This is a genomic window from Microbacterium oxydans, from assembly GCF_000956525.1.
GTDB lineage: Bacteria > Actinomycetota > Actinomycetes > Actinomycetales > Microbacteriaceae > Microbacterium > Microbacterium oxydans_A.
This window is the reverse complement of the sequence record NZ_JYIW01000025.1, coordinates 113,156-228,033: the sequence shown is the minus strand read 5'-3', so window position 1 is coordinate 228,033 and position 114,878 is coordinate 113,156. Positions and strand designations below refer to the sequence as shown.

General features: G+C 65.8%; 103 protein-coding genes, 1 tRNA gene and 1 riboswitch (2 of these 105 running past the window's edge). Of the genes, 56 read left to right on the top strand and 48 right to left on the bottom strand.

Annotation, left to right across the window (positions count from 1 at the left end):
* Positions 1-282, top strand: the final stretch of a protein-coding gene (locus RS83_RS11425) for an HIRAN domain-containing protein (RefSeq protein WP_156153187.1). The gene continues 327 nt to the left of window position 1, outside the view; the window shows 282 of its 609 coding nt (coding positions 328-609); its start codon lies beyond the left edge, outside the window; the stop codon is at positions 280-282.
* 42 nt (positions 283-324) lie between these two features.
* Here the strand turns inward: RS83_RS11425 and RS83_RS11420 are convergent, their stop codons facing one another.
* A complete protein-coding gene (locus RS83_RS11420; protein WP_045279643.1) occupies positions 325-1,314 on the bottom strand; it encodes a LacI family DNA-binding transcriptional regulator in 990 nt (329 codons plus the stop codon).
* A gap of 126 nt (positions 1,315-1,440) precedes the next feature.
* On the opposite strand from RS83_RS11420, the gene RS83_RS11415 reads away from it, so the two are divergent.
* From RS83_RS11415 to RS83_RS11385, 7 genes are all read left to right on the top strand, one after another.
* A complete protein-coding gene (locus RS83_RS11415; protein ID WP_052679088.1) occupies positions 1,441-2,388 on the top strand; it encodes an alpha/beta hydrolase in 948 nt (315 codons plus the stop codon).
* Positions 2,389-2,391: 3 nt separating this feature from the next.
* On the top strand, positions 2,392-3,312 hold the full coding sequence (locus RS83_RS11410; RefSeq protein WP_052679087.1) for an alpha/beta fold hydrolase: 921 nt from the start codon (positions 2,392-2,394) through the stop codon (positions 3,310-3,312).
* Between the two features lie 114 nt (positions 3,313-3,426).
* Entirely contained in the window at positions 3,427-4,260 is an 834-nt protein-coding gene (locus RS83_RS11405) for a sugar ABC transporter substrate-binding protein (RefSeq protein WP_197072114.1), read from the top strand.
* Positions 4,257-5,030, top strand: coding sequence for an ATP-binding cassette domain-containing protein (locus tag RS83_RS11400; protein WP_045279640.1), 774 nt, complete (start codon positions 4,257-4,259; stop codon positions 5,028-5,030). Before RS83_RS11405 ends, RS83_RS11400 begins: the two co-directional genes overlap by 4 nt.
* 137 nt (positions 5,031-5,167) lie before the next feature.
* The gene (locus RS83_RS11395; protein ID WP_197072113.1) at positions 5,168-6,028 is read left to right on the top strand and encodes an ABC transporter permease; all 861 of its coding nucleotides are present in this window, start codon (positions 5,168-5,170) and stop codon (positions 6,026-6,028) included.
* A gap of 27 nt (positions 6,029-6,055) precedes the next feature.
* Positions 6,056-7,081, top strand: a complete 1,026-nt coding sequence (locus RS83_RS11390) for an alpha/beta hydrolase (protein ID WP_045279639.1) — start codon at positions 6,056-6,058, stop codon at positions 7,079-7,081.
* 2 nt (positions 7,082-7,083) lie between these two features.
* Complete coding sequence (locus RS83_RS11385) at positions 7,084-8,505, top strand: alpha/beta hydrolase (protein WP_045279638.1); 1,422 nt, start codon at positions 7,084-7,086, stop codon at positions 8,503-8,505.
* 293 nt (positions 8,506-8,798) lie between these two features.
* Here the strand turns inward: RS83_RS11385 and RS83_RS11380 are convergent, their stop codons facing one another.
* The gene (locus tag RS83_RS11380) at positions 8,799-10,487 is read right to left on the bottom strand and encodes a 3-ketosteroid-delta-1-dehydrogenase (RefSeq protein WP_156153200.1); all 1,689 of its coding nucleotides are present in this window, start codon (positions 10,485-10,487) and stop codon (positions 8,799-8,801) included.
* Between the two features lie 63 nt (positions 10,488-10,550).
* Complete coding sequence (locus RS83_RS11375; protein WP_045279636.1) at positions 10,551-12,164, bottom strand: FAD-binding protein; 1,614 nt, start codon at positions 12,162-12,164, stop codon at positions 10,551-10,553.
* Between the two features lie 150 nt (positions 12,165-12,314).
* On the opposite strand from RS83_RS11375, the gene RS83_RS18340 reads away from it, so the two are divergent.
* On the top strand, positions 12,315-12,812 hold the full coding sequence (locus RS83_RS18340) for a MarR family winged helix-turn-helix transcriptional regulator (protein ID WP_082071646.1): 498 nt from the start codon (positions 12,315-12,317) through the stop codon (positions 12,810-12,812).
* 60 nt (positions 12,813-12,872) lie between these two features.
* Here the strand turns inward: RS83_RS18340 and RS83_RS11365 are convergent, their stop codons facing one another.
* Genes RS83_RS11365 through RS83_RS11350 form a run of 4 tightly spaced genes read right to left on the bottom strand, consistent with a single transcriptional unit; the run spans position 12,873 to position 17,947 of the window.
* Positions 12,873-13,874: a phosphotransferase family protein gene (locus RS83_RS11365; protein ID WP_156153185.1), complete on the bottom strand. Its 1,002-nt coding sequence runs from the start codon at positions 13,872-13,874 to the stop codon at positions 12,873-12,875.
* A gap of 19 nt (positions 13,875-13,893) precedes the next feature.
* Positions 13,894-14,553, bottom strand: a complete 660-nt coding sequence (locus tag RS83_RS11360; protein ID WP_045279634.1) for a response regulator — start codon at positions 14,551-14,553, stop codon at positions 13,894-13,896.
* On the bottom strand, positions 14,553-15,704 hold the full coding sequence (locus RS83_RS11355; protein WP_045279633.1) for a sensor histidine kinase: 1,152 nt from the start codon (positions 15,702-15,704) through the stop codon (positions 14,553-14,555). The genes RS83_RS11360 and RS83_RS11355 overlap by 1 nt, the downstream gene beginning before the upstream one ends.
* Positions 15,705-15,751: 47 nt before the next feature.
* Positions 15,752-17,947 (bottom strand): MMPL family transporter, encoded by a 2,196-nt coding sequence (locus RS83_RS11350; protein WP_045279632.1) that lies wholly within the window; start codon positions 17,945-17,947, stop codon positions 15,752-15,754.
* Between the two features lie 246 nt (positions 17,948-18,193).
* Here RS83_RS11350 and RS83_RS11345 point away from each other — a divergent pair, with 246 nt between their 5' ends.
* The 4 genes from RS83_RS11345 to RS83_RS11330 all read left to right on the top strand — a co-directional run bounded on the left by RS83_RS11345 (position 18,194) and on the right by RS83_RS11330 (position 25,649).
* Positions 18,194-19,795, top strand: coding sequence for a DUF5597 domain-containing protein (locus RS83_RS11345; protein ID WP_045279631.1), 1,602 nt, complete (start codon positions 18,194-18,196; stop codon positions 19,793-19,795).
* Between the two features lie 145 nt (positions 19,796-19,940).
* Complete coding sequence (locus tag RS83_RS11340; protein ID WP_045279630.1) at positions 19,941-21,275, top strand: MFS transporter; 1,335 nt, start codon at positions 19,941-19,943, stop codon at positions 21,273-21,275.
* Between the two features lie 111 nt (positions 21,276-21,386).
* Entirely contained in the window at positions 21,387-22,994 is a 1,608-nt protein-coding gene (locus tag RS83_RS11335; protein WP_269429888.1) for a DUF5597 domain-containing protein, read from the top strand.
* Positions 22,995-23,039: 45 nt separating this feature from the next.
* Positions 23,040-25,649, top strand: coding sequence for a beta-glucosidase family protein (locus RS83_RS11330; protein ID WP_231587771.1), 2,610 nt, complete (start codon positions 23,040-23,042; stop codon positions 25,647-25,649).
* 53 nt (positions 25,650-25,702) lie between these two features.
* Here the strand turns inward: RS83_RS11330 and RS83_RS11325 are convergent, their stop codons facing one another.
* The gene (locus tag RS83_RS11325) at positions 25,703-26,662 is read right to left on the bottom strand and encodes a LacI family DNA-binding transcriptional regulator (protein WP_045279629.1); all 960 of its coding nucleotides are present in this window, start codon (positions 26,660-26,662) and stop codon (positions 25,703-25,705) included.
* A 244-nt stretch (positions 26,663-26,906) separates the two neighbouring features.
* Here RS83_RS11325 and RS83_RS11320 point away from each other — a divergent pair, with 244 nt between their 5' ends.
* Genes RS83_RS11320 through RS83_RS11305 form a run of 4 tightly spaced genes read left to right on the top strand, consistent with a single transcriptional unit; the run spans position 26,907 to position 33,569 of the window.
* Complete coding sequence (locus RS83_RS11320; RefSeq protein ID WP_156153184.1) at positions 26,907-29,345, top strand: glycoside hydrolase family 2 TIM barrel-domain containing protein; 2,439 nt, start codon at positions 26,907-26,909, stop codon at positions 29,343-29,345.
* A 20-nt stretch (positions 29,346-29,365) separates the two neighbouring features.
* Entirely contained in the window at positions 29,366-31,573 is a 2,208-nt protein-coding gene (locus RS83_RS11315; protein WP_045279628.1) for a glycoside hydrolase family 3 C-terminal domain-containing protein, read from the top strand.
* A 14-nt stretch (positions 31,574-31,587) separates the two neighbouring features.
* On the top strand, positions 31,588-32,376 hold the full coding sequence (locus tag RS83_RS11310) for an SDR family NAD(P)-dependent oxidoreductase (RefSeq protein ID WP_045279627.1): 789 nt from the start codon (positions 31,588-31,590) through the stop codon (positions 32,374-32,376).
* Positions 32,331-33,569, top strand: coding sequence for a glycoside hydrolase family 1 protein (locus tag RS83_RS11305; RefSeq protein WP_331454297.1), 1,239 nt, complete (start codon positions 32,331-32,333; stop codon positions 33,567-33,569). The genes RS83_RS11310 and RS83_RS11305 overlap by 46 nt, the downstream gene beginning before the upstream one ends.
* A 76-nt stretch (positions 33,570-33,645) precedes the next feature.
* Here RS83_RS11305 and RS83_RS11300 read toward each other — a convergent pair whose 3' ends face one another.
* Complete coding sequence (locus tag RS83_RS11300; protein ID WP_052679081.1) at positions 33,646-35,421, bottom strand: family 43 glycosylhydrolase; 1,776 nt, start codon at positions 35,419-35,421, stop codon at positions 33,646-33,648.
* Positions 35,418-37,904 carry an alpha-L-rhamnosidase gene (locus tag RS83_RS11295; RefSeq protein ID WP_045279625.1) on the bottom strand — a complete coding sequence of 829 codons (2,487 nt, stop codon included), beginning with the start codon at positions 37,902-37,904 and terminating at the stop codon, positions 35,418-35,420. Before RS83_RS11295 ends, RS83_RS11300 begins: the two co-directional genes overlap by 4 nt.
* A 73-nt stretch (positions 37,905-37,977) precedes the next feature.
* Between RS83_RS11295 and RS83_RS18795 the strand changes: the two genes are divergently transcribed.
* Positions 37,978-38,631, top strand: a complete 654-nt coding sequence (locus tag RS83_RS18795; protein ID WP_156153183.1) for a hypothetical protein — start codon at positions 37,978-37,980, stop codon at positions 38,629-38,631.
* 161 nt (positions 38,632-38,792) lie between these two features.
* Positions 38,793-40,466, top strand: coding sequence for an endo-1,4-beta-xylanase (locus RS83_RS11285; protein WP_231587770.1), 1,674 nt, complete (start codon positions 38,793-38,795; stop codon positions 40,464-40,466).
* Positions 40,467-40,604: 138 nt separating this feature from the next.
* Here the strand turns inward: RS83_RS11285 and RS83_RS11280 are convergent, their stop codons facing one another.
* The 5 genes from RS83_RS11280 to RS83_RS11260 all read right to left on the bottom strand — a co-directional run bounded on the left by RS83_RS11280 (position 40,605) and on the right by RS83_RS11260 (position 47,300).
* Positions 40,605-42,461: a glycoside hydrolase family 3 protein gene (locus RS83_RS11280; RefSeq protein ID WP_419760980.1), complete on the bottom strand. Its 1,857-nt coding sequence runs from the start codon at positions 42,459-42,461 to the stop codon at positions 40,605-40,607.
* A gap of 67 nt (positions 42,462-42,528) precedes the next feature.
* Positions 42,529-44,010: a GH1 family beta-glucosidase gene (locus RS83_RS11275; RefSeq protein ID WP_045279622.1), complete on the bottom strand. Its 1,482-nt coding sequence runs from the start codon at positions 44,008-44,010 to the stop codon at positions 42,529-42,531.
* 107 nt (positions 44,011-44,117) lie between these two features.
* Entirely contained in the window at positions 44,118-45,026 is a 909-nt protein-coding gene (locus RS83_RS11270) for a carbohydrate ABC transporter permease (protein WP_082071643.1), read from the bottom strand.
* Positions 45,023-45,958 carry a carbohydrate ABC transporter permease gene (locus RS83_RS11265; protein ID WP_052679080.1) on the bottom strand — a complete coding sequence of 312 codons (936 nt, stop codon included), beginning with the start codon at positions 45,956-45,958 and terminating at the stop codon, positions 45,023-45,025. Before RS83_RS11265 ends, RS83_RS11270 begins: the two co-directional genes overlap by 4 nt.
* A gap of 4 nt (positions 45,959-45,962) precedes the next feature.
* Positions 45,963-47,300 carry an ABC transporter substrate-binding protein gene (locus tag RS83_RS11260; RefSeq protein WP_045279621.1) on the bottom strand — a complete coding sequence of 446 codons (1,338 nt, stop codon included), beginning with the start codon at positions 47,298-47,300 and terminating at the stop codon, positions 45,963-45,965.
* A 157-nt stretch (positions 47,301-47,457) separates the two neighbouring features.
* Between RS83_RS11260 and RS83_RS11255 the strand changes: the two genes are divergently transcribed.
* Complete coding sequence (locus RS83_RS11255) at positions 47,458-48,102, top strand: TetR/AcrR family transcriptional regulator (RefSeq protein ID WP_045279620.1); 645 nt, start codon at positions 47,458-47,460, stop codon at positions 48,100-48,102.
* Positions 48,103-48,507: 405 nt separating this feature from the next.
* Here the strand turns inward: RS83_RS11255 and RS83_RS19260 are convergent, their stop codons facing one another.
* The gene (locus RS83_RS19260; RefSeq protein WP_231587769.1) at positions 48,508-48,744 is read right to left on the bottom strand and encodes a DUF2188 domain-containing protein; all 237 of its coding nucleotides are present in this window, start codon (positions 48,742-48,744) and stop codon (positions 48,508-48,510) included.
* A gap of 130 nt (positions 48,745-48,874) precedes the next feature.
* Between RS83_RS19260 and RS83_RS11250 the strand changes: the two genes are divergently transcribed.
* Positions 48,875-49,444 (top strand): hypothetical protein, encoded by a 570-nt coding sequence (locus RS83_RS11250; RefSeq protein ID WP_045279619.1) that lies wholly within the window; start codon positions 48,875-48,877, stop codon positions 49,442-49,444.
* Between the two features lie 304 nt (positions 49,445-49,748).
* Complete coding sequence (locus RS83_RS18790; protein ID WP_156153182.1) at positions 49,749-50,735, top strand: hypothetical protein; 987 nt, start codon at positions 49,749-49,751, stop codon at positions 50,733-50,735.
* A 290-nt stretch (positions 50,736-51,025) separates the two neighbouring features.
* On the opposite strand, the gene RS83_RS11240 is transcribed toward RS83_RS18790, so the two are convergent.
* Together RS83_RS11240 and RS83_RS11235 are read right to left on the bottom strand one after the other, a co-directional pair.
* On the bottom strand, positions 51,026-52,336 hold the full coding sequence (locus RS83_RS11240; RefSeq protein ID WP_045279617.1) for a DUF6414 family protein: 1,311 nt from the start codon (positions 52,334-52,336) through the stop codon (positions 51,026-51,028).
* Between the two features lie 47 nt (positions 52,337-52,383).
* The gene (locus RS83_RS11235) at positions 52,384-53,577 is read right to left on the bottom strand and encodes an ATP-binding protein (protein ID WP_231587768.1); all 1,194 of its coding nucleotides are present in this window, start codon (positions 53,575-53,577) and stop codon (positions 52,384-52,386) included.
* 219 nt (positions 53,578-53,796) lie between these two features.
* On the opposite strand from RS83_RS11235, the gene RS83_RS11230 reads away from it, so the two are divergent.
* Both RS83_RS11230 and RS83_RS11225 read left to right on the top strand, forming a co-directional pair.
* Positions 53,797-54,531, top strand: a complete 735-nt coding sequence (locus tag RS83_RS11230) for a hypothetical protein (RefSeq protein WP_156153181.1) — start codon at positions 53,797-53,799, stop codon at positions 54,529-54,531.
* Between the two features lie 175 nt (positions 54,532-54,706).
* A complete protein-coding gene (locus RS83_RS11225; protein WP_045279615.1) occupies positions 54,707-55,276 on the top strand; it encodes a recombinase family protein in 570 nt (189 codons plus the stop codon).
* Between the two features lie 504 nt (positions 55,277-55,780).
* On the opposite strand, the gene nrdF is transcribed toward RS83_RS11225, so the two are convergent.
* From nrdF to nrdH, 4 genes are read right to left on the bottom strand one after another with little or no spacing between them, the layout of a single operon-like run.
* Positions 55,781-56,761, bottom strand: coding sequence for a class 1b ribonucleoside-diphosphate reductase subunit beta (nrdF, locus tag RS83_RS11220; RefSeq protein WP_045279614.1), 981 nt, complete (start codon positions 56,759-56,761; stop codon positions 55,781-55,783).
* A 49-nt stretch (positions 56,762-56,810) separates the two neighbouring features.
* Entirely contained in the window at positions 56,811-58,955 is a 2,145-nt protein-coding gene (gene nrdE / locus RS83_RS11215; RefSeq protein WP_045279613.1) for a class 1b ribonucleoside-diphosphate reductase subunit alpha, read from the bottom strand.
* Positions 58,952-59,401, bottom strand: coding sequence for a class Ib ribonucleoside-diphosphate reductase assembly flavoprotein NrdI (gene nrdI / locus RS83_RS11210; protein ID WP_045279612.1), 450 nt, complete (start codon positions 59,399-59,401; stop codon positions 58,952-58,954). The genes nrdE and nrdI overlap by 4 nt, the downstream gene beginning before the upstream one ends.
* Positions 59,402-59,437: 36 nt before the next feature.
* Positions 59,438-59,671 carry a glutaredoxin-like protein NrdH gene (gene nrdH, locus RS83_RS11205; protein WP_045279611.1) on the bottom strand — a complete coding sequence of 78 codons (234 nt, stop codon included), beginning with the start codon at positions 59,669-59,671 and terminating at the stop codon, positions 59,438-59,440.
* A 367-nt stretch (positions 59,672-60,038) separates the two neighbouring features.
* Between nrdH and RS83_RS11200 the strand changes: the two genes are divergently transcribed.
* The 6 genes from RS83_RS11200 (at position 60,039) to RS83_RS11175 (ending at position 66,067) form a co-directional block, all read left to right on the top strand.
* Positions 60,039-61,247, top strand: coding sequence for an MFS transporter (locus tag RS83_RS11200; RefSeq protein ID WP_197072112.1), 1,209 nt, complete (start codon positions 60,039-60,041; stop codon positions 61,245-61,247).
* Positions 61,244-62,164, top strand: coding sequence for a sugar kinase (locus tag RS83_RS11195; protein WP_045279609.1), 921 nt, complete (start codon positions 61,244-61,246; stop codon positions 62,162-62,164). The genes RS83_RS11200 and RS83_RS11195 overlap by 4 nt, the downstream gene beginning before the upstream one ends.
* Before the next feature lie 47 nt (positions 62,165-62,211).
* Positions 62,212-62,970: an alpha/beta fold hydrolase gene (locus tag RS83_RS11190; RefSeq protein WP_045279608.1), complete on the top strand. Its 759-nt coding sequence runs from the start codon at positions 62,212-62,214 to the stop codon at positions 62,968-62,970.
* Positions 62,967-64,130 carry an acyl-CoA dehydrogenase family protein gene (locus RS83_RS11185; protein WP_045279607.1) on the top strand — a complete coding sequence of 388 codons (1,164 nt, stop codon included), beginning with the start codon at positions 62,967-62,969 and terminating at the stop codon, positions 64,128-64,130. The genes RS83_RS11190 and RS83_RS11185 overlap by 4 nt, the downstream gene beginning before the upstream one ends.
* Before the next feature lie 87 nt (positions 64,131-64,217).
* Positions 64,218-64,685 carry an Lrp/AsnC family transcriptional regulator gene (locus RS83_RS11180; protein ID WP_045279606.1) on the top strand — a complete coding sequence of 156 codons (468 nt, stop codon included), beginning with the start codon at positions 64,218-64,220 and terminating at the stop codon, positions 64,683-64,685.
* A complete protein-coding gene (locus tag RS83_RS11175; RefSeq protein WP_045279605.1) occupies positions 64,682-66,067 on the top strand; it encodes an aspartate aminotransferase family protein in 1,386 nt (461 codons plus the stop codon). The genes RS83_RS11180 and RS83_RS11175 overlap by 4 nt, the downstream gene beginning before the upstream one ends.
* 57 nt (positions 66,068-66,124) lie before the next feature.
* Here RS83_RS11175 and RS83_RS11170 read toward each other — a convergent pair whose 3' ends face one another.
* Genes RS83_RS11170 through RS83_RS11150 form a run of 5 tightly spaced genes read right to left on the bottom strand, consistent with a single transcriptional unit; the run spans position 66,125 to position 71,141 of the window.
* A complete protein-coding gene (locus tag RS83_RS11170; RefSeq protein WP_045279604.1) occupies positions 66,125-66,853 on the bottom strand; it encodes a FadR/GntR family transcriptional regulator in 729 nt (242 codons plus the stop codon).
* Between the two features lie 33 nt (positions 66,854-66,886).
* Positions 66,887-67,666, bottom strand: a complete 780-nt coding sequence (locus RS83_RS11165) for a 3-oxoacyl-ACP reductase (RefSeq protein ID WP_045279603.1) — start codon at positions 67,664-67,666, stop codon at positions 66,887-66,889.
* Between the two features lie 28 nt (positions 67,667-67,694).
* Complete coding sequence (locus RS83_RS11160) at positions 67,695-69,056, bottom strand: aldehyde dehydrogenase family protein (protein WP_045279602.1); 1,362 nt, start codon at positions 69,054-69,056, stop codon at positions 67,695-67,697.
* Positions 69,053-69,805, bottom strand: coding sequence for a gamma-glutamyl-gamma-aminobutyrate hydrolase family protein (locus tag RS83_RS11155; protein ID WP_231587766.1), 753 nt, complete (start codon positions 69,803-69,805; stop codon positions 69,053-69,055). Before RS83_RS11155 ends, RS83_RS11160 begins: the two co-directional genes overlap by 4 nt.
* Entirely contained in the window at positions 69,786-71,141 is a 1,356-nt protein-coding gene (locus tag RS83_RS11150) for a glutamine synthetase family protein (RefSeq protein ID WP_197072111.1), read from the bottom strand. Before RS83_RS11150 ends, RS83_RS11155 begins: the two co-directional genes overlap by 20 nt.
* A 156-nt stretch (positions 71,142-71,297) precedes the next feature.
* Here RS83_RS11150 and RS83_RS11145 point away from each other — a divergent pair, with 156 nt between their 5' ends.
* Positions 71,298-72,845, top strand: a complete 1,548-nt coding sequence (locus tag RS83_RS11145; RefSeq protein ID WP_045279599.1) for an amino acid permease — start codon at positions 71,298-71,300, stop codon at positions 72,843-72,845.
* A gap of 16 nt (positions 72,846-72,861) precedes the next feature.
* Here RS83_RS11145 and RS83_RS11140 read toward each other — a convergent pair whose 3' ends face one another.
* Positions 72,862-73,134 (bottom strand): metal-sensitive transcriptional regulator, encoded by a 273-nt coding sequence (locus RS83_RS11140; RefSeq protein WP_045279598.1) that lies wholly within the window; start codon positions 73,132-73,134, stop codon positions 72,862-72,864.
* A gap of 227 nt (positions 73,135-73,361) precedes the next feature.
* Between RS83_RS11140 and RS83_RS11135 the strand changes: the two genes are divergently transcribed.
* Positions 73,362-74,639, top strand: coding sequence for a DUF445 domain-containing protein (locus tag RS83_RS11135; protein ID WP_045279597.1), 1,278 nt, complete (start codon positions 73,362-73,364; stop codon positions 74,637-74,639).
* 1 nt (position 74,640) lies between these two features.
* Positions 74,641-75,558, top strand: a complete 918-nt coding sequence (locus tag RS83_RS11130) for an arginase family protein (RefSeq protein ID WP_045279596.1) — start codon at positions 74,641-74,643, stop codon at positions 75,556-75,558.
* Positions 75,559-75,585: 27 nt separating this feature from the next.
* Here the strand turns inward: RS83_RS11130 and RS83_RS11125 are convergent, their stop codons facing one another.
* The 3 genes from RS83_RS11125 to galU form a co-directional block, all read right to left on the bottom strand.
* A complete protein-coding gene (locus RS83_RS11125) occupies positions 75,586-76,449 on the bottom strand; it encodes a hypothetical protein (RefSeq protein ID WP_045279595.1) in 864 nt (287 codons plus the stop codon).
* A gap of 103 nt (positions 76,450-76,552) precedes the next feature.
* Positions 76,553-77,182 carry a GNAT family N-acetyltransferase gene (locus tag RS83_RS11120; protein WP_197072110.1) on the bottom strand — a complete coding sequence of 210 codons (630 nt, stop codon included), beginning with the start codon at positions 77,180-77,182 and terminating at the stop codon, positions 76,553-76,555.
* A gap of 25 nt (positions 77,183-77,207) precedes the next feature.
* Positions 77,208-78,095, bottom strand: coding sequence for a UTP--glucose-1-phosphate uridylyltransferase GalU (gene galU, locus RS83_RS11115; protein WP_045279594.1), 888 nt, complete (start codon positions 78,093-78,095; stop codon positions 77,208-77,210).
* Positions 78,096-78,134: 39 nt separating this feature from the next.
* On the opposite strand from galU, the gene RS83_RS11110 reads away from it, so the two are divergent.
* From RS83_RS11110 to mscL, 3 genes are read left to right on the top strand one after another with little or no spacing between them, the layout of a single operon-like run.
* Positions 78,135-78,731 carry a 5-formyltetrahydrofolate cyclo-ligase gene (locus RS83_RS11110; protein WP_045279593.1) on the top strand — a complete coding sequence of 199 codons (597 nt, stop codon included), beginning with the start codon at positions 78,135-78,137 and terminating at the stop codon, positions 78,729-78,731.
* Positions 78,732-78,745: 14 nt separating this feature from the next.
* The gene (locus tag RS83_RS11105; RefSeq protein WP_045279592.1) at positions 78,746-79,018 is read left to right on the top strand and encodes an FmdB family zinc ribbon protein; all 273 of its coding nucleotides are present in this window, start codon (positions 78,746-78,748) and stop codon (positions 79,016-79,018) included.
* A gap of 23 nt (positions 79,019-79,041) precedes the next feature.
* A complete protein-coding gene (gene mscL, locus RS83_RS11100) occupies positions 79,042-79,464 on the top strand; it encodes a large conductance mechanosensitive channel protein MscL (protein ID WP_045279591.1) in 423 nt (140 codons plus the stop codon).
* A 118-nt stretch (positions 79,465-79,582) separates the two neighbouring features.
* Here mscL and RS83_RS11095 read toward each other — a convergent pair whose 3' ends face one another.
* Entirely contained in the window at positions 79,583-79,789 is a 207-nt protein-coding gene (locus RS83_RS11095) for a hypothetical protein (RefSeq protein WP_045279590.1), read from the bottom strand.
* The gene (locus tag RS83_RS11090; protein WP_045279838.1) at positions 79,782-83,450 is read right to left on the bottom strand and encodes an ATP-binding protein; all 3,669 of its coding nucleotides are present in this window, start codon (positions 83,448-83,450) and stop codon (positions 79,782-79,784) included. Before RS83_RS11090 ends, RS83_RS11095 begins: the two co-directional genes overlap by 8 nt.
* A gap of 240 nt (positions 83,451-83,690) precedes the next feature.
* Here RS83_RS11090 and RS83_RS11085 point away from each other — a divergent pair, with 240 nt between their 5' ends.
* Positions 83,691-84,203, top strand: a complete 513-nt coding sequence (locus tag RS83_RS11085) for a methylated-DNA--[protein]-cysteine S-methyltransferase (RefSeq protein ID WP_045279589.1) — start codon at positions 83,691-83,693, stop codon at positions 84,201-84,203.
* A 76-nt stretch (positions 84,204-84,279) separates the two neighbouring features.
* Here the strand turns inward: RS83_RS11085 and RS83_RS11080 are convergent, their stop codons facing one another.
* Together RS83_RS11080 and RS83_RS11075 are read right to left on the bottom strand one after the other, a co-directional pair.
* Complete coding sequence (locus RS83_RS11080) at positions 84,280-85,917, bottom strand: cation acetate symporter (protein WP_045279588.1); 1,638 nt, start codon at positions 85,915-85,917, stop codon at positions 84,280-84,282.
* Complete coding sequence (locus tag RS83_RS11075) at positions 85,914-86,261, bottom strand: DUF485 domain-containing protein (protein WP_045279587.1); 348 nt, start codon at positions 86,259-86,261, stop codon at positions 85,914-85,916. Before RS83_RS11075 ends, RS83_RS11080 begins: the two co-directional genes overlap by 4 nt.
* A 108-nt stretch (positions 86,262-86,369) precedes the next feature.
* Here RS83_RS11075 and RS83_RS11070 point away from each other — a divergent pair, with 108 nt between their 5' ends.
* The 3 genes from RS83_RS11070 (at position 86,370) to RS83_RS11060 (ending at position 88,087) form a co-directional block, all read left to right on the top strand.
* Entirely contained in the window at positions 86,370-87,224 is an 855-nt protein-coding gene (locus tag RS83_RS11070; RefSeq protein WP_045279586.1) for a LuxR C-terminal-related transcriptional regulator, read from the top strand.
* A gap of 71 nt (positions 87,225-87,295) precedes the next feature.
* Positions 87,296-87,363: riboswitch (guanidine-III (ykkC-III) riboswitch) on the top strand.
* Between the two features lie 13 nt (positions 87,364-87,376).
* Entirely contained in the window at positions 87,377-87,703 is a 327-nt protein-coding gene (locus tag RS83_RS11065) for a DMT family transporter (protein WP_045279585.1), read from the top strand.
* 15 nt (positions 87,704-87,718) lie between these two features.
* On the top strand, positions 87,719-88,087 hold the full coding sequence (locus RS83_RS11060) for an Lsr2 family protein (protein WP_331454296.1): 369 nt from the start codon (positions 87,719-87,721) through the stop codon (positions 88,085-88,087).
* A gap of 40 nt (positions 88,088-88,127) precedes the next feature.
* Here the strand turns inward: RS83_RS11060 and RS83_RS11055 are convergent, their stop codons facing one another.
* Entirely contained in the window at positions 88,128-88,781 is a 654-nt protein-coding gene (locus RS83_RS11055) for a MarR family winged helix-turn-helix transcriptional regulator (protein ID WP_082071640.1), read from the bottom strand.
* Positions 88,782-88,858: 77 nt separating this feature from the next.
* Between RS83_RS11055 and idi the strand changes: the two genes are divergently transcribed.
* Genes idi through RS83_RS11015 form a run of 8 tightly spaced genes read left to right on the top strand, consistent with a single transcriptional unit; the run spans position 88,859 to position 96,766 of the window.
* Positions 88,859-89,380, top strand: coding sequence for an isopentenyl-diphosphate Delta-isomerase (idi, locus tag RS83_RS11050; protein WP_045279583.1), 522 nt, complete (start codon positions 88,859-88,861; stop codon positions 89,378-89,380).
* 3 nt (positions 89,381-89,383) lie between these two features.
* Positions 89,384-90,466, top strand: a complete 1,083-nt coding sequence (locus tag RS83_RS11045) for a polyprenyl synthetase family protein (protein ID WP_045279582.1) — start codon at positions 89,384-89,386, stop codon at positions 90,464-90,466.
* The gene (locus tag RS83_RS11040) at positions 90,463-91,371 is read left to right on the top strand and encodes a phytoene/squalene synthase family protein (protein ID WP_045279581.1); all 909 of its coding nucleotides are present in this window, start codon (positions 90,463-90,465) and stop codon (positions 91,369-91,371) included. Before RS83_RS11045 ends, RS83_RS11040 begins: the two co-directional genes overlap by 4 nt.
* Positions 91,368-92,969, top strand: coding sequence for a phytoene desaturase family protein (gene crtI / locus RS83_RS11035; RefSeq protein WP_045279580.1), 1,602 nt, complete (start codon positions 91,368-91,370; stop codon positions 92,967-92,969). The genes RS83_RS11040 and crtI overlap by 4 nt, the downstream gene beginning before the upstream one ends.
* A complete protein-coding gene (locus tag RS83_RS11030) occupies positions 92,969-93,316 on the top strand; it encodes a lycopene cyclase domain-containing protein (RefSeq protein WP_045279579.1) in 348 nt (115 codons plus the stop codon). The genes crtI and RS83_RS11030 overlap by 1 nt, the downstream gene beginning before the upstream one ends.
* Positions 93,313-93,663: a lycopene cyclase domain-containing protein gene (locus tag RS83_RS11025; protein WP_045279578.1), complete on the top strand. Its 351-nt coding sequence runs from the start codon at positions 93,313-93,315 to the stop codon at positions 93,661-93,663. The genes RS83_RS11030 and RS83_RS11025 overlap by 4 nt, the downstream gene beginning before the upstream one ends.
* Positions 93,660-94,550 carry a prenyltransferase gene (locus RS83_RS11020; RefSeq protein WP_045279577.1) on the top strand — a complete coding sequence of 297 codons (891 nt, stop codon included), beginning with the start codon at positions 93,660-93,662 and terminating at the stop codon, positions 94,548-94,550. The genes RS83_RS11025 and RS83_RS11020 overlap by 4 nt, the downstream gene beginning before the upstream one ends.
* Positions 94,551-94,579: 29 nt before the next feature.
* Positions 94,580-96,766: an MMPL family transporter gene (locus tag RS83_RS11015; RefSeq protein ID WP_045279576.1), complete on the top strand. Its 2,187-nt coding sequence runs from the start codon at positions 94,580-94,582 to the stop codon at positions 96,764-96,766.
* A gap of 30 nt (positions 96,767-96,796) precedes the next feature.
* Here RS83_RS11015 and RS83_RS11010 read toward each other — a convergent pair whose 3' ends face one another.
* Complete coding sequence (locus tag RS83_RS11010; RefSeq protein WP_045279575.1) at positions 96,797-97,465, bottom strand: FadR/GntR family transcriptional regulator; 669 nt, start codon at positions 97,463-97,465, stop codon at positions 96,797-96,799.
* Positions 97,466-97,626: 161 nt separating this feature from the next.
* On the opposite strand from RS83_RS11010, the gene RS83_RS18335 reads away from it, so the two are divergent.
* Positions 97,627-99,423, top strand: a complete 1,797-nt coding sequence (locus RS83_RS18335; RefSeq protein WP_052679105.1) for a 2-isopropylmalate synthase — start codon at positions 97,627-97,629, stop codon at positions 99,421-99,423.
* Here RS83_RS18335 and RS83_RS10995 read toward each other — a convergent pair.
* The 4 genes from RS83_RS10995 to RS83_RS10980 all read right to left on the bottom strand — a co-directional run bounded on the left by RS83_RS10995 (position 99,385) and on the right by RS83_RS10980 (position 102,059).
* Positions 99,385-99,457 (bottom strand) — tRNA-Arg (locus tag RS83_RS10995). The two genes, RS83_RS18335 and RS83_RS10995, sit on opposite strands and share 39 nt — an antisense overlap.
* Positions 99,458-99,497: 40 nt before the next feature.
* Entirely contained in the window at positions 99,498-99,995 is a 498-nt protein-coding gene (locus RS83_RS10990) for an HNH endonuclease (protein ID WP_045279572.1), read from the bottom strand.
* Between the two features lie 311 nt (positions 99,996-100,306).
* Positions 100,307-101,032, bottom strand: a complete 726-nt coding sequence (locus RS83_RS10985; protein WP_230114570.1) for a M23 family metallopeptidase — start codon at positions 101,030-101,032, stop codon at positions 100,307-100,309.
* A gap of 325 nt (positions 101,033-101,357) precedes the next feature.
* Positions 101,358-102,059, bottom strand: a complete 702-nt coding sequence (locus RS83_RS10980) for a metal-dependent transcriptional regulator (protein WP_045279571.1) — start codon at positions 102,057-102,059, stop codon at positions 101,358-101,360.
* 99 nt (positions 102,060-102,158) lie between these two features.
* Here RS83_RS10980 and serC point away from each other — a divergent pair, with 99 nt between their 5' ends.
* Positions 102,159-103,271 (top strand): phosphoserine transaminase, encoded by a 1,113-nt coding sequence (gene serC, locus RS83_RS10975; protein WP_045279570.1) that lies wholly within the window; start codon positions 102,159-102,161, stop codon positions 103,269-103,271.
* A gap of 10 nt (positions 103,272-103,281) precedes the next feature.
* Here the strand turns inward: serC and RS83_RS10970 are convergent, their stop codons facing one another.
* A complete protein-coding gene (locus tag RS83_RS10970) occupies positions 103,282-103,914 on the bottom strand; it encodes a DUF3027 domain-containing protein (RefSeq protein ID WP_045279569.1) in 633 nt (210 codons plus the stop codon).
* Positions 103,898-104,278 carry a cold-shock protein gene (locus RS83_RS10965; RefSeq protein WP_045279568.1) on the bottom strand — a complete coding sequence of 127 codons (381 nt, stop codon included), beginning with the start codon at positions 104,276-104,278 and terminating at the stop codon, positions 103,898-103,900. Before RS83_RS10965 ends, RS83_RS10970 begins: the two co-directional genes overlap by 17 nt.
* Positions 104,279-104,393: 115 nt before the next feature.
* On the opposite strand from RS83_RS10965, the gene RS83_RS10960 reads away from it, so the two are divergent.
* Genes RS83_RS10960 through RS83_RS10950 form a run of 3 tightly spaced genes read left to right on the top strand, consistent with a single transcriptional unit; the run spans position 104,394 to position 108,073 of the window.
* Positions 104,394-104,669: a hypothetical protein gene (locus RS83_RS10960; RefSeq protein ID WP_045279567.1), complete on the top strand. Its 276-nt coding sequence runs from the start codon at positions 104,394-104,396 to the stop codon at positions 104,667-104,669.
* Positions 104,670-104,680: 11 nt separating this feature from the next.
* Positions 104,681-106,390: a helicase-associated domain-containing protein gene (locus RS83_RS10955; RefSeq protein WP_045279566.1), complete on the top strand. Its 1,710-nt coding sequence runs from the start codon at positions 104,681-104,683 to the stop codon at positions 106,388-106,390.
* A 36-nt stretch (positions 106,391-106,426) separates the two neighbouring features.
* Positions 106,427-108,073, top strand: a complete 1,647-nt coding sequence (locus RS83_RS10950; RefSeq protein ID WP_045279565.1) for a DNA repair helicase XPB — start codon at positions 106,427-106,429, stop codon at positions 108,071-108,073.
* Positions 108,074-108,094: 21 nt separating this feature from the next.
* Here the strand turns inward: RS83_RS10950 and RS83_RS10945 are convergent, their stop codons facing one another.
* Positions 108,095-109,102: a CPBP family intramembrane glutamic endopeptidase gene (locus RS83_RS10945; protein ID WP_052679077.1), complete on the bottom strand. Its 1,008-nt coding sequence runs from the start codon at positions 109,100-109,102 to the stop codon at positions 108,095-108,097.
* Positions 109,103-109,212: 110 nt separating this feature from the next.
* Here RS83_RS10945 and RS83_RS10940 point away from each other — a divergent pair, with 110 nt between their 5' ends.
* The 3 genes from RS83_RS10940 to RS83_RS10930 all read left to right on the top strand — a co-directional run bounded on the left by RS83_RS10940 (position 109,213) and on the right by RS83_RS10930 (position 112,050).
* Positions 109,213-109,905, top strand: coding sequence for a response regulator transcription factor (locus RS83_RS10940; protein WP_045279564.1), 693 nt, complete (start codon positions 109,213-109,215; stop codon positions 109,903-109,905).
* Between the two features lie 40 nt (positions 109,906-109,945).
* Positions 109,946-111,631, top strand: a complete 1,686-nt coding sequence (locus tag RS83_RS10935) for a sensor histidine kinase (RefSeq protein WP_045279563.1) — start codon at positions 109,946-109,948, stop codon at positions 111,629-111,631.
* A gap of 131 nt (positions 111,632-111,762) precedes the next feature.
* Complete coding sequence (locus RS83_RS10930) at positions 111,763-112,050, top strand: WXG100 family type VII secretion target (RefSeq protein ID WP_045279562.1); 288 nt, start codon at positions 111,763-111,765, stop codon at positions 112,048-112,050.
* A 105-nt stretch (positions 112,051-112,155) separates the two neighbouring features.
* Here RS83_RS10930 and groL read toward each other — a convergent pair whose 3' ends face one another.
* The 4 genes from groL to RS83_RS10910 form a co-directional block, all read right to left on the bottom strand.
* Entirely contained in the window at positions 112,156-113,775 is a 1,620-nt protein-coding gene (groL, locus tag RS83_RS10925) for a chaperonin GroEL (RefSeq protein ID WP_045279561.1), read from the bottom strand.
* A 123-nt stretch (positions 113,776-113,898) separates the two neighbouring features.
* Positions 113,899-114,477: a LytR C-terminal domain-containing protein gene (locus RS83_RS10920; RefSeq protein ID WP_230114577.1), complete on the bottom strand. Its 579-nt coding sequence runs from the start codon at positions 114,475-114,477 to the stop codon at positions 113,899-113,901.
* A gap of 71 nt (positions 114,478-114,548) precedes the next feature.
* A complete protein-coding gene (locus tag RS83_RS10915) occupies positions 114,549-114,806 on the bottom strand; it encodes a DUF3263 domain-containing protein (protein WP_045279559.1) in 258 nt (85 codons plus the stop codon).
* Between the two features lie 9 nt (positions 114,807-114,815).
* On the bottom strand, positions 114,816-114,878 hold the final stretch of the coding sequence (locus tag RS83_RS10910; protein WP_045279558.1) for a DUF2332 domain-containing protein. It continues 930 nt past the right edge of the window; only the last 63 of its 993 coding nucleotides appear in the window; its start codon lies off the right edge, out of view; it ends in the stop codon at positions 114,816-114,818.

Sequence of the window (114,878 nt, the reverse complement as noted above, 5' to 3'; positions counted from 1 at the left end):
AGCGTTCGCGTGCGCGGGGAAGAGCACGCGCCCGGCAACCTCCGTATCGGCCCCGCCGAACTTGTACGTGAGCCCGAGAACGAGTTTGATGCGAACGCGGTGGCCGTGTATCAAGACGGTATCCGTTGCGGGTACTGGAACAAAGGCGCGGCCCGCTCTTTGGCGAAGCTACTCGACAGCGGACGGATGCTCTCCGCCTACGCGATCTCCGCTCACCCGCCCAAGTTAGTCGCCGCGGAGCCGCCTATCCTCGCGCACCTGATAGGCGGATTGCGACCTTAGGCCAGCCCTCCTATGGCGTACGTGCGGACGAGGGCGTATCGGTCAGGTCGAAGCGCGGGCGACAACCGCAACGGGCGCGGCTAGCTGAGCCGGCGGCGGCGCAGGCAGGGAAAGCACATCCGCGAGTTCCGCTGCTACGGACGCCGCCTCACTTGCAAGGTCAAAGTGGATGCTCGTCAGCGCGGGTGCTACGAGCGTGGCGAGTGCCGAGTCGTCTACTCCGATGACCTTGACCTGCTCCGGCACCGACAACCCGCACTGCGCAGCTGCGGTCGCAACGGCCACTGCGCTCGGATCGCTGAACGCAACCACGCCAAGGGGCTGCCCCTCCCTGATCCACCCCGGCAGGAGCTCGCCTAGCTCGTTTACCCCTTCGGACAGGACGACGTCGCCAGCGAGGTTGAGACGCCTTTCAGCGCAAATCCGTCGGAACGCTCCGCGGCGCGCTTCGACAAAAGGCAGGTCACGATCTTCGGTCGCCGCAACGAACGCGAGTGAGGCGCTGCCGCGCTCGAGCAGGTGGTTCACCTGCGCTTGCACGATGTCGGACTGATGAATATGGGTGGTGTGTGGGTGCGATTTCGAGTCTAGAAGCCAGGCCCGAACTTCAGGGATGCCTGCGGTCTCGACGGCCGCCGTATCCGACGGGCTCAGCGGCTCGAAGGTGACGACGGCTGCCGCGGTGACCATGCCCAGCAGTTCTCGTAGGCGACCTTTCCAATCGGGACCCTCATAGCGCAGGCACACCAACCCGATGTCCGCCGTTCGACGTCCGACCTCACTGAGGACGCGGCCGAGTTCACCCGTGGTGCTCCAGTCTGGCAGCAACAAGAGCACCACTTCACCGCGCCCGATGCGGAGAGCGCGCGCAGCTGGCGAACCCTGATACCCCAGACTCTCTGCCGTGGACAGGACCAGCTGGCGCGTCGCATCACTCATACGCGCCCCCGGCCGGTCGTTGAGCGCGTAGCTCACGGTTGCTCTAGACACATCCGCCGCTCGCGCGATGTCGGAGATCGTCACCCGCTTCATGTTCCACCCATCTAGTTGACACGATTAATCATAAGGCTTACAGTTCTGGTTGACACGATTAACCCGCCGCGAAAGCTTCATCGTGTCCACCTCAACTCCCGAGCACCGAAGAGGACGAAGATGCCCTTGGACCCGAAGATCGCTGAGCTCTTGTCGACGATCCCCACACCTGAAGTGACCTCCGATCCGCTCCAACACCGCGCCATGGAGCGGATGACCATGAACACCCTCGCCGCGCAGCTGGCCGAGCCCTACCCATCCGACGTGCACCGCACCTCTGTGACCATCCCCGTGATCGACGGCGAGATCGAGCTCCTGATCTACGTGCCGCCGACGGCGGGCCCCCATCCGGGCTTCATCAGTTTCTTCGGCGGCGGCTTCCGCGGCGGCTCCGTGCACTACGACTACGTCGACGGAACGTGCCGAGAGCGCTGCCTCGGCGCGAACGTCGTCGTAGTGTCCGTCGGTTACCGCCTCGCCCCAGAGCGCAAGTTCCCTTCCGCTGTCAGGGACGGCTATGCGGCTCTGGAATGGGTGGCGAACAACGCTTCGCGGCTAAAGATTCAGCCAGACGCGCTCATGATCGGAGGCCAATCATCGGGCGGCAATATCGCGGCCGCTGTCGCGCTGTGGTCGCGAGATCAGCACGGCCCCACGCTCGCTCTCCAGGTGCTGGAAGTTCCCGCTCTCGACCTCACCGGCCAGACGAACCTCACCGAGTACGGCACAGGATTCCTCTTCGAGACCGCTGAGTTCGAGCAGATCCAGCTCGACCTCTTCGCCGGTCCCGACGACGCACACAGCCCTTACGCATCCCCCATCCTCGCCACTGACCTTCGCGATTTGCCACCTGCCCTCATTCTCGCGGCCGAGTACGACCTCCTCCGCGGCGGGGCTGACAGGTACGCGGAACGTTTGCGAGCGGCAGGGGTCGCCGTCGACTACCGCGTCGCCCCCGGCCAGATCCACGCTTCCCCTCTGATGACCTCTGCGCTCGAAGCAGCACGCACTTGGCGCGACACCGTGATCGCGGCTCTGAAAGGCGCATCGGGCACGCAGAAAGCAGCGGCTTGAACAATGCCACACATCACTGTCGCCAACGGCACTGAGCTCTTCTACGACACGTTCGGACATCCCTCCGCGCGCCCTCTGTTGCTCATCGAAGGGCTCACAGCCCAGATGATCAAGTGGCGCGAAGAGTTCTGCCAGCTGCTCGTCAACGCGGGCTTCTTCGTCGTACGGTTCGACAACCGCGACGTCGGCCTTTCGCAGAAGTTCCCCTCGGTCACATACTCACTCGACGATATGGCAGAAGATACCGCCGGGCTTCTCGACGCCTTACATCTCACCCGCGTGCATGTCGTCGGTCAATCCATGGGAGGAATGATCTCCCAGCTTCTCGCCATCACACGCCCCGAGCTCGTCGCATCACTCAGCCTGATCTATACGACAGCGTCATCGCGATGGCTTCTTCCACAAGCCGTCGACCGCGAGATCCTCGAAGACCATGAGGATCTGGGGCGCGAGCAGGCCATACAACTGTTCCTCGACGGGGAACTTGCCTGCAGCTCCGACGAAGACATCTACCCACGCGACCACGCGTGGTTGCGAGAGCTGGCCGAAGCGTCCTTCGACCGCGACGCGCTAAAGAGCGGAAACGCGAGGCAGGCGTCCGCCGTGTTCAGAGCGGGCGACCGCACCGAGTCCGTGCGCCGCATCACAGCACCCACCCTTGTCCTCACCGGAGATGCCGACGCCCTTATCGACCCGCGCGCGTCGCACGAACTACATGCCCTCATTTCCACATCCCGGCTCGAAGTCGTGGCGGGCATGGGCCACGAGCTGCCCCAGAAAGCATGGCCAGTCATCGTCGAGACCATCGCTGCCAATGCGGCCCGGGCTCTGTGCGACAGCCCATCACGCCAGCATCCCTCGACAACCACCTCTAACAACCCCCGCGATCACAATTCCGTGCTCGCGCCCACCACAACGGAGTGAACCATGCGCAACAAAATGCTTATCCCCGCCGCGACCGCAGCCGCACTCATCTTCACAGGATGCTCCTCCGCCCCGGCGGCGTCTCCCGCACCGGACAAGCTGGAGAGCATCTTCATGTCGAACCCGCTGCCCGCCTACCCTGACTGGGCGACCTTCGACGAGTGCTTCCTTGCTCACGCCGAAGAGCTCGGACTCAAGGCGGACACCGCCGGACCAACGGCCCTCGCCGTGGACAATGCGTTCAGCGTTGACCGCATCTCGCAAGCCATCACACAGGGCTACGACGCCGTACTGATGGTTCCGGTCGAGCCTGCTCAGTTCAACCCGCTGATGCAGCGAGCGAAGGACGCGGGAATCATCGTCGGCACCATCAACACGGCCGATGCAACATCTCTTCAGGACTTCACGGTCGGCACCGCGTATTCCAAGTACGGGGCTGCAGTGGCCGAGCAGATCGGCAAGATCAGCGACTCGGAGAAGCTGCTGATTGTCACCAACGGTCCCGGCGGTGCTGGCGAGGTCATCATCGAAGGCCTGAAAGAGGCCCTCCCCGCCAACGTCGAGATCGTAGACACCGTCTTCGATAACGCGGACGCGTCCCAGACGGCCGATGTCGTGTCACGAGCACTCAGCACCCACCCGGAGACGACCGTGATCTGGTCGTGGCAGGGAACGGCCGTCGCGGGCATCACGACAGCCATCAAGGAGAAGGGTGCCGAGGGTGACGTCGTAGGCGTGGTCAACGACCTCACGGACCAGGTCGTTGCCGGCATCCGCGAGGGCACGCTCTACGGGACCAGCAAGCAGGACTTCTGCGGGATGGCAGAGACCGCCATCGACAACGCCGTGGCCCTGTCAGAGGGCAAGGAGATCGAGACCAACATCGACACCGGAACCGTCTTCGTCACCGCAGAAAACCTCGACGAGTACCTCGAGGATTCCAAATGAGCGCCCCCGCAACCGTGACGGCTCCGGCACTGCGACTTCGAGGAATCACCAAGTCCTTCGGTCACGTCGTCGCCCTCCGCGACGTAGATCTGGACGCATACCCCGGTGAAATCCTCGCCATCGTCGGAGACAACGGAGCCGGCAAGTCCAGCCTCGTCCGCACGATGAGCGGAATCCACCGTCCGGACTCCGGCGAGGTATGGGTGCGGGACCAGGAACATTCGCTCCACAGCCCCGCGGATGCGCGCGCGGCCGGCATCGCGACCGTCTTCCAGGACCTGGCTTTGGTCGAGGTCCTCGACGTTGCAACCAACATGTTCCTGGGGCAGATCCCTCGCCGCGGGCTGTTCGCTGATCGACGCCGCATGGAGACCGAGTCCCGTGAGTTCCTCGATGAGCTCAACGTCACGGTCTCATCCGTACGAACTCAGATAGGCATGCTCTCCGGTGGGCAGCGCCAGATTATCGCCATCGCACGCGCAGTCCGCACCGGCGGGCACATCGTCATCCTCGACGAGCCGACGGCTGCGCTCGGTGTCCGAGAGACGGCCCAAGCCGCCCACATCATCGCGACCCTGCGCGACAGAGGCAACACCGTCATCCTCATCAGTCACGACATGGGCCTGGTATTCGAACTCGCAGATCGGATCCACGTGATGCGGCTCGGCGCAGTTGCTGGCGTTCGTCGGCGAGAGGACACCACTCGAGACGAGATCATCGCGCTCATCACCGGTTCGCTGAACGATGACACTGCAGGAGCATCCGCATGACCACTACAACCGCCCCCGCTCGACCGCGTCACCGGGCTCACACGAAGCTGGATCTGAGTCGCTACTCCCAGCTCATCGGACTCATCGTTGTCATCGCCCTGCTGGCAATCGCGTTCCAGGTCACGAACCCGGCCTTCATGTCCGGCGCGAACTGGCTGGAGATCCTGCGCTCGGCAACGCTGTACTTCATCGTGGCGTGCCCCGTCACTCTCGTCATCGTCGCAGGCGGCCTCGACCTCTCTATCGGCGCCATCTACGCCCTCGGAGCGGTTGTGGCCGGATTGAGTATGGTCGCGGGACTCCCCTGGCCGCTGGCAATCCTCGTCGGCATGGCTGTGGGTGCTATTGCAGGGCTGATGACGGGGGCGCTAGCGGTGTTCCTTGAGGTCCCGTCGCTCATCGCGTCGCTTGCGATGTTCTTCATCGCCACTGGTGTTGCGGTCGTCATCACGGGCGGCCGCGACGTGTTCGGATTCCCGGAGGCTTTCACGAACATCGGAAGTGGCAGCATCCTCGGCATCCCGAACCTCATCTTCATTGCCGCCGCAATCGGAGTGATCTTCCATCTTGTCCTCGAGCACACGGCGTTCGGCTACGACGTACGCGCAACGGGAGGCAATCGGAAGGCCGCGCTCGCAAACGGCATCAAGGTCGGCCGCGTCGACCTTGTGCTCTTCGCCACCAGCGGCGGGGTTGCTGCACTCGCGGGCATTCTTGGCGCGTCCCGCATCTTCAGCGCCTCGCCCCTCGCCGGAGGCAACGCGCTCACCTTCCAGGTCCTCACCGCGATCATCATCGGGGGCACCAGCCTCTTCGGTGGTATCGGAAGTATCACGGGAAGCGCGCTGGGGGCGTTGCTGTTCGCCGTCATCAACAACGGTCTCGCGACAAGCGGGGTCAACCCCCTCATGCAGAACATCTTCGTCGGTGTCATCCTCGCCGGCGCTGTCTGCATCGATCAATTCCGACGCAAGCGCCAGTTCCGTTCGGGAAGATAGCAGCGAAAACCGACACGGGTAGGAACTATGAAAACGACACGTTCGCCACGCACATCCCTGAGTGAGGCACTGGCGCACATCGCACCCAAAGCGATAGCGACCGCCCTTCAAAGGAAGCTCGGATTCGGAAATAGCTTCACGCCGGCGGGCGAACGAGGTCGGCAACAGCGCACCAGGTATGGCGCGCTCCGCATCAGCGACGTGGCGTACGGGTCCAGATTTCCTAACAGCTATCTGGACGTGTACGTCACGGACGCCGACACCACGACTGTTCGCCCGACCTATGTGTTCGTCCACGGTGGTGGATTCATCATCGGAAGCAAGGCGAGCGGCGACCCCTCCGCAGGCCCGGTCGGAGACTTCGAAGTCATATGTCGGCCCATGCTCGACGCGGGCTTCAACGTCGTGTCCGTCGGTTACGCGCTGGCACCGGAGCATTGCTACCCCACACCGGTCTTGCAGCTGTCGGAAGCGGTCTCCTTCTTGCAGCGCGAGGGCGGTGCGTATGGGATCGACATGAGTCGAGTCGTCCTGGCGGGTATCAGCGCCGGCGGTCAGATAGTCGGGCAGTTCGTGAACATCGAGACAAACAGCGGCTATGCCCGAGCGATAGGCCTCGAACCTGTGATGACGGGCACGCTCCTTGCCGTCGTGTTGGACAGTGCCGCATTGGACGTCGAGCGCATTGGTCGTCCACAAGCGCCCGCGCCGCGTCAGAGCTACCTGTTCGCGTTGGCCCGTCGTGTCTACCTCGGATCACGGCGCGCGGTGTGGGCAGAAGCAGATGTGACGGCACACGTCAGTCGCCACTTTCCTCCCACTTTTCTCGCGGACGGGAACGCGGGGTCGTTCCCCGATCAGGCCAGGGACCTTCACGAGCGACTGAATGGCTTGGACGTGTGCAACGAACTGCACCTTCCTCAAGCCCAGGGGCCGGTCGAGCACGGCTTCATGCAATCGCCGTCACCCTTGACCGACGAATACAACCAGCAGAAAGTCCGCTTCCTCACCGCCCGCTTGAGCACCAACCCGGTGGGGACAGAGAAGGAGTGAACATGCGACATCCCAGGCTGCCTTCTAGAGGAAGGAACGAGACCGTCGGCCTCATCCTTTTCGGCCTTGCATCGATGCTGCTGATGTGGCTCGAGTTCTTCATCGTCAGGCACCGTGTTCCCCTCGCCTTCGCCTCCGCTGCCTTGTCGATCATCATCGCCGTCGCCATTCTGCGTCGACAGCGGGACGCGCGGCGGATCGCGGTGGCGGTAGTCGCTGGCGCCGGCGCAGTTTCCCAGCTGCTGTGGATCGCGACGTTGCAATACGTGCTGTTCATCGCAGCGCTCGTCATTACCATCGTCTTGACCGTCGCGTTGTGGGTCATCGCATGGTCTCAGAATCGACGAAAGAGATCCGAACATCGGTCGGTTCTGACCGTTATCACTCGCGCAACCGGGTTGGTCGCGGGCAGTCTTGCGGTTCTCCTCTCGGCAGGTATGACCGTCGTTGCCATCGACCCGACTCCGGTCGCGGTTGCGCTTCAAGAATCGTCCGCTTCGGGCAATTCCTTTGAGCCACATGCGCCCACCGAGACAAGGGTCGAGAAGGGCGTGCAACTCACCAGTGTCCTGCAGTATGGCTCGACCTACCCGAACAGCTACCTCGACGTCTACATCGCTGACAACGACCCCACCGTCGACCGTCCGACATTCGTGGTCGTTCACGGCGGTGGCTTCATCATCGGCGACAAGGCGACAGGAGACCCGAACTCCCCGGTCTCCGAGTCAGCGATGTTCGCAGTGAACAGCCAACCCCTCCTCGAAAATGGGTACAACGTCGTCGCCATCAATTACGGACTCGCCCCTCAGGTGCCATACCCCGTGCCCGTCAGGCAACTCGGAGAAGCCATCCAGTATCTGACCGTGCACGCGGACGAGCTGGGACTGAACATGGATGCAGTCGTGTTGTCGGGCAGCAGCGCGGGGGGTCACATCGTCGGCCAATACGTGAACATTCAGACAGATCCGGCCTATGCCGAAGAAGCGGGCATCGAAGCGACCATCAACGTCGATGCCCTGAAAGCTGTGGTGTTGGACAGCGCCGCCTTGGACGCCAGTAGAGCAGGCGCCACGCAGTTGCCCGAGCTCTCGAGGGATCTCCTCTTCGATCTCGCATTACGCTCCTACGTCGGCACGTCCCGGGACACTATCGCGCAATCGAACATCATCACCTACGCGAACAGTGCCTGGCCGCCCGCGTTCATCGCTGACGGCAACACGGGATCCTTCCCCGACCAGGCGCGTGACCTCTCAGCGAAACTCGATGCGGCGGGCGTGGACAACGAACTGCTTATTCCGCCGGTCCGTGACGCGGTACTCGTTCACGGTTACATGTCCGAGGTCTCGCCGTGGCGAGACCAATACAACGAGAGGAAGATCGCGTTCCTGGAGAAAAGCCTGACACCCGAAGAGACCACAGGCTAGCGCGAGCGGAGCGGGGCAATTCCATAGTGCGTCGCCACCTCGAGGTGCTTGACGAAGGTCGAGTGCCGCACTGTCACCGGATGGCGGCGAGCGGACCTCCAGCGGAGTGATCCTTCGGTCCTCTGACTGCCGCAGAGCAGGAGGGGTAGCGACTACGTTCCTGGGCAGCCATCTTCAGGCCTTCGGCCCTTCCCCGACGGGAAGGGCCGAAGACACGAGCCTCTGAGTGACCGAGGGAGGCGCGCCAGCATATATCGAATGAGTATCGAGCTCATCGCCCCGGAAAGGCTTTGCTAAACCCGCGCGAGGTCCCTTGCTGCGACGTAGCCGAACACAATGCCTTGGCCGATGGTCGCACCCGCGCCCGGGTAGCGACGGCCGAAGGCGTTCGCCGCTGTGTTTCCGATGGCGTACAACCCTTCAATCTCGGATCCGTCCTTGCGAAGCACGCGAGCACGTTCGTCGACCGTGAGCCCGCCGCACGTCCCAAGATCCGACAGGACGACGCGAACGGCGTACAGAGTTCCGCTCAGGGGACGAAGGTTGGGGTTCGGCTGCACGGTAGGGTCACCGTAGTAACGGTCGTAGGCGCTTTGCCCTCGGTGGAAGTCGTAGTCGTTTCCCGACGCGGCGAGCAGGTTGAAGCGCTCGATAGTGCTCGCGAACCTCGCGTCGGAGACGTCCATTTTGGCTGCCAGATCGTTGGCTGTCTGAGCGGTGACCGCGACACCCTGCTCGTACCAGGCCCGGGGAAGCGGCATCCTCGGGAACACCGACCCCGCGAGCAAGTAGTTGTTCTTGTACTGCTGATCGAACACGAGCCACATCGATTGGACCGGGTTCCCGCCCCGTTCTCTGGCGAGAACTCGCTGCCCGAAAGTCATGTAGTCCGTCGCCTCATTGATGAACCGGGAGCCCGTCTCATCGACGATGAGAGAACCGGGCAAGGATCGCTCCGCGAGGAGAACGCCAGGCTGACCGCCGGCGAGCGGCGCGACAGCGGGGAACCACCAGGCTTCGCCCATGAGGTCTGTGCCTGCCCCTAGAGCGGTGGCCGCAACGATGGCGTCTCCGGTGTTACCTTCTGCTCCAAGGCTCGCGTGCGGGATGAGTGCCGTGGATTGATAATCGTGGCGCATGCGAGTGTTGTGGTCGAACCCTCCGCTCGCCAGAACGACTCCCCGTCGCGTGTGAATGGTGGCCGTCGTGCCATCCTGGTCGATGACCGCGCCGGTGACCCGACGGCCGTCGTAGACAAGCTCGACAAGCGCGGTTCGAGTCCATACGGGAACACGTGCCTTTACGAGGCCCGCGAACATTCCGGCGGCCAGCGCCTGCCCACCCGCAACGTATGTGCGCCCGAACGCAGCGCCGGCTATCCCTTGCACGGCTCTGCGAACGACTTTCGGCAATGACCGCAGGGGTGTTCTCGTCATGAGATTCAGCCATTTGTAGTCAGCCCCCGTCACGGGCATCGGAATGGGGGCTTCGAGCACGCCAGGACGCAGTCTGCCTTTCTCCCTACCCAATCGCGATGTGTTGAATGGTCGACTCTCGCAGGTGCGACCAATCGCAGAACCGCCGGGGTTCTCGGGGTGGTAGTCGGAGTAGCCCCGCGCCCAGAAGAAGCCCAGTGGTGTGGTGCGCGCGAGCGTTGCGACGGCGTCCCGTCCGTGCTCGAGGAACGCCTCCCACCGTCTCCTCCGCGACTCATCGTCCACCACAGCCTCGAGATATCGGTGGGCGGACGCCTCGGTCTCCGGAGCGCGCCCCTGGCGAAGCGTGTCGTTCCCCGGGACCCAGAACGCACCGCCCGAACGGGCTGTGGATCCTCCGACAAAGGGCGTCTTCTCGATGACGAGGCATTCCAGGCCGAGCTCGTGTCCGGCGAGTGCGGCCGCCATCCCGGTTCCGGACCCTACGACGAGAACGTCGACGGTAATGTCGTGGGCGCTCGGGCCCTCGGTGTCGATTGTGTTCATCATGCCTCCGTGCATCGTTGCTCAGTGGTGCCGGCGGGATAAACGGGTCCCGCTGCCCGTGGCTCAGAGTGCGGCTGATTCCGCCGGATCCGCCGTACCCTCGACGGCTCGCGCCACGATTCGTCCTACCCGTCGTCCCGAGAAGAAGCAATCAGCGATAGACAAGCCACTGATGTAGCCGACAGAACACACACCGACTGCGCTTCTTCCCGCTGCGAACAGACCCGGAATCACCTGTCCAGATTCGGTGAGCACACCGCCCGACTGCTCGTCCACTTTGAGACCACCCAAGGTGAGCCCCGGAGCCGGGTAGAACGGCGAGTTCTTGACTGAGAGGTCAACGGCGAAGAACGGTCCCGACATCACGGTGGAGGAGAGTTCCGGCGCCTTCCCCGCGGGATCTCCCGCACCCGACAGTATTCCGGAGTTGTATGCGGTGATCGTCGCGGCGGTTGCGTTCACGGGAAGGTCGAGCTTGCGGGCAAGGGCGCTGAGATCACGACCCTTCCGATGACCAATCGTGTAGAGGTAGAGCAGCTGCAGAAGCTGGAAGCTGTTGGTCTGCGTGCGAATCTGCCTGCGTGCTTTGCGCCACTGCTTCGAATCGAGGATCAGGTATCCCCGCGCATCATGTTCGCGCACCATGTGGTCTGCGAACGTCGCGCCGTAGAGGTCCTCGTTCGCGATTCGCTGCCCCGCACCGTCGACGACCACGCCCTCAGCCATGGCGCTCGGGGGGTTGATGAAGCGCCACGCGGTCATGCGGTCCATGTGGTCCGTCGCACCGCCTGCAGTCAGTCCGAGGGAGATCACTCCGCCGTCGTCTGCCGCTGTCCCGAGCGGTGAGATGTCTCGGTACGGTCCCGACCATTTCTTCATCCACTCAGGGTTATGCACAAAGCCACCCCCGGAGAGAAGCACAGCATGACCGCGTGCCTCTCCTGGCCGAGCCGCACCCTCCCAATCTCGATGCAGAGTCGCGGCGACGCGCTCCCCGATTGCCGGCGCCCAGTTCCCCGCCTTTGCAGCGAGGACGCTACGGCGGGCGTAGCTGGCAGGCAGGTTGCGCTCATCCGCTGACCGGTAGCGAACTCCCACAACCGTGCCGTCCTCAACGATGAGTTCGTCGACCGTGGTGTGCGGCAGGAAAACGACGCCTTTCTTCAGCGCGCTCGCCTTCAGTCGCGAGTACAGAACTTTGCCGGAGCCGAGTCCCTTCGCGATCTGCCGGTGCCCACGCGGAGCAGGCCGCGCGTGCTTCTTATAGGGGTGTGCTTTTTCGTTGCCTGAGTAGTACAGATAGTGGCGGTCCGTCGGATACGACGTCTTGAACGGGGCGAGCGAAGCCTGGAACGACGCTCCCTGTCGCTCTAGCCATGAGATGGTCTCGGCGCTCTCATCGCAGAACCGACGAAGAGTGTCGTCGCTCACTGCACCACGGACTTCCTGCGTCAGGTATCGGAACATATTGCCCGGGTCATCGTCGACCCCCGCGGCCTTCTGGTAGCGGGTTCCGCCGCCGGCGTAGACGATGCCGCCTGACAGCGCCGTCGCTCCCCCACCGAATCCGCGGTCGATGGCAAGCACCGTCGCTCCCGCATCCGCCGCTTCGATGGCCGCTGCAACTCCTGCGGCGCCAAAGCCCACGACGATGAGGTCGAATGTTCCGGATGTCATACTGATTTCCTTCCGCCCGCGGCCCGGCTACTAGCGCCGCGCAGTCGACGAGCATGATCCCTCGACGAATGCGTGATCTACTCATTCGAGACGCACTGCAACGCTAACCAAACTATTTTACGCTGGCAAGTACTTGCCTAGGAGGTGACGATGCCACGACGAGTGGACCATGATGCCGACCCCGCGCAGCTGGCGTTCAGCGCGACCCTCCGCTCATCGACGATGACGTCGTTGATGACGCTCGTCCAGGTCTGGACCTCTGAGGATTTCCAAGCATCTATGGCGGTACGAGCCGGCGTACGCATCCAATCCAGGGATATCCCCGCGTTGTTATTACTGGGGCTGAATGGTCCGATGAGGCCAAGCGAGCTCGCACTCGCACTTCGCGTGTCCGGCGGCACTGTAAGCAAGATCGCGGATCGACTTGTTCTCGGTGGGTTCGCGGCACGGGTCGCGGTGGCCACCGATGCTCGCGCGTCACGCATCGCCCTGACTCGGGACGGAGTCGCGGCGGCCACCGCGCTCTTCGACGAGGGCGAACGGATACTCGCGGGCCTACTCGACGACTGGAAGCCTGAGGAGCTTCACTCCTTCTCCACGATGCTCGGCCGCGTCGTTGACCGCGTGTCCGCTGGACCGCCCGAGTAGCGCTTTCGCAGCGCAGCTGGGCCCGTGAAGAGCGGTGCGGAAACGAGGAGAGATGTCAGCTCACCTCAACAGCCGTAGGGATTCGTGCAGCCGGTCCGCGACGAACCGTTGATCCGCGTCGACGGTCGGGCCGCTATAGCCGCGCGGAACAGCTTCAGCGAGCATCAGCATGCAGAGATACACCGTGTAGAGCGCCAGCCGGGTCCTCTGCTGTTCATTGAACTCCCACCGGGTCCCACCCGCTCGGGCATATCCCGCGTTGAAGTCCGAGTCGCCGGCAGGGTCCCGAAAGAGGGACGTTGACACGAAGTCGGCGAGTGGATCACCCCAGAACATCCGCTCGCCGTCGATGATGCCACTCAGCCTCGCGGTGTGACCGTCCGCACATGCGAAGACGTTACCGTCCCAGAGGTCGAAATGAACCAGAGCGGGCTCGTCCACCTCGTTGAGTAGTCCGAGATGACCTCGGATCACCGCGCGAAGATCTACGGTCGAAATATCGATGCGAACACGATAGTGGTCGATATCCGAAACCGCCGCGTCCCACATGCGCTGGAACGCCTCGCCCCACGAGCTCCCGCTCAGCACCAGCCCATCCGCCGGCCGTTCGTATCCGAAGCTCGACCCCTTCACTGCGTGGAGCTGAGCGGCCGCCTCCCCGAGCTGTGACCTCACGGCAACTCGCCCAGCAGACGTCAGCGAGTCAGAGACCCGATTGAGGGGCCCGCCGTCAAGGAAGGAGAGGATGACGATATCCCGGTCGGCCACCTGCCGACTGAAGTCACTGGCAAGCACCGCGGGCACCGGAGCCCTCCCGCGGGCGTGCCGATAGAAGGACACCTCAGAGCGCATCAGACCATGCTCGTAGCAAAGGCGAGGGGCATCGTCCGGTGGGGCGACCTTCAGAACGACCTGAGACCCGTCCGACAGGCTGAGACGATAGGCCGCGTTGTACATCCCGTCGGTGAGATCGGCCATGTCGTTTACCAGCAGACCAAGATGCCGCTCCACGAGCGAGCCGATCACGGGTCGGGCCAGAGGTATTTTGGAGTCACTGTTCACGGACGCGGTTTCTTTCGTTTCAGGGCGCGAGCCCGCTCTTGTAGGCGATAGCTACCAGCTGCCCCCGGTCACGGGCTTCGAGTTTCGCCATGGCGCGGTTGAGATGCGTCTTCACCGTGAACGGAGAGATCGACTGCGCTGCCGCGATCTCAGCGTTGTCGGCGCCTGTCGCGGCGGCGATGACAAAGTCTCGCTCGCGGGGGGTCAGCGAGGCAATGCGCGCGCTGAGTTCCGCGTCCGGCTTACGAGGCTCGCCTTCGGACGCAAGATGGGCGGTGACAGCACGGGAAGCTCGAGGGGACAAGCTCGACTCGCCGGCAGCTGTACGTTCGACGGCATCGATGAGTTCATCCGGCTCGGCGGACTTGCTGATGAACCCGTCCGCACCGGCTCGCAACGCGGCGAGTACGTCCGCGTCGCCGTCAAAGGTCGTGAGCACCAGAACGCGCGTCGATGCCAGGGAAGCATCGGCCCGAATCCTTCTCGTCGCTTCGACCCCGTTGATCCCCGGCATGCGCAGGTCCATGAGCACGACGTCGGGGAGAACCTCGCGGACGAGTCCGACGCCGATTCCTCCATCCTGCGCTTCCCCCAGAACAGTGATGTCCGCGGACTCGAGCACCCCGCGGATGCCAGCGCGGACGATACCCTGATCATCGATGAGCACGACGGTCGTCATCAATACTCGCCTTCGTGTGAGTGGAGGTGCATCGGCAGTCGCGCCGTCACTTCGAATCGGCTGCCGTTGTGTACAGCTTCGAGGGTCCCGTGCACACTGGCCGCACGTTCCGTCATCCCGACGATTCCGAAACCCGCGCCTCGGGTCCCTCCATGTGCCACCGCGTTGTTCACGTCGATGTGCACCATGTTTCCCTCTGGCCGAACGCTTACGACGACATCACCGGCGCCGTGCTTCAGCGCGTTGGTGAAGGACTCCTGCAGAATCCGATACACGGCGACTCCGACAGAGCGGTCCAAGCTTGGCAGGGGCTCGAGGGTCTCCTGCACGTGCAGTCCGGCCCGTCGCGCTGTCGCGACGAGAGAATCGAGTGCCGCGGGACCAGGAACTTCCTCAGTCTCGCTCGATCCGAGGGGGTCGCGAAGAAGAGTCAGGATCTCCTGGAGCTCGTCCACCACTTCCCGACTCGACGCGCGGATCTGTCGGAGGGAGGCTGTGACGCGTTCGGGGTCTTTCTCGAGGTGTCGCTCCGCGGATCCCGCGTGGAGCGATATGACCGACACTGAATGGGCGACCGAATCGTGCAGGTCTCGGGCGATTCGCAATCGTTCTTCCCCGACGTGGCGCGCCACCTCGCTCTCGCGGAAGGCGACCGCTGACTGTGCTTGCGCTTCCAAGGCCCGGACGTAGTCATCGTTGGATCGCAAGGCCATCCCGAAGGCGACAACCGCAGCGGTCCACACGGGAAGGATCAGTGCGACTGGCTCCCAGGGACGCTCATCGAAAACGACAATCGCGCCGGCATACAGCACGAGGGCATGCACCGCGGCGAGAACGAGGGTCCAAGTCCTAAGGGCGCGGATAGCGAGGGTGAAGAGGACAACTTCGGCTAGCACCCAGGTGGGGAAAGCGATGTTCGGCGTGAACAGCACCACCCCGCTCGCAACCACCGCGCCCGTCGCCGCCCAGACGGGCAGGCGGCGCCTTCCGATAACCGCTGTGGCGGCCAGGACCAGGCCGGGAGCCGTCCACCACGCGCGATCCGCGATGATTGTGACGGCGGCCACGATGAAGGCGACGAGGGCGACGACGTCCAGCAGCCATTCCCATCGGTGCAGGCTCACTGTCCGCCGCCTCCTCGTCATCATCATGCGGATGATTCTCTCACCCGCTCCATCGGACTATCGCTGATGCCTCATCACCGTCCGACCCCAACGGCATCACGCGCGGGAACCGGGGCGTTCTCAGGCCGTGGCGCGGGCTGCTGGTCAAGACCTGCCCCTTCGACATCGATAGTGGGAAGGATGCGGTCGAGCCACTTGGGAATCCACCATGCTCCCTTGCCCAGCAACGAGAGCGCTGCCGGCACGAGAATCATCCGGACGATGAACGCATCCGCGATGACGCCGACGGTGAGAGCCATAGCGATGGAGCCGACCAGGGAGGAATGGCTCATGGCGAATCCTCCGAAAACGGCGGCCATGATGGCGGCTGCCGCCACGACGACGACTGCCGAGTGTCGGAAACCCGCGCGCACGGCCTCCAGTGGCGTCAGCCCCCGCTCGTGAGCCTCGTGCATGCGAGAGACGAGGAACACCTGGTAGTCCATCGCCAGCCCGAAGAGAATGCCCGTGACCACGATGGGCAGGAGGCTCAGCAGCGGGTTCCCCTGCGGAGCTTGGACGATGACGTCGAGCCAGCCCCACTGGAAAATTGCGACCGTTGCGCCCAGGCCGGCGCCGAGCGACAGCAGGAAGCCCGCGGTCGCTACGAGGGGGATGAGAAGCGAACGGAACAGGATCACCATCAGGACCAGCGAGAGTCCGACGATGAGTGCGATGTACAGCATGAGGGCGGACTGCAGCTGCTCGTCGGAATCCAAGCCGATTGCTGTTGCTCCCGTAACGAGAAGCTGCGCTCCGCTGATCTCGCCGTCCTCGGCGCGGATGTCGTGCACGAGGTCTGTCGTGCGCGAATCGAGCGGGCCGTACTTCGACATGACCGTCAGCATCGCCGTGTCACCGTCGTCCGTCACAGCGGCGGGGATCACCATGTCGACGTTGTCGAGTTCGGCAAGGTTGTCGACGACACGGGAAAGCACCGTCTCGACATTGTCAGATCGCACGAGAACGACCAGCGGGTCCTGGGCGCCGTCGCCGAACTTGTCAGCGACGATCTCGTAGGCGGCGCGCTGCGTAGAGTCGGGATCCTCTCCTCCAGGCATGGTGAGCGCCGTCTGCATCGACATGAGCGGCACAGCCGCCACGACGAGCAGTGCCGTGCCACCCAGGAGGCTGAGTGCGCGACGCCTCGTGACGAAACGCGCCCAGCCTGCGATGAAGCCGTTCTTCTCCGTGACGTCCGTCCCCACCAGCTTGCGGTCCCGGCGCGACAGAGCCCGAGTCCCCATGAACGAGAGCAAGGCGGGGACCAAGGTCAGCGCCATCAGCACAGCGATTGCAACCGCAAACGCTGCGGCGAGACCCATCTCTCCAAGGAACGGGATACCCACCACCGTCAGCCCGGTCAACGCGATGATCACGGTGGCTCCGGCGAAGACGACCGCAGACCCGGCAGTGCCGACGGCGACGCCAATGGCACTGTGCAAGCCTCTCCCCTCGCGAAGCTCGGTGCGGAACCTCGCGAGGATGAACAGTGTGTAGTCGATCCCGACGGCGAGGCCGAGCATGACGGCCAGGATCGGGGTGAGGGACCCGATGGGGGTCACCGCGGAGAACGCCAGCACACCGAGGATTCCTACAGCCACGCCGATGAGCGCGGTGAACATGTTCGCGCCGGCCGCAACCAGGGAGCCGAAAGTGATGAGAAGGACCAGGAATGCGAGGGCCGCGCCGACGATCTCGCTCGGCCCGAGGATCTCCGGCACCCCTTCACCGAGTGAGCCGCCGACTTCGGCGTTCAGACCATCAGCACGCAGAGTCTGCGCGACTTCTGCGAGGCGCTCGGTGGCGGTTCCTGCATCTGCGGCGTTGTCCACGGACACGGTAGCGACCGCAGTCGAGAGGTCTTCGGAGATGTACGGACGGGCCTGGTCAAAGGGGTCGGAGACGGACTCCACCCCGTCGATGTCACGGACGTCGGCGAGCGCATCCGCGATGCTAGTCATCGCCTCTGCATCGACAATGTCACCGTCCGGGTTCTGGATGACGAGTTGCAACGAGCCGACATCCGAGTCGTCCGGGGGGAATTCCTCATCCAGCACGCTCATTGCCTCGCTGGAGGGAGTGCCCGGAACATCGAAACCCTCGTCGCCGAACTTCATCCCGGATAGCGCGACCACGGCAAGCACGGCGACGGCCAAGAGCCAGGAGATCAGCACCGCCCAGCGATGACGTGCGGAGAACCGGCCGAGCCGGGAAAGTAGTCGAGCCATGAGAGTCCTTCGAAAGGCGCATCAGCGTGCGCGCGAGTGCTTGCTTCAACTCTGATTTCTCCCCGTCGCGCTCGCGTGGTCCGTGCGCAGGCTCCGATGTACTGCGTTGGCAGTAGACGCGACGCTGAACCACGTGAACGAAAACAGTACATCTGCTACATTTTTGCCACCGTACTTCGTCGATGAGGACCCATGCCACGTACACCATCTGTAGCCCCGCCCGCCCGGCTTGTCAGCGAGGGAGGGGTGAAGCACCTTCACGTCCATGGCAAGCGCTTCGTCGTCCTCGGGGGCGAGCTACACAATTCCTCGAGCAGCAGCCGCCCCGCCATTCGAGATGCCTTCGATGCCCTGGACGGCATGAATCTCAACACCGTTCTGGCGCCTATTTCGTGGCGACAGCTGGAGCCCCACGAAGGGGAGTTCGACTTTTCTCTTGTCGACGAGCTCGTCTCCACAGCGCGTGACAAGAATCTGCATCTGATCCCGCTCTGGTTCGGGGCATGGAAGAACGGGCGCTCAACTTACGTTCCCGACTGGGTGCGATCCGACCCGGAGCGCTTCCCCCGAGCCGAGATCAGAACGGACGAGACTCGCGACTGCCTGACCCCTTTCGCCACCGAAGCCGCAGAAGCGGACGCGCGGGCCTTCGCCGCACTCATGGCGCACATCCGGGACATCGATGCCGCCGAAGGAACCATCGTGATGGTCCAGGTGGAGAACGAAGTCGGAATCCTGGGCGACTCCCGAGACCGTAGCGCTGCGGCAGAACACGCCTACCGCAGCAGCGTTCCGGAAGACGTCCTCGCCGCGCTCCGCACGGATGCACCTCTTCGCATTCGAGCGTCGTGGCGCTCTCGCGGTGAACACCAAGCAGGCACGTGGTCGGAGATGTTCGGAGACACCACAGACACTGATGAAGCCTTCATGGCGGCGGCCTATGCACGCCATGTTGAGCGAGTCGCCGCCGCGGGAAGAGCCCAGTACCCGCTCCCCCTGTTCGCGAACGCCTGGCTGTATACGCAACTCGAGGTTGCGGATGGCAATCCGGCGGGGGGACAGGAGCCAGGCATCTACCCCAGCGGTGGCCCACTCCCCCATGTGGGAGCAATCTGGAGCGCACTCGCGCCCTCGCTGGACTTGCTCGTCCCCGACATCTACTTCGGGGACTTCGACCAGATCTGCAGGGACTACATCGGCCTCAGTGGCGGCCTTCTCATCCCGGAGATGCGCCGAAATCTCGCTGGTGTCGCAGACGCATTCGTCGCCTTGGGCTCGCACTCCGCTATCGGGGTCTCACCGTTCGGCATCGACACCACGGAGTTGCCCGAGGGTGAGGCCTTGTTCGACGCCTACGGGGCACTAGCGGTCCTCGCAGAGGTCAACTCAGCGCCTCCCATCGGGAGCTTCAGACTTCATGCCGAGCTCGAGCAGCAAGAGCTTGCACTGGGGAGGTACACCGCCATTGCACGACGCGAGCCGAATAGGGTTGGCGGGTTCCACGAGTGGGGCTACGGGCTCATCGTTCAGGAGTCTGAGGACACGTTCCTCGCATGCGGCAGAGGAGCTGAACTGTCGTTCTTCTGCGCAGAAGGTCGAGCGGAGATCGTCAAGGTCGAAGAGCTGAGAGCTCACGAAAGCGGCGTGGAGGTCTACCGGGAGCTCAACGGTGACGAGACAGAAAGCGGCAGCGTTGTGGTCTTGCCGTCTCTCGAACCGCGACCGCCATCCGACGCGTACCACATCCCCTCCATCCGCCGGCGCAGTGGCGTAGTGCGGTTCACGTTGGCGACCCCGCCGCCCGCCACCGCTCCGGCCGCCGAGCCATCGCGGTCGACCCGTAGATGAACGATGGGCGGGTCGACTCGAGTTGCTCGGCGGATTGACACGCGTCAAAAACAGTGGTTCCCTGTACCTATCAACACCGATATCGGCCCCCGAAGCCGACTCGGACCAGAGCGCCCGATGACGGGCCCGTGATGAAGGCAAACCCATGAGACGCAAAGACGCGGCAAACATCGTGCCGACCAACACACCTATCGAGGACGTATCTCAGCTCACCTTGCGGGCGGAGGATGAGGAGGATCCCACGACGGCGGAGCTGCGCATTCCGAAGGTGGGGCCGGGCTTTGTCTTCGTGTACAGCTTCGCGTACTTCGGGTACTTCCTGTGCCTGTTCATGCCGGCGCTCTTCAGCCTCCCGTACAAGATTCAGCTGGTCGACCCCGCGAGCAAGGAGACCGTGCTCGGTCTGGTCGTCGGTATCAGTGCCATCGTTCTGCTGCCGGCAGGACCGGTACTCGGTGTACTCAGCGACCGAAGCAAGTTCGCCTGGGGGCGACGCCGGCCGTTCCTCATTCTCGGCTTCTCGGTCTTTGCCATCAGTGCGTTCCTGATTGCCATCGCGCCGAACGTGCCTCTCATCCTCGTTGGATACGTGATCGCTCAGCTCGCCGCATCCCTCGTAGGCGTCGCCATGAACCCCACCCTCGCCGAACACGTGCCCCCCGCACAGCGAGGCAAGCTGGGTGCGCTGAGCGGCGTTATGGCGTCGATTGCCGGCGTCTCCGCCACCCTGGTTGGCAGCCTGTTGCTGAACAACGTGGTGCTGCTCTTCCTGGCCCCCGTCGCCGTCTTCGCGCTCGGTGTGCTGCTGTGGGTACTCGTCATCCCCGACAGCCCTGCACCGGAGCGTTTTCAGTCCGTCAAGGTTGGATCGTCCCTGCGCAGCCTGCTGTTCAACCCGCTCAAGCACCCGGATTTCTCGCTCGTGTGGGTCGGAAAGCTGTGCATCGGAGTGGGAACGGCATTCTTCAGCACCTACCAGCTGTACTTCCTCCTGGACCGACTCGGCTTCACCGCGGAACAGGCGGGTCAGCAGCTCGCTGTCGCCGGCGGGCTGGCCCTGCTCGCGACTATCGGATTCACGATCCTGGGTGGGTTCCTTTCGGACAAGTTGCGCCGGCGTAAGCCATTCATCTACATCGCGGCGGGGATGATCGCCGCGGGTATGGCCATCGCAGCTATCGCACCTGACTTCGGGATCTACATCATCGGAGGCGTGCTCATTTCCGCTGGCTCCGGCGCGTTCAACTCGGTCGATCTCGCCCTTGCCTCTGACGTCTTGCCCGACCCTGCCGCTGGCGGAAAGTGGATGTCGATCTACCAGGTGTCCGGCACTCTGGCGACCGCTATCGGGCCTGTCATCGCGCCACTTCTTCTCGCCATCGGCGGAGGGTCTGGAAACTACACCGCCCTCTTCATCGCGGGTGGAGTCTTTGCCCTCGGCGCCGCAGTCACCGCAGCCCGCGTCCGCGGAGTGCGGTGACCCGCTAGTCCCCGGTGCCGCCGTGTGGCCGAGTGACAGCTCCTCGGCCACACGGAGGCATCTTTTATCCAGGGCGCCTTCTCTCGCGTCGGCACCCGACCACGAAATGGAGTGACACTGTTGCCTAGCACGACTGACCTTTGGACCGGGCCGTACCTGAGCGTGGACGGCCGACCCTTCGTGGTCATCGGAGCGGAAGTACATAACTCCAGCTCAAGCACCGAACGGGCGATCACCGCGTCTTTCGACACGGTCGCGCTCCTCGGCGCCAACACAGTTCTTGCACCTGTCGCATGGGACCTCTTCGAGCCGGTTGAGGGCTCCTACGACACGCGCCTTGTCGACGCGATGATTGAAGGAGCGCGTTCGCGAGGCCTGAGGCTCATCCCTCTGTGGTTCGGGTCGTGGAAGAACGCCGCTTCGACGTACGTCCCGGCATGGGTGAAGCGGGACGCGGAGCGCTTCCCGCGCTCTCTCCTATCGACCGGTCACCATGCCGAACATCTCACGCCGTTCGGGTCCACGTCACGCGAGGCCGATGCGCGCGCGTTCGCTGCCCTGATGCAGCACATAGCCGCGGTGGACGCCGACCGCACGGTGATCGCGGTGCAGGTGGAGAACGAGATCGGGTTGCTCGGCGACACCCGCGACCGCAGCAATAATGCGGAGCGCCTGTTCAATGACCGTGTGCCTGCCGCTGTCATTCATGCGGTTGCCGGTGACGTCGACGCCCCTCTCCACGCGGAATGGGTCGCCCACGGCAGCCTGAGGGAAGGAACCTGGGCGGAGGTCTTCCCGGCGGGCGACCGCGTCGACGAAGCGTTCATGGCGGCAGGTTTCGCCGCCTACACTCAGGTCGTGGCTGCCGCCGGGCGCGCGGAACTGAATGTTCCCCTGTTCGTCAACGCCTGGCTCGACCGCGATAGCGTACTCGACGGACCGGTCGCTCTTGCCGGCGGCAAACGACCTGGGCAATATCCAAGTGGTGGGCCCGTTCTGCCGGTCGCCGCGATCTGGGAAGAACTCGCCCCGGACATCGATTTCCTCGCACCTGACATCTACGTCGATGACATCACAGAGGTACTGGCCGGTTTCAAGGCCCGCCGGGGGCGCCTGCTCATCCCGGAGTTGCGCGGCGACTCTCCCGGCATCCCGCAGATGTTCGAAGCCATCGGCAACCACGCCGCACTTGGCGTCTCCCCGTTCGGTGTGGACTCCTATACGCCGACAGATCCTGAGTTCGCTCCCCTCGCCGACGCCTTCCACCTCCTTCGGGCCGCGGCAGCCGTCGTCGCGGCCAATCCGGACGCGCAGATGCGCGCCATCATCCTGAACGAAGAGAACCCAGGTGCGGAGATCGTCCTCGGCGACGTGACCGTGACCTTGCACACGAAGGATGAGTGGGGGTACGTCACACCGGTCTATCCCGGGTACGCCATCGTCATCGAGGACGGCCCGGACGGGGTCTATCTCCTCGGCCGAGGTTTCTGGATCACCCTGTCAGGGACGGACGGACGGACGGCTTCCTTCCTTTCCGCGACCGCTTTCGAGCTCGAGGGCGACGAGCTGGTTCCGACGCTGCACCTGAATGGCGATGAGACCGCCTCGGGCTCGCTGATCCCCTATCCCTTCCCCGGGAGCGGGCTGGTACCTGGTCGCGCCATTCCCACCCGCATCCCTGAGACAGGAATCACCCGGTTCTCCACGTACGCGATCTGAGCGCGCCGCGCCTCTTCCTCTTCTGACCCACTGAACGGACCTGCTGTGAACGACGACTACCTGCCCTACCGCGACTCCACCCAACCTGTGGGGGTGCGAGTACGAGACCTCCTCGAGCGCATGACACTCGAAGAGAAAGCGGCCCAGACGGCATCACCTTTCGGCACGGCTGTCGATGCACACACCCCGCCTGCGACAGGCTGGGGTACTGCAACCGCCGCCATCGCTGCATTGAACTTGCCGCCCCGGGAGGCGGCGGCGCGCGTGAACGAACTGCAGCGCAAGCACATCGAGGACACGCGCCTCGGTATCCCCGTCCTTCTCGCGGAGGAGGCGCTCCTCGGTTTCAAAGTCCAGGGCGCGACCACCTTCCCGGACGCCATCGCTCAGGCAGCGACGTGGGATCCGGAACTCATCAGGGAGATGGGTGCGGAGATCGGGGCTCAGATGGCAGCCCTCGGCGCGAGGATGGCGCTGTCTCCGCTCGCAGACGTCGCTCGCGACCCGCGATGGGGACGAGTCGGCGAGACCTACGGTGAGGACCCCTACCTCGTCGGCTCGACGGCATCGGCCTTCGTTCGGGGGCTGCAGAACGCGGTCCCGGGAAGTCCGATCATCGCGGCGCTCAAGCATTTTGTCGCTTATGGGGCGAGCGACGGCGGACGCAACACCGAGCCCGCTCAGGTGGGAGACCGACTCCTGCGCGAGTTCTACGGTGTTCCGTTCGAAATGGCGATCCGCGATGGGGGCGCCGATGGAATCATGCCGTCCTACAACGACCTCGATGGCGTGCCCGTCACCGGGTCCCCGGAACTCCTCGACGGCCTCCTCCGCCAGGACTATGGCTTCGACGGAGTAGTCATTTCCGACCTCGACGCCATCGGGCAGCTCCATACCAAGCATGGCGTGAGCGATTCGCTGGTGGCCTCGTTTGCTGACGCCATTCGCGCAGGCGTGGATATCGACCTCGACAACCGCGTCTCCACCGACCGCATTGTGGAGGCCGTCGAGACGGGACTGCTCACCGAAGGCGAGCTGGACCGGGCCGTCGGGGCAATCCTCCGGGCAAAGTTCCGCCTGGGCCTCTTCGAGAGCCCCTACGTGGATATCGATTCGGTCCCGGAGACTCTCGACTCTTCCGCTGCACGGGGGCTGGCGCGGCGGGTCGCCGAACGCTCGGTGGTCCTGCTCAAGAACGACGCGGTCAACGGCACCCCGCTTCTCCCGCTGACGAGGACGCCTGACACCATCGCCGTCATCGGGCCGAACGCGGACCGGCCCATGGGTCAGCTCGGGCACTACGCCTACCAGGTCCTCGACAGCATGACGAAGCGGTTCGCCCTCGCGGCGAACCCGCAGGCTCGTCTCGAAGATGTCGAGGAGCTGCGTGGCAAGACCGGCGCCGACGACGCCGATCTCCTCGTGGACACCGTGCCGCTCGTCACCTTCCTCCAGGGAATCCGCGAGCGCGCTGGTGACGCGGCAACCGTGTTGCACGAAGTGGGGTGCCCGGTCGAGCGCATGGACCGCTCAGACATCCCGGCCGCCGTCGACGCAGCCCGACGCTCCGATCTCGCCGTCCTTGTTGTCGGAGACCAGGCTGGCATCAACGGCTTCGGGACAGTCGGAGAGGGACTCGACAGCGCTACATGCGAGCTACCGGGCGTGCAGCGCGAGCTGGTGGAAGCAGTCCTGGACACGGGCACACCGACCATCGTCGTGCTCAGCCATGCGCGCCCGTACGTGCTGGGCTGGCTCGCAGACCGTGCTCCGGCAATCGTCTCTGCCTGGCTCGGCGGAGAGGAAGCCGGAGCCGCGACCGCCGCCGTGCTCTTCGGCGACGTGAACCCGGCAGGCAGGCTCCCTATCGCCATGCTGGAGAATGTTGGCTCCGCGCCCGTTCCCTACTGGAGGACGCTGCAGAGCAACGACAGCTATGTCGACGGCTCGGCACGCGCGGTGTTCCCCTTTGGACACGGACTCAGCTACAGCCAGTTCGAATACCGTAATCTCGCATTCCAGGCACCCCAAGTCGGAACCGACGGCGTGATCCGCTGCACATTCACCGTTTCGAACACGAGCGACCGAGACGGCGACGAAGTCGTTCAGGTGTACGGTCGCGACCTGGTGGCGCGAGTCGTTCGTCGATCTCGCGTGCTGCTGGGTTTCCAGCGAGTCTTCCTCCGCGCGGGTGAAGAGCGACAGGTGCTGGTCGAGATCCCCTCGGAGATGTTCGCGTTGTGGGACCGCCGGGAAGGCTGGGTGGTCGAACCGGGAGCCCTCCGCCTCTTCATCGGCGGGTCGTCCGCATCCACGCCCCTGAAGGGCAGTGTCGAGCTGAGTGGCGAAGTTCACCATTGCTCTCGTAACCGAGCGCTCTGGAGCACCGTCACTGTGGATGGCGAGCTGACCGATGTCGTCGAGGTTGCGCGCGTGGAGGTGGCGGTTCCGGCGTTGACCTCCGCGAGCACCATCGGGGACTGGTTGAGTCACCCCCGGGGACGGGCAGTGTTGTCTGACGCCCTGAACGGCGCCGACGAAGAGACACTGGCGCAGGCCATCGGTCTCACGCTCGATCAACTCGTGATGTACAGCCAAGGCGCTCTGCCAGCCGATCTGCCGCAGACGCTCCTGACGCAGGTCACCGAGGTCTAAACCGCACAGAGGAAGGGCTGGGAGATCAAGGCGATCTCCCAGCCCTTCCGACGTCAGCGCGCCGTGCTACCTCCGTCGACCACCGAGACGGATGACTTCATGGTGTCAAGCTCGTCGAGGGTGAAGACCTCCGGCCCGTCGAGAAGCGCCCGCACGATCTCGTGGGCGCTGAAGCGCACATCGATGTCGATTGTGGTCAGCGACGGTTCAGTCACCCCTGACGCAATCGTGTTGTCCACCCCGATGACTCCGATATCGTCCGGCACGTTGCGCCCGGCGCGAATGGCTGCCGACATGACGGCAAGCGCGACATCATCGTTGTACGCTGCAATACCGACGCTCTGCCCCCGCAGCATCTCGGCCGTCTGCTGACTACTGCCCCGCTCGAGGGAAAGGCGGATGGTCGGCAACACCGCGACGCCCGCCCGCTGACATTCCTCCAGTGCTCCTCGCTCACGGGCCGTCGCGTAAGGCTGCTCGCGCAGCGCCTCGGGAGTTGCGATAGCCACGGCTGTGTAGCCCCGTTCGATGAGGTGACGTGCTTGCATCGCGCCGATTTCACGGTCGATGGCTTCCTGGTACTCGCGCGGCGGGTCAACTACCGCCACGTTCGCTTCGTCCAGGCGAGCGCGCTGGGTTGGCGCCAGCGGCGCCACGCTCCATAGCCCCGCGGGCCGTAACGCAAGGACGGCTTCGTCGATCTGCGCGTCGCCGGAGGACAACCTGATGAGGTTAGTGCGGCCCGCTTGTGCGAGTTCGTCAGTGACCCTGTCGATGAGTTCCCGCAGGCGCGGACCGAGCGAGATATTGGGCAGGAGCGTGATGACGATGTCGCTGGTCCCCCTGGCGAGGGCTCGACCTGCTATGGAAGGTCGATACCCGAGCTCGCGCGCGACTGACTGCACGCGGTCGACCATGTCCGGGCGAAACCGGTGTCCGTGGCCGTTCAGAATCTGGCTCACGGTCGACCTAGAGACCCCTGCTCTCGCAGCCACGTCCGCACTGTTGGTCATGTCGGTCTCCTTCTGGCGCCTTCGCCAGTTTACGAGAAAATCTCCACGCGTCATTGTCGCGTGTCAACATCCTAGCCCCGTCACCGCCCCGGTTCCGAAGCAGCCGTCACGGAATCGTCGAGGCTCCTCCCCAGACGCCTTTCGGGCGCGTGGAATTATCGGCTTTGACACGCGTCAATGTTCATGATTTGATGCACATGAGGCCTCTCGGCCTCGCACCAGATTGAGGACGACGATGACTTTGATGCGCCCCACCGCTGCGCGGTCCGACACACTGTTGTCCACGTGGCGTGTTACTTCGGACGATGGGACCGAGGCGACCGTCCGCCTCCCCGATGATGCGATGCTGCGAGCTGGGCGTGACCCAGAGGCGAGCGGCGGCGCCGAGACCGGCTGGTTCCGCGGGGGCGACTACGACTACGTGACACAGTGGAGCGCCCCGCACGGAGACGGGGATGTCGTGCTCGTCTTCGAAGGCGTCCAAGGTGACGCAGATGTCACGGTCAACGGCGAGAAGGTCGGGACCGTGCGGAGCGGGTACACCGAGACAGAGCTGAATATCACGGACGTCGTGAGACGCGGCGAGGTCAATGACATTCGCGTCATCGTCCACCATCGCGATCAGCCCGCAGAGCGATGGTATCCGGGCTCCGGACTGTACAGGCCCGTCCACGTGATCACTCGACCGCTGACACACTTCGGCCCCGACTCCGTGCGAGTAACGACCACCGAGATCGAGAGCGCACGCGCCGGTGTGCGCGTTGATGTGCGCATGTCCGGGGAGGCGCCGGCGTCCACCCGCGTGACCGCTCGACTGAGCGCGAACGGCGAGACCGTCGCGCAGGGGCTGTTTCACGGCGCGTCCGGCACTATTCATCTCGACGTCACTGATCCCCGCCCGTGGAGCGCAGACACGCCCTTCCGCTACGAGCTACTCGTGAGCGCAGAGTCAGCCGACGACGTTCTCGACGAGTGGAGAGGCAGAGTCGGGCTTCGAACGGTGAGTGTCGACGCTCAGCAGGGGCTTCGCATCAACGGCAAGCGAGTCCTCCTCGCCGGAGCCTGCATCCACCACGACAACGGCCTCCTCGGTGCGGCGACCCATCGCGCAGCTGAGTACCGGCGGATCCGTATCCTCAAAGACGCGGGATTCAACGCGATTCGTAGCGCCCACAATCCGCTATCGCGGGATCTGCTCGACGCGTGCGATGAACTCGGGATGTACGTGTTGGACGAGCTCGCCGACTACTGGTTCGTGCGTAAGTCACGGTTCGACCACTCGGACCGATTCCGTGACACATGGCGCCACGATGCTGACGCGCTCATTGCGAAAGACCGCAACTACGCCAGCGTCATCATGTACGCCTCTGGTAACGAGATCCCGGAGACAGCCACCGCCGCGGGCGTTGAGCTGTCGCGCGAGATCACGGAGTACTTCCACACCGCTGACCCCACCAGGCCGGTCACCGTAGCCATCAATCTCTTCCTGAACGCGATGGTTTCGATGAACGCGTCGCCCTACAGCGCGAAGGGAGATCGCTCCGAGGAGGCGATGGCGGGAAGCACCGAAGCGAATGTGATGATCAATCACATCGGGCGGATGATGAGCGTCGTCTCCCGCCTCCCACGCGCAGACCGCGCCTCCCGCGACGCGTTCGCCACGGTCGACGTCGCCGGATACAACTACGGGATCGCACGCTACAAAGGCGATGCGCAACGCTACCCGCACCGCGTCATCTTGGGCTCAGAGACACTACCCAGTGATGTTGCGAAGGCGTGGCGCCTTGCTCAGGAGATCCCCGCGGTGATCGGCGACTTCGTGTGGGCGGGCTGGGAGTATCTCGGCGAGGCCGGAGTGGCCGTGTGGGTGCCAGGGAAGAAGGCCGGACTGGCGAAACCGTACCCGTATGTTGTCGCGGGCCCCGGGATGTTCGATCTCACTGGTCGGCCCGACGCGTCTCTTCGCCTCGCTCAGGCGGCTTGGGGTGTGCTGGACGCGCCCGTCATCACTGTTCGCCCACTCGACCGCGCCGGCCAACCCTACGTCCGGTCAGCGTGGCGTGTCACGGACGCGGTGGAAAGCTGGGCATGGCGCGGCAGCGAAGGAAAGCGCGCGGAGATCACGGTGTACAGCACCGCCGACGAGATCGAGCTGGTGGTGGGTGATCGCTCTATCGGGCGTCGGCGTGCCGGACGGAACACAGAGTTCCGCTTCTCGTTCACTACTCGGTGGGAGAGCGGAACCGTGCGCGCTATCGCTTACCGGGATGGCATAGAGGTCAGCCGCACTGAGCTGAGTTCTGCGTCCGACGTGAGCGTGCAGTTGCGTCCCGAAGCAGACACGCTTCTCGCCGACGGCGACGACCTCGCCTTCGTGCACGTTGAGCTGGCCGACGCGGACGGTGTCGTCGAGATGCTCGACGATGACCACGTTGACCTCGAAGTCAGCGGACCTGCCGAACTCGTCGGGTTTGGCACTGCGAATCCGGCGCCCGTGGACTCGTTCCTCTCGGCGCGCACGACGACCTACCGAGGGCGGGCGCTTGCAATTGTTCGCTCGACCGGGGAGACGGGCGAGGTGCGAATCACCGCGCGCTCTCGCCACCACGGGGAGACGACCGCCCCCCTGCGGGCCATCTCATCCGACGCATCTGTCAGCCACGAGGCGCCACGCCTCGCGTGACCCACAACCCAGGAGAAACCATGTCTGATTCCACCCCGGACATCCCGCTGGATGACAAGCTCGCGCTACTGTCAGGCGCCACGTTCTGGGAGACCCACTCGGTGCCTTCCGCCGGCATCCGGCCACTCTTCCTCGCTGACGGCCCGTACGGGTTGCGACACCAGTCCGGTCAGCACGACAATCTGGCGATCTTCGCCAGTGATCCCGCCACCTGTTTCCCTCCTGGGGTGGCCGTCGGCTCCAGCTGGGACCCGGAGCTGGCTGCACGCGTCGGCACCGCGGTCGGTCGCGAGGCCGTCGCGCAGGGCGTGGATGTCGTGCTCGGACCTGGGGTGAACATCAAGCGCACCCCATTGTGCGGGCGGAACTTCGAGTACTACTCAGAGGATCCTCTCATCTCTGGGGTCCTCGGCGCTGCGTACACCACGGCGCTACAAGCCGAGGGCCCGTCGGTGTCCGTCAAGCACTTTGCGGCGAACAATCAAGAAACAAACCGGCAGACCATCAGCTCGGACGTTGACGAGCGGACGCTGCGCGAGATCTACCTCCCCGCTTTCGAGCGCGTGGTGCGGGAAGCTCGGCCGGGCTCGGTGATGGCGTCGTACAACAAGATCAACGGTGTTCACGCCTGGGCGAACCCGTGGCTGTTGACTCAGGTACTGCGCGACGAGTGGGGCTTTGACGGCGTCGTCGTCTCGGACTGGAGCTCCGTCACCGACCCGGTCGCCGCCGTGCAGGCGGGCCTCGACCTCGCCATGCCCGCCGAACCCGAGCACATCGAGCAGTTGCGTGCGGCGGCAGAATCCGGCGCGCTCAGCATGGAGAGCGTCGATGCTGCCGTCGCTCTCGTGACCGCTCTGGCGGCCCGACCGCGCCCCGAGCGAGTCGAGATCGACGTGGACGTCCACCATGCCCTCGCGCAGGACGTGGCTGAAGGCTGCCCGGTACTTCTCCGTAACGAGCACGACGTCCTGCCGCTTCCCAAGGGAGTGGACGTCGCTGTCATCGGACTTCTCGCGACCGAGCCCCGTTTCCAGGGCGGTGGGAGCGCGAACGTCAACGCCACGAAAATTGATGAGCCTCTCGCCGAGCTGCGAACGCTGCTCGAGCGTGAGGGATCGACCGTCACCTACGCAGCCGGCTATAGCCTCATCGGTAGCCCGGACGCCGAGTCTCTTGCAGACGAGGCCATCGCCGTCGCGCGTCGCGCTGATGTCGCGGTGGTTTTCGCGGGCCTTGGAGAGGAACAGGAGTCCGAGGGCTTCGACAGGAACACGCTGGACCTCCCCGCAGATCAGATCCACCTGATCCGCCGGGTCGCCGCCTCTGCTGCGCGCACGGTCGTCGTACTGTCCCACGGAGGTGTCGTAAGCCTGGAGGGCTGGCACGACGACGTCGATGCGATCCTCGATGCTTTCGTTCTCGGCCAGGGCGGCGGACGCGCCATTGCTCGCATCCTTTCGGGAGCGGTCAACCCATCCGGACGGCTGGCGGAGACGATTCCGCTGCGCCTCGAGGATCACCCGTCGTGGGTGAACTTCCCCGGGGAACAGGGCCACGTTCGGTACGGCGAAGGTGTGCTCGTTGGATACCGCTACTTCTCCAGTTCGGGGACGCCGGTGCGCTACCCGTTCGGGTACGGGCTCTCCTACAGCTCGTTCGATTCTTCGCTCGACTCCGTCGAGGTGACGGGACCCGACTCCGCGTCCGTCACTGTGAGCGTCCGCAACACGGGCGAGCGGGCTGGCGCGCACGTGGTGCAGGTGTACGTCTCCACCGATGCGGGTGACGTGCGTCGGCCCAGGCGCGAGTTGCGGGCTTTCGAGAAGGTCACTCTCGATCCTGGAGAGTCGCGGGAAGTGCGGTTCGAACTCGATAGGCGCAGTTTCGCCTACTGGGACGTGGAGCGCGCCGACTGGAGTGTGAAGGAGGGCGAATATCGCGTGCAGCTTGCAGACGACGCATCCAGTGTCCGTGGAGAAGTAGCGATTGAGCTTGAAGGCGATAAGTCCGCAAGCGCAGTCACGCTCGACAGCGCGATTGCCGCATGGCTGGACCACCCCTCCATCGGGGGAGAGACCAACCAGACCCTGGGGTTCGCGTCCGTAGAAGTGCCCGCTGAACAGATGGCTCAGGTGCGCTCTATGACGATGCGGCAGTTCGTCCGCATCTCGGGCCTGCCCGTGCCGCTCGAGGCGCTGCAGCTGCTCGCCGACCGTACACACTGATCATCGGAGTTGACATGCAGATCGAAGGAAAAGTATTCGCCGTAACCGGGGCTGGAAACGGCATGGGACGCGAGATCGCACTCGAGCTGGTACGAAAAGGCGCGCGTGTCGCGGCTATCGACCGTGACGAAGAGGCACTCGCCCACACTGCGGCATTGGCAATCGTGCCCAACCGCGTCAGCATCCACCAGGGCGACGTCACCGACGCCGCCGGCGCCACCAAACTGCCCGGCGCCATCGAAGCCGTACACGGTCACGTGGATGGCCTGGTCAACATTGCCGGAATCATTCACCGTTTCGCGCACTCCTCCGACCTCACCCAGGAGGAGCACGAGCGCGTATTCGCAGTGAACTACTGGGGCACCGTCAACATGTGCCGCGCGTTCCTACCCACGCTCCGACAGCGGCCGGAAGCCTCGCTGACGAACATGTCCAGCTTGTCCGCTCTCGTCGCCTTTGCAGGTCAGACGTTCTACGGGGCGAGCAAGGGCGCCGTCAAACAGTACACCGAGGGCTTGTATCAGGAGCTCCTCGGCGAGAACGTGCAGGTGAGCGCCATCTACCCCGGGAACATCTCGACCGAGATCAGCAAGAACTCCGGCGTAGCGATGCTTGATGCGGGATCGAAGAAGGTTCGAGCTACGACACCACGAGATGCAGGCGTCGCCATTGTCCGCGGCATCGAGCGCGGTTCATTCCGAATCGTGGTCGGCGATGACGCGAAGGCCCTCGACCGGTTGGTGAGGTTGGCCCCGCGTTGGACCACGAACCTCATCGCCAAGCAGATGGCGTCAGTGCTGTGAGCAGAACGAAGGATGGTTCCGACATGTCAGATTTCCCCGAGAACTTTCTCTGGGGCGCAGCCACAGCCGCGCATCAGGTCGAAGGCAACAATCTCAACAACGACTGGTGGCGGCTCGAGCAGGTTGCCGCCGACTATGGTGTCCAGTCCAGCGGCGACGCGCTGGACAGCTATCACCGGTACCGCGAAGACATGCAGCTTCTGTCGGACCGCGGTTTCACCGCATACCGGTTCAGCCTCGAGTGGTCGCGCATCGAACCGCTCCCTGGCCAGTTCTCTCGCGCGGAGCTCGCTCACTATCGACGCATGATCCTCACCGCGCGCGAGCTGGGACTAGAGCCCATCGTCACTCTCCACCACTTCACCCACCCGCTGTGGTTCGAAGACCGCGGGGCATGGCTGGGGGAAAGCGCTGTCGACGCGTTCCAGCGATACGTCGAGCAGGCCTGCACGATTCTCGAGGACGTCGAGTGGGTCATCACCATCAACGAGCCCAACATCTTGGCCATCACTCATGGCGGCCAGCGACAGGTCGCGTTGGGAAACGAGTACCCGAAGAACGGTCTCCCTGATCAGGAGATCGGCGACGTGCTGATTGCGGCCCACCGTGCCGCGAAAGCCGTGGTCCTCCGTCTCACGAAGGCTCGAGTTGGCTGGACCATCGGCAACCAGGCGCTGACGTCGACGCCCGGCAACGAGGAGAAGTACGCCGAGGTGCAGTACCTCATCGAGGACAGGTACCTCGAGGTTTCTCGCGATGATGACTTCGTCGGGACACAGTCGTACACGAGCCAGCCTGTGGATGCAGACGGCATCGTTCCGCACCCGGCAGCCGACGATAACACTCTGATGGGCTGGGCGTACCGTCCCGACGCTCTCGGTATCGCCGTACGTCACGCTCGCGAGGTCATCGGCCCTGACGTGCCCATCCTCGTCACCGAAAACGGCATCGCCACCGCACACGATGACACCCGGATCGCCTACACATCGCAGGCGCTCGCAGACCTGTCGTCGGCCATCGCCGAGGGAATCGACGTACGCGGCTACCTCCACTGGAGCCTCCTCGACAACTTCGAGTGGGGCCACTGGGGTCCCACGTTCGGACTGGTCGCAGTAGACCGGGAGACCTTCGAGCGTCACCCGAAGCCGAGCCTGGACTGGCTCGGTGCTGTAGCCCGCGCAAACGCGCTCTGAGTGAGCGAAGAAGGCGGTCCCCGCGTTTCGCGTAGGACCGCCTTCTTTGATGTGCGGCGGTGATGCCGACGCGCCGTTACTCGTCTGCGATGAGTACTGGGTCGCCAGCCGTAACTCCACCAGGACCGTACGCGTCCACGGCGACCCAGTACTCTTCCCCGGCGTTGAGGGTAGAGAGGGTGAGCGACTCGGCCGCGAGTACCTGCCAGGAGTGATACAGCCGGTCCGGGCGCAAGCCATACCGGACGTTGTAGCCATCAGCCTCAGGCACAGCCTTCCAGGTCACTTCAGCGTCGAGAGGACCGGTCCGTCGCGCGGTCGCTTCAGCTTGAGGCGGTGCCGGCACCGTGTGGTGTCCGAACACTCGGACGCCGCTCAGCGCAAGAGGCGCGTTCCAGGGCGACGACACGCCCGTGATGCGCACGAAACGCACCTGTTCCGGGTGTTCCAGGACGAGGAGACGATGCGGGCGATCCGATGCATCGGTGCGTCCGTCGTGCAGCATCGACCAGGCTTCCCCGTCGACGGACGTCTCCAGGGTGTACCGCACCGGATGGTCCTGCGGATGCACGGCCCGCAATGCGACAGGCTGCTCGTCCGGACCGCGGCGGGGCCGGCGGGGCTTCCGACGAGCGAGCTGGTGGTCAGCAGTGTTGATTTGGATGGCATGCACCTCGCGCGATTGCTCGAGGTCGAGGGTGAGCGTCTCCCCTGGGCTCTCATCACCAGCCACCCACCAGGTGCGAACGTCTTCATCTACAGCCAGTTCTGGCCCATGGCCTGCAGTTGCAGAGCTCGCGGCCACACGCGCACGGTACGACTGCAACATCCATCCCGTACTCGCCGCCCATGGGTCGGCCGGACCATCGGGGACGGCCGTCGGGTAGTCGCCGAAGGTCTGATTGCAGAAGAGCACGCCGTCATCGTCGAACCCCGCGGGGAAGATACCCAGGCGGCGCTCAAACCGGTGATTGACGGAGATACGCATAGTGGCTGCGTGCCACCAGTTCCCGTACGCGTCCTGGAAGGTGCTGCCGTGGCCGGCGCCGGTGATGAATCCGCCGGGCTTGGACGAGAACGGGTTGTGCGGCGACGGAGTGAACGGTCCGAGGGCGGATGGAGCGGTGTAATAGCCGTCGGCGTACACGTTGTATTCGGTGCCCGGCCCTGCGTATTGGAAGTAGTACGTGTCTTTGTGGCGCGTCATCCACGCGCCTTCCAGATACGGAGACGGGCTGTGCGTACCGAAGGCTTTCGCACTGAACTTCTCGCCCAGCGTCACGGGAGGAGCCATCCGGTTGTTCTCGCCGTTTCGCTCCCAGCCGTACGCAGCGATGTCACCCGACAGGACGTCGACGGGTTCCCCGAGCGGGCGGAGAGAGTCCGGAGACACTTCGACGCCTCGCAACGGCTCTTTATTCGAGCACCCCCAATACAGGTACGTTCGAGAATCGAGGTCCTGGAACAGGTTCGGGTCCCACCACGCGAAGGCACTTTCGCTGATCTGCTCGAAGCCTTGGCCGAGAGGGTCGCGCGACCGGAAGACGGGACTACCGGGCTTCCGCCTCGACGCCGTGACGATGAGCGCCCCGTCGACTTCGCGGACGTCTGGCGCGTAGTCCCCTGCGGGCAGGTCAGGCGCGGCGGCGAAATGCCATTGACGCAAATCAGCCGAATGCCAGAACCCGCCACTCATCGACGCGAACATATAGAAGTGGTCCTGGAACCGCACCACCGAGGGGTCGGCCGCCTCCCGGAAGACCGCGCGCAACGGTCCGCGGGCAAAGTCCTGGTACCGGTACGCGAGATCGAGGGGGTTGCAGAAGACGTTGATGTCGCCTCGATTCGTCACAGCGCGGCCAACGTCTCACGGAGGTCTCGTTCGAGCTCCGGGGTGCTGTGCGGGACTGCCGCCAGCAGGATGTTGAGATTGACGTGCGCTGCGTCCGGCCCTGACGCATCGATGGGGAACGGAAGGTGCTTCTTGAAGACCTGAGTCAGCGCTCGCCACGCCGTGCGATCCTCAGCCAGGGTCTTCAGAGACGTATCGAACGTATAGTCCTCGTGCTCATCGACGCCGACGTCATAGGACCAGGTGTGCGTTCCCGCCCCCACCTCCAGTTCGAGACCATCCGGATGGTTGGGCAGCACGACCTCCGCAGAGGCTCCCTCGGGCACCGTCGCCGTCATCGAGACCTGTCCCTCGGTGATGTTCCATGCGATGCGGACCTCGCCGAGGACGGTGTCGTGCACGAGGAGTGCAGACGTGAGATCCCCACCTGGCTGCGGGGCGATACGCATACGACGGTATCCCGGCTCCACGGCCTCAAGACCGCCGATGACACGGTGCATCCAGTGTGCGATGGATCCTAGCGCGTAGTGGTTGAGAGAGGTCATACCGGTGGAGTTCAGAGTTCCGTCAGGACGGACCGCATCCCATCGCTCCCAGATGGTCGTTGCGCCCTGAGTCACCGGATAGAGGAAGGAGGGGCACTCCTTCTCCGTAAGGAGGAGGTAGGCGGTGTCAACGTGCCCGGTGTCGGAGAGCGCGTGTGCGACCAGAGGGGTTCCCACGAAACCCGTGGACACGGTGTAGCCACTCTTGGTAACGAGCTGCGCTAGCCGCTCACCGGCACGCACTCGCTGCTCGGTGTCCAGCAGGTCGTAGCAGATTGCGAGCGCGTAGGCCGTCGCCGAGTCGCTCACGAGGCGTCCAGACGGGGCCAGGTACTCGGTACGGAAGGCGGTGCGGGTGCGCTCGGCCAGTTCCGTGTACCGCGCTGTTTCGTCGACGAGTCCGAGTGCGCGCGCGGCATCCGCCATTTGTTGCGCCGTTTTCACGAAGCACGCTGAGGCCACCAGGTGCCGGTCCGTTTTGCCGCCGCTGGCATCGTCAGCCGGTGAATCCGGGTCAAGCCAGTCGCCAAACTGGAAGCCCGATCCCCACAGACCCGTCGGGTCGAGAAGAGCCTCGACCTGGTCCACGAAGGCTGTCATCGCCGGCCAGTTCTCGCGGAGGATTTCGACGTCACCGTACTCCCGGTAGAGGATCGACGGCAACCCGACGACTACATCGCTCCACAGCGCGGTCGGCGCTGAGGGCGTCGTCGATACGTCCGGCACGTAGAAGGGCACGTACCCTTTCTCACGTTGCTCCGCAGCCACGTCTTTCATCCAGGATCCGAGCACTTCGCGAACGTCGTACAGGAATGCGGCTGTCGGCGCGAAGGCATGGAGATCACCCGTCCACCCCAGTCGCTCGTCGCGCTGCGGACAATCGGTCGGAACACCGAGGAAGTTTCCACGCATGGACCAGACCACGTTCTGGTGCAGGCGGTTCAGCAGGCTATCCGAGGTATCCAGCCACCCGGTGCGGTCCATCTCGCTGTGGACGACCACCGCGGTCAGAGCGGTCGCGTCGAGCTCACCAGGCCAGCCCTCGACATCGACATATCGGAAACCGTGGAAGGTGAAGTCCGGCTCCCAGGTCTCCTCGTCGTCGCCCTTGAGCGTGTAGGTGTCGGTTGCTTTAGCGGTGCGAAGAGTCTCGTACTCTGGTTCGCCGTGCGCATTGAGAAGCTCAGCGTGGCGCAGAACCACGGTCTGCCCCTCTTCCCCGCTGACGCGAATGCGGACCCACCCGGTGAGAACCTGTCCGAAGTCCACGACCGTGCGACCACCCGGCGTGGAGATGATGGAGGCAACAGGCAGCTCCTCGGTGCGGCGGATGGGCGGTGGGCCGTCCGCCGTCACCACGGAGACGTCCTGCGGATGCACGGTCGCCGGCTCCCAAGCGGAGTCATCGAATCCGGGCAGATCCCATCCGGTCGACTGCAGCCGAGCGTCGTACACCTCACCGTCGTAGATACTCGCGGAGCGGACCGCGCCTTCACCGACGCGGAAGCTCTGATCCGTCGTGATCCTGTCGGTTCGGTCTTCGTACTCCAACACCAGCTCAGCCAACAGAGCGGGGCGGTCACTGTAGTGATGGCGCTTGAGTTCGAACCCCATTTTGCCCACCGCCCAACCTTCCGCGACTACCGCTCCGAGCGCGTTGTCACCCGGCGTGATGTGTTCGGTGACGTCGTACGTGGAAACGGCGATGCGGTGTTGGTACGCGGTCCATCCCGGCGCGAGGACATCCTCGCCCACCCGTCGTCCGTTCATGAAGCTGGTGACGATCCCGAGTGCGGTTACGCGCAACGTGGCCGAGCGCAGGCCCTCGCTCACCTGGAACTCTCGGCGGAAGTACGGCGCCGGATCCCCCTCCTCGCTTACTCTCGCTGCCGAGATGAACTGTGCCTCGGGAGAAAGGACGGGGTGGGTCGTGGTCATGTCGGGGCCCTTCTGTGCGCCTCGCCGTAGCGTGATCCCCGCGCGAACGACACGAGGACTCTGTCAGATAACCATGAATATTGACGCGCGTCAAACCTATGTCGCGTGGGCGCTGAGCTCGCTCGTGTTCTCCGAATCCGCGGGCAACGAGTGGCACGCATCCCCGGTCGCGGAAACAACCCCGGGACGCGTGTCACCCGACGATCACAGGAACGTCGCCCGTAACACCCTCACCCAGAATCGTGCGCAACCGATGTCGGCCCTCTCCGAATCGCCCCTCCCCATCTACGACAAGCGGGTCGAGGATCAAGGACAGCGTCAAACGCGCTTGCGCCGATCCTTCAAGAGCCCTGGCGCCGACGGTCGCCGAGTCGATGAACAGCGGGATGACGCCCTCGCCGCGAAGACTTCTCATATACGCTGCCGCATCGTCCACGGCCGCCTGGGCATCGATGTCTTGCACATACTGACAGGCAGGGTCATGTCGGTCGGTGCACTCCGCTCGACATCGATGGAGATCCCGCATGACGTCATTCACTGGCGACTCCCACCACGTGCGGAGCTGAGCGACGTCGACCAGCGCGAACTGGTGCGCCTCGTACTGCTTGTTCACGAGGATCTTCATCGACCGCTGAGCGTCACCGACCCCACCGTCATCCATCCACTCAGCGTAAGCGCCCGCGGCTTCATCCACCGCGCCGCGGGAGCGCAACAAACGGTTCCTTGAAATCCGTACGTCTGCTACATTTTCCCCAACCGTCAGCACAATGAGTGTGCCGGCGGCTCTCGATCCCACTCAAAGATGAGTCAGAAAGGATCTGCGACGCCCCGCAACGCACATTTTCGAGTTCCCTCCCTGTAGTTTCCCTACCGTGCGCGGACGCTGGTTTGCGCGCGGAGAACAAGAATCAGAGACTCATGAGAACACGCAAGACGCTCGCCCTCGTATCTACCCTCTTCCTTGGAGCATCCCTCATCACCTCCGCACCCGCCATGGCAGACAACACCAACGATTCCGGACCAACCATTCGAGAGCTTGCCGATCAAGCAGGCATCCTTTTCGGCTCTGGTTCGGTGAAGGCCTCAGAATCCACAACGGACGACCGCCCCGCCAACTACTTCACGGACCCCCGTTATGGGGCAACGCTGTCCGAGCAGTTCAACAGCCTGTCACCTGAGAACGAGTTCAAGTGGAACATGGTGCAGCCGGAGGAGGGCGTCTTCGACTTCGCAGGCCTCGACCGTCTCGTTGCCTTCGCGCAGGAGCATGACATGGAGGTCAAAGCTCACAGCGGCATCTCCCGGTCGTTCAACCCCGACTATCTGGTCGCCAAGACCGATCCGGCAGAGTTCCGGGCCGCTGTCGTCGAGCATTTCGAGACCATCATGCAGCGTTACAGCGGAAAGATGGATCGGTGGGACATCGTCACGGAGATGTTCACGACCTTCGGCGGCGAGGGCCTCGAACACAACCTGTTCTATGAGCGCATGGGCCCGGACTACGTCGCCGAAACGCTGCGCATCGCGCATGCCGCAGACCCGACGGCGAAGCTTTTCATCAACGAGAACATGGTCGAGTTCTATCCCGCCAAGCGGCAGGAGCTCTACGACCTTGTCGCAGGCATGGTCGCAGATGGCGTCCCCCTCGATGGCGTGGCGCTGCAGATGCATGAGACATATGTCGGCCCGACGCCTGGAGTGCTCACCGACATCATCAATGACTATCGCGCGCTCGGACTCGAGGTCACCATCGCCGAGCTCGATGTGCACACCTACGACCCCATCTCGCAGGCTCAGATCTACGGAGATGTCGTCGCTGAAGCACTCGCGGCTGGGGTGACCGACATCAGCGTGTGGGGGTTCACGGACAAGCACCTCTACACCTGGCTTCCCGGCGCGAAGCCGACGATGTTCGACGAGGAGTTCAATCCGAAGCCGGCCTTCGTAGCGGTTCGCGACGCCCTCAAGTCCTACATCCACAACGGCTCCGCACCCAGCGCGGCAGTTTTGTCGAGCACTGCAGGGTGGGCAACCGGGCTCCGCGATGGTAACTACAACATCGAGATGAACCTGTGGCATGGGACGCCCGGCAGCTACTACCGGCTCTACGAGAACGACGTTCTTGTAGACGGCCAGCAGCTGAATGCGGTGGATGTCACGTCCCAAACGGCATCAACGGAGTTCTCGGGCAAAGCGAACGGCACGTACACATACCGCGCCGAGCTCATCAACTCAGAAGGCGTCACCCACACGTCTTCTGTCACGGTGACCGTCACCGACGCCGCACCGGCACAGCCGGTGGTCAGCACGGACAACTGGGACCGAGATGGAGACTTCATCGCGACCGCGAACCTGTGGTGGGGAACCAACGCCACCTCATATGCGTTCTTCCTCGACGGTGTGGAGGTCGGGGCTGGCGACCTGAGCGCAGCGACCCCGAATGCGCAGACCGCAACGCTCACGTTGGAAGGTGTCGCCCGCGGAGCGCACACGCTGACAGCGACGTTCACGAACGCGAACGGCTCAACCTCATCTGAACCCGTCGTCGTGACGGTGGATTGATCAGCGGGGTGGGCGAGCAGGCTTCCTCTGTTCGCCCACCCCGTCCCGAACCGCTGGCCGCGTTCGCTGACACGCCCCCGCAAGGCGGACGCGGCCAGCCCACCGCTTTACGGCACGGTTGCAGGCACCCGGACTTACTTAGGCCCGACTAGGTGCATCGCTGTCCGAGCCGAGACGCAGTCCATCGCCGACGCTGTACAGCGGGTTCACCGTGCCCAGGATGCTCTCGTGGGACGCACGAACCGCGTGCATCGACCGTGGAATCTCGACAGGGAGAACCCCCCGTGGTTCGATACCCCCGGTGAGTGCGAGCAACAGTGCCTCGTCGCTGACCCCGAAGCTGACGGTGAGTCCGGACACCAACTCCGTCAGCGGTTCAAGGATTGCCGGACGGTCGAGGGCAACGTCTACGTGAAGGCGGGTGCTGTGTGCGATCTGCTGCAGGCGGTAGATGAGACCGGGAGCGAATTCGAGGTCCCCTTGGTGAAAGTAGTCCTCGAGGAAGAGGTCGTTTCGGGGCTGGAACGGCGCGCTGACCCGGACGATGGCAAGGTCTGCTTCAGCCGGATCTGACACTACGTGGGCACGTCCTTCGAGGACGACCGGATCCACACCCTCGACGTAGATTCGTGGCGTGCCGCGGAGCGGAAGGAACTGGTCGCGATTCTCGAGGATGACCAGCGAGCGCGCTTGAGCCCGCAGCCCTGCCGCAGCGTTCTCCGCAGAGCCGACCACTTCAACCGCTTGGTCAACGTCCACGTAAGGGTTGTCGAACAGGCCGAGCTGAAACTTCACGAGAAGGAGGCGACGAGCCGACTGATCGAGTCGTTGTTCGTCGACCAGGCCGATGCGGACAAGGTCAAGCAGGATGTCCGTGCACTCTTCCCCACCGAACTGGTCTGCGCCGGCTTCCAGGATCTTCAGCATTCGGCCGCGGGCATCCAGGTGCTCTACGCCCCAAGCCCGGGCAGGAAGCACCTGCTCGCCGACGTAGTTGTCATTCACCAGCTCCCAATCGGTGAGGATAACCCCGTCGAATCCGAGCTTCTCCCGCAGAAGACCGGTGAGAATCTGTCGGTTATAGCCGAACCCGACTTCCTCGATCTGTTCGCCGTCTATCGTCAATCCGACGGGCATGCCGTAGTAAGGCATGATGCCTGCCGTGCCGGCCTCGATAGCTGCGATGAACGGCTGAAGATGAGTCTGGAAAGCCTCGGCGGTGTAGACCTGCTCACGCCCGTAGGGGAAGTGGGCGTCCTCTCCGTCTTTCTGTGGCCCACCGCCAGGGAAATGTTTCGTGACGCATGCCACGCTGCCCGGCCCCAAGGCATCACCCTGGAACCCGGACAGGTACGCACGCGTGTATCGCGACACCCGCTCCTCATCCGCTCCGAACGTCTGCAGCTGCCGCGCCCAGCGTGGCTCCGTGGCCAGGTCGATCTGGGGGTGCAGCGCCGCGCGAATCCCGACGGCGCGGTACTCGTTCCCTGCACGTCGGGCAAAATCATGGATCGCGTCATCGTCGTCCAGAGCAGCGAGCCCCAGTGCGTCCGGCCATTGCGAGAACGGGCCCGCGGAGAATGCCACACCGCTGTTCTCTGTGAACGAGTGCCGAGGGTCGGTTGAGATCGTCACCGGGATCCCGTGCGGGTTCTGTTCGGCGAGGGCCTGCAGTGCGTTGTTCCAAGACGCGGCCTCTGCCGCGGATTCGAGCTTGTGCACGTTGAAGTGATTGATGTGCTTCTGCCGAACCACGGTCGACGTGGGCGACTTACTGATGTGACCTGACGTTTCCAGAAGGGTTCCGCCGGGGCCGACTTCGATGACGGTCTGGAACAGGAGGCCCACCTTCTCCTCCAGCGAGAGACGGGGCAGCAAGTCTGCGACGCGGTCCTCAGGCGACAACCGAGGGTCCTCGTACGGGTCCATCACCCCGTTGCCATTGAGGTCTCGGTAAGCCACTCCGTCTTCGGTCACGGCCTGAGTCGGTTTCACTGCAGTTCCCTTATCCCTAGTCAGGCGGCGCACCCCGTGGTGCGCCGATGTCACAACTGTTCGTCCCTCAGCGGTCCGCAGACGTTGTTGCCAGCTGAGCGTTGAGCTCCGGGGAGCCGGACGAGGACAACACCGGCACCGTGCGTGTCGAGCAGAGCATGGTGAGCCAATGAGCGCTCAGCTTCGGGGTGCGCTCGAGCGTCTCGTAGTCCACGTGGATGATGCCGAAACGCGGGCCGTATCCGGCCGCCCACTCGAAATTGTCGAGGAGAGACCACACCAAGTACCCCACGACGTTCGCGCCTCGTGACAGGGCGCGATGGGTGGCGGCTGCATGGTCTGCGAGGTAGCTGGTGCGGTCCAGGTCGAGGACTGTGCGAGTGCCGTTGACGACGACGACCTCGTCGGGGAAGGCTGTTCCGTTCTCCATCACCATGATCGGCAGGTCGGGGAACTGTGCGGACAGTGCCACCAGGTGCTCTTCCAGTCCCTGCGGCTCGATACCCCAGTCCATTCCGGTTCGCGCGAGATCGCCTCGGCGCACAAACTCGACCTGCTCCGAACCGGGGAATGCCGTGCCTCCAGTTGTCTCGCTACCGGGCACGAATCCCGGCGCCTGACGGATATGCATGACCTCGTAGTAGTTCACACCGAGGAGGTCTAGCGGCTGGTGCGCGACCTCGAGGTCGCCGGCTTCGACGAACGCCCAGTCGGTGAACATGCGCGTGTCCTCGAGAAGGTCGGCGTCATACTCACCGCGGAGCATCGGTCCGGTGAAGACGCGATTCGCGACCGCGTCGAAACGTCGAGCGGCGTCCTCGTCAGCCGGCGTCTGCGCCTGGACCCGGAAGATGTTCAGCGCAACGGACAGCCGCGCATCCGGCCGAGTGATGGTACGCCGCAGCGCCTGCATTGCCAGACCATGGGAAAGGTTGAGGTGATGCGCAGCCTTCAGCGCGTCCTCGTGGCTGGTGCCTCCTGGCGCGAATGCGCCGCTTCCGTAGCCGGAGAAGGAGTTGTTCCACGGCTCGTTGTGCGTGCTCCAGATCGCGACCCGATCTCCGAACGCCGCGCCGACCACCTCGGCGTACTTCTCGAACGCGTAGGCCGTTTCCCGACCACGCCATCCGCCGTACTTGTCCTCCAGCGCTTGCGGGAGGTCCCAGTGGTTCAGCGTGACCACCGGGTCGATACCGCGGCTGAGGAGGCCGTCGATGAGGGTGGAGTAGAACTCGATACCTGCCGGGTTGACGTCGCCCTCCCCTAGCGGCATGACGCGCGACCAGGAGATGGAGAAACGATACGCGTCGAGACCGAGGGCTTCCATGAGCCCTAGGTCTTCCGGCACGCGGTGGTAATGATCAGCAGCCACGTCACCGGTGGCGCCGCCCGCCGTCTTCCCCGGCGTGTGACTGAACGTGTCCCAGATAGATGCCGCACGACCACCTTCTGTGGCGCCGCCTTCGATCTGGTACGCCGCGGTCGCCGCCCCCAGAGTGAAGGTGGGCGGGAACGTGAGGGTCCCGTTTCGGATCAGGTGGTCATGCATGAAGACAGTTCCTGTCGGTTGTGTGACGAGTCCGAGAATCCGCTGGTCGCGGGCGGCTCGGGGTGGTGCCCCGGCCAGGCTGTCAATACGGCCCGGCCGGGAGATGATCAGCCTTTAATCCCGGAGGAGACGTTCGACTGGACGAAGTAGCGCTGGGCGAAGAAGAAGATCAGCAGTACAGGGATGATGTACATCACCGCGGCCGCCGCCTGAATCGTCGGAATCACGTTCCCGTTGGGGTCCTGATACCAGGCTGTGATGGCCACAGCGAGCGTCGTTCGGTCCAAGTCGAGCAACAGAGCCGGGGCGATGTAGTCACCCCAGGTCCATGTGAATGACAGCAGGAATGAGGTGATGAGGATAGGCCGGGACAGCGGGAGGAAGATGGTCGCAAAGATGCGGAACCATCCCGCGCCGTCGATGATGGCTGCGTCTTCCAGCTCCTTGGGCAGCGAGGAGAAGAACTGGCGGAAGAGGAAAACCATGTACGGCGAGGCAGCCAGACCCCACAGGACCCACGGCCAGTAGGTGTTCAGCAGTCCGATGCGCGCGAACATCACGTACGTCGGGAGCAAGGTGAGAATCTGAGGGATCATCATGGTCGCGAGAACGACCATGAACAGGGCCTTCTTGCCGGGCGCGCGGAGACGGGCGAACCCAAACCCGACGGCGGCGCTGGACAGAGTGATGAGTACTGAGTAGGTCGTCGCTACGAAGAGCGAGTTCCCCGCGTATCCGATGAAGTTCATATCGGTAAGCGCGGAGACGAAGTTATTCCACTGCGCCTCCTCAGGGAGGATGGAAATGGGCAGCGAGGCCCACTCGGCAGGCGTCTTCAGCGCAGCGAGGACAAGCCAGATGAACGGGCCGACGAAGAAGGCAGTGAGCGCGAGGATAAGGATGTACGTCCATGCCGTCGGTCGCTTCTTCGCGTTCGTGAGAACGTTACGCCGACGAGGTGTGCGGCGAGCAGCCGGCGCGACCATCGCTCGCGTGGAGGTGTCTTCCATGGTCATCGCTTTGCTCCTTCGCTTTCGGCTTCAGTGTCGACTTCGTAATAAACCCAGGACCTGCTGGAGCGCAGCAGGACGAGGGTGAGGCCGAGGATGATGATGAAGAAGATCCAGAGCATCGCCGAGCCGTAGCCGAATCGGTTGCTGAGGAAGAACTCTTGATAGACCTGCACCATGTACAGCGTGGTGCTGTCGGGGACGCCGCCTGCGGCGGAGATCCCGGAGGAGTTCGTCAGCAGCAACGGCTGCACGAACACTTGCAGTGCGGTGATGACGCCAGTGACAAGCTGGAAAAACAGGATGGGCGAGATCATCGGGATCGTCACGTGACGGAAGACCGTCCAGCGCCCAGCGCCATCGACGATGGCTGCTTCCTCGAGCTCAGCGGGAACGCCCTGGAGCGCTGCGAGCATGATGATCATGCCGCCTCCCAATCCCCACAGCATGAGGATGATGAGCGAGTAGAACACCATCGGGTCGATGAGCCACGCGATGCGGTCAACCCCGACCGTCCCGAGGATGGCATTGAGAATGCCCGAGTCCTTGTTGAAGACGAGTTTCCACATGATGGCCATCGCCACCACCGGCACGACCGAGGGCAGGAAGAAGACGGTGCGCCACAGACCCACCGCTCTCAGCCGACGGTTGATGAGGACGGCCAGGCCCAGGGATCCGCCGACGGTGAGCGGCACGACGAGAGCTGCAAAACCCAGCGTTCTCAGAAGTGCCGCCCACACGTCGCTGTCGGAGAACAGCTCGATGTAGTTCGCTAGCCCCACCCACTTGAAACGGGGCGAGCTTCCATCGAAGTTGGTCAGGCTCACAACGAACCCGTACACCATGGGCGCTGCGGTCAGCAGCAGAAAACCAATCGCCCACGGTGCGACGAACGCGTAGAACGTCCGCTTCGGGTACCGGGTCCACTTGCGAGCCATCAAACTACTCCTTGATCTGGTCGACGCCCTTGGCGAGCGCGTCGTTCAACTCATCGGTCAGCTGCGAGCCAGCCTCCTCGACACTGAGATCGCCCTTGATGGCAAGCTGCAGGTACTTGTCGATGGTGTCCTGCAGCAGCCCCGCCGAGATGTAGGGCGAGTCGGGCAGCGGCACGGTGCTGTCGAGCTGCGACTGCACGACCGTGTACGCCTGCTGCTGGAACGGCTGTTCCTGCGGCAGCTTGTCCGACAGGGACTTCAGCGACGGGAGGCCCCATCCGCTGGAGGCACGCGCCTCGGCAGGCTCACCCGCCATGAAGTACTCCATGAACTTCCAGGCGGCGTCCTTGTCCTTCGCCTGCTCGGGAATCCACAGTCCCGCGCCGCCGAAGCTCATCGCTGCGGGGGTGTCGCCCATGGTGGGTGCGGGTGCAAAACGCACCGTCTTCAGTGCGTCGTCGCCGGCGAAGTTGCCCCCGAACCAGTAGCCGTCCTGGCTGATTGCCATGCGCTCGGCGGCGAAGGTCGAGTAGTCCGAACCGTCCGGGAGCGGGTTGAGGGACGTCGGGCCGACGCCTGACTGTCCGTAGTCGACGAACCACTGGAGAGCCTTCTGAGCGGCGTCAGAGGTGAAGTCGATCTCGGACAGGTCGTCGTTGAACAGACTCTCACCCTGCTGCTCGACCATCGCAGCGAGCGGACCGTAGAGGCTCCACTGCCACTCCATGCCCAGGCCGTAGACGGTGGTTGTGCCGCCCTCGAACTTGGAGAGCTTCTTCGAGATGTCGAGAAGTTCGTCGTAAGTGATCGGTTCCGTGTCGCTGAGGTACGGGACGCCGGCGGCATCGAACAGCGCCGTGTTGTACCAGAGCGCGTTGTCCTGGCTCCAGTCCTTCACGATGCCGTAGATGGGGCCCTCACCACTCTTGGAGCCGTCCCAACGGAATGCGTCGTTCACCGGCTGGAGGTCGTCTTCCTTCAGCACCTCACTCTTTTCGAGGTACGGCGTGAGGTCGGTGGCCAGACCGCGGGCGTTGAAGTTCGCGCTACCGACCGCGTTTCCGAACGCGATGTCCGGCGTGTTCCCAGACGTGAGCATTGTGTTCAGGCGCGTGAGGTCGTACAGAACGATCTTGATCTTGATGCCCGGGTTGTCCTTCTCGAACGCTGCGATCTGCTCCTCCGACAGATCCTGCGCTCCGACCATGACGTCGAGCGTGGTGTCTCCGGAACTGCTCCCTCCGGCGCCTCCACCGGTGCACCCGGCGAGCAGAGCCGAAGCGGCTACGAACGAGCCGAGAACGACGACCCTTCGCCGTGCGCGGAACGTGCGTGTAGTCATGTCAACCTCCTTGTGAACATGGCAAGCCCGGACGCGGGCCACCCTTGGTGAAGTCACCATACATCGAATTTGGAACAAGTGCTACATTTTCATTTCGACGCGCGAGTCGGGGCGCGCTGGCGTGACGTGGGTGAAGGAAGTCGGTAGGGTCGCGTTCATGACTGGACCGAAATCCGCTGGCACCCGCGGACCGTACGCCAAGTCCGCTCAGCGCTCCAACGACATCCTGGATGCAGCGACGACGGTGTTCGGCACGCACGGTTACCACGGCGGTTCATTGCGAGACATCGCCCGCCAACTGGATGTAGCCCTGACCAGCGTGGTCCATCACTTCGGCACGAAGTACGAGCTTCTTGAGGCGGTCTTGGAGAGGTCCGACGGGACAACTTCGGGCAACGAGGCCTTCGACTTCAACGCGGCATGCATCGAGCGCGGCATCGTTCCTGCAACGCTCGAACGTGTGCGTTCCAGCGTCGAACGACCGGAGTTACTGAGGTTGTTCGCGATCCTTGCGGCCGAATCGTCAGCACCGACCCACCCCGCGCACGACTGGTTCGTCACCCGCTACGAACGCAAGTCACAGGAACTTGCAGCCGCTTTCGCGTACGACCAGAAGCAGGGTCGCATCAACCCTGAGCGCGACGCAAACTTGCTAGGCCGCCTCCTCATCGCAACATGGGACGGCGTGCAGCTCCAGTGGCTCATCGACCCGTCCGCGGACATGAGTGCCGCCATGGTCTTGTTCTTTGAGTCGGCCGTCCCCGAGGCGCTGACGGGGATGGATGCTTCCGCCCATTCATGACGACCTCCGACCTTTGGCACACTGCGCTCAATATGTGCCAGATGTTCGGTTTTTACTGCATCGCAGCGGTGAGCTCACGGTGACGCGACGGATCAGCGCTCTTGTAGACCTCAAGCACGGCTGCCGCAGTCAGGAATCGCCGGAGCACCCAGTATCTGGGGATGGGAAGGAGATTCTTGCGACAGAATCGCCGCACGCGCCAGGGAACTTCGAAGCTCACCCGCAAACGCCGGAACCCGCTCGCAGCGACCGGAGCCGCTAGCTTCCCCACCACTCCTGCAACGTCAGCCATCTAACCCTCCCCGATGCAACGTACCGAACGACTCAGACATTGAGGACCGGAGAATGGCGGCAGGGCCTCGCTTTATGCCCTGCCGCCATCATGACGACGACCTTCCCCAGCCGTCATCTCCGGCTAGCCCGGGGTGCTGCGCGGGTCGTTGCCCGGCTTGATGGTGTCCTTCGCGCGCCATCTCGACCGTGAATGTTCAACTCACCTCCGCCACGGTTGCCGAGGTAGCCGCGAGACGCAGCGATTGCCTGCGCCTGCGAGTCGTGCAGGGACGATGCCCGGCTCGCACCAGCACGCTGCGACGCCCACTTGTCGCCGCGCGGTGTGACATGCTGTCCGTCTTTAGCCATTTCTATCACTTCCTTTGCATCGTCTTAGGGCGAAAGATACGGCCCCCGGCAGGTAACACCTGCTAGACACACCGGGCCTTCAGCGTGGTCTCAGCACCGGCCGGTCGTCGGCGTCGGGCATACTGACGTCATGGAACTCCAGGACTGGCTCGACACCGTGCTCGAGTACCTGAAGGTCATCGCGTGGCCCGTAACAGTTATTGGTCTTCTGGTGTTCTTCCGCTCCGAGATCAGGAAGCTGGTTGGCCGTATTCGACGGTTCAAGGGGATGGGCGTTGAGGCCGACCTCGCCGAAGAAATGTCAGAGGTCGCTGCTGAATCGGAGAAGATCCCCGAGCTTCAAACCGACTTGGGCGCGGCCCTGATCCGTCAGCAGCCACAGCCTGCGGCGTCGCTTCTCGGCCGAATGCTAATCGCCTGGAGCGAGCTGGAGCTTGAAGCACGTGCAGCTGCGGTACGTCAACGGATGGCGCACGGTGGCACGAACCTTGGAGTACTTTTCGGCCAACTCCGCAAGGACGGACTCGTGAGTGTGGAGACAGAGGACACGGCGCGCCGCATGCAAGAGATTCGCAACCAGATCGTGCATCGGGCCAGCGGTCTGCTCGTCGATCCTTCTTTCGTTGAACATTTTGAGGAAGCCACGAACAACCTAGCAATCGTGTTGCGTGCGATCCCCGAGGTCGAAAGTACCGTCTGATAGTTCTCCGACGGTCGCCGCGGCCCGGCCGGCGCCCGGCGCTGAGGCCGCCGCGAATCCGCATCGTAAGCTAGCTCGCACAGATGTCGTCGGTTTGGAAGCTGGCGCTGCCGGAGTTCTCTCTCCGCAGTGCTTGCTTCGATTCTTCCACTTTTAACGCTTAGGGCCACGAGGCCGATATGCACGCGATCTGCGCGTGTCCTCGGGCTTGTGGAGGTAACCGGTCGTTAGCACCGTCAATCTGTATAAGCGGGAATACACACCTTTGGGAAGGAGGAGCACCACCACCTTCTACCATGAGGGAGTGACCCATGAGAAGACGATCCCGAGACGGGGGTCGCGTATCCTCCTTCGAGCCATTCTCGTACTCGGAGGCCTGCTTACAGTGCTGCTTCTGTCTCTCGCTCTCCCCCTGCTCGCCTCTGAGCCCGACGCTCCGAGCCTCTCGTGGGCAGACAAGCTGACCGCGCTGGGCACAGTCGGCGCCGTCTTGGCGACTCTCGTCATAACGCTCACGACCTACTTCCGAGATCGAAGATCTCGTAGAGAGGAAGCCCGCGAACGAGCGCAGCTCCTACTCAAACAGCAAGCGCTCCAGGTACATTGGTGGCTCGAGCCGTGCCCTGACCACCTGCTCGCTTGGGATGACGACGAGCACCTCGCGGCGTTGTTGCTCGGCCGTCGGCTCGATGAGTGCTGGGGAACGCGACTTGTCCTTGAGAACCGGTCCGAGCTCCCGATCCATGAGGTAACGCCTGTCATGACGTTGAAAATTATCCTGAAGCCGCAGTTCGGCAACTGGAGCATTGGTCCTGGCGGACGGTACGCCTTTCACCTCGCAGGTGAGGGGGAATGTCTCCTGGACCTGATTGGGACGCCGAGGCCCTCCTTGCTATTTCGAGACCACGTTGGTCGTGCATGGCGTCGAGGCGAGAGCGGTTCACTCGCGGCAATCGAAGATGATGCGGACCTGTCGGATGAGATGATCTCGATGTCGTCAGCGGCATACCGAGCGCTTCACGAGAATCGCCGATCCGAACTTGAGGACGCTCGCGAACGCGATGGCATCAGAGAGGTCATCGTCCCCCTTGTGCGAGCGGGACTCGACAGCGTAAGCCTCGACGACCTCACCCCCGGCGATGATGTTGCTTTCGAGTTGCTTCAGCGGTCGCACCGACAACGCACGTCTCACCGCGTGGCAAAAGAGTGGTGGTCGTGGCGCGCACGACGGCAGCCTGTGGAGAAACTGGCTGAGTCTCTGCGGTACTTCGGGTTGAGTAAGGAAGGCTGAATCCAGCGCATTAGTGCGGCGTGCCCTAGATGACTCTCAGCTGATGGCATCCGCCGCCATGTCCCCGTCACCTGCTCGCTCATCAGGTCATCCCGCAAGGGATCGTCTCCGAAGTGACGCGTACGGAATCGATAATTAACACAGTGGGGGTGTGCGCTCTGCCAAAGCATGAAGGAACGGCCAGCCAGCCATTCGACTGGGTGTCTGGTCTTCCCTCCCGTTGAGCGCCTTCCCCCGGCATGGCTGTCGAAGGACGGACGTCGACTATGAACGTTGATTGGTTCGACAGTTCACCAATAGATGGCAATGATTTCGAGATCGACGAGGTTCTCCGCCTCCGGCGCCACCGTCTCGGGCGCCCGCGTCACGGCTTGTCCGCCCGACATCGCAGGGAACAGTGGGAGACCTGAGGCTGCCCGGGCGCTCTCACGGAGGGCGAGTTCACGTCGCGCTCCTACGGAAGCACCCAACTGTTCTGCGACGAATATTCGGAGTGCTGCGAAGGCTCCGTGTTGCTCGGAAACTGAATCGGCTCTGTCGCGATGACGAGAGATCTCTTCGTCAAGCCTCGTCTGCTCACCATCTGTGAGCACAACCTTGCGGTGGTCGAGGATCGCGCCCGCGTAGTGACGAAGCGCCACTGAAAGTCGGGAGTCCTCAGCTTTGGGAGCTTCCCGACCAAACTGGGTTCCCAGGCGGCCTGCCGCGTTAATTTGCGCCACGACTCCCGGGGCCGACTGTTCGAAGAGATCTGCAAGCTTGACAGGGGACCAGTCAGGTTGGAGTCCGGCCCGAGATACACGGCCCAGGAGAGTGACCTCGGCCTCGGAAAAGAGGACCCGTCGCAGGTCCTTCCAGTAGCCGAGTTGCTCCGTTACGCCAACGATCTGAACCGACTCACGCGTGAGGGGAAGCTCCTTCAGCAGGTCGTTGTGTGCAACGAACCTTCGTCCGTCGACGGTGACCGCCGAATAGTCGACGGCGACTGCACGGATTGGCACGAGACCGACGAGGAGTCGGTCGAGGACTTTCCCGACTGGCTGCGCTTCGCGAAGGGATTCGAGCGCCGCGCCTTGGCCGAACATATCTGGATAGTCCTCAGCCATCCCGGAAAACTCGGTGACCATCGTGCCCAGACGGTAAACCGGGTCAGCCGACAGCCGGACCCTGAACTCGACGAGCGCGCCACGGGTGAGCTCATCGCTAGCGACAAGCAGCGATTTGTCGGTCGTGCTCAGCAGTGCATCGACATCCATCGCTAGCGCTTTCGCCCGAGTCACCTCGATGAGCCGCAGGCCTTTCATCTCATGGAACTGCTTGAACCACGACTGCACCGTTGCCTTGCGAGAGGTCTGGATGGTGCTGCTGTTACTCGTCTGGAAGCGAGACGACAGATTGCCTTCAACGCCGGTGAGCGCGTTTCCCACTTTGACGGCACCAGCCACTTCCGCCTGCAGGTCATCCGAAGACTGCTCCGAAGCACTGTCGCGGAGATCGCCCGTCAATGAGGAGAGGAGGCTGCGGAGACTCACTTCGTCCAGATAGACGAACTCCCGCAGTACCCGTTCCTCGGTGTCCGCTTTCGACGCGGGCTGTTCCACGCGTTCTGGACGATTTCGAAACGCACGCCATCTCTGTCGCCAACCCATTACTCACCCTCCCCCGAGATCGAACGCCGCGGCTTGCGTGCCACTCGTTCGTACGCAACTGCAAGATCCTCGCCGGCAATTCGCTCGCGATTGTCACCCGCCGCGACGAGAGCGGCCTCGGTCCAGATAGCTGTCAACTCGGCGGCCGACCAGCCTTCAGTGAGAGTGGCGACGTCTTCAAGGGGAAGATCCGAAGACGTGACGAGCTTACTCGCCCGCACCTTTAGGATCTCCAGGCGGTCACTCAAAGTCGGCATGCCGAACGGGATCTCCCAGTCGAAACGGCCCGGCCTCAGCAGTGCAGGATCGAGCGCCTCAGCACGGTTTGTTGCGGCGATGACGATAACGCTCTTGCCGCGGTCGTCATAGCCGTCCATCAGCGTGAGGAGCTGGGCAACCAAACGACGCGACGACTCATGCGAATCGGCCCCCCGCCGCTCAGCGATGCTGTCGATCTCATCGAAAAAAATGATTGCCCGGCCGGACTTGCTTGAGGTCGCTGCATCGAAGATTTTGCGAAGCGTGTCCTCTGTGTCACCAACCCACTTACTCACGACCGTGGGTCCGCTCACCAAGAAGAACTCAGCGTTGGATTCGCGGGCGATGATCCGGGCGAGGTGTGTCTTCCCTGTTCCCGGCGGTCCCGTGAACAGCACCCCCTTCACCGGACGCGCCTTGATCTTGTCCAGCTTCTTCCGTCGCTCCAGTTGGGTCTCGATGAGCTCTTGGGCGCGCGCCTTCACCTCCGGATAGCCACCGAAGTCGCTGAAACCGGCACCGAGACCTTTGTGATCCCAGAGGTATTCTGCGCGCACGCTGTCGATAGTGACGTCATCACCCTGGCTGCTGCGGATCGGCGTCTCCGAGACGACCCGTACGACGCCTTCGATGTCGCTGTACTCCACCGTGTTGTTCGCCTCAACCTTGACCTCGCGGTCGTTGCGCACCGACTTGAGAGTTGCACCGTTGTCTACCAAAACAGTGCCATCGTCCAGAACACTCCGCACAACGGCGACAACGTACGTCTCGGACCATACGTCTGCAGGAGGCACATCCCACTCGCCATCCGCGGCGATGATGAGGATGTCACCAGGACGAAGATCATCGGATTCCGGAAGATTCGTCACGGAGCCGTCGTTCCCATTCCGCACCCGAAAGTAGATTGTGCCGCTTACCGGGTCAATGCTGGTCACCCTCACGAGCGTTCCGCCCACGCCCCACGTCACTTCACTCATTGATCCCCCGCCGAACTCTTCTGGCTTCGACGCGATGCGCCAATGCAGGCCCGCTACGACCGGCTGCCGGTTCTCACTATGACACTGACCGCGGACACCGCCGCGATTCGGGTGCTCGTGACGTCGGGAGACAGTCGGCGGCAAAGACAGGTACTACTGAGACACTACGCTCAGAGCGTGCAGTGGTGGGCAAACATGTGGGATGCGGTCGCGCAGTTCTTCGGCTATGACCTTTGGCAGTGGGGGACGACCGCTGAGTGGTTCGGTGCACTCGGAACGATCCTCGCCCTGTTCTGGGCGCTCAAGTTGTTCCGGGACGAACGCGAGCAGCGCCAGCGCATTGAAGCAGATGCGTTTTATGCGTTCGCGGATATCGGCTGGATCATGTCGATGGAGCGTAGAACCGGGTCGTCCGACTTCGGGTACGTGCACATCACCCTGCGAAACAACGGAACGACGGACATCCACGTCCAAACCATCTACATTTTCGAGAACGAAGAGGTGCGAGTATTCCGAGCTGGTCCGCTAGATGATCGCATGCTACCCCCTCGCAAAGCTCTACGCCTCGAGTACACCGACCGACCGATAGACTCGAAATTCGAGGTCTATGTGGCTTTCCGGGACTCTGGTGGCCGCCGGTGGCTCCGCGATGCCAGGAAGAATCGCCTAGTTGAAGCAAGAGAGCACGACAAGCTCCTTCCAAAGCTCGGCGGACGAGTGCTGCCACCCCTCCCTGCTCCGAGAGAAGAGAACATCGCGACCGCAGTGTTCGAGCGCGTGATGAGCGTTCCCCTCTTCGCTTCAATGGAGCGCCGTCGCGTCCGCAAGCAGGACGACAAGATAGCTCGGGGACGCCAGAAGCGGGAGGAATACCGGGCTCCTACTACTGACACTCCCCGACCGCTCGCGTGAGCAGCGCCTTACACGAAACTGAGTTCGTCAGGTTGTGCCAATAACGACCGTTTATGCGACACCCCCATGGTTCCGCCGATTCGAGCCGAATGTGCGCTTGGCCTGTGTCACAACCCGTCTCGAAATCAATGGTTCGAAAGCTGACGCGGGTCACGAGTTTCGCTACAGTTCCGTCATGGGCCATGTCTTTGGCTACGCGAGAGTCTCGACGAGCGAACAGAATTCGCAGATGCAGTTCGACGCGCTCCTCGAAGCGGGCTGCGACCGGATCCTTACGGAGAAGGCGTCCGCGAGTGGGGAGCGCCCTGAGCTCGCCCATCTCTTCGACCTTCTCCGATCCGGCGATACCGTCGTCGTCTGGAGGCTCGACCGTTTAGGCCGCTCGGTCCACGACCTCATTGAGCTCGTTGAAGACCTGCAATCCCGAGGCGTCGCTCTCAGATCACTCCGAGAGACTATCGACACGAGCTCGGCCGGCGGCCGCCTTGTCGTCCACGTCTTCGCAGCGCTCGCGGAGTTCGAACGCGATCTCATTCGCGAACGGACCGTCGCCGGGCTCGCATCCGCCCGCGCAAGAGGACGTGTGGGCGGCCGCCCTCGCGCCCTCTCCCCCGACCAAGCCCGCCTTGCTCGCTCCGCGTTCAGCGCAGGTGAGACCTCCGTCAATGACATCGCCGCAGCACTCGGCGTCACGCGGTCCACCATCTATCGAGAACTCAGACGTCCGCCGAGCAGTAGCGCCTGACGGACTAGGCGGAAGTTGCGCTACTCGGCGGCGTCGTGCCGCAGCGTCAGAACCCGAGTGGTTTGCGCTTCGGGATCAGGTGCCGCTTTGATACACGATTTGGAGCTTTTCGGGGCCACAAAGGAAAGTCAAGACCATCTTCTAGGTGTGCAACGGTGTGCATGTCTGGCCACACACGGCCCTCTAGGATCCCTCGAACAGTTTCGTGGTTGACGCCACACAATGTCGCCACGGATCGTATCGAGTCGTCGCCTATTAATCGACGAAGTTCAAGAGCGAAGGCCTGTGCCGCACGCCCGGCCACGTCGGTCGTTACACCGTTGGGCCACGGGACAACGAGCTCGTTTGGCCTCTTGCGTGCCGTGCGGACCACGTAGACCACCAGCTTTCGGGGCTTGTCAGCTAGGAGAAATTGCAAGAAGGGACGCGGAATCGAATGATCCCGCGTCCCTTTGCAAGGTAGAACATGGCTATTGCACGATCTCCGCGGAACCTACAGGAGACTCAGAAGTCCCAGTCGTCGTCTTCCGTGGCCTCGGCCTTGCCGATGACGTACGACGAGCCAGACCCAGAGAAGAAGTCATGGTTCTCGTCGGCATTCGGGGAGAGCGCCGACAGGATCGCCGGATTCACGTTCGTGACCGACGACGGGAACATCGCCTCGTAGCCGAGGTTCATCAGCGCCTTGTTGGCGTTGTAGTGCAGGAACTTCTTGACGTCCTCGGTCAGACCGACGCCGTCGTAGAGGTCCTGCGTGTACTGCACCTCGTTGTCGTAGAGCTCGTAGAGCAGCGAGAACGTGTAGTCCTTGAGCTCATCGCGCTCGGCCTGCGTGACCTTCTCGAGGCCCTTCTGGAACTTGTACCCGATGTAGTACCCGTGCACCGCCTCGTCACGGATGATGAGGCGGATCAGGTCGGCCGTGTTCGTGAGCTTCGCCCGGCTCGACCAGTGCATCGGCAGATAGAAGCCCGAGTAGAACAGGAAGCTCTCCAGCAGGGTCGAGGCGACCTTGCGCTTGAGCGGGTTGTCGCCGCGGTAGAAGTCCATGACGATCTGAGCCTTCTTCTGAAGGTTCGGGTTCTCGACCGACCACCGGAACGCCTCATCGATCTCCTTCGTCGACGCGAGCGTCGAGAAGATCGAGGAGTAGCTCTTGGCGTGCACCGACTCCATGAACGCGATGTTCGTGTAGACGGCCTCCTCGTGCGGGGTGATCGCGTCAGGGATCAGCGAGACCGCGCCCACCGTGGCCTGCACGGTGTCGAGCAGCGTGAGGCCGGTGAACACGCGCATCGTGAGCAGCTGCTCATCAGCGGTCAGCGTGTTCCATGACTGGATGTCGTTGGACAGCGGGATCTTCTCGGGCAGCCAGAAGTTGTTCACGAGGCGGTTCCACACCTCGACGTCCTTATCGTCCTGGATGCGGTTCCAGTTGATCGCCTGCACGTGGTCGACCAGCTTGAGGGATTCGGGAGGGGTCATCGGTGCGCCGTTTCTGAGTACTGGGTCACTGAGCTTGTCGAAATGCGGGTCAGAGCATGCACGAGACGCACTCGGCCATGTCGGTTCCCTCGAGCGCCATCTGACGCAGACGGATGTAGTAGATCGTCTTGATGCCCTTGCGCCATGCGTAGATCTGCGCCTTGTTGATGTCACGCGTGGTGGCGGTGTCCTTGAAGAACAGCGTCAGCGACAGGCCCTGGTCGACGTGCTGCGTGGCAGCCGCGTAGGTGTCGATGACCTTCTCGTAGCCGATCTCGTACGCGTCCTGGTAGTACTCCAGGTTGTCGTTCGTCATGAACGCAGCCGGGTAGTAGACGCGACCGAGCTTGCCTTCCTTGCGGATCTCGATCTTCGACGCGATCGGGTGGATCGACGACGTCGAGTTGTTGATGTACGAGATCGAGCCGGTCGGCGGCACCGCCTGCAGGTTCTGGTTGTAGATGCCGTGCTTCTGGATGGAAGCCTTCAGCTCCGCCCAGTCGTCCTGCGTCGGGATGTGCTTGCCGGCGAAGAGCTCCTTGACCTTCTCGGTCTCCGGGACCCAGGCACGCTCGATGTACTTGTCGAAGAACGCACCGCTCGCGTAGGTCGAGTCCTCGAAGCCGTCGAAGGTCGTGCCGCGCTCGATCGCGAGGTTGTTCGACGCACGCAGCGCGTGGAACAGCACCGTGTAGAAGTAGATGTTCGTGAAGTCGATGCCCTCTTCGGAGCCGTAGTAGACGTGCTCGCGAGCGAGGTAGCCGTGCAGGTTCATCTGGCCGAGGCCGATCGCGTGCGACCGGTCGTTGCCGTCCTCGATCGAACGCACCGAGCCGATGTGGCTCTGGTCGCTCACCGCGGTGAGCGCCCGGATCGCCGTCTCGACCGTCTGACCGAGGTCATCGGCATCCATCGACAGCGCGATGTTCATCGAACCGAGGTTGCAGGAGATGTCCTTGCCGATGTTGTCGTACGACAGGTCGTCGTTGTACGTCGTCGGCGTGTTCACCTGCAGGATCTCGCTGCAGAGGTTGGACATGTTGATCCGACCCTTGATCGGGTTGGCCTTGTTGACCGTGTCCTCGAACATGACGTACGGGTAGCCGGACTCGAACTGGATCTCGGCGACGGTCTGGAAGAACTCGCGCGCGTTGATCTTCGTCTTCTTGATCCGAGGGTTGTCGACCATCTCGCGGTACTTCTCGGTGACCGAGATATCGCCGAAGGGAACGCCGTAGACCTTCTCGACGTCGTACGGCGAGAACAGGTACATGTCCTCGTCGTTCTTCGCGAGCTCGAACGTGATGTCGGGGACGACGACGCCGAGCGACAGCGTCTTGATGCGGATCTTCTCGTCGGCGTTCTCACGCTTGGTGTCGAGGAAGCGCATGATGTCGGGGTGGTGCGCGTTGAGGTACACCGCACCAGCACCCTGACGCGCACCCAGCTGGTTCGCGTAGCTGAAGCTGTCTTCGAGGAGCTTCATCACGGGGATGATGCCGGAGGACTGGTTCTCGATCTGCTTGATCGGCGCACCCGACTCGCGGATGTTCGACAGCAGCAGTGCAACGCCGCCGCCGCGCTTGGAGAGCTGCAGCGCGGAGTTGATGCCGCGGGCGATCGACTCCATGTTGTCTTCGATGCGCAGCAGGAAGCAGCTGACGAGCTCGCCGCGCTGTGCCTTGCCCGCGTTCAGGAAGGTCGGGGTCGCCGGCTGGAACCGGCCGGAGATGATCTCCTCGACCAGAGCGACAGCGAGCTTCTCGTCGCCGTCGGCGAGGCCGAGGGCGGTCATGACGACGCGGTCCTCGAAGCGCTCGAGGTAGCGCTTGCCGTCGAAGGTCTTCAGCGTGTAGCTCGTGTAGTACTTGAACGCGCCGAGGAACGTCTCGAAGCGGAACTTCTTGCCGTAGGCGAGATCGTTGAGCTTCTGGATGAACTCCATCGAGTACTTCTCGATGACGGCACCCTCGTAGTACTCCTTCTCCACGAGGTAGTCCAGGCGCTCCTTGAGCGAGTGGAAGAACACCGTGTTCTGGTTCACGTGCTGCAGGAAGTACTCCCGCGCTGCGCGCTTGTCGGCGTCGAACTGGATCTTGCCGTTCGCGTCGTACAGATTCAGCATCGCGTTCAGCGCGTGGTAATCGAGGCCCTCGTACCCGGGGTTGATCTTGAAGGCCACCTGCTCGGTCACCGCCTGCTCTTCAACTGCGCTACCCACCGTCGCTCCAATCCGTCGCTCACGCGATCTACATCGTCTTGTGTGCCGAAGATTTCGAGCCGATACAAGTGGGGCACCTCACACTTGCGGCTGATGATGTCACCGGCGAGACAGAAGGAGTCGCCGAAATTCGTGTTTCCCGCAGAGATGACTCCGCGGATGTGGCGCCGATTGCGCTCGTCGTTGAGGAACCGGATCACCTGCTTGGGAACCGCACCTCGTTCGACGCCCCGCCCCTCGCCCCCGCCGTAGGTGGGAGTGATCAGCACGAACGGCTCGTCGATGACGAGGTCTCCGTCTGTGCGCTGAAGCGGGATGCGCCGTGCCGGGAGGTCGAGCTTCTCGACGAATCGGGCAGTGTTGCCCGAGACGCTCGAGAAGTAGACCAGGAGCGGCGCTGCAGTCGCGACGGCGCTCATAGCTCTCTCCCTTGGGTTCCTGAGCCTGTCGAAGGCTCAGGCGAGACGGGTCGCGAGCTCGTTGATCTTGTCGGGACGGAAGCCCGACCAGTGGTCCTCGTCGGTGACGACGACCGGTGCCTGCATGTAGCCCAGCGCCTTGACCTGCTCCAGGGCCGTCGGGTCTTCCGACAGGTCGTGGATCTCGTACTCGATGCCCTTGGCGTCGAGCGCGCGGTAGGTCGCGTTGCACTGGACGCAGGACGGCTTCGTGTAGACCGTGATCGACATCTGATCCCCTCAAATCTCATGGTTTCCCGGCAGTCCGCCGCCGGGACTTCAATACTACATATAGGTACGGACATTGGGTGTGACCACAAGGGCTAGTAGTTACATCCGTGTAGTTTTCCACCGCTCTCCCCAGATACAACACAGGTTCTCCACCGTTTCTTCCACAGGCTGAGACCCCCTGGAAGGGGTCTCGAACCGCGAGAAATCGCGGCTGGGAGACGCCTGTGAGCGATCCATCCACAGGGGGCACGATAGGGGCGACCTCGGACATTCGGATTCCTGTGGAAACTGGCCCTCGGCGTGTCGGCGGCGTGTCGTGAACACCCCCGCTTCGGCGTCCGTCGCACCCTGCCGGTACCGTTGTGAGGTGGCGGGATATCAGGATCTTCTTCGCACGCCCGGAGTGGCGCGCATGATCGCGGCGCAGCTGACCGCGCGCTTCCCCAACGGGATGTCGTCCTTGGCGATCCTGCTGCACGTCGAGCAGCAGACCGGCTCGTACGGCTCCGCCGGTCTCGTGCTCGCCGCGACGAGTGTCGGCCAGGCCGTCGCCGGTCCCGTCACGAGCCGATGGATGGGCAACTGGGGCATGCGCCGCGTGCTCACCCTCACCCTCGCGGTGTGCGTGCTCGCCGTGCTCGGCCTCGCCCTGCTGCCGTTGAACCTGCCCGGTTACATGGCGCTGGGGATGGTGGCGGGACTCTCGACCCCGCCGATCCAGTCGGCGGTGCGCACCATCTACCCGAAGCTCGTGAACTCCAGCCAGCTCACTCCCCTGTTCTCGCTCGACGCCTCGCTGCAGGAGATCATCTGGGTCCTCGCCCCGGTCGTGATCACCCTCGTCTCCACTCAGGTGGGCACGAGCGAGGGGCTGGTCCTGGTCGCGATCATCCTCGTCGGCGGCGGGGCATGGTTCATCCTGTCTCCCGAGGTCGGGCGCGTGCGCATCCCGCGCAGCCGCAACGCCTTCGGGAAGGTCGTCCTCAAACCCCCGGTGATGCTGGCGACCGTGATCGGCTTCCTGCTGATCGGGGCCTGTTCGGCCGTCGAGGTCGGTGTGGTGTCGACGTTCGAGCACGGCAGCCTCACCGCCGGTGTCGTGCTGGCCGTGTTCGCGGTGGGCAGCCTGGCCGGCGGTCTCACGTTCGGACACATCCCGATCGGTCCGTGGGCGATGGCTCGCCGCCTGCTCATCGTCACGGTGGGCCTTGCGCTCACGATGGTCATGCTCAACGTGTTCTGGCTGGGCGGCACGCTGATCCTCGCGGGCATCGGCATCGCACCGGCCCTCGCGGTGCTGTTCGCGATCACCTCGGCCAGCGTGAAGTTCAGTGAGACCGCCGAGGCCTTCGGCTGGGCCGGCACCGGTCAGCTGATCGGCGCTGCAGCCGGATCCGCCGTCGCCGGGTTCCTCGTCGACGCCGGCGATTGGCGCGGCGCCTACCTCGCTGCGACACTGTTCGCGGCGGCCGGACTCGTCGTGTCGATCGTGTTCGTCCGCTCCTTCCCCGACTTGCGTCACCGCGACGCGAGCCCTCGTCCCGACACCGAACCCCTGGCGGTCACCCCCTCATGAACCCCCTCCCTCCCCTGACCTCAGCTCCTGAGATCGTCTGCGTCGGCGAGACCATGGCACTGATCACGCCGAGCGGCACCGGCCTCGCGGAGGCCACAGCGGCGACGGTCGGGCTCGCGGGGGCGGAATCCAACGTGGCCGCGGGCGTCGCAGCCACCGGGCACCGCGTGGTGTGGGCATCCCGCCTCGGAGCTGACCCCCTCGGTGACCGCATCGCGTCCGAGCTCGAGCGCCGACGCGTCGAGCTGTGGGTCGAACGCGACGCCGACGCCCCGACCGGTGTGATGTTCAAGGATCCCGGCGTCGAGTCGTCATCCGTCTACTACTACCGCCGCGGCTCGGCTGCCTCCCGCATGGAGACCGCCTTCCTCTCTTCCGAGCGGCTCGAGGGCGTGCGCATCGTCCACACCACCGGCATCACTCCTGCGCTCTCCCCGTCCTGCCGCGAGATGGTCGACCGGCTGTACGCCGACGCTCGTGCCGCCGGCGCGCTGGTCTCATTCGACGTCAACGATCGGCGCCCGCTGTGGAGCATGGCGGATGCTGCGGAGACGCTGGCCCGCCTCGCGGATGCTGCCGACATCGCCTTCGTCGGGCGCGACGAGGCCGAGCGGATCTGGGGAACCGCCACGCCTGCGGAGATCCGCGCCTTCCTGCCCCACTGCGCACTGCTCGTCGTGAAGGACGGCGACATCGGTGCCACCGCCTACGACGGCGACGCTGATCCCGTCTTCGTACCGGCACCGGTGGTCGACGTCGTCGAGCCGGTCGGGGCCGGGGATGCCTTCGCCTCCGGGTTCCTGGCCGCGACGCTGGACGGGGCCGACCTCGCTTCCTGCCTCTCGGCCGGCCACGCCGCCGCCGAGCGCGTGCTGACGATCGCGGCCGACCTGCCGCCTCTCGAACCCGTCGCCTGAACCGCCTCGATCGCCTGCGGGCCAGGGCGCGGTCGTAGGCTGAGAGCATGCCCGCACCCCTCTCGCTGCCCCGCCTCGCCTGGGGCGATCCGACGGCCTCACGACGCGCCCTCCTGGTGCACGGACTCGGGTCGTCCGGTGCGCTGATGTGGCGTCTCGGCGACGCGCTCGCGACCGCCGGATGGCACGCCGTCGCGATCGATCTTCGCGGGCACGGCGACGCCCCGCGCGCACTCGACTACTCGCTCGCCGCCTACGGTGCCGACCTCGCGTCGACCCGGCCGGACGGCGGCGGGAGCTGGGATGCCGTGATCGGGCACTCCCTCGGCGGTGGATCGAGCGTCGTCGCCGCGGCATCCGCCCCGGACTGGACTCGCAGACTCGTGCTCATCGATCCGGCGATCCACGTCTCCGGCCACGACGCGAACGTCGTGCGCAGGAGCCAGGTGCGCGCCTTCGCCGATGCCCGTCTCGAGGTCGTGCAGCAGGAGCATCCGCACTGGCACCCGCAGGACCAGGAGCTGAAGGTGGATGCCGTGCTCCGCGCCAGCGCCTGGGCCGTCGAGCAGACCAGCGTGCAGAACCAGCCGTGGGATGTGCGTGCTGAGGCGAAGACGCTGACCGTACCGACGCACGTGATCGCTGCGGACCCTGCGGTGTACAGCATCTTCACCGGCGAACTCGCCGACGACGTGCTCGCATCGAACCCAGGCATCACGATGTCGGTCGTCGAGGGAGCCGGCCACTCGGTGCACCGCGACAGGCCGGAGGAATCCATCCGGCAGCTCCTGGGGGTGCTGCCGTGAGCGGTGTGTTCGATCCTGCGGTGTTCCTGCCGGACGACCTGCTCGAGCGCATCCGTGAACGCGCCCCCATCCACGACCGGGAGAACACCTTCCCGCAGCAGGACCTCGACGAACTGCGTGCCGCCGGGTACCTGTCGATCCTCGTGCCGGCCGAACGCGGCGGCGCCGGACTCGGACTCGCCGAGGCAGCGATCCTGCAGCAGCGTCTCGCGACCGCTGCCCCGGCGACCGCCCTCGCGATCAACATGCACCTGGTGTGGACCGGTGTGGCAAAGGTGTTCTCCGATCGCGGAGTGCCCGGGCTGGAGTTCGTGCAGGACGGCGCCGTCGCCGGCGAGGTGTTCGCTTTCGGGATCAGCGAGGGCGGCAACGACCTCGTGCTGTTCGGCAGCGACACGGATGCCGCGCCGCTCCAGGACGGCGGGTACGCGTTCACCGGCACCAAGATCTTCACCTCGCTCGCCCCGGTGTGGACCCGCCTCGGGCTGCACGGCCTCGACACCACGAGCGACGATGCGCCGAAGCTCGTGTTCGCGTTCGTGGAGCGCACGGATGCCGTGACGACTTCGGACGACTGGGACACCCTCGGCATGCGCGGCACCCAGAGCCGGACGACGCGGCTCGCTGGCGCGCAGGCCGCGCCGGAGCACGTGGTCCGTCGCATCGATCCGGGTCCGAATCCGGACCCGATCGTGTTCGGCATCTTCAGCGTCTTCGAGATCCTGCTCGCCTCGGTGTACACCGGCATCGCTCGGCGAGCCCTCGACGTGGCAGTGCAGACGGCGGCCACGCGACGTTCCAAGAAGACGGGCGCGACGTACAGCCAGGATCCCGACATCCGCTGGCGGATCGCCGACATGGCACTCGCCTACGACGCACTGCCTCCGCAGATCGCCGCCCTCGCCCGCGACGTCGACGAGCGCGTCGATCACGGCGCCAGATGGTTCACGCAGCTGTCCGGCGTCAAGCACCGTGCGATCACGATGGCGAAGCATGTGGTCGACCAGGCCATGCTGGTCGCCGGCGGCGGCTCGTACTTCTCCTCCAACGAGCTCTCCCGCCTCTACCGCGACGTGCTCGCCGGGGCCTTTCACCCGTCCGACCCCGAATCGGCCCACGCCACCGCGGCAAGTGCCTGGCTGGGCCCGCTGGATTCCTGAACGCACATCCTGACGATTCCGTCGGCACAGACAACGCAAAGCGCGGAATCGGTTGCTGAACGTCCTCACGAATGCGAAGATCGCACCATGAGTGCGACGAAGAAGCATCCCTCGCTGGATGACGTCTCGAAGACGATCATCGAGCTCCTCCAGGAAGACGGACGCCGCTCCTACTCCGACATCGGTCGCGTCGTCGGGCTGAGCGAGGCGGCGGTGCGGCAGCGCGTGCAGCGGCTCACCGAGTCCGGGATCATGCAGATCGTCGCCGTCACCGACCCGATGCAGCTCGGCTTCCACCGTCAGGCGATGATCGGCATCCGCACCTCGGGCGACGCCCGTGTCGTCGCCGAGGCGATCGCCGACGTCGACGCGATCGACTACGTCGTGATCACTGTCGGCGCCTTCGACGTGCTCGCCGAGGTCGTGTGCGAGGACGACGAAGGCCTGCTCGCACTCATCAACGACGTCATCCGTCCGATCGACGGCGTGCTGTCGACCGAGACCTTCATCTACGCCAAGCTGCAGAAGCAGCTCTACAACTGGGGGACCAGATGAGCACCACACGCAACGAAGCCGAACTCCAGGCGATGGCCAAAGACCATCTCTGGATGCACTTCACCCGCCAGTCGACGATGGAGAAGTCGGGTGTGCCGATCATCGTCAAGGGTGATGGGCACCACATCTGGGATGCCAAGGGCAAGCAGTACTTCGACGGTCTCGCCGGCCTGTTCGTCGTGAACGCCGGACACGGCCGCCGCAGACTCGCCGAGACCGCAGCCCGCCAGGCGTCGGAGCTGGCGTTCTTCCCGCTCTGGTCGTACGCGCACCCCGCCGCGATCGAGCTCGCCGACCGCCTCGCCGACGAGGCCCCTGGCGACCTCAACCGGGTCTTCTTCTCCACCGGCGGCGGCGAAGCGGTCGAGACCGCGCTGAAGCTCGCGAAGCACTACTGGAAGCTCATGGGCAAGCCCACGAAGCACAAGGTGATCTCGCGCTCCGTCGCCTACCACGGCACCCCGCACGGTGCGCTCGCGATCACCGGCATCCCTGCCATGAAGTCGATGTTCGAACCGGTCGCGCCTGGCGGATTCCGGGTGCCGAACACCAACTTCTACCGCGCCGCCGAGATGGGAGCGCCCGCTGACGACGAAGAGGCGTTCGGACGCTGGGCCGCCGACCGCATCGAGGAGATGATCCTGTTCGAGGGAGCCGACACCGTCGCGGCCGTCTTCCTGGAGCCGGTGCAGAACTCCGGCGGGTGCTTCCCGCCCCCTCCCGGTTACTTCGCACGCGTCCGCGAGATCTGCGATCGCCACGATGTCCTGCTCGTGTCCGACGAGGTCATCTGCGCCTTCGGTCGTCTCGGTCACACGTTCGCCTGCACCGGACTCGGCTACGTGCCCGACATGATCACGTGCGCCAAGGGCATGACCAGCGGATACTCCCCCATCGGTGCGACCATCGTCAGCGACCGCATCTACGAGCCCTTCTCGCACGGCGACATGTCGTTCCCGCACGGATACACGTTCGGTGGCCACCCGGTCTCAGCAGCGGTCGCGCTCGAGAACCTCGCGATCTTCGACGAGGAGGGCCTGAACCAGCGCGTCCGTGAGAACTCCCCGCTGTTCCGAGCCGAACTCGAGAAGCTCCTCGACCTGCCGCTGGTCGGCGATGTGCGCGGCGACGGGTACTTCTTCGGCATCGAGCTCGTGAAGGACAAGGGCACCAAGGAGACGTTCGACGACGCGGAGTCCGAGCGGCTGCTGCGAGGCTTCCTCTCCCCCGCGCTGTTCGAAGCCGGTCTGTACTGCCGAGCGGATGACCGTGGCGACCCCGTGATCCAGCTGGCGCCGCCGCTGACGATCGGGCAGCCCGAGTTCCGCGAGATCGAGCAGATCCTGCGAGATGTGCTGACGCGCGCGCAGGCGGTGCTCTGAGCGCGCGAACGGTTCGCTGAGCCGGGCCCGTCTCCGACGGGCCTGGCTGCCGAACCCTCAGACCAGGAAGCCGCGCAGCAGCGCTTCCGATCCGGCGAGGTGATCGCGCATGGCGACCTCGGCGGCGTCGGGGCGGCCGGCCAGGATCGCCGAGACGATGCGCTCGTGCTGCTCGCCGGAGTGCTGGATGTTGCGCGGCATCAGCGGGAAGGTGTCGAGCCAGGCATTCACGTCTGCCCGGTTCTCGGCCACGAGGGCGACCAGCGACGGGATGCCGGCGGCCTCGGCGATCGCGAGGTGCAGCAGCGTGTCGAGGCGTCGGTACTCGTCCGGCCCGGCCGGCAGCGCCGCTTCATGCCGCGCCCACAGGTCGGCGCGAGCCGGAGCATCCAGCGATCGCCCCGCAGCCGCACGCGCTGCACCGGTCTCCAACACGCGCCTCAGCCCGAGGACGTCGTCGAGCTCCGCCGTCGTCGCGCCGGCGGCGCCGGTCGGCTGCGGCAGCGGATCCGCCACGAACGTGCCGCCGTAGCGGCCCCGCCTGGCCAGCAGGTATCCGGCATCGGCCAGCTCGCGGATCGCCTCTCGCACGGTGTCACGGCTCACGCCGAACGATGTCGCGAGTTCGCGTTCCGGCGGCAGCGACTCGCCCGGCGCCACGACCCCGAGGCGAATGGTCTGCACGAGTCTGGCGACCGTGTCCTCGAGCGCGTTGCCACGCCGGAGCGGGCGGTACACGGCGCGACGGACCTCGACCAGATCGCCGTCCGCCCCGTGCTCGCTCATCCGATCAGCCTGTCACAGTGAGGTGAGGCGCTCTCACAGCGGCGTGACGTAGGCGTTGGTGATGCCGCCGTCCACGACGAAAGCGCTCGCGGTGATGAACGAGGAGTCGTCCGAGGCGAGGAACGCGACAGCCGCCGCGAGCTCCGACGGCTCGGCGAAGCGCCCCATCGGCACGTGCACCAGTCGACGCTGCGCGCGCTCCGGGTCCTTAGCGAACAGCTCCTGCAGCAGCGGCGTGTTGACCGGCCCAGGGCAGAGGGCGTTCACGCGCACGCCCTGACGTGCGAACTGCACGCCGAGTTCCCGTGACATCGCCAGCACCCCACCCTTCGAGGCGGTGTAGCTGATCTGCGAGGTCGCCGAGCCGAGCAGCGCGACGAACGACGCCGTGTTGATGATGGATCCGCGACCGGCAGGCACCATGTGCCGGAGGGCTGCGCGGCTGCACAGGTACACGCTCTTGAGGTTCACATCCTGCACGCGGTCCCACGCCGGCAGCTCGGTGGTCTCGATCGAGTCGTCGTCGGCGGGCGAGATGCCTGCGTTGTTGAAGGCGATGTCGATGCGGTCGAACTCCGCCGCGACGCCGTCGAACAGCGCGTTCACCTTCTCCTCGTCCGCCACGTCGACCGGGCGGAACACGCCGCCCACCTCCGCTGCGGCCGCTTCGCCGGTGGTGGGGTCGACGTCGGCGATGACGACGAACGCACCCTCGGCGGCGAACCGCTGCGCAGTCGCGAAGCCGATGCCGCTGGCCCCGCCGGTGATGATCGCGACTCGCTCGTGGAGTCGCCGGGTCAGATCGATGCTCATGGATTCCTCCGGATGGGTCGGTGCAGGGTCAGTGGGAGTCGGTCGCGAAGAAGACGTTCTTCGTCTCGGTGAAGTGCTCGGCGGCGTCAGGACCGAGTTCGCGCCCGAGACCGGAGGCCTTCATGCCGCCGAAGGGAGTGGCATAGCGGACGGAGGCGTGCGAGTTCACCGACAGCACGCCGCTGCGCACGCCGCGTGCCACCCGCACTGCTCTGCCGAGGTTCTCGGTCCAGAGCGAGCCGGCGAGCCCGTAGATCGTGTCGTTCGCGAGCCGGATGGCGTCTGCCTCGTCGTCGAAGGGCATCACGGCGACGACCGGCCCGAAGACCTCCTGCTGCGCGATCCGATCGGCGGGGTCGGCCAGCACCACTGCCGGTGCGAACCAGAAGCCGTCGCCATCCGGCGCCGACCCGCGGAAAGCGATGTCCGTGCCGTCGAGGAACTCGGCGACCGTGTCTCGGTGACGGGCCGAGATGAGCGGGCCCATATCCGTGTCGGTACTGCCGGGATCGCCCACGCGCCATGAGGCCACAGCAGGCTCGAGCAGTTCGAGGAAGCGGTCGTAGACGGAGCGCTGCACGAGGAGCCGGCTGCGGGCGCAGCAGTCCTGCCCGGCATTGTCGAACACCGAGCCGGGAACGGCAGCCGCGGCACGTTCGAGGTCGGCATCCTCGAACACGATGTTGGCGCTCTTCCCGCCGAGTTCCAGCGTCACCGGCTTCAGTGCGCTGGCGCAGCCCGCCGCGACCTCGATGCCGACCTCGGTGGACCCGGTGAACACGACCTTGCGCACATCGGGGTGCTCGACGAGCCGTTGTCCGACGACCGAGCCGGATCCGGTGACCACCTCGAAGAGGCCGACGGGCAGTCCGGATTCGACCGCGAGCTCGCCGAGCCGGATCGCGGTGAGCGGGGTGAGTTCGGCCGGCTTGAGCACCACGGCGTTGCCCGCGGCGAGCGCCGGCGCGAACGCCCAGGCTGCGATCGTCATCGGGAAGTTCCATGGCACGATCACGCCGACGACGCCGTACGGGTCGTGGAACGTGACGTCGAGCCCGCCGGAGACCGGGATCTGACGGCCGGAGAGCCGCTCCGGGTCGGCCGAGTAGTAGTTCAGCACCTGCGCCACGTGCGCTGCCTCCCAGCGAGCGGATCCGATCGGATGCCCGGAGTTCTGCACCTCGAGCTGTGCGAGTTCCTCGACCGCGCCCTCCACTGCCCGAGCGAACGAGCGCAGCGCGTCTGCTCGCGCCACCGGGGCGAGTGCCGCCCAGCGGCGTTGCGCCGTGACAGCCCTCGCGATCGCGGCATCCGTCTCGGCGATCCCTGCACGCTCCACCTCGCGGACGGGCGCGCCGGTCGACGGGTTGATCACGGTGAACGCGCTCATCGCGTACCTGCTTTCTCCTGTGCGGCGAACGCACGAGCCTGTGTGACGAGATCCTCGAAGAGGCGTCGGTCCTCGGCATCCTCCTCGGGGTGCCATTGGATGCCGACCAGATGTCCGTGTGCCGTGTCGACCACGGCCTGCACGAGGCCGTCATCCGAGTGCGCCGCCGGCGTGAGTCCTTCGCCGAGGCGATCGATGCCCTGGTGGTGGTAGCTGCGGACGTGCACCCAGTCGTCATCGAGCACACTGCCCAGCGCAGTGCCGCCGTCGATGGCGACCTCGGTCTCGGCGAAGATCCCGCCGCCGATCCGGTAGCGCTCGGTGCCGAGCGACTCGGGCAGATGCTGCTGCAGCGTGCCTCCGCGTGCGACATTGACGAGCTGGAGTCCGCGGCAGATCGCGAGCACCGGCATCCGGCGTCGCTCTGCAGCGCGGAACAGTGCGAGCTCCCATGCGTCGCGATCGGCCCGCGGCGGGTCGGTGAGCGGATGCCGCTCCGCACCGTACAGCTCGGGCGCGACGTCGGCACCGCCGGAGAGGATGAGGCCGTCGAGACGGGCGATCGCGGCATCCGCTCCTGCCTCGTCCTGCGGAGGCAGCAACAGCGCGATCCCGCCGGCCGACGTGACGCCGGTCAGGTACTGCTCCGGCAGGAAGGCGGCCCTGACGTCCCAGACCCCCTGCTGCGCGCGTTCGAGATACGTGGTGACGCCGATCAGCGGCATCCGCTCAGAGCCGCTCGAAACCACGGACGCGCTCCCAGTCGGTGACGGCGGCATCGTAGGCCTCGAGCTCGATGCGCGCCTGGTTCAGGTAGTGGTCGACGACGTCGTCGCCGAACGCCTCACGCGCGATCCGCGATTCGCTGAACAGCTGCGCCGCCTCGCGGAGGGTGGTCGGGAGGTGGTCAACGCCGGCCTCGTACGCGTTGCCCTCGAAGCGCTCCGGCAGGGGCAGCTCGTTCTCGATCCCGTACAGACCACCGGCGATGATCGCCGAGATGCCGAGGTAAGGGTTCACGTCGCCGCCCGGCACCCGGTTCTCCACCCGGAGGCCCGAGCCGCTGCCGATCACTCGGAGGGCGCAGGTGCGGTTGTCGATGCCCCAGGCCACGCCGGTCGGCGCGAAACTGCCCTTCGCGAAGCGCTTGTAGGAGTTGATGTTCGGCGCGTAGAGCAGCGTGAACTCGCGGAGCGTCGCCAGGATGCCGGCGATCCAATGCTCCATCACGGGGCTGAAGCCGTGCTCGCCATCGCCGGCCATCACCGGGGTGCCGTCGTCCGCACGCAGCGAGAGGTGGATGTGGCAGCTGTTGCCCTCGCGCTCGTTGAACTTCGCCATGAACGTGAGCGACTGTCCGTGCTGGGCCGCGATCTCCTTCGCGCCGTTCTTGTAGATCGCGTGCTGATCGGCGGTCTCCCGCACCTCGGCGTAGCGGAACGCGATCTCCTGCTGGCCGAGGTTGCACTCGCCCTTCACGCCCTCGCAGTACATGCCTGCGCCGTCCATCCCCAGCCGGATGTCCCGCAGCAACGGTTCCATCCGCGTGGAGGCCATCAGGTTGTAGTCGACGTTGTAGTCGGTCGCCGGCGTCAGTCCTTCGTACTTGCGCGCCCACGCGTCGCGATAGGTGTTCTCGAACACGATGAACTCGAGCTCGGTACCGGAGAACGCCGTCCAGCCACGCTCGGCCAGGCGATCACGCTGACGGTCGAGGATCGCCCTGGGCGATGGCCCGACCGGCTCGCCGTTCTGCCAGACCAGATCGGCCATGATCAGCACGGTGCCGACGAGCCAGGGCATCCGGCGGAGCGTGACGACATCAGGACGCAGCACCATGTCGCCGTAGCCGCGGTTCCAGCCCGACATCGCGTAGCCGTCGACCGTGTTCATGTCGACATCGACCGACAACAGGTAGTCGCAGGCCTCGGCGCCGTGCTGCAGGATGTCCTCCTGGAACAGCCGGGCGGAGACCCGCTTTCCCACCAGCCGTCCCTGCGCATCCGCGAAGGCCACGATCACCGTGTCGATCTCACCGGCGGCGATGCCGGCATCCAGCTGCTCGATGCTCAGGTTTCCCGACATCTTCTCGCTCCCGTCGTCGTGGCGAAGCGATCGACCGACCGGCTTCGCCATCAGAGTAGATCACTGTGCGGTCTAAAGGTAGACGAAACCACCATTGACTGCCACAATCATCCGCAAGGTGCACCCGGCGCCTGTGTTCGTGTGAACGGAGAGCGGATGTCTGAACAGAACAGCGGTGCCCGGAAGGTCGCCGGCGCGACCTATACACGCGCCGGTAGTGACTACTTCGACAAGCGGACGCTCAAGCGGTCCGCCGGCGTGTGGGGTCTGTGGGGTCTCGCGGTCGCCGCCGTGATCTCCGGCGACTTCTCGGGCTGGAACTTCGGCATCGACTTCGCCGGCTTCGGCGGGATGCTGATCGCGTTCGTGATCCTGGTCGCCATGTACTACGGCATGATCTTCGCGATCGGCGAGATGGCCGCGATGATGCCGCACACCGGTGGCGCCTACTCCTTCGCGAGGTCGGCGATGGGACCCTGGGGCGGCCTGGTCACTGGCGCAGCCGAGACGATCGAGTACGTCGCCACCACGGCGGTCATCGTCTACTTCTCCGCGTCGTATGCGAACGGCATCACCAGCGAACTGCTCGGACTCGAGCTGCCTGGCTGGATCTGGTATCTGATCCTGTACATCGTCTTCATCGCGCTGAACTCCGCGGGTGCGGCAATCTCGTTCCGCTTCGCGATCGTCGTCTCGATCATCTCGATCGGCATCATCGTCGTCTTCTCGCTGATGGCGCTCTTCTCCGGCGCGTTCAGCTGGGACGCCCTCTGGAACATCGTGCCCGACGAGGGACAGACCGAGTTCCTGCCGCATGGCGTGCTCCCGATCCTGTTCGCACTCCCCTTCGCGATGTGGTTCTTCCTCGGCATCGAGGAGCTGCCGCTCGCGGCGGAGGAGTCGCACAACCCGACCCGCGATATCCCGAAGGCCGGCTTCTGGGCACGCGGCACGCTCATCGTGACCGGCCTCCTCGTGCTGTTCCTGAACACGGGCGTGATCGGCGCCGAAGCCACGGGCACTGCCGGCGAGCCGCTGCTCGACGGCTTCCGAGCGATCGTCGGCGACCAGCTCGCGGCAGTGCTCGCGCTGTTCGCCCTGATCGGTCTGCTCGCCTCGCTGCAGGGCATCATGTTCGCCTACGGCCGCAACATGTACTCGCTCTCCCGCGCAGGGTACTACCCGCGATTCCTCTCGCTCACCGGCAAGCGGCAGACCCCGTGGGTCGCGCTCGTCGTCGGCGCGGCGATCGGCTTCGTCGCCCTCATCGTGCTCGATGTGCTCGCCGCCGTCGACGCAGAGGGCGCCGGATCCGTCGCCGGTGCGATCGTGCTCAACATCGCGGTCTGGGGCGCCGTGCTCGCGTACGGTCTCCAGCTGATCTCGTTCATGATCCTGCGTCGGAAGTACCCGAACGTCGACCGGCCGTACCGCAGCCCCTGGGGCGTTCCCGGCGCCGTCGTCGCGCTGGTGATCGCTGCGCTGATCTTCGTCGGCTTCCTGCTGAACCCGACATTCGGACCGGCGATCATCGCGATCGCGATCGTCTACGTCGTCATCCTGCTCGGGTTCGCGCTGTTCTTCCGCCACCGCCTCGTGCTCTCCCCCGAGGAGGAGTACGCGCTCTCCGGCGGAACGCACGGCGACCCGCAGGCCGAGGGGTACGACGCCATGGAGGGCGAGGTGTTCGACGGCGGACGCTGAGTGCGGGGAGCGCGGGCTACTTCTTGTCGAAGTCGAACGCCTTGAGCAGTTCGTCGACAGCCTGCTCGCGCTCCTCGCCACCCTGCTCGAACATGTGGGTGACGTGCGTGCGCAGATGGTTCTCGAGCAGCAGCCGGTTCAGCGACTCGAGCGAGCGCTGGATCGCGCGGGACTGCGTGATGATGTCCATGCAGTACTCCTCGTTCTCGATCATCCGCGCGACACCGCGCATCTGACCCTCGAGGATGCTGGTGCGGTGCAGCGCGCGCTTCTTGATGTCTTCGATCACGGTACGAGGCTACTCCGCGTCGCGCCCACGCCGGCTCCCTGCACCACAGCTTGGGTCCCCGAGCGACAGCTTGGGTCCCTGAGCAACAGCTTGGGTCCCTGCGCGACAGCTTGGGTCCCTGAGCCACAGGTTGGGTCCCTGAGCCACAGGTTGGGTCCCTGAGCCACAGGTTGGGTCCCTGAGCCTGTCGAAGGGCCCGTCCGCAGCCTCCGTGCGAGGATGGCGTCATGCCGCGAACGCCGATGGCTCTGCTGTCTCCCGCCGATCAGGAACGACTGCGCGCGCTGCGCCGCATGAAGGCGGTCGCGCTCGGCGCGCTCCTGTTCATGGCCGTCGCGTTCGTCATCGCGTTCACGCTGCAGGAGCGGCTGCCCTGGCTCAGCTACGTGCGTGCTGCTGCCGAGGGCGGCATGGTCGGAGCGCTTGCCGATTGGTTCGCCGTCACCGCGCTGTTCCGCCGTCCGCTCGGACTCCCGATCCCGCACACCGCGATCATCCCGAGCCGCAAGGACGAGATCGGCCGCACACTCGGTGAGTTCGTCGAGACGAACTTCCTGGCAGCCGACGTCGTGCGCACCAAGCTCTCGAGCACAAAGATCGCGCTGCGCGGCGGCGAGTGGCTGCGCGAGGCGAAGCACGCCGAGCGGGTCGGTGCCGAAGGGGCGACGATCGCGACCGCCGTGCTCAATGCGCTCAGCGACGACGACGTGCGCGACCTCATCACCGACCTCGCCCGCGAACATCTGGTGTCACCCGAGTGGGGGCCTCCGGCCGGCGCGTGGCTGGAGAAGATCGTCGAGGCCGACGCCCACCACGGCGCCGTCGATCTCGCGGCCGAGTCGATCGCGCGGTGGCTCGAGGCGAACGCGGAGTCGTTCACCGGCCTGGTGTCCCGCCGCCTGCCGTCCTGGGTGCCGCGCCTCGCACATCGGTTCGTCGATGACACCGTCTACCACGAGGCCGTGAAGTTCGTCGCCGCAGTGCAGGCCGACCCGCAGCATCCGGCTCGTCTCGCAGTGGACGGCTACCTCGCCCGCCTCGCCGACAACCTGCAGAACGACCCGGACACCAGGGCCAAGCTCGAGAACGCCAAGTCCTCGCTGTTCGACAGCCCTCGCGTCGGCGCCCTCGCGGCCGAGGCCTGGAACACCGCCAAGAACGGCCTGCTCACGGCCCTCGCCGATCCGGAGAGCGGCCTGCGGCGGCGGGCCGTGCAGGCTCTGCAGGAGGTCGGCGAGCGTCTCACGACGGATGCCGCACTGCAGCACCGCGTCGACACCTGGGTATCGGACGCAGCGGTGTTCCTGGTCGATCGCTACCGTCACGACATCGCGTCGATCATCACCGACACGGTCGAGCGTTGGGACCCCGCCGAGACCACCGAGAAGATCGAGCTCATGGTCGGCCGCGACCTGCAGTACATCCGCCTGAACGGCACGTTCGTCGGAGCCCTCGCCGGGCTCGCGATCTTCACGATCGCCCACCTGCTGATCCCTGGAGTCTGACATGGCCCTCTCGCACGATCCCCTCTGGCCGCGCGCCGGTTCCTGGCCCGAGTTCGACGGCGCAGCCGATGCCGTGCTGCTGGGCGTCCCGACCTGGCGCACCTCCCTCTCGCCGACCGGCGCCCACGCGACCCCGGCCGCGATCCGCGAGGCGCTCCCCCGGTACGGTGCGACGCTGATGGGTCCCCCGATCGTCGACCTGAACGAGGCCCTGCGGATCTCGGATGCCGGCGACGTGTCGGAGCCGGATGGCGACGCCGGCGAGGCGACCGTGATCGAGCGGGTCCGCGAGCTGAGCAACGCGGCGGAGCTCGTGATCGCCCTCGGCGGCGACAACTCGCTCACCTACCCGGTGGCACTCGGCGCACGGGCGACCGGCCTGATCACGTTCGACGCGCACTTCGACCTGCGGGACGGCATCTCCAACGGCACCCCGGTGCGACGCCTGGTGGAGGACGGCCCCGCTGCCGCCGACCTCGAGACCGCTCGCATCGACCCGGCCAGGATCGTGCAGATCGGCATCGCGGACTTCGCCAACTCGGCCGCGTACGCACAGCGCGCGGCGGACTGGGGCATCCGCGTGATCACGCTCGACGAGCTCCGCCGTCGCGGCATCGACGATGTCGTCGCCGAGGCAGTCGAGATCGCCGGCGCCGGCGCTGATCCTCGCGTGCACGTCGACATCGATGTCGACGTCTGCGATCGCTCCGTCGCCCCCGGCTGCCCGGCGAGCGTGCCCGGCGGCCTCCAGGCCTGGGAGCTGCGTGCGCTCAGCCGCGCCGTCGCATCCGATGGGCGCGTCGTGAGCGCGGATCTCGCCGAGGTCGATGCGACGGCGGATGCCGATGACGCCCGCACCGTGCGGCTCGCCGCGCTGTGCGTGCTGGATCTGCTCGCTGGGCTGGCAGCACGTCACTAGCGGGTGCTGCGGATGGTCGACCCGGGCTCAGCCGGCTGCGCGACGCGTCAGCAGATCGCGGACGTGCGCTTCGATCTCGGCATCGTCCACGAAGCCCATCCGCGCGTAGGGCGAGGACGCTGCGGCCGGTGATGCCGCAGGAAGCTCCACGGGAGCCGTCGCTGCCGCCATCTGCTCCGCGCGCTCGCGCAGGGCGGCGATGCGGAGCGCCTTGCGGCGTTCCTCCTGCGCGTCGATCTCGGCGCGAGCGGTCTGCGCGCGCGATCCGGCGACCGTCACGAGGGGCTCTGGCAGCGGACGAGGAGTCCACGTCGCCTTCCCCTGATCGTGCAGCTCGGGTGCGACGCGCTCCTGCGCCGGCGCGGCGACGGTGACAGGACGACGAGCAGACCGCGATGCGACCACGGCCATCCGCTGCAGGGCGACCCCGGCGATCACGACGAGTGCTCCACCGGTGACGACCCAGAATGCAGAACCTGCGGCGAGCAGCTGCCACACGCCGAGACCCGCGACCACGACGCCGAGCAACAGCAGTGACGTGGCCGTCACCCGCACCCGTCGGCGCGCGCGTGCCTGGCGGAGCACCGGATCGGCGCTGGCGGCCGCGAGCTCGTTGCGCAGCGCCGCCAGTTCTGCGGCCTCACGTTCGGCCTGCACGCGCTTCGCGAGCTTCTGCTGGGCGAGGGCGGTGCGGGCGTTGAGCTCGAAGCGCACTTCACCGGGAGTCTCGCTCGTCTCGGCGAGCACCCGCAGTGCCTGATTGAGGCGGACCGCGTTGCGTTCAGCGGCGTTGTACTGGAAGCGGCCGCGCCACGAAGGCAGCAGGTAGAGCATCCAGAGGAGCACGGCGACGAGCACGATCACTCCTCCACTCAGCACCGGCCCGTCCATATCGATAACGGTACGGGCACAGTGACTGCACGGCCGCGCAGTCGCGCGCGTGTCGCGGCGAGTTCGTCGCGGATCGGGCACGATCGGCTCGGATCGGCTGCTCTCAGAGGGTCAGACGGTCGGACGGCGGCACATCGGAGACCGCAGACGGCACCTGTCCGTTCAGCCACCGGGCGAGCACACCCTGCGGTACGTCTTCCTTCGTCAGCGCGAACGCGTAGTGGTCGCGCCAGTCCCCGTCGATGTGGATGTACCGCCGACGGAGTCCCTCGTAACGGAAGCCGAGCTTCTGGACCACCCGGATGCTTGCAGCGTTCTCCGGCCGGATGCAGATCTCCATCCGGTGCAGCCCGTACTCCGTGAAGCATGCGTCCGTCGCCAGCGCCACGGCTGTCGGAGTGATCCCCCGACCCGCGAAGCGCTCGCTGACCCAGTACCCGATCGTCGCCGAGCAGAGCGAACCGCGCGCGACGCCCCAGACGTTGAGCTGCCCGGCGATCTCGCCGTTGTACTCCATCACGAAGGGGTAGCCGCCGCCGTCACGGTACTGCTGCAGCAGTCGGCGGATGCTCAGGCGCATGTCGAAGGAGACGCTGCCGTACGGCACCGTCGCCTCCCACGGCTGCAGCCAGGAACGGTTCGACAGCAGCTCCTGCTGCAGCTGCCGTGCATCCTTGCTGCGCACGAGTCGCAACTCGACCGCGCCGTGCCTGATCCCCGCCGTGAGATCCATCGTGCGCTCCGACGCCCGCAGTCGCCTAGAGGCGGGCTGCGAACTCCTTCAGCCAGGGACGCAATTCTGGGCCGAGGTCGTCGCGGTCCGAGGCCAGCTGCACGATCGCCTTGATGTAGTCGACGCGGTCGCCCGTGTCGTAGCGACGCCCCCGGAAGACGACGCCGATCACGCCGGGGCCGCCTTCAGCGGATGCGAGCTCCTGCAGTGCATCGGTCAGCTGGATCTCGCCGCCCTTGCCTGGCTCGGTGCGCTCCAGGATCTCGAAGATCGAGGCCGGGAGCACATAGCGCCCGATGATCGCGAGGTTCGACGGCGCATCTTCCTGTGCCGGCTTCTCGACGAGCCCGGTCACCTTGACCGACTCGGAGCCCTCGAGCTGCTCGACGGCGGCCGCGCCGTACATGTGGATGTTCGCGGGGTCGACCTCCATGAGCGCGATCACGGCCGAGCCGGTGCGCTCGTGCTCCGCGATCATGTGCGTGAGCAGCGGGTCGCGCTCGTCGATCAGGTCGTCGCCGAGCAGCACGGCGAACGAGCTGTCTCCGACGTGGGTGCGCGCACGCAGCACTGCGTGACCGAGGCCCTTGGGCTCTCCCTGCCGGACGAAGTGGATGTCGGCGAGGTCGCTCGACTTCATGACGCGCTCGAGGCGGCCCATGTCGCCCTTCTCCGTCAGCTTCACCTCGAGCTCCGGCACGGAGTCGAAGTGGTTGGAGATCGCGTTCTTGTTGCGGCCGATGATGACGAGGATGTCTTCGATGCCGGCATCCGCCGCCTCTTCGACCACGTACTGGATGGCCGGCTTGTCGACCACCGGTAGCATCTCCTTCGGCATCGCCTTCGTCGCAGGCAGGAAGCGCGTTCCCAATCCAGCGGCAGGAATGACGGCCTTGATCTTCTGGTTACCCATCCCCCCAGCCTAGTGGTGAGCGCACGTAGACTCGGAGGTATGCCGAATGACGCCGAGCACGAGAAGCGTGCCCTCCGCGCCGATCTGCGCGAACGCCGCTCCCTGCTCTCCGAGGCGCAGCGCGAGTCAGCGGCACTGGCGATCGGCGAGCGACTCGATGCGCTGGTCGACTCCCTCGGCGCCCATTCCATCTCGTGCTTCCTGTCGACGATGAACGAACCGGGCACGCGCGACTTCGTGACCAGGGCCGTGCAGCGCGGCATTCGCGTGCTGCTGCCGATCACCCGCGCCGACGGGCTGCTCGACTGGGCCGTCGCGACCGACGACGACGAGATCGCCGAAGGGCTGTTCGGGCTTCCCGAGCCGACCGGCGAGGTGCTCGGGCCCATCGCCGTGAACGACGTCGACCTCATGATCGTTCCAGCCGCCGCCGTCGACCGGACCGGCATGCGGATGGGCTGGGGCCGCGGCTACTTCGACAAGACCATCGGTTCGATGGAGAAGTGCCCGCCGGTCTACGCGGTCATCTATGATTCCGAGATACTCGACTCCCTGCCACGGGAGGTGCACGATCAGCCGGTCAACGGCGTCGTGACCCCGTCGCAGACGCTGATCCTGTCGCACCCGCGACGCTGAACCCCGAGGACGCCATGCCCACCTATGCCTATGCCTGCACATCGTGCGGACACACGTTCGACGCCGTGCAGAGCTTCGCCGACGACGCGCTCACGGTCTGCCCCGAATGCGGCGGCGCGCTGCGCAAGCAGTACGGATCGATCGGCGTGACCTTCAACGGGTCCGGCTTCTATCGCACGGACTCGCGCGCCAAATCTGGCGGATCGACGGATGCTTCGGCATCATCGAACTCGGGATCGACGACGAGCGCCAAACCGGCTGCTGCGTCGAGCTCGACCTCTTCCTGAGGTCCAGACACACGGAGGTTCCCATGCTCAAAGGATTCAAGGACTTCATCCTCCGCGGAAACGTCATCGACCTCGCGGTCGCCGTCGTCATCGGAACCGCGTTCACCGCGATCGTGAATTCGGTGGTCGCCAGCATCATCACGCCGCTGGTGTCGCTGGTCTTCGAGGCGGATGCGACCGGGAAGTTCGGTCCGAAGGTCACGAACATCTACGGCAACGAGGTCACATTCCCGATCGGCGACCTGATCTCGGCGATCATCAGCTTCCTCGCGGTCGCCCTGGTCGTCTACTTCGTGTTCGTCCTGCCGATGAACACCTTCAAGGCGCACGTCGAAGCCCGCAAGGGAACCCCGGCCGAGGAGCCGCAGGAGGAGCCGGCAGCCGCCACCGAGGCGGAGCTGCTGGTCGAGATCCGCGACCTGCTCGCGCGCAACCAGCGCAGCTGAGCACCAGCTTGCAGCGAAGAGGCGCACGTCCCGGGTCGGGGCGTGCGCCTCTTCGCTGCATCCGCTTCTTTCGCTGCATCCGCCTGGTGCCTGCATCCACCTCGGGTCGCGAGGGACGTCAGTAGTGCGGCGGGATGTCCTGGATCAGGCGATCGTCGTTCGGGCCCTTCCGGCCGCGAGGGCGAGTCTTCTCGGTCGCCGATGCAACGCCGCCGGATTCGGGGTCAGGGTCGGTGCCGGGCACCGGTGTGAGCCTCGCCCGACGAGAACCGGGCACCCGCTCGACGTGCTGGCGCTTCGACTCGGGCTCCGAGGGATCAGACATCGCCGTTGTCGACGATGTCGATCGGCTGCGTGTCGTTGTCGGCGCGCGGCGCTGACTCGGCGATGCCGAGCACCGATGCGATCCTGGTCGCCACGGTGACCGGGTCGCTGTACAGGTCGAAGGCGTGCACCCGCACGTAGTGCCATCCGAGGCGACGCAGCACATGCGGACGCAGCCGCAGCGTCTCGCGGAGCGACTCTCCTCGCGACTCGGGATCAGACTCGATCACGACGGCCTTGCCCTTGTGCTGGGCGACGAGCGGCAGGCGTCCGCGGTAATCGACATCGACGGACGCCCCGAGACGGCGCAGCTCGCGCGCGAGCGCCAGGGTGAGCGGATCAGCGAGGTCTTCGAGACGAGCATCGCGGCTGCGCGTGGCGAGACCGCCGAGGATCGACATCAGGGTGGCTGCACCGTGCTCGAGTCGCCCGTCGTCGAAGGAGGACGGGCGGATCGACGACACGATGACCATGGAGCGTCGAGCTCGCGTCATGCCGACCGTGAGCAGCCGCTCCCCATCGGGCGTCGACAGGTCACCGAAGTCGCTGAGCACGCGGCCGTGCTTGGTGAGGCCGAAGCCGAGCGAGAAGATGACCCGGTCGCGGCTCTCAGCGACCGACTCCTCGAGCGTGAGGACCGCGAAGGGTTCAGCCGTGTCGCGGCCGACGAAGTCGGCGACGTCCGATCGGCCGGCGAACGCCGTGGTGACGGCAGCGCGTACACGCTCGGCGTGGCGGGTGCTGGCGGTGACGACCATGAGCGACTCGGAGGGGCGGTGCACCGCGTGCTCGACGACGAGGGTCACGACGCGAGCGACCTCGGCATCCGGGCTCTCGACCGCGCCGGAGATCGGATCGGGCGCGCCGGTGCCGCCCTCGACGTAGTCGACCGTCAGACTGCCGCGACCGAGGTACGAGCCGGCCCACGGGAGGGACACGATCTCCCCGCCGTAGAACGCGTCGTTGATGAGCTCGGCGAGGTCTTCGCCGCCGGCACGATAGCTGCGGGTCAGCGTCATCACCGGGAGCAGCTCGGAGAGACGCTCGAACACCGAGGTGTCATCGAACGGGACCTCGGCCTCCCACTGGTCGCTGGGATCGACGGCGATGTGGAACGGCGTCGGACGCTGCGTCACGGGATCGCCGAAGGCGACGACCTGCCGAGCACGGCGGATCGCCGGCGCCGTCTCCGCGAGGTTCACGGCTGCGGCGTCGACCAGGATGACGGTGTCGAACTCGACGGATTCGGGGATCTCGGGCACGAGGTACGGCGAAGAGATCCAGACCGGAGCGAGCACGCTGACGAGAGTCGGCGCAGCGCTGACGATCTCAGCGGTCGTCGAGGTCGGCTGCGTCAGCGCTCGACGCAGATGCTGCGACTGCTGCGGCTCGTCGACGATCGCGATCTTCCACTGATTCGCCAGCTGCCAGGCGAGCAGCGGACCGGCCATCGCGGCGTGCGCCTCGTCGACCAGTCGGAAATCGCGCTCGAGTCGATCCACCACTGCGGTGTTCGCACCGAGCAGCGCCCGATTGTCCTGCAGTGCGCGTTCGAGCAGGGACTGCCACCACGCGAACTCGAGCTCCTCGCCGACTCGACTCTCGGACACATGACGGACCGAGAGCTCGGCGAGCAGCGGCTCGAGCCCGAGCAGCGCCAGCCGATCGCGCAGCTGCGCGCGCTCGACCAGGTTCTCGAAGACATCCGACTTCGCAGCCAGACCGGCGAGTGTGCGCACGAGTCGCGCAACGGGGAGGGACGCGAGCGGCTCACGTCGACCGAGTGCGGCGTCGAGCTCTGCCAGCTCGGCTTCAGCACGTTGCCAGGCGACGGCGACGTCGGCGAGTCCGAGCGGTACCTCCGGCGCGACTCCGGCCTCGACGCAGCGCTGCCACTGCGTGCGCTGCGCCTGGATGCGCAACAGCGCCTCGTGCATCTCGGTCACGTGCACCCCTGGACGCACGTACTCCTTGGCCAGGCGGCGGAGCCGGCGGCGGTTCGCCCCGGAGAGACCCGGCGCATCGCGACGAGAGCCGTGCGCCTGGATCAGCTCGCCGAGCGGACGCTCGAACACCGTCGGGCTGAACCGATCGAGTGTGTCGCGGATGCCCTGGAGCAGACGGAGGTACTCCCCCAGCTCGTCGATCGTCGAGAAGGGGCGCATGCGGGTCTGGGCGATCAGCTCGTAGCCGCGTTCGAGCAGTGCCGGCACGCTGTCGGAGTGCAGTCGACCGGCGAGTTCGTTCGCGGCTCGCGCCGCCTCGGTGCTCGAGAACGTCACGCCGTACCAGGGCGAGTCATCCGGCCCGAAACGGAATTCGCCGAGCCGTGCGGCATGCGCGAGCGAGGCCGCCGCCGCCGATCGGTCGCCCGCGAGGCGGCGGAGGGCATCGGTGCCGAGGCGTGCGGTGGTCGACGGCGGAACCGGCAGCGACGCGAGACGGGTCAGGTGCCGCGTGGCGTCGAGCACCGAGGCATCGGTTCCAGCGACGGGCACCGTGAGTGCCTGGCGGTAATCGCGGAGCACGGTCCGCAGACGAACGAGCGCGTCGTCGACGTCGCTCACCTTCGGCGCGGTGGCCTTCTCGTTGCGGCCAATCGCCCGCACGAGGTCGCGCCGCACGCTGGCCGGCGAGATCGCGAGGCTGTCCAGCCCGATCCCCGCGAGCCGGTGACGGACGCCGTCGAGCGTGGAACGGCGGGCCGACACCACGAGCACGCGCTTGCCAGCCCGGACGAGCTCGCCGACCGCGTTGATCACGGTCTGGGTGCCACCGGTGCCCGGGAGCGTGGCCACCGTGAGGGAATGGCCCGCAGCGATCCGCGCGAGCACGGCCTCCTGCTCGGCATCCGCATCGAGGAGCAGGTTGTCGGATGCCGGGGCGCGGTCGTCCGGCCCCGTGTGGTGCGGAGCCGCGCGAGGCGCTGAGACCTGCTCACGGTCGCCCACATGGCCGGCCAGCGCGTTCAGCACCTGGTGGTCGAGGCTTCTGCCGTCGCGCACCATGGCCCCGCCGACATCGGCGAAGGTCGAGACCACGAGCCGAGGCTCGACGGAGAACGTGTCGATCGAGCGTGCGGTGGCTCGGAGGCTGTCGATCACCGGCTGGGGCTTGAAGATGCCGCCGTCGTAGGCCAGGGCGGCGAGCGCCGCCGCATCGATCGTGATGCCGAAGTGCTCGCGCGCGATGCGGACGAGCTCGGGGTTGACGTCGAAGACGCCCTGCAGCTTCAACTCGAAGTCGGAGTGGTGCCGACGGATGGCGAGCGGACGCAGCAGCACAGGGGCGGCGAAGCCGACCCCGCCGATGCGCCAGCGCGCGACGCCGACGGTGAGGTGCACGGCCTCGATGCCGCGCACGGTGCGGAGCTCGGTGTGCTTGGCGGTGATTCGCTCTGCTGCCATCCGCGCGGTGCGGAGGCCGACCTCGTCCCGGAAGAGATTCGACAGGAGCGTCGACTTGCCGGTGATGAACTGCGGGAGGCTGCCGGGGTGCGCCTTGGAGATGTCGATGCCGGATTCCGGGCTGTCACGGAAGTTCACGAGCGGCGAAGCGCCGCCGAGATCGGCCGCTTCGGCGCGCAACCTCGTGCGTTCGGCTTCCGCGGCGTGCGACACATCGACGCCCGTCCCGGTCTCGTGCAGGTCGCCGAGCGTCATCGCGGCATCCGCCACCGCGTCATCCGCAGACCTGTCTTCCCGTCGCCACACACTTCACACACTAGGCGCGCAACAGCTCGTCCCCCGGCATCCCTGGCGAGTTTCACCGTATTTCTGCCCCGGAACAGCCCCGAGTACCCGCTCTGCACGACCGATGACGTCAGGGACGTTCTCCCCCACGGGTGGCGCGGGCGGGCTGTTCGTCGCCGTGTGGTCCGCTCTGGCGGACAAGATGGTGCCATGACCTTCCGCTACGACTTCGCTCCGACACCGTTCGGAGACGCACTGGCGGTGTTCTCCGATGAGGGCATCGTGCGCTTCGACCTGTCCGAATCCGAAGACCCATCCGTGCCCTGGCTCCTCGAGAGCACAGCCAGACAGCTCGGCGCTGTGCCCGAACCGGACCCTGGCGCCGCCGACGAGCTGACGGCGCTCCTCGAGGCCTACTTCGACGGTGACCCGGTGCGTTTCGACGAGCACCTGCGGTTCGATTGGCGCCTGGTGACCGGCTTTCCGCTGAAGGCGCTGCAGACGATCCTCACGATCAGCTGGGGCGAGACCATGAGCTACGGCGAGGTGGCTCTGGTCTCCGGCAACCCCGGCGCCGCCCGCGCCGTAGGCACAGCGTGCCGGCTCACGCCGTTCTCGATCATCGTCCCTGTGCATCGCGTCGTGAGGGCCGACGGCTCACCAGGGCACTACGGCGCCTATCCCGAGCGCAAGCGGTTCCTCCTCGACCTCGAGTCCCGCTGACGCCACCAGAGACGACGTGGACCCGGCGAGTAGGCCGCCGGGTCCACGTGCTTCACGATGATCGGATGCCGAGCGGTCAGTGCTCCGTCGCCTTCTCGGCGCCGAAGCCGGTGAGCGAACGGACCTCCATCTCGGCTGCGAGCAGCGGCGACTCCTTCCGGGTGCTGGTGATCGTGCCGAGCCAGCCGAGGATGAACCCGAGCGGGATCGACACGATCCCCGGATTGTTCATCGGCCAGACGGCGATGTCGATCCCCGGGATCATCGAGGTCGGCGTGCCCGAGAAGACCGGCGACAGGATGATCAGGATGATCGCGGAGCCGAGACCGCCGTACATGCTCCACACGGCGCCACGGGTGGTGAACCGGCGCCAGAACAGCGAGTACAGGATCGTCGGCAGATTCGCGGATGCCGCGACGGCGAAGGCCAGCGCGACCAGGAACGCGATGTTCTGCCCCTGCGCGCCGATGCCGCCGATGATCGCCAGGATGCCGATCACGATCACCGTGCGACGAGCGACTCGCACCTCGCCGTTCGGATCCGGCTCGACCGGCGTTCCAGAGGCATCCTTCCTCCCCTTCTGGATCACGTTCGCGTAGATGTCGTGTGCGAACGATGCGGCCGCCGTGATCGTCAGACCGGCGACGACCGCGAGGATCGTGGCGAAGGCCACCGCCGAGATGAACCCGAGGAGCACTGGTCCGCCGAGTTCGAGCGCGAGCAGCGGCGCCGCCGAGTTGACACCGCCGGGAGCCGCAGCGATCACGTCAGCACCCACGAGCGCGCCGGCCCCATAGCCGAGCACGAGCGTCAGCAGGTAGAAGCCGCCGATCAGCCAGATCGCCCAGACGACGGAACGCCGGGCCTCTTTCGCGGTCGGCACGGTGTAGAAGCGCATGAGCACGTGCGGAAGACCCGCCGTCCCGAGCACGAGCGCCATGCCGAGCGACAGGAAGTCCCACGGGTTGGCGCCGTACTGCAGTCCGGGGGCGAGGATCGCCTCGCCCTTGTCGGAGTTCGCCACTGCGGCCTCGAGCAATGTGTTCAGGTTGAACCCGTTGATCGCGAGCACCCAGATCGTCATCGCGAGCGCACCGCCGATGAGCAGGAAGGCCTTCACGATCTGCACCCAGGTCGTGCCCTTCATGCCGCCGATCAGCACGTACACGATCATCAGGACGCCGACGACGGCGATCACGATCGACTGCCCGACGCGTCCGTCGATGCCCAGCAGCAGCGAGACGAGTCCGCCGGCACCCGCCATCTGCGCAAGCAGATAGAAGAAGCACACCGCGAGCGTGGTGATCGCCGCAGCCATCCGCACCGGGCGCTGCTTCAGCCGGAACGACAGCACGTCGGCCATCGTGAACTTGCCGGTGTTGCGCATCAGCTCGGCGACGAGCAGCAACGCGACGAGCCAGGCGACCAGGAACCCGATCGAGTAGAGGAAGCCGTCATAGCCGTTGATGGCGATCGCACCGCAGATGCCGAGGAACGATGCGGCGGAGAGATAGTCCCCCGCGATCGCGAAGCCGTTCTGCGGGCCGGTGAACGAGCGCCCGGCCGCGTAGTAGTCCGCGGCGGTCTTGTTGTTGCGGCTGGCGCGGATCACGATGAAGAGCGTCACCGCGACGAAGGCCAGGAAGATGGAGATGTTCAGGACCGGATTGATCTCGAGCTCGACCGCGTCGGTCGCGGTGCGGATGCCGTTCATGCCTGGCCCTGCGCCTTCTCGAGCTCTTCACGGATCTCCGTGGCGAGCGGATCGATCCTCCGATTCGCGAACGACACGTACGCCATCGTGATCGCGAACGTCGTGACGAACTGGCCGAGGCCGAGGAGCAGGCCGACGGTGATGTCTCCCCAGACGCGCTGGCCCATGAAGTCCGTCGCGAAGGCGGCGAGGATCACATAGGCGAAATACCAGATCAGGAAGAACGCGGCGAGCGGGAAGATGAAGGATCGCTGCGTGCGTTTCAACGTTCGGAATCTCGCGGATTGCTCGACCGCGATGTAGTCGATGTCATCGGTCGAACCGGTCGGTGTCTGGTCACTCATGGGGCCTCCTTGCCTCATGTCCGGTGCCCGCACGACGTTGCCGGGCGAATGGTAGGGTCGACCCTACGAAACGGGGCACAGGGCCGTCACCCCCGAAAGTAGGTAGTCGTGAGCTCACCGGTCGTCATCGATTCCGAGGCTGAACTCGTCGCCAACGCCGTGCGCGAACTCGCCAGGCGCACACGCTTCCCGGTCGCGTTCGGCGGCCTGATCGACGACGGCGTCGTCAGCGTCACCAGCATCGTCGGCAACCGCACCCGTGCGCTCGACGGTCTGCGGGTTCGCCCCGAGCGCGGACTCGGCGGCCGGGCGATGCTGGAGCTGCGCCCACGGATGACCAGCGACTACGGCTCCTCGCAGCAGATCACGCACGACTACGACGTGTTCGTGCTCGGAGAAGGGCTGCGCACGCTGCTCGCGCTGCCGATCGTGGTCGACGGGCGCCCGCGAGGCGTCCTGTACGCCGGCGCCTGGGATCGGGAGCAGATCGGCGGGATCACCACCGCCCCGGCGATGCAGGTCGCGCAGTCGATCGCCGACGAGCTGCGCATCCGCGACGAGGTCGACCGCCGCCTTCGCTCGCAGCCTGCGGCCGACGACATGACGCCACCACAGCGGGAGGAGCTCAGGGAGAGCTTCGCCGAGCTCCGCAGCATCGGGGCGTCGATCGCCGATGACGAGCTGCGACAGCGCATCGCGCTGGTCGAACGCCGCCTCGCGGAACTCGCCGGAGAGACGGTACCTGCCACCACAGGAGCGGTGTCCACCGTGCGGCTCTCCCCTCGTGAGATCGATGTGCTGTCGTGCGCGGCACTGGGGGCCACGAACGCCGAGATCGCAGCCAGGCTGGGGCTTCGAGCGGGCACGGTGAAGGCGTACCTCGGATCCGCGATGTCGAAGCTCGACGCCTCGACGCGCCACTCTGCCGTCGCGAAGGCGCGTCGCGCCGGCCTGCTCCCCTGAGCGCGGGACCCCGAACGCTCCGGCTGCGCGACGCTGCACAGCGGCTGCTCAGCGGCGTCGGATATTCTGATCCCTGATCGGCGTACACCGATCCCGGACGAGGCAGGCCAGTACCCGGTGAGCGAAAAGACTGGTCCGAAAGGACCATCGTCATGTCGTGGATCATTCTGATCGCATCCGGAATCCTCGAGGCCGTCTGGGCGACCGCACTCGGCAAATCCGAGGGACTCACCCGCCTCTGGCCCAGCGTCATCTTCTTCGGAGGCCTGGTCGTATCGATGTTCGGGCTCGCATTCGCGATGCGGGAGATCTCGACGGGCACCGCCTATGCGGTCTGGGTCGGGATCGGCGCATCCCTCACAGTCCTCTGGGCGATGATCACCGGCGATACCGAGATCTCCTGGCTGCGAATTCTGCTGCTCATGGGACTCGTCGGTTGCATTGTCGGTTTGAAATTGATCGACACCGGAGCGCATTGATTCTTGTCGGTATTGGTGACCGCAGGTAAGGTCAATTCCATGGCAAGAAGAATTGTGCATCAGCTGGTCGACGATATCGACGGCACTGTCCTTGAGGTCGGCGAGGGTGAGACCGTGCATTTCTCGGTCAACGGCACCTCATACGAGATCGACGTGAGCAGCGCTCACGCCGAGGAATTGCGTCAGGCTCTCGAGCCCTACATCTCCGCAGGGCGTCGCGCCGGTTCCTCGGGCGCTTCCCGCGCAGCCTCGACACGAAAGCGTCCTGGCCGCAATCCGGAGGTTGCGGCTATTCGTTCGTGGGCGAACGCGAACGGGCATTCGCTGTCCGAGCGCGGTCGTATCCCGGCAGCGGTCGTGGAGGCGTACAACGCAGCCAATTGATCCATCGATTCGAAAAGGCGTCCCTCAGGGGGCGCCTTTTCTATTCGTGCGTATCGTCCGTGTCCGGAGCGGCGGTGGCCCAGGATTCTCCACGCAGCGAGATTTCGTTCGTCATATCGGTGAGGAATCGGATGACGACATCACGCTCGTCACGGGTCAGCCGCGCCGCCGCGTAGAACCGCTTGGACTGCTGTCGCCCGACGGTCTCCATGGCCGCGAGCCGGGTCTCCTTCGAGATCGTGATCGCGAGAGCGCGTCGATCGGTCGGATGCGGCGAGCGGTGGATGTGCGAGCTCTTCTCCAGTCGATCCAGCAGTTTGGTGGTGGCGGCCGTGGAGATGCCGAGGTGTTGCGCGATGCCGCTCGGCGTCGCGATCGCATCCCGGTTCGCGCAGACGATCAGGTAGTGCAGCGCTCGCATGTCGGTGTCGTTCAACTGCATGTACCGACGAGATGCGAGCGAGAGGCGCTGTTCGGCCTCTCGAAGCTCTCCGATCGCGCCCATGAGCGCAGCGATCTGCTGGAGGTCGTCCGGCGAGACGCCGGAGCGATCGATCAGTGTGCTCCGGGGGTCGCTGGCCTGCACGTCATAGATGGCCGCGTGGCTCAGCCCATCAGGTCCCGGCGCAGTCCAGTCCGTCGTCGCAGCTCCCCGCTCACCCGGCGCCGGGGTGGTGCGGGACTCGTTCTCCATGCGATCATGTTACACACGACGGGTTTCATGCTAAGTTGATAACTTACTTGGTTAGCGAGTTTGCGGGAGAGGATGCAATGGATCACGTGACCCTCCTTGCGGAAGACGGATCAGCGGTCGGCACGTTCCCCAAGGATCAGGTGCACACCTTCGAGACACCCCTGCACCTCGCCTTCTCCTGCCACATTCGGGACCGCGCGGGTCGCATCCTGGTGACTCGCCGCGCACTCGCGAAGCAGACCTGGCCCGGCGTCTGGACCAACAGCTTCTGCGGCCACCCTCGTCCAGGTGAGGACATGATCGACGCCGTCCGTCGTCGCGCCGCCCACGAACTCGGGATCGAACTCGATGAGGTCACTCTCGCGCTGCCCGAGTACCGGTACCGTGCCGTCGACGCCAGCGGCATCGTCGAGAACGAGATCTGTCCGGTGCACGTCGCCGTGGTCGACGCCGACCCCGTCGCCAATCCCGATGAGGTCGCGGAGTGGGCATGGGCCGAGCCCGACGAGCTCGTGGATGCCGTCACCGCCGCTCCTTTCGCATTCAGCCCGTGGCTCCGCGAACAGCTCCCCCTGCTCCGTGCGATCGGCGAGGTCTGACGCATGAGCTCCACTGCGACGCACGAAGACCTCGGCACCCGGATCGAAGAGGTCCTGCGGCACCGGTTCTCCGAGCGCAGCGCCGCAGCCGAGTCCTACGGCACCGAGTTCGCCGCCCTGTGGCGCGCAGCATCCGATCATGCGCTGGGCGGAAAGCTGATCCGCCCTCGCCTGCTCCTCGACTTCCGTCGCGCGCTCTCGCCCGCAGGGCTCAGCGCCGAGCATGCTGCGATCGCGATCGACATCGCAGCAGACGTCGAGCTGCTGCACTACGCGTTCCTGCTCCACGACGATGTGATCGACGGCGATCTGATGCGTCGTCGGCGACCGAACCTGATCGGCTCGCTCGCTGAACGCCGCAGCGGCGAGCACGACGAGCCGTCGCTGCACTGGGCCCGCTCGAGTGCGATCCTGATGGGCGACCTGCTGCTGACATCCGCGATCCTGGGCTTCGCCAGAGCAGAGGTGTCGAGCGACACGAGAGCGCGACTGCTCGCACTGATGGAGCAGACCGTCTTCGAGACCGTCGCCGGCGAGCACACCGACATCGGGCTCAGCGACGGCATCATCCCGCCCGATCTGCGCACCATCCTGTCGATGAGCGCCTACAAGACCGCCACCTACTCCTTCGTGCTGCCGCTACGCGCGGCCGCAGTGCTCGCCGGCTCCTCGCCGGCCGCCGAGGAGCACCTCACCGCCATCGGCCGCCATCTCGGTCTCGCGTATCAGCTGCAGGACGACATCCTGTCGGTCTTCGGCGATCACCGCGCGCACGGCAAGGACGCCTTCTCCGACCTCCGCGAAGGCAAGGAGACCGCGATCATCGCGTACGCACGCATGACCGGGCACTGGCCGAGCATCGAACTGCACTTCGGATCGACGAGCCTGAGCACGGAGAACGCCACCGGCATCCGTGACCGCCTGCGCGAGTGCGGCGCAGAGGGGTTCGCCCGCAGCCTGGTCGAGGAACAGCTCGGAGCCGTTTCGGCGGTCCTCGCCGAGGCGGAGTCCACCGGAAGCATCTCGCCGGCGGCCGGCCGCACGATCCTGGGACTGGCCGCGAGCATCGAGAGTCGCCGCGCATGAGCGGGAGTCCAGCGAGACCGCAGAACGACGGCGCCCTCGACCGCTTCACGCGCACGGCTGAGATCGCCACCACCGACGTCATCCGCACGTACTCGACGTCATTCGGCCTCGCCAGCAGGCTGCTCGGTCGTCGGCACCGCCAGCACGTCCGCAACATCTACGCGATGGTCCGCATCGCCGACGAGATCGTCGACGGGGTGGCCGCGGAGGCCGGCCTGGACGGCTCGGCGCAGGCGGCCGCGCTCGACGCCTACATCGCCGAGACGCATCGGTCTCTGCGCAGCGGCTACAGCAGCGATCTGATCCTGCACGCGTTCGCGCGCACTGCGCGGGAGTGCGGGATCGATGAAGAGCTGACACAGCCGTTCTTCGACTCGATGCGCGCCGACATCGCAGGCGATGCAGCGTTCACGGCGCACGACGCCGACTCGCACGAACGCTACGTGTACGGCTCGGCGCAGGTCGTCGGACTCATGTGCCTGCGGGTGTTCCTGCGCGATGAGACGAGGACGGATGCCGAGCTCGCGACGCTCGACCACGGCGCACGGCAACTCGGCTCGGCGTTCCAGAACGTGAACTTCCTGCGCGACCTCGCCGACGACACCGAGCGGCTGCAGCGCGGCTACCTCGGCGGTTCGGAGCGCCTGACCGATGCCGACCGCGACGCCTGGGTGCAGACCGTGTTCGGCCAACTCGCGGATGCTCGGGCCTCGATCCCCCTGCTGCCCAAGGACGCCCGCGCGGCTGTGCGCAGCGCGCTCTTCCTGTTCGCAGCCCTCACGGACCGGGTCGCGAAGACGCCGGCCGCCGAACTCTACCGGCGCCGCGTGCGGGTCCCCGACCCGATCAAAGCCGCGCTCGCCGCGCGCGCTGTCGCCATCACGATGCTGGAGCGCGACCGATGAGCCGGATCGTCGTGATCGGCGCGGGTGTCGCAGGACTCGCCACCGCCGGCCTCCTCGCTCGCGAGGGACACGAGGTCACGATCCTCGAGCGGAACTCCCGCGTCGGCGGACGGGCCGGAACCATCGAGCGCGACGGCTTCCGCTTCGACTCCGGACCGTCGTGGTACCTGATGCCGGAGGTGTTCGACCACTTCTTCGCGATGATGGGCACCACCACCGAGGAGCAGCTCGAGCTCACGCTCCTCGATCCCGGCTATCGGGTGTTCCGCGCGCCGGAGACCTCCGACGAGGCGGTCTCAGCGGTGACCGTGCCGGCAGGCCGCGCGGCCGTCGCCGAGTTCTTCGAATCGCTCGAACCGGGGTCGGGCCCGGCGCTCGACGCATACCTGGATTCCGCGCACGAGGCCAGCACGATGGCCGAGAAGCACTTCCTCTACAACCCGTTCACACGCGTGCGCACCCTCGCCGCCCCCGAGGTGCTCCGCGCGCTCCCCCGACTCTTCTCCCTGTTGGGGTCGAGGCTGCAGTCGTTCGCCGCGAAACGATTCCGGCATCCGGTGATCCGGCAGATCCTCGGCTACCCGGCAGTGTTCCTCGGCACGGATCCCCGAAGTGCTCCGGCGATGTACCACCTGATGAGCGCACTCGACCTCGACCAGGGCGTCAGCTATCCGCAGGGCGGGTTCTGGCGGGTCGTCGAACGCATCGAAGCGCTGGCCCGCGAGTCCGGCGTCCGCATCGTCACCGACGCCGAGGTCACCGGCATCCGCACCGCGAACACCGCGGCAGGTACCACCGTCACCGGCGTCGAGTGGATCGACGCAGCAGGCACCCGCCTGCTCGAGGACGCCGACGTCGTCGTCTCGGCCGCCGACCTGCACCACACGGAGACGGCTTTGCTCCCGCCGTCGCTCCGCACGTATCCCGAGTCCTGGTGGCGGCACCGGACGAGCGGCCCCGGCGGAATCCTGGTCATGCTCGGTGTCCGCGGCGCACTTCCCGAGCTTCCGCATCACTCGCTCTTCTTCACCGAGGACTGGGACGCGAACTTCGACGCCATCTTCGGACGCTCCCCATCGATCCCGGCGCCCGCCTCCACCTACGTCTGCAAGCCGAGTGCGACCGATCCGGATGTCGCGCCGGCCGACCACGAGAACCTGTTCGTGCTGATCCCGGTGCCAGCCGACGTCGAGATCGGCCATGGCGGCGCGGACGGCGCCGGTTCGCCGCAGGTCGAGGCGGCAGCGGACGCCGCGATCGACATGGTGTCGGAGTGGGCCGGAATCCCGGACCTCCGTGACCGGATCGTCGTGCGCGAGACCATCGGGCCCGCAGACTTCCAGGACGACTACCACTCCTGGCGCGGTGGCATGCTCGGCCCGGCGCACATCCTCTCGCAGAGCGCGATGTTCCGCGCACAGAACGCCTCGCGCAAGGTCCAGGGCCTGTTCTACGCCGGTGCCACCACTGCTCCGGGGGTCGGCGTACCGATGTGCCTCATCAGCGCCGAGATCGTGCTCAAGCGCATCCGCGGAGATCACTCCGGCGGCCCGCTCCCGGAGCCGGCGGTCGAGCCCGTCCGAGCGGATGCCGACTGATGGGTGTGCTGTATCTCGCAGCCCTGCTCGTCTCGCTCGGCTGCATGCTGCTGCTCGACTGGCGCTTCCGGCTCTTCTTCTGGCGCGATCCGGTGGCCGCGATCATCGTGACCGTGGTCGGTACTGCGTTCTTCCTGGTGTGGGACGTCGCGGGGATCGCCGGCGGGATCTTCTTCCGCGGTGAGGCGACCATCGCGAGCGGTCTCGTGCTCGCGCCCGAGCTGCCACTCGAGGAGCCCGTGTTCCTGCTCTTCCTGGTGGTCTGCACGATGGTGATCTTCACCGGGGCGACGCGCATCCTGGCCCGCCGCGGCGAGCGCAGCAACGCGAGCAGAGGCATCCGATGACCTACCTCCAGCTCGCGGGGGTCTTCCTCGCGATCGCCACTGCCGGCGGGATCGCTCTCGCTCTGCTCGCCCGCCCGCACGGCCCCCGTGTCGCGGCGGTGGCGATCACGATCGCCGCGCTGTTCCTGCTCACCGCGCTCTTCGACACGATCATGATCGCGACGGGCCTGTTCCACTACTCGCCGGATCATCTGCTCGGCGTGCACATCGGACTCGCCCCCGTCGAGGACTTCGCCTATCCGCTCGCCGGCGCACTCCTGCTGCCTGCGCTGTGGGCCGCGCTGCGCGCCCGACGTCGGGCACGTGACGACCGATCCGCCGCCGCCGCGAGCGAGGAGCAGGCATGAGCACTCGAACCGGCGGCTCGTCGATCGGTCGCGATCTCGCGCAGATCGTGCTCTCGTCGCGGCCGATCAGCTGGATCAACACCGCCTTCCCGTTCGCAGCGGCGTATCTGCTCAGCACACGTGAGGTCGATCTCACACTCGTGATCGGCGCGCTGTACTTCCTGATCCCCTACAACCTCGCGATGTACGGCATCAACGATGTCTTCGACTACGCATCCGATCTGGCGAACCCGCGCAAGGGCGGCATCGAGGGCGCTCTGCTCTCTCCTCGCATCCATCGCGCAACCCTGTGGGCGGCGGCCGCGACGAACATCCCGTTCCTCGTCTATCTGGTCGCAGTCGGGTCTCCCGCATCCTGGGCCTGGCTGGCGGTGAGCGTGTTCGCCGTGATCGCGTACTCCGCGCCAGGGCTCCGCTTCAAGGAACGCCCGTTCCTCGACTCGATCACGTCGAGCACGCACTTCGTGAGCCCCGCGATCGTCGGACTCGCACTCGCCGGCGCACAGGTGACCGCGGGAACGGTACTCGTGCTCATCGCCTTCTTCCTCTGGGGCATGGCTGCGCACGCCTTCGGAGCCGTGCAGGACGTCGGGCCCGACCGCGAGGCCGGCATCTCGTCCGTCGCCACCGTGATCGGCGCCAGAGCGACCGTCCGCCTCTCCCTCGTCCTGTGGGTGATCGCCGGGGTCGCCATGCTGCTCACTCCGTGGCCCGGACCGTTGGCCGCAGTCCTCGCCATCCCCTACATCGTGAACGCTGCACCCTGGTGGAACGTGACCGACGAAGGCGCGGCCGCGACCAATCGCTCCTGGCGGCGCTTCATCGCCCTGAACTACGTCGCGGGCTTCCTCGCGACCATGATCCTCATCCTCGCCTGGGTCTCCTGACCCCGCTGGACCCTTCCGGAAGGAACCCGATGTCTCGTCCCGCCTCCGCGCCGACTCCGACGAAGCGCGAACGCACCCGCCGCCACTCATGGGTGCGCGTGCTCATCCCCGCCGCACTGATCCTGGTCTGGCTGGTCGGCGCATCGCTGGGCGGACCGCTGTTCGGCAAGATCGACGAGGTCTCCTCGAACGACCAGACGAGCTACCTGCCGGAGTCCTCGGATGCGACGCAGGTGCAGTCGCTCCTCGGCGAGTTCAACGACAGCGAGGCGATCCCGGCGATCGCGCTGTTCACCTCGGAGCAGAAGCTCTCGGAGAGCGACATCACCGCGATCACGGATGCCGTGGCCGACGCGCCGTCTCTCGAGGGCATCGCCGACGACGTCTCCCCTGCGCTCCCCTCCGACGACGGCAAGGCCATGCAGGCGTTCATCCCCATCCAGAGCGATGCGGAGCTCGCCGACACCGCCGAGGCCCTCGGCGCGCAGCTGCGTGCGGCCGTGCCGGACGGCATCACCGTCTTCATCACCGGTCCCGCGGGGTTCAGTGCCGACCTGGTCGCCGGGTTCTCCGGCATCGACGGGCTGCTGCTCGGCGTCGCGTTGCTGGCGGTCCTGGTGATCCTCGTGCTCGTCTATCGTTCGCTGCTGCTGCCGCTGGTCGTGCTCGCGACGAGTCTGTTCGCGCTCTGCGTCGCGCTCCTCGTGGTGTGGTGGCTGGCGAAGTTCGAGGTGCTGCTGCTGAGCGGGCAGACGCAGGGCATCCTCTTCATCCTGGTGATCGGTGCAGCCACCGACTATGCACTGCTGCTCGTCGCACGGTTCCGTGAGGAGCTGCGGGTGTCGCAGGACAAGGGCGCTGCCATCCTTGCGGCGTGGAGAGGGTCGTTGGAGCCGATCGCGGCCTCCGGCGGCACCGTGATCGCCGGTCTCCTGTGCCTGCTGCTGAGCGATCTGAAGTCGAACAGCACGCTCGGCCCTGTCGCGGCGATCGGGATCGTGTTCGCGATGCTCTCCGCGCTGACGCTGCTGCCTGCCCTGCTGCTGCTGTTCGGTCGTGCCGTGTTCTGGCCCCGCCGTCCGGCCTTCGAGCCGGAGGTCGTGGCCGAAGAGCACGGCATGCGAAAGACCGGTCTCTGGGCCGGTGTCGCGCGCTTCATCACCCGCCGCCCTCGGACCATCTGGATCGTCACGACGCTCGTGCTGCTCGCAGGGGCCGCCGGCGTCACGCAGCTCAACGCCAACGGCGTGCCGCAGTCCGACCTGGTGCTCGGCGCATCCGAGGCTCGTGACGGGCAGGTCGCGCTCGGTGAGCACTTCCCCGGCGGATCGGGCAGCCCCGTGTATGTGATCGCCCCGGAGGAGGAGCTGCAGGCGGTCGCCGACGTGCTGCTCGCAAGCGACGGCGTCGACGGCGTCTCGGTGACGGCATCCGACTCGCCGAGCGGTTCTGCGCCGGTCACGGCAGACGGCATCACCGCGGTCGGCGCTCCTGGAACGCCTGCCCCCGCGCCCAGCGTCGTCGACGGCGACGTGCTGCTGCAGGGAACGCTGACGGATGCTGCCGATTCGGATGCCGCTGCAGCCACGGTCCGCGAGCTGCGCACCCAGCTCGACGGCGTCGATGCGCTTGTCGGTGGCGTGACAGCCACCGCGATCGACACGAACGACGCCTCGATCCACGACCGCACCCTGATCATCCCGGTGATCCTGCTCGTGATCATGCTCATCCTGATGCTGCTGCTGCGGTCGATCCTCGCCCCGGTGCTGTTGATCCTCACGACGGTGCTCTCGTTCGGCACGGCGATGGGCGTCTCGGCCCTCGTGTTCGACGGGATCTTCGACTTCCCCGGCGCCGACCCTGCCGTCCCCCTGTTCGGGTTCGTCTTCCTGGTCGCCCTCGGCATCGACTACAACATCTTCCTGATGACCAGGGTGCGCGAGGAGTCGATCGCACACGGCACCAGGGAGGGCGTGCTGCGCGGACTCTCGATCACGGGAGGCGTCATCACCTCGGCAGGCCTCGTGCTGGCTGCGACGTTCGCCGCACTGTCGGTGATCCCGATCCTGTTCCTGGTGCAGCTCGCGTTCATCGTCGCCTTCGGCGTGCTGCTCGACACCTTCGTGGTGCGTTCGCTGCTGGTGCCGGCGCTGGCCTACGACCTCGGTCGCATCATCTGGTGGCCGTCGAAGCTCTGGCGCAGCGGGAAGGACTGAGGCTCCGGCCCGGCTCCGCTCGGGGTGCGGTCACGCCAGGGCGGTCTTCAGGGACTCGAGGTGGCTGCGACTCTCCGACGCTGCCCGCTCCGGCTCGCGATCGATCACGCGCTGCGCGAGCTGCACGTGCGTCGCGTGATCCGTCGGCCCCGTGTGCGACGTGCGGATGCGGAGCATCTCGATCATCGCCCGCCGCAGTCGTGGCGTGAGCGCGTCGAAGAGGTCGAGGAGGATGTCGTTGTGCGCCGCGACCACGATCGCACGGTGGAACGCGGTATCGGCGTCGACCTGATCGTCGATCGAGCGGCCTGACCGCTCGCGGGCACCGAGGGCGGCTCGGAGCGCGCGCACATCGGCCGCGGTCCGGCGGTGCGCGGCGAGCGACGCCGCCTCGGACTCGATCGCGATCCGGGCCTCGATCACACTCACGATGCCGGCACGACGCAGCACGGCATCCCGGTCTTCCGGCGCGTCGAGCGCGATCACGAACACCCCGGACCCCTGCCTCGTCGCCAGCACGCCGCGTCCGGCCAGCTGCCGGATCGCCTCGCGGACGGTGGATCGCCCCACCCCGAGCTGCGGCGCCAGTGTGGTCTCCCCTGGAAGCTTCTGTCCGAGCGCCCACTCCCCCGACCTGATGCGGTCGAGGAGCGCCTCGGCCGCCTGATCGGCGAGGGGCGTGCGGTGGACCTGTGCCATGCCTGCAGTCTAACTTGTCAACTTGTCTGAGGAGTTGCTAGGTTGTGCAGGTGCGCATCGAACGTCTCCTCCTTCGTCGCCACGACAGGGCCTGACCAGACCGGCTCCCTGTCGTGGGCAGGCAGTGTGCCGGTCAAGCCCGACCCCCACCAGGAGACACCATGACCATCTCGACCGCCTTCCCGACCCTGTCCACCCCGAGCGGCGCCGTACCGCCCGGTGCCCCTACCTGGAACAGGCAGCGCGCATCCCAGATGCCCTCGCATCGCTACGCCGCCGTCCACGACCGTGTCGAGGTGCCGCTCGCGGACCGCCACTGGCCGACGCGCGAGTTGACCGCAGCCCCGCTCTGGGTGCCGGTCGACCTGCGTGACGGCAATCAGGCGCTCGCCGAGCCGATGGACCCCGCTCGCAAGCGGCGCTTCTTCGATCTCATGGTCGCGATGGGCTACAAGGAGATCGAGGTGGGGTATCCGTCGGCCTCGCAGACCGACTTCGACTTCGTCCGGTCGCTGGCCCGGACAGGGCAGGTTCCGACGGACGTCACGATCGTCGTGTTCACGGCAGCACGCCGCGACCTGATCGAGCGGACGGTCGAATCGGTCCGCGGGATCCCGAACCCGGTCGTCATCCATGTGTACACCGCCACCGCGCCGGTCTGGCGCGATGTCGTCCTCGGCCGCGATCGCGCCGAACTGAAGGACCTGATCCTGACGGCCGGCCGAGACGTGCTCACGCTGAGCGAGGAGCTGCCGGACGTGCGCTTCGAGTTCTCGCCGGAGGTCTTCAACCTCACCGAGCCCGACTACGTCCTCGACCTCTGCGACAGCATGACGACGCTCTGGGATGCCACGCCTGAACGACCGGTGATCCTGAACCTGCCGGCGACGGTCGAGATCGCGACGCCGAATGTGTACGCCGATCAGATCGAGTACATGCACCGCAACCTCGCGCGTCGAGCGGGCGTGATCCTGTCCGTGCATCCGCACAACGACCGCGGCACCGGGATCGCCTGCGCTGAGCTCGCAGTGCTCGCGGGAGCCCAGCGCGTGGAGGGATGCATCTTCGGCAACGGCGAGCGGACCGGCAACGTCGACATCGCGACGCTCGCGCTCAACCTGCACGCCCAGGGCATCGATCCGATGATCGACTTCTCCGACATCGACGAGATCCGTCGGACCGTCGAGCACTGCAACCGGATCGAGGTGCATCCGAGGCACCCTTACGTGGGCGACCTGGTGCATACCGCATTCAGCGGCACGCATCAGGATGCGATCAGGAAAGGCCTGGCGGAACATCGAGAGCGTGCGCTCACGACCGGGACCGATGCGGGAGCGCTGGACTGGCGTGTGCCGTACCTGCCGATCGATCCTGCAGACCTGGGGCGCGGGTACGACGCGGTGATCCGGGTGAACTCGCAGTCGGGCAAGGGCGGCATCGCGCACCTGCTCGAGAGCGAGTTCGGCATCGACCTCCCTCGACGCCTGCAGATCGACTTCGCCCGCCTCGTGCAACGCCGGGCCGACACCGGTGGCGATGAGCTCTCAGCCGACGATCTGTGGGGGCTGTTCGTCTCGCACTATCTCGCTGAGACGTCAGGGCGGATCACCCTGGAGGACTACCGATTGGACCCGACCTCCACGCGGCTGCGAGTCCGGGTGGATGACGCATCGCAGTCGTCGGTGCACGATCACGTGGGTCCGGTGGAGGCCCTGACGACTGCGCTCCGGGATGCCGGCATCGTCATCGAGATCCTGGCGCTGCACCAGACCAGTGTGCGAGCGGGCGACGACAGCGACGCGATCACGTTGCTCGAATTCCGCGACGGCTCGGCCGTGGGATGGGCCGCAGGCCGCGCGAGTTCGGTGATCGAGGCGAGCTTCGACGCCGTGGTGCGCGCTGCTGATCTCACCGTGGAGTGCCCTCGACAGGATTCGAACCTGCGACCTGCCCTTTAGGAGAGGGCTGCTCTATCCCCTGAGCTACGAGGGCCTGCCCGTCCAGTCTAAATGACCGCTCGCGTCGTCGATGATCACGCCGCGAGCGCGAGGTACGGCTCCCAGCGCGGATCGCTGCGCTCGGTCCCCCGCACCGTCCAGGCGGTCCCGTGCGGCGGACGAGGGGTGAACCGGAGCTCCCAGCGCATCTCCTGCGGGGTGCGATCGCTCTTGACGTTGTTGCACCGGAGGCAGCACGCGACCAGGTTCTCCCACGAATCAGCTCCACCGCGCGACCGCGGCATCACGTGGTCGATCGTCGAGGCCGCCTTGCCGCAATAGCCGCAGCGGTGATTGTCACGCCGGAGCACTCCCCGCCGCGTGACCGGCACGCGACGGCTGTTCGGCACGCGGACGTACCGGGACAGGACGATCACGGCCGGACGGTCGTAGACACCGTGGCTGCCCCAGACAGGGTCCTCCTCGATGCGTTCGACGACAGTCGCCTTGTCGTTCATCACGAGCACGAGTGCTCGCTTGAACGACACGACCGCGAGCGGCTCGTATCCGGCGTTCAAAACCAGTGTGCGCATTCGTCATCCTCTCGATCCGCCGGGACGGCTTCCCGGCACTCTCGAATCACATGAGGTCGCGCAGATGGCAGAGTGCGAGCAGAGACGAAAAAAGGCGCTGTCTCAGAGACAGCGCCTTTCGCGCACGGCAACGCCGTGGCATCCCTGCGGGCGATGCAGAAGGACGTGACGACCGAGCCCATCCATGGTTCGGATGTTCGGTGTTCGCGTCATCAGCCTCTCCCGTCCGTGCGACAACGGGATCAGGCTAACCCATTCCGAGAGGTGCGAGGCGAAACTCGGGATGAACTCTCGGGTGTGTCAGGCCGGGGTCAACCGGCGTTCGCAGCGAGCCACGAGTACGGCTCGACGAGGCCGCCGTTGATCCAGACCTCGAAGTGGAGGTGGTTGGCGGTGGAGCGACCGGTGCTGCCGACGTAGCCGATGAGCTGGCCGGCCGAGACGGTCTGCCCTGCTGCGACCTGTCGGGAGCCGTAGGTCATGTGCCCGTAGGTGGACTGCACCCGCTGGCCGCCGACGACGCTGTCGATCATGACGCAGACGCCGTATCCGCCGATGCTCTCGGCAGAGGCACGGACGACGCCGGCTGCTGTCGCGTAGATGGGGGTGCCGGCCGGTGCGAGCATGTCGGCACCGTTGTGGCTGCCGCCGATCGTGCGACCCTGGGTGTACGAGCCGCCGGGCAGCGGATAGCGGACCTCACCTGAACCGGGCGAGACGAGCGCATACCCTGCGGTGTTGAAGCTCGTCGTCGACGCGGCGGAGGACTTCGCGGCCGCAGCCGCGCGGGCCGCAGCGGCTTCTTCGGCCTTCTTCTTCGCGATCTCCTCCGGCGTGGTCGCCGTGAAGGTACCGCGGCTGAGCGGCGCAGCGGTCGCGTCGGAGGCGACGACCAGCGACTGCGCGTCGACCGCGGCGAGCTGCTGGATCGTGGCGGATGCCTCAGCAGGCTTGCTGTTCGCGTATGCCGGGAGAGCGATGCCTGCGACCAGTGCTCCGACTGCGCCGAAGATGGCGATGGAACGGAGCGGCTTCACGGATCTGCGAGCGGCGCTTCGCACGCCGGTGCGGCGGGCGGGTACTCGGTCTTCAGATTTCTTCGCGGGCGGTTCGATCTCTGCGGCCAAAACTTGGTTCCTCCTGCGCCTCACGCTTCGGGTAGCGCTGACTCGTCGGCACTCTGCTTCGTGGCACGAAATGTAGCTTCGGGTACTTTGTGCGTTCCTGCCGCGAGGACGACGAGCCGGAAAGGCGATCCTCGCGGTACGTCGTCAGCGGGCTTCGCCGACGACTTCACCGAGGTTACCGGAAGATAACGATCATGTCACCCCGAGATGCTGACAATCCTCGCAACGGCGAAGGTCAGGCGGGCTCGCCGACGAGGAAGATGTGCGAGGCGAGCTCGACCGGGAGCTCCAGGCCGTCTTCCTTGTCTTCCATCTGGATCAGCACGTAGCCCTCGTTGAAGCGGAAGTCGCCGCGTGCACCGGGCACGACGCCGGCGTCACGCAGCTGCTCGAGGAGCTCGGGGTCGACCTGCGCGGGCTCTGCGAGGCGGCGCACGGTGCCGTCGATCGGCTCGCCGGCCGCGGTCAGCTTCTGCACGAGACCGATCACGCCCTCGTCGAAGGTGCGAGCGGGAAGGTCGCCGAGCTGGTCGAGACCGGGGATCGGGTTGCCGTAGGGCGATTCCGTCGGGTGGCCGAGGAGCTCGACGAGGCGACGCTCGACCTGCTCACTCATCACGTGCTCCCAGCGGCAGGCCTCTTCGTGGACGAACGCCCAGTCGAGACCGATCACGTCGGACAGGAGTCGCTCTGCGAGCCGATGCTTGCGCATGACGTTGACCGCCTTGCGGCGGCCGGCGTCGGTGAGCTCGAGCGTGCGGTCTTCCGATACGACGACGAGGCCGTCTCGTTCCATGCGGCCCACCGTCTGCGAGACCGTCGGGCCGGAGTGGCCGAGGCGCTCGGAGATGCGAGCGCGCAGCGGGACGATGTTCTCCTCCTCGAGTTCGAGGATGGTGCGGAGGTACATCTCCGTGGTGTCGATCAGATCGGTCATGTGCAGGCCTCCGAGGTTCTTAGGCAAGCCTACATTCCCGCGGGGACATCGGCCCCGACGCGGTGATCGGGTGTCGGCCGCGCACCCTAGAATCGACGCATGGCGATCGAGATTCCCCGTGACCTCCTGCCCGTCGACGGCCGATTCGGCTGCGGACCCTCGAAGGTGCGCCCAGCGCAGCTCGAGGCGTTGCTGACATCGGGAGCGTCGATCCTCGGCACCTCGCACCGCCAGGCCCCGGTGAAGAACCTCGTCGGCAGCGTTCGCGAACAGCTCGCGGCGCTCTTCCGCGTCCCGGAGGGATACGAGGTCCTCGTCGGCAACGGCGGATCGACCGCATTCTGGGATGCCGCGGCCTTCGGTCTCATCGAGCGCCGCAGCCAGAACCTCGTCTTCGGTGAGTTCGGCGGCAAGTTCGCCGCCTCGGCCGCCGCCCCGTGGCTCGAAGCACCCGATGTGCGAAAGGCTGAGCCCGGCTCCCGCGTCGCGGCAGAGATCGTCGACGGCATCGATGTCTACGCCTGGCCGCACAACGAGACGTCGACCGGCGTCGCGGCCCCGGTCGAGCGGGTCGTCGCCGACGGTGCACTCACCGTCATCGATGCGACCAGTGCCGCCGGAGGCATCGACTTCGACGCCTCGCAGGCCGACCTCTACTACTTCGCCCCGCAGAAGAACCTCGGTTCGGACGGCGGCCTGTGGTTCGCCGTCGCCTCCCCGGCCGCGATCGACCGCATCGAGCGCATCGCCGCATCCGGTCGCTACATCCCCGAGTTCCTGAGCCTGAAGAACGCGCTCGACAACTCGCGCCTCAACCAGACGCTGAACACCCCGGCACTGACGACACTGCACCTGCTCGACAGCCAGCTCAGCTGGATCCTCGACAACGGCGGGCTCACGTGGGCGGCAGCGCGCACGAGCGAGTCCTCGTCGGTGCTCTACGACTGGGCAGCGCGGACCGAGGTCGCGACACCGTTCGTGACGGATGCAGCGCACCGCTCCCCCGTCGTCGTCACGATCGACTTCGACGACAGCGTCGACGCAGCGGCGATCGCGAAGACGCTCCGCGCCAACGGCATCGTCGACACCGAGCCGTACCGCAAGCTCGGGCGCAACCAGCTGCGCGTCGCGACCTTCGTCTCGATCAAGCCGGACGACGTGCGCCAGCTCACCCGCTCACTGGACTACGTGCTGGAGAACCTCGGCGCCTGAGCGCCGGGGGTCACTCCTCCTCGTCGACCTCGTCGGCGTCGGCATCCTCGTCGGCGTCGACGTCGTCTTCCGACTCATCGTCTTCCGACTCGTCGTCTTCCGACTCGTCGTCGGTCACGCTCGGGTCGAGCTCGTCGATGTCGACCCCGTCGACGTCGCCGGCATGCAGGACGGTGCCGCGCTCGGCGTCGTCCTCCTCCTCGTCGTCATCGAGGTCGTCGTCGTCGAGTTCCTCCGCGTCGTCATCGTCGAGGTCGCCGCCGTCGGCATCCTCGTCCTCGCCGGATTCGCCCGCCTCAGCGGCGGCCTGCTCGGCCAACTCGGCCTGATGCGAGCGGTACTCGGCGAGACGCTCGACCCACGGCACCCATTCAGGGGCGAGGAGCGCGCCGTCGCCGGGAAGCAGTTCGATCTCGAGGACCGTCGGCTCCTCGCCTTCCACCCGGGCGACCGTCACGGTCCAGAACCATCCCGGGTATCCGGGGAGACGGTTCTGGAAGCGCAGCGAGACAGAGCCGTCGTCCTCGGGAAGGTACCCGGCCGCCGGTCCGATGCTCGACGCGGGGGTGATCTCGCGCAGTGCTGCGAGCGCGAGATCGTGTGCGTCGATCAGACGCGCGTCGACGTCAGGCTTCGAGGTCATCAGCGACCTTCCGAAGAACGGCCGCGATCTTGCGGCCATGGCTGGAGGAGGGGTACCGACCGCGTCGGAGGTCGCCGCCGATGCCGTCGAGCAGCTTCACGAGATCCTCGACGATGATCGCCATGTCATCCGCAGACTTCCGCTTCGCCTTCGCGAGGCTGGGCGGGGCTTCGAGCACCCGGACGGAGAGGGCCTGGAGCCCGCGCTTGCCGTCGGCGACACCGAACTCGACGCGTGCACCGGCCTTCACCGCGGTGCCTGCCGGCATGGCGGAAGCGTGCAGGAAGACGTCCTGGCCGTCATCGGTGGCGATGAAGCCGAAGCCCTTGTCTTCGTCGTAGAACCTGACCTTGCCGGTGGGCATGGGAGAACCTCGCTGAGTCGGTGCGGAAAAGAAGGCGCGTTCGCACGCGTCCTCCCCCAGCCTACCGGTCGTGCGCCCGCCGACCCCGATCCCGAGAGCGACTAAGGTGTGAGGGATGAGTACGCAGAATTCGGAACCGGAGGTTCCCATCCGGCGCCTGGATCGATTCCTGGCGTTCACCGCGCTCGGGATCGCAGCAGCGTCGGTGATCTGCTTCTTCGCGATCATCATCGGCACCGCTGTCGGCATGGACCAGCACGCCTTCGGCGGCGGCGTCTGGCCGATCGTCGCGGCCATCCCGTTCTGGGGCCTCCCCGTCGCGTTCGTCATGATCATCGCGCTGCTCGTGATGAGCTTCGTCCGAAAGGGTCGCGCGGCATCGCGGCCCTGAGGCAGACCGGCATGACCACTCCTGCACGCCCGCTGGCCGATTGGCTGGCAGCGGCGAGCGATGCGGAGCTCGCGCACCTCTTCGCGGCGCGCCGGGTGCGGCCGGACGCCGCCTGGCACGACTTCTTCGATGCTGCGGAGGCACTGCTCGATCCGGCGTCCGTCGCACGAGCGCTGCCGACGCTCACGGCCGCAGAGGCAACAGCCCTGCTGCGCGCAGCAGACGGTGCGGATGCCGGGGACCAGCGTGACGCGCTGACGGCACTCGCACTGCTGCGTCCGGATGGTGAACCTCACCCGGTGGTGCTCACGGCGCTCGCCGGGCGAGACGCGGTGCCCCCGATCGGGAGCACGACCGTCGAGCCGGCGCCGGAGGCATCCGCAGCGCACGCCGCGGAACGGGCGTTCACGACCGTCGCGATCCTCGCCGATCTGCTGCTCATCACGCGCGACTCCCCGTTCGCGCTGCTCGCCGGTGGAGCGGTCAGCGCCGGTGAGAAGCGCCAGCTCAGCGAGTCGGGCGTGCCGATCGAGCTCGTCGATCCGCTCGTCGCGATCGCGATCGCCGCCGGCCTCGCGGTCGCCGACGGCCGCAGACTGCGCACGAGCGCGACCGCTGAGAACTGGCTGCGTTCATCGGCCGCGGCTCGCTGGTCGATCCTGGCGACGGCATTCCGCGACGCACTGCCGCGGGGCGTGCGCAGCGCGACCGGCGGATGGATCGCCCCGCAGGAGTGGCCGCATGCGCATCCGTGGGACCCGACCTGGCCGGAGCGCAGCGAGGAGCTGATCGCATCGGCTCGACTGCTCGGGCTCATCGCCGAAGACGGCACGGAACCGGAATGGTCGGTCCCGCTGCGCAACGGCGAGCCTGCGGATTCCGCTGCGCTCGCCCTGCTGCTGCCGACCGAGGTCGACCGCATCTTCCTGCAGAACGATCTCACCGCGATCGCGCCCGGACCGCTCGCCCCGCCCCTCGATGTCCGCCTTCGCACGATGGCATCCCGCGAGTCGGCAGCACAGGCCTCGTCGTATCGCTTCACGACCGAGTCGGTCACCCGCGCCTTCGCCGGCGGCGAGACCGCCGAGTCGATCCTCGAATTCCTCACCGGCCTCTCGCTGACCGGCATCCCCCAGCCGCTGAACTATCTCGTGACACAGGCAGCACAGCGGCACGGGCTGGTGCGGGTGTCGACGGACGATGAGACGGGGCGCACGCGCATCGAGAGCACCGACCAGCACCTGATCGAGGCGATGTCCGTCGATCAGACGCTGCGACCGCTTGCGCTGACCAAGCAGGTCGACTCGCTGACGACACGGGTCGGCCGCGACACGGTCTTCTGGGCGCTGGCGGATGCTCGGTACCCGGCGACCCTCGTCGGGTCGGACGGCGGAACGCTCGTCGGCGAACGGCACCCGGCGGCGGAGCCGGTGCCGCCCGCTTCGCCCGAGACAGAGCTCGCACCGCTGATCGCGCGGCTGCGGGCCCAGCAGGGGCCCGACGCCGACGCCGCCTGGCTCGATCGTGAGCTCGAGGCCGCGGTACGCGCGAAGGCGGTGCTGCAGGTCTCCGTCGGAATGCCGGACGGCTCCACCCGCGAACTGCTGCTCGAGGCGACGGGACTCGGCGGCGGACGCCTGCGGGGCCGGGATCGGGCCGCCGATGTCGAGCGCACGCTGCCGGTGTCCAGCATCCGCTCCGCCACGATCGTCCCGTCATAGCGCCGCGTCTCGCAGCGCCCGGTAAACTGGACAGCTATGTCTGATGGACCGCTGATCGTCCAGAGCGATCGAACCGTGCTGCTCGAGGTCGCCCACTCCGATTCGGAGAGCGCCCGCCACGAGCTGGCGATCTTCGCCGAGCTGGAACGAGCCCCCGAGCACATCCACACCTACCGGATCACCCGCTTGGGCCTGTGGAACGCGCGCGCAGCGGGCCACACCGCCGAGGACATGCTCGGCACTCTCGACCGATGGTCGCGTTTCCCGGTGCCGCCGTCCGTCGCGGTCGACCTGCGCGAGACCGTCAACCGTTACGGCCGCCTGGTCATCGAGCGGGACGACGAGGGCACGCTGATCCTGCGGTCCTCCGATCCGGCGGTGCTCGCCCAGGTGGCGAACAACAAGCGCATCCAGCCCTTGCTGATCGGCCACCCGTCTCCCGACACCTTCGTCGTCGACGCGTGGGCGAGAGGTCAGATCAAGCAGGAGCTGCTGAAGATCGGCTGGCCCGCAGAGGACCTCGCCGGGTACACCCCCGGCACGCCGCACGAGATCACGTTGTCCGAGCAGGACGGCTGGCACATCCGCCCGTATCAGCAGGATGCCGTCGATGCGTTCTCGAAGGACGGCTCCGGGGTCGTCGTGCTCCCCTGCGGCGCCGGGAAGACGATCGTGGGCGCGGGCGCAATGGCCGCGACCAAGACCACGACGCTGATCCTCGTGACGAACACGGTGTCGGCACGGCAGTGGCGCGACGAGCTGCTCAAGCGCACGAGTCTGACGCCCGAGGAGATCGGCGAGTACTCGGGTCAGGCCAAGGAGGTCAAGCCGGTCACGATCGCGACCTACCAGATCCTCACGGCCAAGCGGAAGGGCGAGTACGCGCACTTGGCGCTGCTGGACGCGCTCGACTGGGGCCTCATCGTCTACGACGAGGTGCATCTGCTGCCAGCGCCGGTGTTCAAGCTGACCGCCGACCTGCAGGCGCGCCGCCGCATCGGCCTGACCGCGACGCTCGTGCGCGAGGACGGCCGCGAGGGCGACGTCTTCAGCCTGATCGGCCCGAAGCGGTTCGACGCGCCGTGGAAGCAGATCGAGGCACAGGGCTTCATCTCCCCTGCCGCCTGCTACGAGGTGCGGGTCGACCTGCCGCCGGACGACCGTCTGGAGTACGCGGCCGCGACGGATGACGAGCGATACCGGCTCGCGGCATCCGCCCCGGCGAAGATCGACACCGTGAAGGAGCTGATCGCCAAGCACCCCGGCGAGCGCATCCTCGTGATCGGACAGTACCTCGACCAGCTCGAGTCGCTGTCGGAGGCGCTGAACGCGCCGCAGATCACCGGCGCCACCCCGATCGACGAGCGCGAGGAGCTGTACCGTCAGTTCCGCGAGGGCGAGATCGAACTGCTCGTCGTGTCGAAGGTCGCGAACTTCTCGATCGATCTGCCGGAGGCATCCGTCGCGATCCAGGTGTCAGGTTCGTTCGGATCTCGACAGGAGGAGGCCCAGCGCCTCGGTCGCCTGCTGCGTCCGAAGGAGTCGGGTCACACCGCGAGCTTCTACACGCTCATCGCGCGCGACACGATCGATCAGGACTACGCCCAGAACCGGCAGCGATTCCTCGCCGAGCAGGGATACAGCTACACGATCCTCGACGCGGACGACCTCGAAGCAGCCTGACGCAGACGTGTTGCGTGGCGATCAGCCGCGCAGCACGTCTGGCAGCGCATGGGTTCCCACCGGAGGGAGCACCCGCACAGTCCTCGTGCGCGCGATGCCGAGCCGCGTCGCCCAACTGTCGGCGAGCAGCGCGTACACGACCATCGCGGCAGTCGAGGCGAGCAGGTCGATCGGTCCGCCCGAGGTCGCGTTCGCATCGACCAGGGCGACGGAGCCGAGCAGGAAGATCAGCACGTTGTTCACGATGTGCAATGAGATCGCGGCCTCCAGTCCACCGGTTCGCCAGGTCAGCCAGGCAGCGACCACCGCGAAGACGCCGACGCTCGCGGCTCCCCAGACGTCGTAGCCGTGGCCGAGCACGAACAGCGGCACCGGAAGCAGGATCGCGAACGCCGGATGCCGGAGCCATCCGCCGACCAGCTGCATGAGGTATCCGCGGAACACGTACTCCTCGGCGGCGGCCTGGAACGGGATCAGCACGAGCACCAGCGCGACCATGACCCAGAGCCCAGGGTGCGAGAAGTCCGCGACGATCGCGTCGCCCGTGGCTGCCGAGAGACCGAGCAGCACAGCGAAGTACACGACGAAGACGGCCAGCGCGAGCGCGAGGCTCTTTCCGAGCCACCCCATGCGCAGGCGTCCGGTCACCGACGACAACAGCCCGATGCCGCGCCCCTCCACGATCCGAGATGCTGCGAGCAGCGCCGGGATCATCAGGATCAGCGGAAGCACCAGCGCGACGAGGAGCCACGGGCGGTCGAGATCGAAATACTGCGTGGTCGTCAGCAGCACCTGCAGTTCGGCGCCCCACGCGGGGATGAGCACCGAGGCGATCCCGAGCGGTATCACCAGGAGCAGGAGGATCACGACATAGAGCGCGATGCCGAGGAGACCGGTCAGGAGCATCCGCCACCAGCGAGCGCGCGGCCGCAGCCGGGCGAGGCGGTGGTAGGCGACTTCCTCGACCTGCACGCCTCCCTCAGCGGTCAGGGATGCGGGGGCGGCGGTGTCGTCCTCGTTCGAGCTCATCCTTCGATCCTGGCGGATTCGCCTGTGAGCGAGAGGCGAACCGGCGACCGAGACCGCGCCATTCCGAGCGATGTCAGCATCATCATGGGTGGAGTCACCATAATGGGGTCATGACAGCTGCGCGCATCCTGGTCGTCGACGACGAGCCGAACATCCGTGACCTGCTCTCCACCGGTCTCAGCTTCGCGGGGTTCCAGGTGAAGACGGTCGCCAACGGCGCCGCCACCATCTCCGCCGTGCTCGAGGAGGAGCCGGACCTCATCATCCTCGACGTGATGCTGCCCGACATGAACGGATTCAGCGTCACCAAGCGTCTCCGCGGCGCCGGATTCACGGCCCCGATCCTGTTCCTCACCGCGAAGGACGGCACCGACGACAAGATCGAGGGTCTCAACGCCGGCGGCGACGACTACGTCACCAAGCCGTTCAGCCTCGACGAGATCGTCGCGCGCGCACAGGCCATCCTGCGGCGCACGATGCAGGCCGACGAGGAGTCGGTCATCCGCGCCGGCGAGCTCGCGATGGACCAGGACACGCACGACGTGCATGTCGGCAAGGAGCAGATCGAGCTCAGCCCGACCGAGTTCAAGCTGCTGCGCTACCTCATGCTCAACCCCAACCGAGTGCTGTCGAAGGCGCAGATCCTCGACCACGTCTGGGAGTACGACTTCAACGGCGACGCCGGCATCGTGGAGAGCTACATCTCGTACCTGCGCCGCAAGATCGATCCGCACACCGAGGAATCCCTGATCCAGACCAAGCGCGGCTTCGGGTACATGCTCAAGGTCGGCAAGTCGGCCTGACGCTCACCCCACCGCACGACGCCGCACCCTGGAGGACCGCATGGCGCAACAGCCCGATGCGGTCACCAGCTGGTGGCGGCGGATCAGCCTTCGCGCGAAGGTGACCGGTGTCACCGTCGCGCTGCTCGCCCTCGGTCTGCTGATCGCCGGTATCGGCACGGTGCCGCTGCTGCGGTCCGCACTGGTCGCCAACATCGACGGACAGCTGCCTGCCGTGGTGTCGAGCGACCTCGTGAACCGATACCTCGATGTCACGTCCGTCGATGGCACGACCGTCTACACCCCGAAGGACGAGCAGCCGCGGGACTTCTTCTTCGCGATCTACAACGCCGAGGGAGCGCTCCTCGCCACCGCCGGGAGCACGACCTCGTCGCCGCCCGTGTTCGAGACGGAGTTCTCGCTGCAGCGTGCGCAGGCGAACGAGGACAAGGTGTTCGACATCTTCGGCGCCGACGGCAGGGTCTTCCGCGCGGCGGTCGCCACCGTGACCGCTGATGGCGGCGCGCTGCGGATCCAGGTCGTGGCACTCCCGGTCGCCGCCGCCGATCGTGTGATCAGCCAATACTTCAGCATCTACATCACGATCGCCTTCATCACGATCTTCATCGCGGCGCTCCTGACCCGCGGGCTGGTGACCCTGACGTTCCGACGCCTCGGCCAGGTCGAGTCGACGGCGATGGCGATCGCGGCCGGAGATTTCAGCCAGCGGCTCACCGACCTCGAGCCGACGACCGAGGTCGGGCGCCTGAACACCGCGATCAACACGATGCTGGATCGGGTCGACGGGTCCCTCGCGCAGCGCGATCGCACGGTCTCGCACATGCGGCGCTTCATCGGCGACGCGAGCCACGAACTGCGCACCCCGCTGGTGAGTGTGCGCGGCTACGCCGAGCTCTACCGGATGGGTGCGATCAAGGGCGAGGAGGACACCGCCCGCGCGATGGAGCGCATCGAGAAGGAAGCCATCCGCATGGGCGTGCTGGTGGAGGATCTGCTCGCACTCGCCCGGCTCGACGAGGAGCGCGAACCGGAGATCGTCTCACTCGACCTCAGGCCGATCGCCAGGGATGCCGCGCTCGACCTCCGCGCTGCCGCCCCTGGCCGGACGGTCAGCGTGATCGACCTGACGAACGAGTCGGTCTCAGCGCCGACCCGCAGCATCCCGAAGCAGACCGTCGAGGCTCCGATGCCCCGCAGCCTCACCCGCGGCACGCTGGGCCGGCTCCGTCGTCGAACGCGCCAGGCTTCCGAAGAGCCGCCGGGGATCGACTTCTCCGAGACCGCAGACACACCGGTACGCACCCCTCCGATCGTTCTCGGCGAGGAGAACAAGGTGCGCCAGGTCGTGACCAACCTGCTCGGCAACGCTCGTCGCTTCTCGCCCGAGGACGGGGCGATCGAGATCGTGGTCGACTCCGACCGCGTTCGCGGCACCGGGAGCATCGCGATCGTCGATCACGGTGAGGGCATCCCGCCGCAGATCCGCGAGCAGATCTTCGAGCGCTTCTGGCGCGCTGACACGTCTCGTGCCAGGGAGACCGGCGGTTCTGGTCTGGGTCTCGCGATCGTGGCGTCGATCATGAAGGCGCTGCACGGCAGCGTGGCCGTCTCGGAGACCCCTGGCGGCGGCGCGACCTTCACGGTCACCCTGCCTTTGGCCCCCTCGCGCGCGACGCCTGAGCACCTGCTCGAGGACACGCAACCGATCGAGCGCCTGGACCTCTGACCGCTCACCTCTCCCGCACAGCGCAGGCTGCGCCGATGTTGCGCACAGCAGCTGAGCCGCACAGCCGGGATCAGCCGTGCTGCGGCCGCCGCGCGCATAGCGTCGAAGCTCCAACCGAGAAGGAGTTTCCCATGTCCGTCTTCACCGTCGACACCGAGGCCGTCCAGGCCGCCCACGGCGCTGCCCGCGCCACCATGGAGCGCATGCGGGGCGAATCCGCGACCCTGATGGCCCAGCTCTCGCAGTTGCAGTCCTCATGGGTCGGTACCGCATCGAACGCCTTCCAGAGCTGTGCAGAGGAGTGGCGCGGAGCACAGCTGCACATCGAACAGGCGCTGGAGTCGATCGGCGGCTCCCTCGGGTCCGCAGCAACCCAGTACGCGGATGCCGATCAGTACTCCGCGAGCCTCTTCCGCTGAGCGCGCTCCTCGGGGCAGGTGCGCCTGACCCGAACGCAGAAACGCCCCGACCGAAGTCGGGGCGTTTCCGTGTTCAGCAGGCTCTGGAGCCCTGATCCGGCTGGATCAGAAGTCCATGCCGCCCGACGGGTCACCCATCGGAGCCGAAGCCTTCTCGGGCTTGTCGGCGACGACGACCTCGGTCGTGAGGAAGAGTGCCGCGATCGAGGCTGCGTTCTGCAGTGCCGAGCGGGTCACCTTCGCGGGGTCGATGATGCCGGCTGCGAACATGTCGACGTACTCGCCCGTTGCCGCGTTCAGGCCCTGGCCCGAAGGAAGCTCGGAGACCTTGTTCGCGACGACACCCGGCTCGAGACCGGCGTTCAGCGCGATCTGCTTGAGCGGAGCCTCGATCGCGACGCGGACGATGCTCGCACCGGTCGCCTCGTCACCCGTGAGGGAGAGGGCGTCGAGCGCCTTCGTGCCCGACTGGATGAGCGCGACGCCACCACCGGGGACGATGCCCTCCTCGACGGCTGCCTTCGCGTTGCGGACGGCGTCCTCGATGCGGTGCTTGCGCTCCTTGAGCTCGACCTCGGTCGCCGCACCCGCCTTGATGACGGCGACGCCACCGGCGAGCTTCGCCAGGCGCTCCTGCAGCTTCTCGCGGTCGTAGTCGCTGTCGGTGTTCTCGATCTCGCGACGGATCTGCGTGACGCGACCGTCGATCTGGTCTGCCTCGCCGGCACCCTCGACGATCGTGGTCTCGTCCTTGGTGACGATGACCTTGCGCGCACGACCCAGCAGGTCGAGCGTGGCGTTCTCGAGCTTCAGGCCGACCTCTTCGGTGATGACCTGACCACCGGTGAGGATCGCGATGTCCTGCAGCTGCGCCTTGCGGCGGTCGCCGAAGCCGGGAGCCTTGACGGCGACCGACTTGAAGATGCCCTTGAGCTTGTTGAGCACGAGCGTCGCGAGAGCCTCGCCCTCGACGTCCTCGGCGATGATGACGAGCTCCTTGCCGTCCTGGATCACCTTGTCGACGATGGGCAGAAGGTCCTTGATGTTGGAGATCTTCTGGTTCGCGATCAGGATGTACGCGTCTTCGAAGACGGCTTCCTGGCGGTCGGGGTCCGTGACGAAGTACGGGTTCAGGTAGCCCTTGTCGAAGCGCATGCCCTCGGTGAGCTCGAGCTCGGTGCCGAAGGTCTGGGACTCCTCGACGGTGACCACACCCTCCTTGCCGACCTTGTCGATCGCCTCGGCGATGAGCTCGCCGATCGCGGGGTCAGCAGCGGAGATGGAAGCGGTCGCGGCGATCTGCTCCTTGGAGTCGATCTCCTTGGCGCTGGCGAGGAGCTCCTCGGTGATCGCTGCGACGGCCTTCTCGATGCCGCGCTTCAGCGAGATCGGGTCGGCACCGGCTGCGACGTTGCGCAGGCCTTCGCGGACGAGCGCCTGAGCCAGGACCGTTGCGGTCGTGGTGCCGTCACCGGCGACGTCGTCGGTCTTCTTGGCGACCTCCTTGACGAGCTCCGCACCGATCTTCTCGTACGGGTCGTCGAGCTCGATCTCCTTGGCGATGGAGACACCGTCGTTCGTGATCGTGGGGGCGCCCCACTTCTTCTCGAGGACGACGTTGCGGCCACGCGGGCCGAGGGTCACCTTGACCGCGTCGGCGAGGATGTTCAGGCCGCGCTCGAGGCCGCGGCGGGCCTCCTCATCGAAAGCAATGATCTTTGCCATGAGTTTTTTCGTCCCTCCTGGACGTAGACGTTGGGTTTAGCACTCAGAGTGTGAGAGTGCTAACGCCATTCTGGCACTCGACCCCTCCGAGTGCAAGCCGCGGCAGACGCGCGGCGACACCGATCAGGGGGCCGGCGTGTCTTCCGGGGCTTCGGGCGCGGTCGAGGCGCGATCGAGGCCGATCACCACGACGAGCTGCTCCGCCCCCGACTCGTTCATCTGCGCGTAGAAGTCGCTCTGCTGCACGTCGGCGCCGCCGATGAGGTTGGCCAGGCCGATCGCCGCGAGCTCGTCGTCATCCTGCACGTAATAGACCGTGGTCGTGGCGAAGTCCGCGCTCTCGCTGTCGCTCGCGAACACCGTGTCGGCAGCCCAGCCGTTGTTGATGAGGAGATCGCGCATCGGCTCGTCGAGACCGCCGTCGGGCGTCGCGTTGAGGATCAGCACCGAGAACGCGGGATCCACCACACCGGTCTCCACCGGCGTCGGCGCCGAGGTCGGGACGGCTTCCGGGAACAGCGTGATGCGCCCCATCACGACGAGCGAGCCGAAGATGCCGGCGATGATGAGCACGAGCGCGGCGACGAACGACCACAGGAGGACGACCCAGCCGTTCATCCCTGGCGCCTCTGCACGATGTGCGCCGACTCGGCCTGAGGTGCGGGGAACGTCGTCGAATCGATCACGAGAGGGCTTGGACACCCCTCGATGCTATCGGCACACTCCTGGCAGACCGCGAAGAGCCTCCGGCCGGTCGCTCGCCCCTGACCGCCTCAGCCGACGAAGCCCGGGGTGCGCGTGCTGCGGGTGTAAGCACGAGAATCGCGGATCCGGCGCAGCCGGCGCACCAGCATCGGATCGTATTCCAGCGCGGAGTCCGACTCGATCAGGCGGCCGAGCAGCTGGTAGTAGCGTGCTGCGCTCATGCCGAGCTGGGCGCGGATGACCTCTTCCTTCGCACCGCTGTGGCGCGGCCATGCCGTCTCCATGGCGAGGATCGCGCGATCGCGCTCCGTGAGGTCTCCGAGCATGGCTTCACATTAGGACGCGTCGTCGGCGCTGCCTGCGCGCCACTCCCATGATCGCCCGAGCGGATCGGCCGC

What these genes read in the sequence shown, in the direction of transcription:
- RS83_RS11420 (WP_045279643.1), bottom strand. Translation starts at nt 1,314, where the DNA reads ATGAAGCGGGTGACGATCTCCGACATCGCGCGAGCGGCGGATGTGTCT.
- RS83_RS11410 (WP_052679087.1), top strand. Translation starts at nt 2,392, where the DNA reads ATGCCACACATCACTGTCGCCAACGGCACTGAGCTCTTCTACGACACG.
- RS83_RS11405 (WP_197072114.1), top strand. Translation starts at nt 3,427, where the DNA reads ATGTCGAACCCGCTGCCCGCCTACCCTGACTGGGCGACCTTCGACGAG.
- RS83_RS11400 (WP_045279640.1), top strand. Translation starts at nt 4,257, where the DNA reads ATGAGCGCCCCCGCAACCGTGACGGCTCCGGCACTGCGACTTCGAGGA.
- RS83_RS11395 (WP_197072113.1), top strand. Translation starts at nt 5,168, where the DNA reads ATGTCCGGCGCGAACTGGCTGGAGATCCTGCGCTCGGCAACGCTGTAC.
- RS83_RS11390 (WP_045279639.1), top strand. Translation starts at nt 6,056, where the DNA reads ATGAAAACGACACGTTCGCCACGCACATCCCTGAGTGAGGCACTGGCG.
- RS83_RS11385 (WP_045279638.1), top strand. Translation starts at nt 7,084, where the DNA reads ATGCGACATCCCAGGCTGCCTTCTAGAGGAAGGAACGAGACCGTCGGC.
- RS83_RS11380 (WP_156153200.1), bottom strand. Translation starts at nt 10,487, where the DNA reads ATGAACACAATCGACACCGAGGGCCCGAGCGCCCACGACATTACCGTC.
- RS83_RS11375 (WP_045279636.1), bottom strand. Translation starts at nt 12,164, where the DNA reads ATGACATCCGGAACATTCGACCTCATCGTCGTGGGCTTTGGCGCCGCA.
- RS83_RS18340 (WP_082071646.1), top strand. Translation starts at nt 12,315, where the DNA reads ATGCCACGACGAGTGGACCATGATGCCGACCCCGCGCAGCTGGCGTTC.
- RS83_RS11360 (WP_045279634.1), bottom strand. Translation starts at nt 14,553, where the DNA reads ATGACGACCGTCGTGCTCATCGATGATCAGGGTATCGTCCGCGCTGGC.
- RS83_RS11355 (WP_045279633.1), bottom strand. Translation starts at nt 15,704, where the DNA reads ATGATGATGACGAGGAGGCGGCGGACAGTGAGCCTGCACCGATGGGAA.
- RS83_RS11350 (WP_045279632.1), bottom strand. Translation starts at nt 17,947, where the DNA reads ATGGCTCGACTACTTTCCCGGCTCGGCCGGTTCTCCGCACGTCATCGC.
- RS83_RS11340 (WP_045279630.1), top strand. Translation starts at nt 19,941, where the DNA reads ATGAGACGCAAAGACGCGGCAAACATCGTGCCGACCAACACACCTATC.
- RS83_RS11325 (WP_045279629.1), bottom strand. Translation starts at nt 26,662, where the DNA reads ATGACCAACAGTGCGGACGTGGCTGCGAGAGCAGGGGTCTCTAGGTCG.
- RS83_RS11320 (WP_156153184.1), top strand. Translation starts at nt 26,907, where the DNA reads ATGCGCCCCACCGCTGCGCGGTCCGACACACTGTTGTCCACGTGGCGT.
- RS83_RS11315 (WP_045279628.1), top strand. Translation starts at nt 29,366, where the DNA reads ATGTCTGATTCCACCCCGGACATCCCGCTGGATGACAAGCTCGCGCTA.
- RS83_RS11310 (WP_045279627.1), top strand. Translation starts at nt 31,588, where the DNA reads ATGCAGATCGAAGGAAAAGTATTCGCCGTAACCGGGGCTGGAAACGGC.
- RS83_RS11295 (WP_045279625.1), bottom strand. Translation starts at nt 37,904, where the DNA reads ATGACCACGACCCACCCCGTCCTTTCTCCCGAGGCACAGTTCATCTCG.
- RS83_RS18795 (WP_156153183.1), top strand. Translation starts at nt 37,978, where the DNA reads ATGAATATTGACGCGCGTCAAACCTATGTCGCGTGGGCGCTGAGCTCG.
- RS83_RS11275 (WP_045279622.1), bottom strand. Translation starts at nt 44,010, where the DNA reads ATGCATGACCACCTGATCCGAAACGGGACCCTCACGTTCCCGCCCACC.
- RS83_RS11270 (WP_082071643.1), bottom strand. Translation starts at nt 45,026, where the DNA reads ATGACCATGGAAGACACCTCCACGCGAGCGATGGTCGCGCCGGCTGCT.
- RS83_RS11265 (WP_052679080.1), bottom strand. Translation starts at nt 45,958, where the DNA reads ATGGCTCGCAAGTGGACCCGGTACCCGAAGCGGACGTTCTACGCGTTC.
- RS83_RS11260 (WP_045279621.1), bottom strand. Translation starts at nt 47,300, where the DNA reads ATGACTACACGCACGTTCCGCGCACGGCGAAGGGTCGTCGTTCTCGGC.
- RS83_RS11255 (WP_045279620.1), top strand. Translation starts at nt 47,458, where the DNA reads ATGACTGGACCGAAATCCGCTGGCACCCGCGGACCGTACGCCAAGTCC.
- RS83_RS19260 (WP_231587769.1), bottom strand. Translation starts at nt 48,744, where the DNA reads ATGGCTAAAGACGGACAGCATGTCACACCGCGCGGCGACAAGTGGGCG.
- RS83_RS11250 (WP_045279619.1), top strand. Translation starts at nt 48,875, where the DNA reads ATGGAACTCCAGGACTGGCTCGACACCGTGCTCGAGTACCTGAAGGTC.
- RS83_RS11225 (WP_045279615.1), top strand. Translation starts at nt 54,707, where the DNA reads ATGGGCCATGTCTTTGGCTACGCGAGAGTCTCGACGAGCGAACAGAAT.
- nrdF (WP_045279614.1), bottom strand. Translation starts at nt 56,761, where the DNA reads ATGACCCCTCCCGAATCCCTCAAGCTGGTCGACCACGTGCAGGCGATC.
- nrdI (WP_045279612.1), bottom strand. Translation starts at nt 59,401, where the DNA reads ATGAGCGCCGTCGCGACTGCAGCGCCGCTCCTGGTCTACTTCTCGAGC.
- nrdH (WP_045279611.1), bottom strand. Translation starts at nt 59,671, where the DNA reads ATGTCGATCACGGTCTACACGAAGCCGTCCTGCGTCCAGTGCAACGCG.
- RS83_RS11195 (WP_045279609.1), top strand. Translation starts at nt 61,244, where the DNA reads ATGAACCCCCTCCCTCCCCTGACCTCAGCTCCTGAGATCGTCTGCGTC.
- RS83_RS11190 (WP_045279608.1), top strand. Translation starts at nt 62,212, where the DNA reads ATGCCCGCACCCCTCTCGCTGCCCCGCCTCGCCTGGGGCGATCCGACG.
- RS83_RS11180 (WP_045279606.1), top strand. Translation starts at nt 64,218, where the DNA reads ATGAGTGCGACGAAGAAGCATCCCTCGCTGGATGACGTCTCGAAGACG.
- RS83_RS11175 (WP_045279605.1), top strand. Translation starts at nt 64,682, where the DNA reads ATGAGCACCACACGCAACGAAGCCGAACTCCAGGCGATGGCCAAAGAC.
- RS83_RS11170 (WP_045279604.1), bottom strand. Translation starts at nt 66,853, where the DNA reads ATGAGCGAGCACGGGGCGGACGGCGATCTGGTCGAGGTCCGTCGCGCC.
- RS83_RS11165 (WP_045279603.1), bottom strand. Translation starts at nt 67,666, where the DNA reads ATGAGCATCGATCTGACCCGGCGACTCCACGAGCGAGTCGCGATCATC.
- RS83_RS11160 (WP_045279602.1), bottom strand. Translation starts at nt 69,056, where the DNA reads ATGAGCGCGTTCACCGTGATCAACCCGTCGACCGGCGCGCCCGTCCGC.
- RS83_RS11150 (WP_197072111.1), bottom strand. Translation starts at nt 71,141, where the DNA reads ATGTCGGGAAACCTGAGCATCGAGCAGCTGGATGCCGGCATCGCCGCC.
- RS83_RS11145 (WP_045279599.1), top strand. Translation starts at nt 71,298, where the DNA reads ATGTCTGAACAGAACAGCGGTGCCCGGAAGGTCGCCGGCGCGACCTAT.
- RS83_RS11135 (WP_045279597.1), top strand. Translation starts at nt 73,362, where the DNA reads ATGCCGCGAACGCCGATGGCTCTGCTGTCTCCCGCCGATCAGGAACGA.
- RS83_RS11130 (WP_045279596.1), top strand. Translation starts at nt 74,641, where the DNA reads ATGGCCCTCTCGCACGATCCCCTCTGGCCGCGCGCCGGTTCCTGGCCC.
- RS83_RS11125 (WP_045279595.1), bottom strand. Translation starts at nt 76,449, where the DNA reads ATGGACGGGCCGGTGCTGAGTGGAGGAGTGATCGTGCTCGTCGCCGTG.
- RS83_RS11120 (WP_197072110.1), bottom strand. Translation starts at nt 77,182, where the DNA reads ATGGATCTCACGGCGGGGATCAGGCACGGCGCGGTCGAGTTGCGACTC.
- galU (WP_045279594.1), bottom strand. Translation starts at nt 78,095, where the DNA reads ATGGGTAACCAGAAGATCAAGGCCGTCATTCCTGCCGCTGGATTGGGA.
- RS83_RS11110 (WP_045279593.1), top strand. Translation starts at nt 78,135, where the DNA reads ATGCCGAATGACGCCGAGCACGAGAAGCGTGCCCTCCGCGCCGATCTG.
- RS83_RS11105 (WP_045279592.1), top strand. Translation starts at nt 78,746, where the DNA reads ATGCCCACCTATGCCTATGCCTGCACATCGTGCGGACACACGTTCGAC.
- mscL (WP_045279591.1), top strand. Translation starts at nt 79,042, where the DNA reads ATGCTCAAAGGATTCAAGGACTTCATCCTCCGCGGAAACGTCATCGAC.
- RS83_RS11095 (WP_045279590.1), bottom strand. Translation starts at nt 79,789, where the DNA reads ATGTCTGATCCCTCGGAGCCCGAGTCGAAGCGCCAGCACGTCGAGCGG.
- RS83_RS11090 (WP_045279838.1), bottom strand. Translation starts at nt 83,450, where the DNA reads ATGACGCTCGGCGACCTGCACGAGACCGGGACGGGCGTCGATGTGTCG.
- RS83_RS11085 (WP_045279589.1), top strand. Translation starts at nt 83,691, where the DNA reads ATGACCTTCCGCTACGACTTCGCTCCGACACCGTTCGGAGACGCACTG.
- RS83_RS11080 (WP_045279588.1), bottom strand. Translation starts at nt 85,917, where the DNA reads ATGAACGGCATCCGCACCGCGACCGACGCGGTCGAGCTCGAGATCAAT.
- RS83_RS11075 (WP_045279587.1), bottom strand. Translation starts at nt 86,261, where the DNA reads ATGAGTGACCAGACACCGACCGGTTCGACCGATGACATCGACTACATC.
- RS83_RS11065 (WP_045279585.1), top strand. Translation starts at nt 87,377, where the DNA reads ATGTCGTGGATCATTCTGATCGCATCCGGAATCCTCGAGGCCGTCTGG.
- RS83_RS11055 (WP_082071640.1), bottom strand. Translation starts at nt 88,781, where the DNA reads ATGGAGAACGAGTCCCGCACCACCCCGGCGCCGGGTGAGCGGGGAGCT.
- idi (WP_045279583.1), top strand. Translation starts at nt 88,859, where the DNA reads ATGGATCACGTGACCCTCCTTGCGGAAGACGGATCAGCGGTCGGCACG.
- RS83_RS11045 (WP_045279582.1), top strand. Translation starts at nt 89,384, where the DNA reads ATGAGCTCCACTGCGACGCACGAAGACCTCGGCACCCGGATCGAAGAG.
- RS83_RS11040 (WP_045279581.1), top strand. Translation starts at nt 90,463, where the DNA reads ATGAGCGGGAGTCCAGCGAGACCGCAGAACGACGGCGCCCTCGACCGC.
- crtI (WP_045279580.1), top strand. Translation starts at nt 91,368, where the DNA reads ATGAGCCGGATCGTCGTGATCGGCGCGGGTGTCGCAGGACTCGCCACC.
- RS83_RS11030 (WP_045279579.1), top strand. Translation starts at nt 92,969, where the DNA reads ATGGGTGTGCTGTATCTCGCAGCCCTGCTCGTCTCGCTCGGCTGCATG.
- RS83_RS11025 (WP_045279578.1), top strand. Translation starts at nt 93,313, where the DNA reads ATGACCTACCTCCAGCTCGCGGGGGTCTTCCTCGCGATCGCCACTGCC.
- RS83_RS11020 (WP_045279577.1), top strand. Translation starts at nt 93,660, where the DNA reads ATGAGCACTCGAACCGGCGGCTCGTCGATCGGTCGCGATCTCGCGCAG.
- RS83_RS11015 (WP_045279576.1), top strand. Translation starts at nt 94,580, where the DNA reads ATGTCTCGTCCCGCCTCCGCGCCGACTCCGACGAAGCGCGAACGCACC.
- RS83_RS11010 (WP_045279575.1), bottom strand. Translation starts at nt 97,465, where the DNA reads ATGGCACAGGTCCACCGCACGCCCCTCGCCGATCAGGCGGCCGAGGCG.
- RS83_RS18335 (WP_052679105.1), top strand. Translation starts at nt 97,627, where the DNA reads ATGACCATCTCGACCGCCTTCCCGACCCTGTCCACCCCGAGCGGCGCC.
- RS83_RS10990 (WP_045279572.1), bottom strand. Translation starts at nt 99,995, where the DNA reads ATGCGCACACTGGTTTTGAACGCCGGATACGAGCCGCTCGCGGTCGTG.
- RS83_RS10980 (WP_045279571.1), bottom strand. Translation starts at nt 102,059, where the DNA reads ATGACCGATCTGATCGACACCACGGAGATGTACCTCCGCACCATCCTC.
- serC (WP_045279570.1), top strand. Translation starts at nt 102,159, where the DNA reads ATGGCGATCGAGATTCCCCGTGACCTCCTGCCCGTCGACGGCCGATTC.
- RS83_RS10970 (WP_045279569.1), bottom strand. Translation starts at nt 103,914, where the DNA reads ATGACCTCGAAGCCTGACGTCGACGCGCGTCTGATCGACGCACACGAT.
- RS83_RS10965 (WP_045279568.1), bottom strand. Translation starts at nt 104,278, where the DNA reads ATGCCCACCGGCAAGGTCAGGTTCTACGACGAAGACAAGGGCTTCGGC.
- RS83_RS10960 (WP_045279567.1), top strand. Translation starts at nt 104,394, where the DNA reads ATGAGTACGCAGAATTCGGAACCGGAGGTTCCCATCCGGCGCCTGGAT.
- RS83_RS10955 (WP_045279566.1), top strand. Translation starts at nt 104,681, where the DNA reads ATGACCACTCCTGCACGCCCGCTGGCCGATTGGCTGGCAGCGGCGAGC.
- RS83_RS10950 (WP_045279565.1), top strand. Translation starts at nt 106,427, where the DNA reads ATGTCTGATGGACCGCTGATCGTCCAGAGCGATCGAACCGTGCTGCTC.
- RS83_RS10945 (WP_052679077.1), bottom strand. Translation starts at nt 109,102, where the DNA reads ATGAGCTCGAACGAGGACGACACCGCCGCCCCCGCATCCCTGACCGCT.
- RS83_RS10940 (WP_045279564.1), top strand. Translation starts at nt 109,213, where the DNA reads ATGACAGCTGCGCGCATCCTGGTCGTCGACGACGAGCCGAACATCCGT.
- RS83_RS10935 (WP_045279563.1), top strand. Translation starts at nt 109,946, where the DNA reads ATGGCGCAACAGCCCGATGCGGTCACCAGCTGGTGGCGGCGGATCAGC.
- RS83_RS10930 (WP_045279562.1), top strand. Translation starts at nt 111,763, where the DNA reads ATGTCCGTCTTCACCGTCGACACCGAGGCCGTCCAGGCCGCCCACGGC.
- groL (WP_045279561.1), bottom strand. Translation starts at nt 113,775, where the DNA reads ATGGCAAAGATCATTGCTTTCGATGAGGAGGCCCGCCGCGGCCTCGAG.
- RS83_RS10915 (WP_045279559.1), bottom strand. Translation starts at nt 114,806, where the DNA reads ATGCTCGGAGACCTCACGGAGCGCGATCGCGCGATCCTCGCCATGGAG.